This is a genomic window from Mumia flava (assembly GCF_002797495.1).
Classification (GTDB): Bacteria; Actinomycetota; Actinomycetes; order Propionibacteriales; family Nocardioidaceae; genus Mumia; species Mumia flava.
Genome location: NZ_PGEZ01000002.1, coordinates 109,755 through 222,652 on the forward strand (window position 1 = coordinate 109,755; position 112,898 = coordinate 222,652).

The window sequence follows — 112,898 nt, forward strand, 5'->3', positions numbered from 1 at the left end:
GGAGCCTGCCGGCGGAGGGGTGTCCGCACGCGGCCCAGCCTCCGACCGTCGCGGCGGCGACGGCGACGTCGAGCGGGACCCGACGGCCCTGTGCTGCCCCCGTCGCCGCCGCCAGAGCGCCCCACGGGTCGGGCCTGGTGACCGGGGCGTCGGAGCCGAACGCCATCCGCACCCCGATCGTGGCCATCGTCGCGAACGGGTTCGTGGCCCGGGCCCGCGGCCGGCCGAGCCGCTCGGCGTACATCCCGTCGTCGCCGCCCCAGGTCGCCTCGAACACCGGCTGCACGCTCGCGGTGACGCCGAGCTGCGCCAGCAGCTCGAGATCGGCCGGCGCCGGCATCTCGAGGTGCTCCAGCCGGTGCCGTGCCGCGCGCACGCGGCTCGTCCCGAGCTCGTCGCGAGCGCGCCGCAGACCCTCGACCGCGACCGACGCGGCCCGGTCGCCGATCACGTGGAAACCGGCCTGCACGCCGGCGCGCGTACAGCCGATCACGTGCTCGGCGACGGCCCCGGCGTCGAGGTACAGGTGCCCGCACGTGCCGGGCGCGTCGTCGTACGGCTCGTGCAGGGCCGCGGTCCGCGACCCGAGCGAGCCGTCGACGTTCAGGTCGCCCGCGAGCCCGTCCAGCCCCAGCTCCTGGGCGAGCTCGTAGGCCCCGGGCTCGCCCCAGTACGTCGCCACGTGCGGACGCGGCGACTCGGCTCGGACCTCGCGGATCAGCGAGAAGTCGTCGAGCGGCGACAGCGACGGCGCGCCCATCTCGTGGACGCTGACGACACCCTGCGCGGCGAAGGCGTCGAGGGCGGTCCGGATCGCCTCCGTGCGCTGCGCCGGCGAACGGTGCTGGTGGAGCAGGTCCCGAACCCGGTGGTGGGCCGCCCGCTCGACCCGGCCGTCGGCCGACCAGCCGTCGCACCGCTCGATCCGGTCGATCCGGTCGGCCAGCGCCGACGAGACCACGGCCGAGTGCGCGTCGACCCGCGCCAGGTACACCGCGCGCGACCCGGCGACGCGGTCCAGCGCCGTGCGGGTCGGCGGGCCGTCGGGCCACGCGGTGTCGTCCCAGCCGTAGCCGTGCACGACGTCGTCGTCGCTGGACGCGAGGTGGGCCCGCAGCCGCTCCAGCGCCTCGGCCAGGCTGGCCGCGCCGGTCAGGTCGAGCGTGCGCAGCGCCTGGCCCGTCATCGCCAGATGGACGTGCGCGTCGACGAAGCCCGGGGTCAGCAGCGCACCCCGGGCGTGCACCGTCTCGTCGGCGTCGTCCAGCCACGACGGGGCGTCGTGCTGGGCGCCGATCCACCCGAGGGTCTCGCCGTTCGTCGCGACGACCGCCGGGGTGTCGCTGCCGAGCAGCCGGACGTCGCGGTAGACGGTGCGGGTGGTCCGGGCGATCAACGGACCTCGGAGGCCCCCGGCCCCGTCGGGGTGTCGCCGTGCAGCGTCAGGTCGTGCTCGTCGGGACGCAGGTCGAGCCAGAAGTACACGTTGTCCCAGCGCTGGTCGCCGATCGCGACGAAGTCGGGGATGCGGCCGTACTCGCGGAACCCGAGGCGCTCGTACAGCGCCATCGCGGCGTGGTTGTTGCCCCGCACGTCGAGCGTGAGGTACTCGATCCCGGCCTTGCGGGCGTACGAGGTCAGCTCGTTGACCAGCCGCTTGCCGAGCCCGCCGCCGCGAGACCAGGAGGCCACGGCCACCCGGGGGACGTCGGCGTGCGGCTGCTCGGTCTCGCCCTCGCGGCGGACCCAGTACGCGAAGCCGGCGATCTCACCGGCAGCGTTCTGCGCGATCGCGAGGCAGGCATCGTCCAGGTCGCTCTCCTGGACCAGGTCCCCGAGCAGGTCGCCGACCTCCGAGCGACTCGGTGGGTCGACCCAGCCGAGGGCCGCGCCCTCCTTGACGAGCACGGTGATCAGGTGGTGGAGAGAGTCCAGGAGCTCCGGCTCCGGCTCGGTGACACGGCGTACGGTGTAGTCGGCCTGCTCGGCCATGAAGGGTCAGCCTCCGATCGGGCGGTTCTCGTAAGGGGTGGAGAGCACGATGGTCGTGCGGGTCGAGACGTTGGCGGCCGCCCGGATCTCCGCGAGCAGCGTCTCGAGCGATTGAGGGTCCTTCACCCGGACCTGGAGCAGGTAGCTCTCCTCGCCGGCGACCGAGTAGCAGGACTCGATCGCGCTGAGGTGCCTGAGCCGTTCCGGCGAGTCGTCGGGCTGGCTCGGGTCGATGGCCCGGATGGCGATGAACGCGGTCAGCGGGAGGCCGACCTCCTCGTGGTCGACCAACGCTTGGTACCGCCGGATCACGCCCCGTGTCTCCAGCCGCTTCACGCGCTGGTGCACCGCACTGGTGGACAGTCCGGTGGCGCGCCCCAGCTCGGTGAAGGACATCCGGCCGTCTCCTGAGAGCAGCCGGATGATCTGCGCGTCGGTGTCTTCCACGGGAGCCAGAATATCGGCACCCGCCCCGCCGCCGGGAAGGTGTCCGGCGAGGAAGACGACGCGCGTCGACCGGTGGAGGCCGTTCAGCCCAGGACGACCAGACCGCGGTCGGTGCGGTTCAGGCGTTCCAGACCGTCCTCGGTCGTCACCACGATGTCCTCGATGCGCGCGCCGTGACGACCCTCCAGATAGATCCCGGGCTCGATCGAGAACGCCATGCCCGGCTCGAGCACGAGGTCGTTGCCGGCCACGATGTACGGAGCCTCGTGGGTCTCCAGGCCGATCCCGTGCCCCGTGCGGTGGAGGAACGCCTCGCCGTACCCGGCGTCCGCGATCACCTGCCGGCCGACGGCGTCCACGGACTCCGCGGTGACTCCGGGGCGCGCATGGGCGCACTGGGCCTGCTGAGCAGCCAGGAGGACCTCGTAGTACGCCGCGAAGTCCGCCGGCGCCTCTCCCCCGGCGACGTACGTCCGGGTCGAGTCCGAGCAGTAGCCCGACGGCATCGTGCCGCCGATGTCGACCACGACCGGCTCACCTGCCTCGATCCGCCGGTCGCTGACCTCGGCGTGCGGCGAGGCGCCGTTCGGACCCGAACCGACGATCACGAAGTCGACCGTCGCGTGGCCCTCCGCGAGGATCGCCTCGGCGACGTCGCGCGCCACCTCCCGCTCCGTACGGCCCGGGCGCAGCCACTCCCCCATCCGGGCGTGCACGCGGTCGATCGTCGCGCCCGCCTCCCGCAGGGACGCGACCTCCTGCGGGGTCTTGCGCATCCGCAGCCCACGCAGGATCGGGCCCGCCAGCACCTGCTCGGCGCCGGAGAAGGCCTCCGCGAAGGCGAACACGCGCTCGGCCCACATCTGGTCGTCCACCGCGACGCGCCGTGCGCTTCGGTGGCCGTCGACGGCCACCGCGTACGGGTCGTCGGTCTCGTCCCAGGCACGGATCACGATGCCGTGGTTCGGGACGCCCGCCTCCAGGGCCATCGCGAGCTCCATCCGCGGGACCACCAGCACGGGGTCACCGTCGACGGGGAGCACGAGGCACGTCAGTCGCTCCAGGGGCATCGCGGCGAAGCCGGTGAGGTAGCGCAGGTCGGCGCCGGGGGTGACGAGGAGGGCGTCCACGCCGGCATCGGCGGCGGCGGCACGGGCCCTCGTCAGGCGGTCGGGGACGTCGGTCGGGACGGAGGTGCTGTGATCGCTCATCGTCGCCCAGACTACGCCGCAGAGGCCCTCGGGCCGTCGCTGCGGTCAGGACGTCGCAGCCGCGAGGGCGGACACCGCCCGCTCGACCGAGCTGCCGAGGCCCCAGCGGCTCCCCAGCTCGGCCAGGGTGCGGACCTGCTCCTCCGACAACGGTCGCAGGAGGGGGTCGTGCTCGGGCAGGGCGAGGTCCCGCACGACCTCGACGACGCGCGGAGCGACGTCCAGGTACGCGGCGCACTCCAGCAGGCTGCCCCGCGCGCGGGGCGCCATCCCGACCGTACGGTCCGCTGCGGCCGCACGGATCCCGGCGAGGTCACCGTGGCTGCGCAGCAGCGACGCGGCGGTCTTCTCGCCGATCCCGGGGACCCCGGGGAGCCCGTCCGACGGGTCGCCCCGCAGCGCGGCGAAGTCGGCGTACTGGCGCGGCTCGATCGCGTACTTCGCGTGCACCCACGCACCGTCCACGGACTCCAGCCGGCTCATCCCGCGGGCCGGGTAGAGCACACGGACCCCACGGTCGTCGTCGACGAGCTGGAACAGGTCACGGTCCCCTGTCACCACGTCGACCGGTCCGTCGGCCCAGCGGGTCGCGAGCGTGCCGATCACGTCGTCCGCCTCGTACCCCGCCTTGCCCACGACCGGGATGCCCAGCGCCGTCAGGCACTCCGCGATGACGGGGACCTGCGGGTCCAGCAGGTCCGGCGTCTCCTCGACGTCGGAGCCGTCGGGGACCGTCTGCTCGACGCGGTGGGCCTTGTACGACGGGATCAGGTCGACGCGCCACTGCGGGCGCCAGTCGAAGTCCCACGCGGCGACGACCGCGTCCGGCTCGTGGTCGGAGACGAGCCGCGCGACGAAGTCGAGCATCCCGCGGACGGCGTTGACGACGGTGCCGTCGGGTGCCTTGAGCGAGTCCGGCATCCCGTAGAACGCCCGGAAGTAGAGCGAGGCCGAGTCCAGCAGCATGAGGCGCGCCATGCCCGCACCCTATCCACCGCGAGTCATGTGTGGCGGGCTCGCGAGTCGCGTGTGGCGTGCTCGCGAGTCGCGTGTGGCGGGGTCGCGAGTCGCGTGTGGCGGGGTCGCGAGTCGCGTGTGGCGGGCTCGCGAGTCAGTCCCGGTCGAGGAGCTCGTCGATCCGCTGCACCTTGCCGTGCAGCATGCCGGTGTGGCCGTACCGGATGTCGGCCTTGAGCACCAACGAGACCCGGGGGGACACCGCCGCGACGGCTTCGACCGCTTCGCGGATCACGGTCATCACCTCGTCCCACTCCCCCTCGATGTTCGTGAACATCGCGTTGGTCTCGTACGGCAGCCCGCTCGCGCGTACGACGCTGACCGCGCGAGCGACCGCCTCGGCGACGCCGCCGTCCGCGCCGGCCGTGGCGGGGCTGATGCTGAACGCTGCGAGCATGCCGCCAGCCTACGCCGTACGCACGGGACGACTCGCGGCCCCGCCACGCGCGACTCGCGAGGCTATTCGGTGAGGGAGGAGTAGTCGACGACGCCGCGGCGCAGGAGGTCGGCGGCCTGGCGGGCCTTCCTGCGGAGCTCGGGCTGCGTCGCGGCGACGGCGACCTGCTCGATCAGGTCGAGCAGCTGCTTGACCGTCCGGACGAAGTCGCCGGCGGCGAGGCCGTTCGTCTCGAGCACGACATCGAGGTCCATCCCGGAGGCCCACTGCCAGGTGGGCCAGGCGAACCCGAAGTCCGGTCGGCGCAGGAACGACAGCCGGTGCGCGCGCTCGACCGACTCCAGCTCGGCCCAGATCCGGCTCATCTCCTCGGCGGTCTGCGCCGAGCGCCCGCGGGGGAACCGCGGCGGTCCGGCCTCCTCCGGGTTGCGCGACTCGTACGTCAGGCCGCTGAGGACGCACGCCAGGTCCACGGGGTCGAGATCGTCCCAGGTGTCGCGCCGCAGGCACTCTCCGGCCAGCAGGTCCAGCTCGGAGTACAGCCGCTGCAGCCGGCGCCCGTCGACCGTCACGTCGTCGCCGTCGAGGTAGCCCAGCTCGTCGAGCACCTCGCAGACCCGGTCGAACTGCCGCGCGACCGTGTTGGTGCGCTGCTCGATCCTGCGGCGCTGGTTGCCGGTGTCCCGATCGAGTCGGAGGTAGCGCTCGGCCCAACGGGCGTGCTCCTCGCGGTCCGGGCACGCGTGGCAGGGATGCTCCTGCAGCGCGTTCCGCAGGCGGTCGATCTCGGGATCGTGGACGACCCCGCCGCGCTGGCGCCGTGCCGACGGGAGATCGAGGTGCTGGGTCTTGGTCCGCACGGCCGACGCCAGGTCGCGGCGTGCCTGGGCGTTGCGGGAGTGGAAGCCCTTCGGGATCCGCAGCCGCCCGACCGGCTCGACGATCCCCGGGAAGTCGACCAGCCCCAGCCGACGCGCGTGCCGGTCCTCGGTGACCACGAGCGGCCGGGGCGCGCCGCGGTCGGGCTGCGCGCCCGGGTCGATCACCACGGCCCAGCCCGCCCACCGGCCCGCCGGGACGGCGATCAGGTCACCCGGACGCAGCTTCGCCAGCGACGCGGCCACGTCGTCGGCGTGCGCGGAACGGCGCTTCTTGGACGCGGACTTCTCCCGGTCCTTGATCTCGCGTCGCAGCGCGGCGTACTCCAGGAAGTCGCCACGGTCGCAGGTCGCCGCCTCGGCGTAGCCCGCGAGGGCCTCCTCCGCCTTGTGCACCTGCCGGGCGAGCCCGACCACCTGACGGTCGGCCTGGAACTGCGCGAACGACTGCTCGAGCATCTCGCGTGCCGTCGCGCGCCCCACCTGGTCGACCAGATTGACGGCCATGTTGTACGAGGGGTGGAACGACGAGCGCAGAGGGTAGGTCCGGGTGGAGGCCAGGCCCGCGACGTGCTTCGGGTCGAGCCCAGGCTGCCACAGCACCACCCCGTGGCCCTCGACGTCGATCCCGCGACGTCCGGCGCGGCCCGTGAGCTGGGTGTACTCGCCCGGCGTGATCTCGGCGTGCGTCTCGCCGTTCCACTTCGTCAGCCGCTCGATGACCACCGACCGGGCCGGCATGTTGATCCCCAGGGCCAGCGTCTCGGTCGCGAACACCGCCTTCACCAGACCCTCGCTGAACAAGTGCTCCACGACCTCCTTGAAGGTCGGCAGCATGCCCGCGTGGTGCGCGGCGACGCCCCGGGCCAGGCCGTCGGCGAAGTCGCGGTAGCCCAGTGCCTCCAGGTCGGCGTCCGGCAGCGCCCGCGTCGCGTCCTCGACGTACGCGCGGATCTCGCGGGCCTCCTCCGGCGTGGTGAGCCGGAGGTTGGACGCGAGGCACTGCTCGACCGCGGCCGTGCAGCCGGCGCGGCTGAAGATGAAGGTGATCGCCGGGAGGAGGCCCGCGGCATCCAGCCGGTCGAGGACCTCGACGCGGTTCGGGGTGAAGAACCGCGAGCGGTGGCGGTGCGCGCCGTAGGACTGGCCGCGCTTGTTGCGCCGCCCGGGGCCGCCGCCCGCCCGACCGACCTGACGCATCCGCCACTCGTCGCGCGCGATCCGCTCCAGCTCGGCGTTGACCCGGCCCTCACCACGGGAGTCGAACAGGTCGTACATGCGGCGGCCGGCCAGCACGTGCTGGTAGAGCGGGACGGGGCGGCGCTCGGAGACCACGGTCACCACCTCGCCGCGGACCTCGCTCAACCAGTCCCCGAACTCCTCGGCGTTCGAGACCGTCGCCGACAGCGCCACCACCTGCACCGACTCCGGGAGGTGGATGATCACCTCTTCCCAGACCGCACCGCGGAACCGGTCGGCGAGGTAGTGCACCTCGTCCATCACGACGTAGCCGAGACCGGTCAGCGTCCGCGACCCGGCGTACAGCATGTTGCGGAGCACCTCGGTCGTCATCACGATGATCGGGGCCTCGCCGTTGACGGAGTTGTCGCCGGTCAGCAGGCCGACGCGCTCCGCGCCGTAGCGCTCGACGAGGTCGTGGAACTTCTGGTTGCTCAGCGCCTTGATCGGTGTGGTGTAGAAGCACTTGCGGCCCTCGGCGAGCGCGAGGTGCACCGCGAACTCGCCGACCAAGGTCTTGCCGGACCCCGTCGGGGCGGCGACGAGCACGCCCTGGCCGGCCTCGAGAGCGCGACACGCGTCGACCTGGAAGTCGTCCGGCTCGAAGGCGTAGAGACTGGTGAACTCGGTCAGAGCAGGGCTCGCCTGGCCCGCCCGGAACTGGGCGTAGCGCTGCGCCGGGGAGGTCATGCCTCCAGCGTACGGGCAGAGGCCGACGCGTGGCCCGCGGTGACGCGGGCCACGCGTCCGCCCGTCCGGGCGCCCGGGGCTGCGGGTCAGTCGTCGTCGAGCCGGCTCGGCCGCTCGTCCTCCGGGTCGCGCTCGATCGTGATCTCGGACATCTCGTCGTCGTCGTACCGGCCGAACTCGCTCGCCGCCCGGTCCCGGGCGCGTCGTCGGTCGACGAGCCAGGCGATTCCTTCGGCGATCCCGAACAGCACCGTCATCGGCACCGCGAGGAACAGCATCGTGATCGGGTCGGTCGACGGGGTGGCCATCGCGGCGAAGATGAACGTCGCGATGACGATCCAGGCCCGCGCACCCGCGAGCTGCTTGGCGGAGACCGCACCCATCGCGTTGAGGAGGATCACGAACAGCGGGATCTCGAACGCGACGCCGAACACCAGCAGGATCCGCAGGACGAAGCTGAGGTAGTCCGGGAGCGTGTTGAAGTTCGAGACGCCGTCGGGGGTGAAGGAGATCAGGATCTCGATCGCCTTCGGCAGCACGTAGTAGCCGGTGACGAAGCCGATGATGAACAGCGGGCCCGCGATCGCGCTGAACAGCAGGGTCCACTTGCGCTCGTTGCGGTGCAGCGCCGGCACCACGAACGACCAGATCTGGTACAGCCAGATCGGGCTGGAGGCCACGATCCCTGCCACCAGCGAGATCTTGATCGCGAACGTGAACGGGTCGGCGATGCCGGAGAAGGTCAGCTTGGCGTCGACCTCGTGCCCAGCCGCCTGCAGCCGCTCGACGGCGTCGAGGTACGGGCCGGTGAGCAGGTCGAGGAGCTGGTCGTAGAAGAACGCGGCGACGATGGTCGCCAGAACGATCGCGAGGACGGCTCGCAGCAGCCGGTCCCGCAGCTCACGAAGGTGCTCTGCGAGCGGCATCGAGCCGTCCGGGGAGACGGCCGGACGGGGCCGTTTTCCCCGGAACAGGAGCGCCACCTGCCCGTCAGGAGGGCTCGGAGCGGTACTCGTCCTTGCGCTGCGACTGCACGGCGTCGGACGACGGCAGCACCGTCGCCTCGCCCTGCGTCACCTGGCGCGGGCGGGATGCCTCGGACTTGTCGTCGTCCTCGTCCTTGTCCTCGTCCATCAGACCTTTGGTCTCGGACTTGAAGATCCGCAGCGCACGGCCGCTGCCCCGGGCCAGGTCGGGCAGCTTCTTGGCACCGAACAGCAGCACCAGCACAGCCAGGATGAGGATGATCTCCATCGGGCCGATCTGTCGGAACATAGGGTGACCTCACGATCTCGAAGGGGCGGCCGCCTCTTGGTCATCATCGTACGCTGCCAACGCGTCCCGGGTCTTGCGGGCCACGCGCTCGGCCAGCCAGCCGGGCTCCACGACCCGCACGACACCGTCCGCTCGGAGGACGAACCGGGTCAGCCAGTCCGCGTCGCCGGCCTGCACCCGCAGCAGGGCCCAGCCGCGCTCGTCGGCGCCGATCTCCTCGTGCTGGAGGTACTCGCGCACCCACGACGCGCGCGGGTCCAGCGCCACGACCGCCGACTGCGCGTCGTCGCCCGGGTGGAAGATCCGCGGCCCGTACTCGCGCCGCTCCACCCCCGGGTGCGGCTCCGCGGGCTCGTCGAGGACCCGCACGTGCTCGATCCGGTCCAGACGGAACAGCCGCAGCCCCTCGGCCGCGAGGCACCAGCCCTCGAGGTACAGGCGCCCCTCGGCGGTGATCAGGCGCAGCGGGTCGACGTCGCGCTCGGTGCGCTCGTCGCGCGAGGGCACGACGTACGAGAGGTGCAGGCGTCGTCCGTCGCGCAGCGCGCGGGCGATCTGCTCACGGACCGGGGTCTCGTCGTCCTCGACCATGACCTCGACGACGTTGGCGACCGAGGCGTCTGCTCCGAGCGCCGCGGTCAGCTTCGCCGTCGCCGACTCCAGCGCCCGGCGGTCCTCCTCCGCGACCGACTCGCGCAGCGTCCGCAGGGCGGTCACCAGCGACGCAGCCTCGTACGCGTTGAAGCGCAGAGGGCGCGGGAGGAAGTCGGCGTTGTCGATGAAGACGACGCCCTCGGACTCGAGCGCATCCATGTCGATGTCGATCATCTCGCCCGTGACGGCCTCGGGGAGCCCGCAGAACCACAGGACGTTCAGGTCACCGACGATCTTCGCGGGCGAGACGCCGAACAGGCGCGCCACCTGCTCGACCGGGATGCCCTCGTTCGACTGGAGGTACGGGACGAGCGCCAGCATCCGCTCGATCTGCTCCCCCGAGGTGCTCATCGGGTGCTCACCTCCAGCACGGCGCGCAGCCGCTCCCTCACGGTCGCCCGCAGGTCGTCGGGCGAGACGGCCACGGCGTCGGGGCCGTACGACGCGATCTCCGCGGCGAGCTCGTTCAGGGAGGCGTACGGCAGCGTCAGCTCGTCCCACCCCTGCCCCAGCGGCTGCTCCTCGCTGGCGCGCCGCCGCAGGCCGAGGCCGCGGCCCGCACGCACCCGGACCCGGGCCTGGGCGCTCGGAGGTGCGGGGAACAGCGCAGCAGCCAGCTCGCGCACGTCGGCCTCGTCGGGCACGTCGGCCTCCCCCGGCGCGCCGGCGTCCTCGACCTCGCCGATCACTCGGCTCAGCCGGAACAGCCGCGGCGCCTCCCGGTCACGGTCCAGCCCCACGAGATACCAGCGGCCGTGCCACGACAGCAGCCGCCAGGGCTCGACGTGGCGCTGGGACTGGGCGCCGTCCGCGCGCCGGTAGTCGAAGCGGACGGGCGTGCGGGTGAGCGCGGCCTCCCAGAACCGGTCGAACGACGGCTCCGTCACCGCGACCCTCGGCTCGATCCCGGACAGCGACTCGGGGTCGATGGGGATCCCGACGGCGGTGAGCTTGCGCAGCGCGTGGGCGGTGTCGGCGGCCAGCCGGGCGTCCTGCCAGACCCGCGCGGCCACGCCGATGACGGCGGCCTCGTCGGCCTCGAAGGTGATCGGCGGCAGCTCGAAGTCGTCACGTCGGATCCGGTAGCCGGTCTCGGGTCCCCCGAACGTGTTGGTACTGCCGACCTCGATCCGTACGCCGATCTGCCGCAACTCGTCCTTGTCGCGCTCGAACATGCGCTCGAAGGCGGCGTCGCTCTGCTCGCGATAGGGCTCGATGACCTCGCGGATCCGTGACTTGGTGAGGTACGTCGGTGTCACCAGCAGGGCGATGAGCAGATTCATCAGCCGCTCGGTCTTGCGAGGTGCCACCTCGTGATCTCCTCAGGCGTTCGGCGCGTGCAGGGCTAACCTACACGCGCCGAACGACCTGCGGGCGTACGTCAGCCGTTGCCCTTGGCCGGCTTCACCAGGTCCACGACGAACACCAGGCTGTCGCCGGCCTGGATGCCGGCCCCGGCGCTGCCGCCGGTCCCGTAGCCGTCGGTGTAGGGCATCGAGATCAGGACGCGGCTGCCGATGGTCTGGCCGACCAGGCCCTCGACGAAGCCCGGGATCATCTGTCCCGAGGTGATCGGGAAGTCGGTGGTGTCGCCGTCCTCGCCGCCCCACGAGGTGTCGAACTCCTTGCCGTCGCGGCCGTTGACGCCGAGATAGCGCACCGTCACGGTGTCGCCGTCCTTGACCTTCGCGCCCTTGCCCTTGACGAGGACCTTCGACTGGGTGTCCTTGACGACCAGCGGCTTCTCGGACAGCGTGATCGTCGGCTTCTTCTTCAGCGGACCGTCGGAGACCTTCACGTCGGCGATCGTGCCGGTGACCTTCGGCGGCTCCCAGGCGGAGACGAGGTCGGCGACGACGAGCAGGGTGTCGTCGGCTGCCTCGCCGGCCTCCTGGCCCGCGATGTCCGACGTACGCAGGCCGATGAGGACGCGGGTGCCGATCTTCTGACCGACGAGGTTCGCGGCCAGGACGGGGTCGGTCTCGGAGTCGAGCGTGGTGGTCGTCCCGCTCTCCTGGCCGAAGGTGCTGCCCATCTCGGTGTCGTCCTTCGCCTGGATCAGGACGTAGCGGATGTCGACGGTGTCGCCGTCGGCGACCTCCTCGCCGTCGCCCTCGACCAGGACCTTCGTGGTGATCTCGTCGACGGTGACGCCCTCGGCGCCCTCGATGGTGGGCTTCTTCCCGACGTCACCGGACACCGTGACGTCGTCGAACGAACCGCCCGAGGCGGAGTCGTCGTTCGAGTCCTCGCCGCCGCAGGCAGCGAGGAAGAGCAGCGGGACGAGCAGGAGCGCGAGCAGACGGCGCACGGCGGGAGCCACCAATCGGATCGAGGATCGGACCAACGTCGGACACCGTAGCCGAGGAACCGTAGAAAACCCTGAGGGCCCCTGCGGCGGCGACGGTCACATCCCGTCGATGAGCTTCTGCACCCGCTCGTCGTGGGAGCGGAACGGGTCCTTGCAGAGCACGGTCCGCTGCGCCTGGTCGTTGAGCTTCAGGTGGACCCAGTCCACCGTGAAGTCGCGACGTCGTTCCTGGGCCTTCTTGATGAACTCGCCACGGAGCCGCGCGCGAGTCGTCTGGGGCGGCGTCGCCTTGGCCTCGAAGATGCTCGGGTCGTCGGTCACCCGCGCCACCGCGCCCTGCCGCTCCAGCAGGTAGTACAGGCCTCGCTCCCGGTGGATGTCGTGGTACGCGAGGTCCATCTGCGCGATCCGGGGGTGGCTCCAGGTGAGGTTGTGCTTGGCGCGGTAGCGCTCGAGCAGGGTGTACTTGATCACCCAGTCGATCTCGCGCTCGACCAGCGAGAGGTCCTCGGACTCGACTGCCTTGAGCGTGCGCTCCCACAGCTCGAGCGCGCGCTGGCTGGTGGGGTCGTCGGGTGCGTGGCGGTCCACGAAGCCGCGGGCCTTGGTGAGGTACTCGGACTGGATCTCGAGCGCGGACAGCTCGCGGCCGTTCGCGAGTGCGACCTTGCGCCGGCCCGTCATGTCGTGCGAGATCTCCCGGATCGCCCGGATCGGGTTGTCGAGGGTCATGTCGCGCATGGCCACGCCGGTCTCGATCATCTGGAGGACGAGGTGGGTGCTCGCCACCTTGAGCAGGGCCGTGGTCTCGCTCATGTTCGAGTCGCCGACGATCACGTGGAGGCGGCGGTAGCGCTCCGCGTCGGCGTGCGGCTCGTCGCGGGTGTTGATGATCGGCCGCGAGCGGGTCGTGGCGCTGGACACGCCCTCCCAGATGTGCTCGGCACGCTGGCTGACCGAGAACATCGCGCCGCGCGGGGTGTGCTGGACCTTGCCGGCACCGCAGATGATCTGCCGCGAGACCAGGAACGGGATGAGGACGTCGGCGATCCGGTTGAACTCGCCGTCGCGGCTGACCAGGTAGTTCTCGTGGCACCCGTAGGAGTTGCCGGCCGAGTCGGTGTTGTTCTTGAAGAGGTAGATGTCGCCGAGGATCCCGTCCTCGCGCAGCCGCTGCTGGGCATCGACCAGCAGGCCCTCGAGGACCCGCTCCCCCGCCTTGTCGTGCGTGACGAGCTCCACGACGTCGTCGCACTCCGGGGTGGCGTACTCGGGGTGGCTGCCCACGTCGAGGTACAACCGTGCGCCGTTGCGCAGGAAGACGTTGCTGCTGCGCCCCCACGACACGACCCGCCGGAACAGGTAGCGCGCGACCTCGTCCGGGGACAGGCGCCGCTGCCCACGGAACGTGCACGTGACGCCGTACTCGTTCTCGATGCCGAAGATCCGTCGCTCCACGTCCCCACCCTATGCCGGAAGTGGGGCCGTCACCCGCTCTCCGAACGCCACCGATGAGTATTTCGCTCGAATCCTGTCACCCCTGCGTGACACGATCCAGAAGAAGAGTCCGAGACGGTGTGCGAGAGCCTGGGGAGGCACCATGCTGACGAGCGCGGGTCCCGCGATCGAGACCGAGGGTCTGGTGAAGACCTTCGGCGACAAACGTGCGGTCGACGGGATCGACCTGGTGGTGCCGCAGGGCGGTGTGTACGGGTTCCTGGGCCCCAACGGCGCCGGGAAGACGACCACGATCCAGATGCTGGCCACGCTCCTGCGGCCCGACGGCGGCAGCGCCCGCGTCCTCGGCCACGACGTGGAGAGCGATCCCGACGGCGTCCGCAGCGTCGTCAGCCTGACGGGACAGTACTCCTCGGTCGACGAGGACCTGACGGGCCGCGAGAACCTCCTGCTCCTCGGGCGTGTCCTCGGGTTCTCCCGGGCACAGGCGCGGCAGCGGTGCGACGACCTGCTGGAGGCGTTCGACCTGACCGACGCCGCCAACAAGCAGGTGAAGCGCTACTCGGGCGGGATGCGCAGACGGCTCGACATCGCCGCGAGCATCGTCGTCACGCCCCAGCTGCTCTTCCTCGACGAGCCCACGACCGGCCTCGATCCTCGCAGCCGCAACCAGGTCTGGGAGATCGTCCGTGCGCTGACCGCGCGCGGGACGACCGTGCTGCTGACGACGCAGTACCTCGACGAGGCCGACCAGCTGGCGGAGCGGATCGCGGTGATCGACTCGGGGCGGGTGATCGCCGAGGGCACGAGCAGCCAGCTCAAGGCCTCCGTGGGGTCCGGGTCGTTGCACGTCCATCTGCACGACCCCGGCGACCAGGCCCGTGCGATCGACGTTCTGACCCGCGCGTTCGGCGAGGAGGTCTTCGCCGGGTCCGACCCGGCCGACGTGGTCGCCCGGGTGGACGACCGGACGAAGGTTCCACCGGCGCTCGCGACGCTGTCGGCCGACGGCGTCGAGCTGGCCGGCTTCAGCTACGGACAGCCCACCCTCGACGAGGTGTTCCTCTCCCTGACCGGACGGTCGGCCGAGGACGCCGCCGAGGAGCCGGAAGCGGAGCACGAAGGAGTGCGAGCATGACCACCACAGCGACACCGCAGACGACGGCGGACAAGCTCGACTCGGTCCTCGCGGCCGGTCCGCGACCCAGCAGGCCCGGCGGCGTCACCACCTCGCTCGCGTTCGGGTGGCGGGCGATCCTGCGGATCAAGCACGTGCCGGAGCAGCTGTTCGACGTCACGCTGTTCCCGGTGATGTCCGTCCTGCTGTTCACCTACCTGTTCGGCGGCGCGATCGCCGGCTCCACCGACGCGTACCTCCAGTACGTGCTGCCCGGGATCCTCGTGCAGACGATCGTGATGATCACGATGTACACCGGCGTCGCCTTGAACACCGACATCGAGAAGGGCGTGTACGACCGCATCCGGACGCTGCCGGTGTGGCGTCCGTCGGCGCTGGTCGGTGCGCTGCTCGGAGACGCGGTTCGCTACACGCTGGCGTCGGTCTTCGTGGTCGTGCTCGGTCTCGTGCTCGGCTACCGACCGGACGGTGGCCTGCCGGGCGTCGTGGCCGGCGTCGCGCTGCTCATGGTGTTCTGCTTCGGGTTCTCGTGGATCTGGACGTTCCTCGGTCTGCTCGCCCGCAGTCCGCAGTCCGTGATGGGGATCAGCATGATGATCCTCTTCCCGGCGGCCTTCCTCAGCCCGGTCTTCGTGGACCCCGAGACGATGCCGGGGTGGCTGCAGGTGTTCGTCGAGATCAACCCGATCTCCCACGTCGTCTATGCCGTGCGCGGTCTGATGGCCGGCGACGCGGTCGGCGACGAGGTGATGTGGACGCTGGTCGCCGCCGCCGTGATCACAGCGATCTTCGCGCCGCTGACCATGAGCCGGTTCGGCAAGCGTCGCTGAGGCCGGACGTACGGGCGAGGCCGACCTCAGGCTGCGAGCGCGTCGCGCACGCGGCCTGAGGTCAGGCGCTTGAACTTGCGCGGCAGCGCGCGCGTCCGGTCGAGGACCGCCACCTCGAGCGCGTCCGCATCGATCGTCCGCGGGGTGGTCTCGTCGTGGCCGAGGGCCTTCGCCGCCAGGGCGATCGCCGCGTCCAGGCCGAGACCGGTTTCGAAGTGCTCCGAGAGGTAGGCCTCCGTCGCCTCCGCCTGGCCACCCATCACCGCGTGACCCTGGATGTCGGCGACCGAGCCGTCGTAGGTCAATCGATAGATCTGGTCCGCGTCTGCGGTCGCGCCGACCTCGGCGACGAAGATCTCGACCTCGTACGGCTTCTCCGCGCCCGACGAGAAGATCGTCCCGAGCGTCTGGGCGTACGCGTTGGCGAGGCCGCGGCCGGTGACGTCGCTGCGGTCGTAGGAGTAGCCACGCAGGTCCGCGAGCCGCACACCGGCGATCCGCAGGTTCTCGAACTCGTTGTACCGGCCGACGGCGGCGAAGGCGATCCGGTCGTAGATCTCGCTGATCTTGTGCAGTGCCTGCGACTGGTTCTCGGCGACGAACAGGATCCCGTCGGCGTACTGGACGACCACGACGCTGCGGCCGCGGGCGATCCCCTTCCGCGCGAAGTCCGCGCGGTCCTTCATCAGCTGCTCGGGCGAGACGTAGAACCCTGCGCTCAACGTCGATCCTCTCCTCGGCGGAACTGGTCGGGGTGCTGCACGTGCCGGGCTACTCGACCGGCGCGGACGGCCCGTCGGGTCGGGTCATCCGGCCACCGATGACCCGGTCGGCGATCGCCGCAGTGGCGTCGTCGGAGTAGGCACGGTAGCCGTCGCCGGTGATCACGGCGACCATCGGGAAGATCCGGCGCGTCAGGTCCGGGCCGCCCGTGGCCGAGTCGTCGTCCGCCGCGTCGTAGAGGGCCTGGATGCAGGCGGTGACCGTGTCGTCCTCGGAGAGGTCGTCGCGGTAGAGCTTCTTCAGCGAGCCGCGCGCGAACGTCGAGCCCGATCCGACCGAGTGGAACGACCGCTCCTCGTTGCGGTTGCCGGTCACGTCGAAGACGAAGATCCGGCCCGCGCCGGCCTCGGTGTCGTACGCCGCGAACAGCGGGACGACCGCCAGTCCCTGCATCGCCATCGCGAGGTTGCCGCGGATCAGGGTCGCCAGGCGGTTGGCCTTGCCGTCGGTCGAGAGCGGGGTGCCCTCGATCTTCTCGTAGTGCTCCAGCTCGAGCTGGAACAACCGCGTCAGCTCGACTGCGATCCCGGCGGTGCCGGCGATGCCGACGGCCGAGAACTCGTCGGCGGGGAACACCTTCTGGATGTCGCGCTGGGCGATCACGTTGCCCATTGTCGCCCGGCGGTCACCGGCCATGACGACGCCGCCGGGAAACGTGGCCGCGACGATCGTCGTCGCATGCGCGACGTGGTCCGACAGCACGCCGTCGGCGAGCCGCGAGGACGGGAGCAGCTCCGGCTGGTGCCGGGCGAGGAACTCGGTGAACGAGGACGATCCTGCCGTCAGGAAGGCCTCTGGGAGCATCACTGCCCGCCCTTCTGCACGAAGCTGCGCACGAACTCCTCGGCGTTCTCCTCGAGGACGTCGTCGATCTCGTCGAGGATCGAGTCGATGTCGTCGTCGAGCTTCTCCTTGCGCTCGGCGACCGATTCGTCGGGCTCGACCGCCGTCTCGTCGTCGGTCTCGCTGCTCTTGCGGGTGGTCTTGTGCTGCTGTCCGCCGTCGCGTGCCATCACAACCTCCTCGGTCGGACCCCCGGTGCTCCCGAGCGGGCGGGGGCCGTGGACCCGACCCTATACCGACGAGCCCGTCCGGCCACGCACGATGACGCGCCGTCACGAGTCGTTACGGCGCCGTAACCCGGGCGGCGCCCATCGGCCTCGTGCTGGTGCGGTCGGGGCTGATCCGGCCGGTAGAGCCCGCTCGGCGGCGTCCAAGGCCATCGACGCCGAGGCGGAGCGCTGCTCGAGCCCCAGCTCGTCGACGTCGCACGCCACCGCCCTCGCGTCCAGGAGGTGGAACGGGACCTCGCACGCCGTCAACGACCGGTCAGCGCGTCGAACAGACTCTGCGCGGAGTCGTGCTGGTCGAACAGCGACCCGACGTGCTCGCGCGTCCCGCGCAGCGGCTCCATCGTCGGGATCCGCTGGAGCGACTCGCGGCCCGGCAGGTCGAAGATCACGGAGTCCCAGGAGGCCGCGGCGACGGAGTCCGGGAAGTGCGCCAGGCACTGGCCGCGGAAGTACGCGCGCGTGTCCTCGGGCGGCTGCGTGACGGCCCGCTCGATCTCGGTGTCGCTCAGCAGCCGCTTCATCCGACCCGAGCGGACGAGCCGGTGGTAGAGCCCTCGCTCCGGGCGCAGGTCCGCGTACTGGAGGTCGACCAGATGCAGCTTGGCGTCGTCCCAGTCGAGGCCGTCGCGCTGGCGGTACGACTCCAGCAGCGACAGCTTCGCCACCCAGTCCAGCTCGTCGCGCAGGCTCATCGGGTCGTCGCCGAGCCTGGTGAGCACCGACTCCCAGCGGTCGAGCACGTCCTTGGTCTGCCCTGCGGTGAGGTCCTCACCGTCGTGCCCCGCCTCGATGAACGCCTGCGCGCGCTCGAGGTACGCCCACTGCAGGTCCAGACCGCTGAACCGCCGCCCGTCGGCCAGCTCCACCAGCGTGGCCAACGACGGGTCGTGCGAGATCGCGTGCAGCGCGCGGACCGGCTGCGCGAGCTCGAGGCCGGACTCCAGGAACCCGGCCTCGATCATCGCGAGCACGAGCGAGGTCGTCCCGAGCTTGAGGTACGCAGCGATCTCCGACATCGACGCGTCGCCGATGATCACGTGCAGACGGCGGTACTTCGACGGGTCGGCGTGCGGCTCGTCGCGGGTGTTGATGATCGGCCGCTTGAGCGTCGTCTCCAGCCCGACGCCGACCTCGAAGTAGTCGGCGCGCTGGCTGATCTGGAAGCCGTGCTCCGACCCGTCCTGCTGGCGACCGACCCGGCCGGCGCCGCACACGACTTGCCGGGAGACGAAGAAGGGCGTGAGGTGCTCGACGATCGCACCGAACGGCACGTCGCGTCGCATCAGGTAGTTCTCGTGGGCGCCGTACGACGCGCCCTTGTTGTCGACGTTGTTCTTGTAGAGCAGCAGGCCCGGAGCCCCCGGGATCTGGCTCGCGAGGTCGGCGCCGCGCTGCATCACGAGCTCGCCCGCCTTCTCCCACAGCACGACGTCGCGCGGGTTCGTGCACTCCGGCGTCGAGAACTCCGGGTGGGCGTGGTCGACGTAGAGCCGGGCGCCGTTCGTCAGGATGACGTTCGCGAGACCGAGGTCCTCGTCGGTCAGCTGCGTGGGATCGGCCCGGTCGCGGCTCAGGTCGAACCCGCGCGCGTCGCGCAGAGGGTTCTCCTCCTCGAAGTCCCAGCGGGCTCGGCGGGTCAGGCCGTTCGCGCTCGCGTACGCGTTGACGACCTGCGTGGACGCGACCATCTGGTTGGCCGTCGGCTGTCCCTTGACGGAGATGCCGTACTCGACCTCGGACCCCATCACCCGTCGTACCGTCATGGGTTCACCCTAGCCAGTGCGCCCGACGCTCCCCTGGCACGATGATCGGCGTGGACGAGATCGTGGCGCTGTACGGGCCGGACGGCCGCCCTGCCGGGGAGGCTCCGCGCTCGCGGGTGCGGGCCGAGAACCTGCACCACGGCGCGACCGCGATCGTCGTGACGGACCCGGCCGGACGGGTCTACGTCCACCGCCGGTCGGACACGAAGGACGTCTTCCCCGGGATGTACGACGTCTGCGCCGGCGGCGTCCTGCTCGCGGGCGAGGACCCAGGCGACGGCGCCGCGCGCGAGGTGGCCGAGGAGCTCGGCGTGATCGGCGCGGAGCTCGTGCCGGTCTTCACCAGCCGCTACACCGACGCCCACACGTCGTACGAGGCGTTCGGGTATCTCGTCGAGGGGTGGGACGGGCCGATCCGCTGGCAGCCGGAGGAGGTCGCGTGGGGCGACTGGATGCCGCTCGAGCGGGTCGTCGCGCTGCTCGACGACCCGCAGTGGCCGTGCGTGCCAGACTCCCGCGCGATCGCCGGCCCCTGGCTGCGGGAGCGCCTCGTCGGTCGCTGAGTTCAGCGCAGGCGCCTGCCGGGGAAGACGGGGGCGGGTGAGTCGGCGTAGTAGCTGAACGAGCGAGCTGGGAACGGCGGGTCGCGCATACCGCAACCACGGCTCGCCGTGATCCCGGGTGCTACCCACCGATCGATATCGCCGACTTGCCAGGTGCCCACGCAGTCGCTAATTTCTGTGACGCGCACCACATCTGGCGATTGGCCAGACTGTGGGCGGCCACCGACTTGCTTCGTTCGGATCGAGCGGATTCGGCAGGCGGGCACTCCGTCGAGAGGATGGAATAGCCGTCCTCTCTTGGAGATGAGGATCGAAGGAGTCAGATGGTGGAAGGTCGACGGATCGTCCTTGCAAGCAGTCTGTTGCGTCGCGCTGGTTGGTACCACTGCGGTGTCCCCAGCGTTGGCTGATTCGGGTTCCACACCCGGCTTCCCGAACGGGCATACCGACAAGGAATGGGCAGAACCGGCCACACTGCACGTCGAGTCGAGTGCGCCGACCGAGTCGGACACCATCTCGAGTGACGAGCCGGCGTACGACCCAGCGGAGGACGTCGTGCTGCCGGGCAGTTTCCAGAGGCCTGGTCTGCGTTCGTATGTCGAGAGCGGCGGCACCCCTGTGTACTTCGAGGCTCCGATCACCTACAGCCCACGGTCGAACGGCGGCGGCACGATGACCACAGCTGCCGCATCGGGCACGTGGTGGGACGGCGTCTGCACAAGTGGAGAGAGCCGCTACAGCGTGGTCAAGGACTATCCGCGAGCAAAGGCACACTCTCGTATGGAGCGCACCTACGCCCGCATGTACTGCGGCAAGAAGGATCGCGAGAGCATGAACCCCGTGTCGGAAGCCGCCTTCGGCATCCGGCATATCCGTGCGTACCACAAGTCCCAGTTCGCGAAGCTGGCGTCGTGGCAAGGATCGACGTGGGGTCATTGGATGCACTGGGCCATTCGGTGGGTGATGTCCGAACCCGGGAAGCGAACGGTGCAGAATGCCAATAGGTTCTGCTATCAGAAGCAGTTCACGTTCGTTGACCTGTCGGGGAACACCGTCAAGCGGCGCGTGATCGTCATCCTCGGAAAGACGGGCGTCCGGATTATGACGTCGTTCCCCCGGAAGAGCGCCTACTGCTCGGGCGACGCGTTTTGAGCGACTCGGGATCTGAGGGCGAACTGGCTGACCCGGATCGGTCGGTCGCACCAGCTGACGTGTTGTGGCAGGAGTTGCTGGCCGAGGTGCGTCGCTACGGCGTTGTGGACGCGATCGACGCCAACGGGTTCGATTTTCGCCAACCCGCGGAGAGCACCGGACGACGATTCCAGATGTCTCCCGAACTCTTGCGGGATGGCTTCGTGAACGACATCGTGCGGACAGGCTCTGGAGCTGAGGTGCCTCACCTGCCGCAGTGGTTTCTCGACGAGGTCGTCGAATTCATCGGGTCAAACGAGGAACCGTACGACCATCGCTACGTGGTCCTGGCTGGAACCCGGCTCGTCCCCTCGCAGGATGGCCAGCACCCAGACTTCGGTTCGAGCGCGGCGCCGCCGTCGCGCTAGCCGCGACGGCGGCGTCTACTTGTTGCGAGCCACCCTCGGGAGTACTGGGCGTAGCTAGAGGTACTGACCCGTGTTGGCGACCGTGTCGATCGACCGACCGGGCTCCGAGCCCTGCTTGCCGGAGACGAGCGTGCGGATGAACACGATCCGCTCGCCCTTCTTGCCGGAGATCCGGGCCCAGTCGTCCGGGTTCGTGGTGTTCGGGAGGTCCTCGTTCTCCTTGAACTCGTCCAGGCACGCCTGGAGCAGGTGCTGCACCCGCAGGCCGCGCTGCTGGGCGTCGAGGAAGTCCTTGATCGCCATCTTCTTCGCCCGGTCGACGATGTTCTGGATCATGGCGCCGGAGTTGAAGTCCTTGAAGTACAGGACCTCCTTGTCGCCGTTGGCGTACGTGACCTCGAGGAAGCGGTTGTCCTCGGACTCGGCGTACATCCGCTCGACGGTCCGCTGGATCATCGCCGCCACGCAGGCGTCCTTGTCGCCGTTGAACTCCGACAGGTCGTCGGCGTGCAGCGGCAGGTTGGCCGTCAGGTACTTGCTGAAGATGTCCCGGGCGCCCTCGGCGTCGGGCCGCTCGATCTTGATCTTCACGTCCAGGCGGCCCGGGCGCAGGATCGCCGGGTCGATCATGTCCTCGCGGTTGGAGGCGCCGATCACCAGGACGTTCTCCAGGCCCTCCACGCCGTCGATCTCGCTCAGCAGCTGCGGGACGATGGTGTTCTCGACGTCGGACGACACGCCGGAGCCGCGGGTGCGGAACAGCGAGTCCATCTCGTCGAAGAACACGATCACCGGCGTGCCCTCGCTGGCCTTCTCCCGCGCCCGCTGGAACACCAGGCGGATGTGCCGCTCGGTCTCGCCGACGTACTTGTTCAGGAGCTCGGGGCCCTTGATGTTGAGGAAGTACGAGCGGCCCTCCTCCCCCGTCTTGTCCGAGACCTTCTTCGCCAGCGAGCTCGCGACGGCCTTCGCGATCAGGGTCTTGCCGCAGCCCGGCGGGCCGTACAGGAGGACGCCCTTCGGGGGCTTGAGCTCGTGCTCGATGAAGATCTCCGGGTAGAGGTACGGGAGCTCGACCGCGTCGCGGATCGACTCGATCTGGCCCTGGAGACCACCGATGCTCAGGTAGTCGATGTCCGGGACCTCTTCGAGGATCAGCTCCTCGACCTCGCTCTTGGGCACCCGCTCGTACACGTAGCCGGCACGGGAGTCGAGCAGCAGCGAGTCGCCGGCCCGGATCTTCGTGTCGCGCAGCGAGTCGGCGATCCGGGCGATCCGCTCCTCGTCGGCGTTGCCGATCACGAGCACGCGGTCGCCGTCGGCCAGCACCTCCTTGAGCATCACGACCTCGCCGACCTGCTCGTACTCCAGGGCGGCGACGACGTTGAGGGCCTCGTTGAGGATCACCTCCTGGCCGCGCTGGAGATCCTCGACCTCGACCGTCGGGCTGACGTTGACCCGCAGCTTGCGGCCGCCGGTGAAGATGTCGACCGTGTCGTCGTCGTTGTGCTGGATGAAGGTGCCGAATCCCGTCGGCGGCTGCGCCAGCCGGTCGACCTCTTCCTTGAGGGAGACGATCTGGTCACGGGCCTCGCGGAGGGTGTCACCGAGCCGGGCGTTCTGGGCGCTGACGGCGGCGAGCCGCGACTCGGTCTCGGCGAGCCGGCGGTCGACCTCGGAGTCGGCGCCGGCGCCGGCCGTGCGACGGCGGAGGTGCTCGACCTCCGCGCGCAGGTAGTCGATCTCGGCCTGCTGCTGAAGGACGGTCTGCTCGGTCTCAGGCGGACGCCGGTCGGTCTGGTCGAAGTCGCTCATGTCGCACCTCCCGCGAAGGCCACCACACCCCTCGCCCGGTTGCCGACCGGTCTCGTGGTGCGGCGGCGTGTTGGCTCCTCATCAGTGACCCTACCCGGACGGGGCGTCAGGTTGCCGGTGTCGCGGCGGGGTTATCGGAATGAGACCAGATCCACGGCTCCGCCGCCGTGATCGCGCTCACTCCGTGAGATCGGCGGGGCGCGGTCCGGCGTAGTCCGGGCCGTACGCGCCGGGTGCCGGGCGACGCTTCTTGGCCAACGCGCGCTGGCCCGGCGCCATCCTGCGGGCGGTCACGAGGAAGGCCGTGTGGGCGTTCATCGAGTGCTCCGGACGGACTGCCAGACCCTCGAGGTGCCAGCCGCGCTGCATGGTCTCCCACGCCGCCGGCTCGGCGAACTCGCCGTGCGCCCGCAGCGTCTCGACCACGCGCGACATCTGCGTCGTGGTCGCCACGTAGACGCACAGGATGCCGCCGGGGGCGAGCAGGCGCCCGGCCAGGTCGACGTGGACCCACGGGTCGACCATGTCGAGGACCATCCGGTCGACCTCCTCGTCCACGACCGCCTCGCCGAGCTCGCCGACGGTGAGCCGCCACGCCGGGTGCGGGCCGGAGAAGAACTGGTGCACGTTGCGCTCGGCGATCGCCGCGAAGTCCTCGCGCTGCTCGTAGGACGAGACGAGACCGCTCTCGCCGACCGCGCGCAGGAGGTACGTGGTGAGCGCACCCGACCCGGCACCGGCCTCCAGCACCCGCGCGCCCGGGAAGATGTCCGCGAAGGTCAGGATCTGAGCGGCGTCCTTGGGATAGATCACCGCGGCGCCGCGCGGCATCGACGAGGTGTACTCGAACATGAGCGGGCGGAACACCTGGTACTGCCCGCCGAGCGAGGACTCCACCACGATGCCCTCGGGGCTCCCGATCAGCTCGTCGTGGGCGATCTCCCCGAGCTTGGTGAAGAACTTCTTGCCCGGCTCCAGGCAGATGTTGTGCCGCCGGCCCTTGGCATCGGTCAGCCGGACCCAGTCGCCGGCCGCCATCGGCCCGCGGCGCACGCCGGACAGCCGCTCGTCCATCTCTTGCCCTTCAGCTCGGTTCGGTACGGGTGCTCGTGCCGCAGGCGCCTCGTGTCGTACCCGGTCTCGTTCAACGTGTGGCCGCGAAGGCACGGTCGACGTCAGCGGTGACCAGCACGCCGTACGTGCGGTCGCCGTCGACGACGAGGTACTGCGGTGCCGGCGCGGCCTGCAGCGCCCGGATCAGGGCTTCCCCGCTGAGGTCGACCGGCAGCACCATCTGCGGTGTCAGGCTACGGGCCAGGCTGCCGATCGGCACCCACGGGCGTCGTTCCTCCGGCGTGGCGAGGACGGCACGCTCGTCGACCAGGCCGTCGACGCCGGTGCGGCCGATCACCGCGATGGCGCCGGCGCCGGCGAGCCGGGCCTCGTCGACCGCCCGCGCGACCGGTGTGTCGCGGGCCACCTCGACGACCCGGCGGGCCAGCCCGCGGGCGGTGAGCGCGGGCAGCCGGCGCCGGATCCGCGCCGCCATGATCGACTGCGACGCCCCGGTCCACAGGAACATCGCGACCACGAACGCGATCAGGTAGTCGAGGATGCTGATCTGCCAGCCGAGGAGCTCGCGGGCGATGAACGGGAACGCGAGGGCGAGCAGCGCGATCACCCGGCCGCCGAGCCCGGCGGCGAGGCTCCCCGTGTGCTCGTTGCCGGTGATCTTCCAGACGATCGCGCGGAAGACACGACCGCCGTCGAGCGGAAGGCCCGGGAGGAGGTTGAGGACGCCCACCACGCCGTTCGCGACGGCGAGCGCGACGAACGCGAAGAGCAGCAGCCCGTCGGGCATCACGAGCGAGGCCAGCCAGGCGGCCCCGCCGACGGCGAGCGAGGTGAGCGGCCCGACGATCGCGATCCAGAACTCCCGGCCGGGCGTGTCGGGCTCGCCGGCGATCTCGGTGACGCCGCCCAGGAAGTTCAGGGTGACCGAGCGCACGTCGTACCCGAACCGCTTCGCGGCGAGCGCGTGGGAGATCTCGTGCAGCAGCACCGAGAGGTAGAGGAGGATCGCGAAGGCGAGCCCGGCGACGTACGTGAGGATGCCCAGGCCGGGGGCGATCGTCTCGATCGTCGGGCCGAGCACGAAGGCGATCAGCACCGCCACGAGCAGCCACGACGACCGCACGAGGACGTCGACGCCCCCGACCTCGCCGATCCGGAAGGTGCCGGGCGGGCGGGAGGGACGCGGCGGGGGCTCGGAGGCGCTCACGACGTCCACGCTATCGGGTCGCGTGCAACGGAATCGTCGGTGTCGGCCCCTAGGGTGGTGTGCCATGAGGACGGAGCAGATCGAGCGGACCGAGGTCGACGGCGTCGACGTGGTGGGTGCGCTGTCGCCGAGCAGGGCCGGCGACTTCATGACCTGCCCGCTGCTCTACCGCTTCCGCGTGATCGACCGGATCCCGGAGGAGCCGAGTCCCGCCGCGGTCCGAGGCACCCTGGTGCACGCCGTCCTCGAGGACCTGTACGACGTCCCGGCGGCGGAGCGGACGGTGGAGCGCGCCCGGGCGATGCTCGGCCCCGCGTGGGAGGACCTGCTCGTGTCCGAGCCGGAGCTGGCGGCGCTCTTCACCGGTGACGAGGCGCTGGCGGAGTGGTTGAGCAGCGCCGAGGGCCTCCTGGCGTCGTACTTCGCGCTCGAGGATCCGCGCCGGCTCGAGCCGGCCGAGCGCGAGCTGTACGTCGAGACCGTGCTGGACGGCGGTCTCCTGCTGCGCGGCTTCGTGGACCGGGTCGACGTGGCTCCGGACGGTCGTGTCCGGGTCGTGGACTACAAGACCGGTCGTGCGCCGCGGGAGGTGTTCGAGGCCAAGGCGCTCTTCCAGATGAAGTTCTACGCGCTCGTGCTCTGGCGCACCCGCGGGGTGCTCCCGTCCCTCCTCCAGCTGATGTATCTCGGCAACGAGGAGATCCTCCGCTACGAGCCGGACGAAGCCGATCTGCGGGCGACGGAGCGCAAGCTGCGTGCCTTGTGGGATGCGATCGCTCGTGCGGCCGAGACGGGCACGTGGCGGGCCTCGAAGGGGCCGCTCTGCGGTTGGTGCGACCATCAGGCGCGGTGTCCCGAGTGGGGCGGGACTCCCCCGCCGCTGCCCGAGGGCGCGGTCGGGCTGCCGATCGCGCCGGCGCCGGCGTCACCGGCGGAGAGCACGACCGACGTCGACTGACCCTCGGCGTGAAGTCTTTGCAAAGGTTTCTTTGCAAAGGTTTCTTTGCAAAGAAGCCTTTGCAGTCGTACGGTGGCGGCATGAGCATGACGCCGATCGTTCTCGACGCCCGCACTCTCAAGGCCCTCGCGCACCCCCTGCGCGTCCAGGTCGTCGGCACGCTGCGACGGTTCGGGCCCTCGACCGCGACCCAGCTCGCCGAGCGCCTGGGCGTCAGCTCCGCCGCCGTCAGCTACCACGTCCGCCAGCTGGCCGCCGCCGGCCTCGTCGTGGACGTACCCGAGCGGGGCAACGCCCGTGAACGCTGGTGGAAGGCCGCGCACGACGTCACCGTCGCCGACACCCGCACCTTGGACGAGGACGACCCCGACGCGCTCGACGCGTACCTCCGGTCGATCGCCACCGCCATCACGCTGCGGATCCAGCAGGTCCTCGGCGCCCGCTCGGCGATGCCGCCCGAGTGGCGCAGCGTGACCGACCTCAGCGACTTCCGCGCCCGCCTGACGCCGGCGCAGACCGAGGAGCTCACCGAGCGGCTGCACGCCGTCGCCGAGGAGTACGTGCGCCAGCACCCCGAGTCCGAGGCCGGACCGGACGCCGAGATGGTCTCGTTCGACCTCCAGGTCCTCCCCGACCTCGACGTGGGTGATCGGTCGTGAGCGAGCGGGTCGCTGCGCGGGCCGGCGCACCCCCGGGCCAGCACCGGCTGCCGATGGTCGGGCTGCTGGTCGCGATGGCGGTCGCCCACACCGGCACGCGTGTGTCGGCGGTCGCACTCCCCTGGTTCGTCCTCAGCACGACGGGCAGCCCGACGAAGACCGGGCTGGTCGCGCTGTTCGAGCTGACGCCGTACGTCCTGGTCAAGGCGCTCGGCGGTCCCGTGATCGACCGGATCGGTGGTCGCCGGGTGTCCTGGACCACCGACCTCGTCAGCGCGCTCGCGGCGGCGGCGATCCCCGTGCTGCACGTCGCCGGCGGGCTGTCGTTCGGGCTGTTCCTGGGTCTCGTCGCCGTGGTCGGTGCCGCTCGGGGACCGGGCGACCTCGCCAAGGAGGTGATGGTCCCGGAGTCGGCCGACCGGGCCCACGTCCCGTTGGAGCGGGCGACCGGTCTGTCGGGCACGGTGGAGCGGCTCGCGAGCACTGTCGGTCCCGCGGTCGGCGGCGCCTTCATCGGCCTGTTCGGGCCGCTGGCCGGCCTGGGCGTCACCGCAGGCATGTTCGTGCTCGGCTCCGCGGTCGTCGCGCTCGCGCTCCCGAAGGGCATGGGCGGCCCGCAGCGGGGCGACGCCGAGGCCGCGGACCTCGCTCGTGCCGAGGCGGGATACCTGCGCCAGCTCGCCGAAGGCTTCGCCTTCCTGCGCAGCGACCGGCTCATCCTGGTGGTCGCCGCGCTCATCACGGTCACGAACCTCCTGGACGTCGGGTGGACCTCGGTGATCCTCCCCGTCTGGGCGTCCGACACGGGCGGCGGCGCGGCCGCCGTCGGTGCCGCGCTCACGACCATGGGCGCCGCTGCGGTCGTCGGCAGCATCCTGGCGGCGACGTTCGCCCATCGGATGCCGCGGCGCGAGGTGTTCCTGGTCGGGTTCCTGGTCGCCGGAGCGCCGCGGATCGTCGTCCTGGCGTTCGACGTGCCGTTCGGCGTCGTGCTGGCGGTGATGGCGCTCGCCGGGTTCGGCGCCGGGTTCGTGAACCCGATCCTCTCGGCCGTGCTGTTCGAGCGCGTCCCCCGCCGGCTGTACGGCCGGGTCGGTGCGCTCGTGGACGCCTTGGCCTGGGCGGGCATGCCGGTCGGCGGCCTGGCAGCCGGGCTGGCGATCAGCGGCGTCGGGTTCGTCCCGACGGTGCTCGTGGCCGGCGGGGTGTACGCCGTGGCCACCCTGCTCGCCGGACTGAGGCCCGAGTGGCGGGAGATGGATCGCGCCCGTGCGAAGGCGCGGGCGAACGGGCCGACCTCCAGCGCCCGGGCCTAGCCGGAATCAGTCCAGCGGGGGCGCGTCGGTCAGCCGGAGCAGGTCGTCGGGCGCGAGCCCGGCGAGCGTGTCGGTGAACGAGATCCGATCTCCCGGGGCGATCTCGACGTGGTTCGGCACGGCGAGCACCGCGCACCCCGCCGCAGCGGCGGAGCGCGTGCCGGTCGTGGAGTCCTCGATCGCCACGCAGGCCGTCGGGTCCACCCCGAGGGCACGCGCGGCGGCGAGGTACGGCTCCGGGTGCGGCTTGCCGTGGCTGACCTCGTCGCCGGTGATGACGGCGTCGAACGTGCCCGCGGGGAGCCGGTCGACGAGCCCGTCGGCGATCGAGCGGTACGACATCGTGACGAGGCACTGCGGGACGCCGGCCTCGTGCAGTGCGGCGAGCAGCTCCGGTGCGCCCGGCCGCCAGGTGAGGCTTCCGCTGCGCATGTGCTCGGCGAGCTCCGCGACCAGCAGCACGACGATCTCCTCGGGCGACAGCTCCAGGCCCATCACCTGCTTGATCGCGCGCCCGGACTCGAGCAGGTCGTTGCCGACCAGGGCGTACCCGTCCTCGTCCGTCCAGGTCGCGCCGTACCGGGCGGCCAGGGCGTGCTCGCTGGCCAGCCACACCGGCTCGGTGTCCACGATCGTCCCGTCGAGGTCCCACAGGACGGCCGCAGGCAGCCCACCCGCGACGGACGATGCATCCGGACCCGGTGCGGGTCGAGAGGCATCATCGTGCGTCGTAGGGGTGGGCGTGGAGGTGCAGGTCACGTCGTCCTCGCTCACGTCGCGTTGAAGTAGAAGGCCTCGGGGTGGTGCAGGATGATCGCGTCGGTCGACTGCTCCGGGTGGAGCTGGAGCTCCTCCGACAGCGACACGCCGATCCGCTCCGGTCGCAGGAGCCTCACCAGCGTCGCGCGGTCCTCGAGGTTCGGGCAGGCCGGGTAGCCGAAGGAGTACCGCTCGCCGTGGTACTTCTGCTTGAGGATCCCCGACAGCTCCGGGGCGTCGTCCCCGTCGATGCGGAGCTCACGGCGGACCCGGTGGTGCCAGTACTCGGCCAGCGCCTCGGTCAGCTGGACCGACAGCCCGTGCAGCTCGAGGTAGTCGCGGTAGGCGTTCTTCTCGAACAGCTCCCCGGTGACCTCGGAGACGTGCGCGCCCATCGTGACCAGGTGGAACCCGACCACGTCGAGCTGCCCGGAGTCCTTCGGCCGGAAGAAGTCCGACAGGCACAGGAACCGGTCGCGCCGCTGTCGCGGGAAGCTGAAGCGCGCCACCTCGCCGGACTGCGTCTCGGGATCCAGCACGACCAGGTCGTCGCCCTCGGAGTACGCCGGCCAGTAGCCGTAGACCACCGCGGGCTCCATGATCTGCTCCGTCTGGATCCGGTCGAGCCACATCCGTAGCCGCGGTCGGCCCTCGGTCTCCACCAGCTCCTCGTACGACGCGCCGCCCTCGCCGCGGCTCGCCTTGAGACCCCACTGGCCCATGAACGTCGCGCGCTCGTCGAGCCAGGCGGAGAAGTCGGCGAGCTGGATCCCCTTCACGATGCGGTCGCCCCAGAAGGGCGGCGTCGGGACCGGCACGTCGGTCGCCACGTCGGAGCGCTCGGGCAGGTCCTCCGGGGCCACCAGCGTCGGCCGGGCCGTGCTCGTCACGCGCCGCTTGCGCAGCTCGGGAAGCGTCGCCCCCGGCACGCCGCGCTTGACCGCCATCACGGCGTCCATCAGCCGCAGGCCCTCGAACGCGTCGCGGGCGTAGCGCACCTCGCCGGCGTAGATCTCGGCGAGGTCCTCCTCGACGTACGCGCGGGTGAGCGCGGCGCCGCCGAGCAGCACGGGCCACTGCGCGGCCACGCCGCGGTCGTTGAGCTCGGTCAGGTTGTCCTTCATCACGACCGTGCTCTTGACGAGCAGGCCCGACATGCCGATCACGTCGGCGCGGTGCTCGCTCGCCGCTTCGACGATCGCGGAGATCGGCTGCTTGATGCCGATGTTGACCACGTCGTAGCCGTTGTTGCTGAGGATGATGTCGACGAGGTTCTTGCCGATGTCGTGGACGTCGCCCTTGACGGTGGCGAGCACGATCGTGCCCTTGCCGTCCTCGTCGGTCTTCTCGATGTACGGCTCGAGGTAGGCCACCGCGGCCTTCATCACCTCCGCCGACTGCAGCACGAACGGCAGCTGCATCTGGCCCGAGCCGAACAGCTCGCCGACGACCTTCATCCCCTCGAGCAGGTCCTCGTTGATCACCGCCAGGGCGGTCCGACCCTCGTCGAGCGCCTCCTGCAGGTCGGCGTCGAGGCCGTTGCGCTCGCCGTCGATGATGCGCGCGCGCAGCCGGTCCGACAGCGGCATCGCGGCGAGCTCGGCGGCCCGGTCGGCCCTCGCGTCGGCGGCCTTGACGTCGGCGAACATGTCCAGCATCGCCGCCAGCGGGTCGTAGTCGTCGCGTCGGCGGTCGTAGATCAGGTCGAGCGCGACCTGGACCTGCTCGTCGGGGATCCGGGCGAGCGGCAGGATCTTCGCGGCGTGCACGATCGCCGAGTCGAGCCCCGCCTCCACGCACTCGTGCAGGAACACGGAGTTCAGGACGATCCGGGCAGCCGGGTTGAGGCCGAAGGAGATGTTCGACAGCCCGAGGGTGGTCTGCACCTCGGGGTAGCGCTGCTTGATCTGGCGGATCGCCTCGATCGTCTCCAGCCCGTCGCGCCGGGTCTCCTCCTGGCCGGTGCCGACCGGGAAGGTGAGCGTGTCGATCAGGATGTCGCCGAGCTGCATGCCCCAGTTCTGGGTCAGGTCCTCGATCAGGCGGGTCGCGACCCGGACCTTCCACTCGGCCGTGCGAGCCTGGCCCTCCTCGTCGATCGTCAGCGCGACGACCGCGGAGCCGTGCTCGGCGACGAGCTGCATGATCCGGGTGAACCGCGAGTCCGGCCCGTCGCCGTCCTCGTAGTTGACCGAGTTGATCACCGAGCGGCCTGCCAGACGCTCCAGCCCGGCCTGCAGCACGGCGGGCTCCGTGGAGTCCAGCACGATCGGCAGCGTCGCCGCGGTGGCGAGCCGGAAGGCGATCTCGCTCATGTCCTGAGCGCCGTCGCGCCCGACGTAGTCCACGCAGAGGTCGAGGACGTGCGCCCCGTCGCGGATCTGCGCACGGGCGATCTCCACGCAGTCGTCCAGGTTGCCCGCGAGCATCGCCTCGCGGAACGCCTTCGAGCCGTTCGCGTTGGTGCGCTCGCCGATCGAGAGGTAGGAGGTGTCCTGCCGCAGCGGGACAGCCTGGTAGAGCGACGCCACGCTCGACTCCGGCTGGGGGGCGCGCTCGGCTGCCTCGCGCCCGCGTACCCGCTCGACGACCTGGCGCAGGTGCTCCGGGGTGGTGCCGCAGCACCCGCCGACGAGCGTGAGCCCGAACTCGGCGGTGAACGTGTCGTGCGCGTCGGCGAGCTCGGCCGGCGTGAGCGGGTAGTGGGCGCCGTCGGCGGTCAGCACCGGCAGGCCGGCGTTGGGCATGCAGCCGATCGCGACCCGCGAGGTCTGCGCCAGCGTCCGCAGGTGCTCGCTCATCTCGGCCGGTCCGGTCGCGCAGTTCAGGCCGATCACGTCGATCCCGAGCGGCTCGAGCGCGGTGAGCGCCGCTCCGATCTCCGACCCGAGCAGCATCGTCCCGGTGGTCTCGACGGTGACGTTGACGATCAGCGGCAGGGCGCTGCCACGCTCCGCCTGGGCGCGCTTGGTCCCGAGGACGGCGGCCTTCGCCTGGAGCAGGTCCTGCGCGGTCTCGACGAGCAGAGCGTCGGCGCCGCCGTCGATCAGCCCGAGGGCCTCCTGCTGGTACGCGTCGCGCAGCGCCGCGTACGTCGTGTGACCGAGCGTCGGCAGCTTGGTCCCCGGGCCGATCGACCCGAGGACCCAGCGCGGCCGCTCCGGCGTGGCATACCCGTCGGCCGCCTCGCGCGCGACGGCGGCGCCGGCCCGGGCGAGCTCGTAGATCCGGTCGGCGATGTCGTACTCGGCGAGGTTCGCGAGGTTGGCGCCGAACGTGTTCGTCCCGACGCAGTCCACGCCCACCTCGAGGTAGGCCTCGTGGATCGCCTTGACGACGTCCGGGCGGGTGACGTTGAGGATCTCGTTGCAGCCCTCGTGGCCCTCGAAGTCGTCGAGCCCCAGGTCGTAGGCCTGGAGCATCGTCCCCATCGCCCCGTCCGCGACGACGACGCGTTCGGACAGCGCGGTGCGCAGGGACTGGACTCGGTCGGACATGAGGCTCCTGGACGCCAGAGAAGGCGGGGACGACGGCGGTCTGCGGGACGCGACGAGTCTACGCGAGCGGACCCCCGGGACGCTCACGTCGTGAGACGACCAACCGCATCGTGAGACATGGCGCACACGCGTCCGCGAGCAGGGCGGGGCGTCACGCGTCGTTGTCGCGCGAGCGCCGCTTCAGGTAGCGCTCGAACTCCCGCGCGATCGCGTCGCCGGACGCCTCCGGGAGCTCGGTGGTGTCACGCGCCTGCTCCAGCGACTCGACGTACGCCGCGATGTCGGCGTCGGACCCGGCCAGCTCCTCGACCCCGCGCTCCCAGGCCTGAGCGAGCTCCTGCAGGTCCCCCATCGGCAGGCTGGACTCGAGGACGTCCTCGAGGTAGCCGAGCAGTGCGAGCGTGGCCTTCGGGTTCGGCGGCTGCGCGACGTAGTGCGGCACCGCGGCCCACAGCGAGACGGTCGGGATGTCGGCGTGCCGGCAGACCTGCGCGAACACGCCGTTGATGCCGGTCGGCCCCTCGTACTGCGACTCCTCGAGATCGAGCCGCGTCTGGATCGTCGGGTCGTTGGTGGTCCCGGTGACCGGCACCGGCCGCGTGTGGGGCGTGTCGGCGAGCAGCGCGCCGAGCGTGACCACGACCTGGACGTCGAACGACTCCGTGATCGCCAGCAGCTCGGCACAGAACCGCTTCCACTGCATGTTGGGCTCGAGACCCTGCACGATCACGACGTCGCGGTCCGAGCCGACGGGTCGCGCGACCCACACGCGGGTGGTCGGCCACGTGATGCTCCGCTCGCCGGAGTCCTCGAGCGCGATGATCGGACGGTTCACCTGGAAGTCGTAGTAGTCGTCGGGGTCGAGCTCGACGACCAGCTCCGCGTCCCACCACTCGATCAGGTGGTCCACGACGTCCGAGGCGGCCTCGGCAGCGTCGTTCCAGCCCTCGAAGGCGACGATCATCCAGGGGTCGACCAGCTGCGGCATGTCGAAGTCGGCGCTCACGCCTCTCACTCTAGGCGCCGCCGAAGCCCGGGTCAGCCAGGTGGGGGCCGTGGTCTCAGACGATGCCGAGCAGCGCGTCGACCGCCGTCGCCGCCTGCGCTCCCCCGTCGGGGTCGCCGGGTCCGCCCAGTGCCCGCTCGGACCAGGCGTCCACCGCGGCGAGGGCGCGCGGGGTGTCGAGGTCGTCGGTGAGGGACGTCCGCACCTCGTCGACGAGCGGACGTGCGGGAGCTCCGTGGGCGAACGCGTCCCGCCACCGGCCGAGCCGCTCGGTCGCGTCCTTGATGTCGCCGGCCTGCCACTCCCAGCCCACGTCGTAGCGGTGGTCGAGCACGGCGAGCCGGATCGCCATCGGGTCGTGGCCGTCGGCGCGGAGCTTCGAGACCAACACCAGGTTGCCGAGCGACTTCGACATCTTCTCGCCCTCGTAGGCCACCATCGCCTGGTGGACGTACGCCCGGGCGAACGGCTCCTCGGTCGCCACCTGCGCCTGGGACGCGGACATCTCGTGGTGCGGGAAGACCAGGTCGGTCCCCCCTCCCTGGACGTCGAAGTCGTGCCCGAGGGTCTCGAGCGCGATCGACGAGCACTCCACGTGCCAGCCCGGACGACCCCGGCCGTACGGGCTCTCCCACGACGGCTCGCCGTCACGCTCCGCGCGCCACAGCAGCGCGTCCAGCGGGTGCCGCTTGCCGGCGCGCTCCGGGTCGCCGCCGCGCTCGGCGAACAGCGGCCTCATCTCGTCGGTGCTGAGCCGGGAGACGTCACCGAAGGCGCGATCGCAGGTCACGTCGAAGTACAGGTCGTCGTCGACGCGGTAGACCGCGCCCGCCGCGTCGAGCCGCCCGATCAGAGCCGTCGCCAGATCGACCGACTCGACCGCACCGACGTAGTCGGTGGGCGCCAGCACCCGCAGCGCCGCCATGTCCTCCCGGAACAGCTCGATCTCACGCTCGGCCAGGTCCGTCCACTCAACCCCCGTCTCCGCCGCGCGCTCGAGCAGCGGGTCGTCGACGTCGGTGATGTTCTGGGTGTAGCGCACCTCCAGCCCGCGGTCGCGCCAGACGCGGTTGAGGACGTCGAAGGTGAGGTACGTCGCCGCGTGCCCCAGGTGCGTCGCGTCGTACGGCGTGATCCCGCAGACGTACATCCGCGCGCGACCGTCAGGGTCGACGACCTGCAGGCGACCGGTGCGGGTGTCGCGGACCTGGACCGGCGACCCGGTTCCGAGGCCGAGTCCGGCGAGGTCGGGGACGTCGGGTGAGGGCCAGGCGCGCATGCGTCGAGTCTAGGCGGGCCCTCTCACAGGGGTGGCCAGGGGATGGCGGGGCGCATCGGGTCCGGCAGCGGCATCGAGCCCGTCGTGAGGAGGCGGTCGAGGCGCCTGCGCAGCGCCGTGAGCTCGTCGGGCGCCAGCAGGGGGTCGAGCTCCGCGCGGAGGGTGCCGTCGAGCGCGGCGTGCAGCCGTTGCAGGCGATCGAGGTCGTCCGTGCCGAGCGGCTCACCCGCCCAGCCCCACAGGACGGTCCGCAGCTTGGGCTCGGTGTGGAAGGTCAGGCCGTGGTCGCACCCGAGCACGGCGTACGGGTGGTCGCCGACCGGGAGGAGGTGAGCGCCCTTGCGGTCCGCGTTGTTCACCACCACGTCGAACACCGCGACGGACCGCAGGGCCGCGCTGTCGCGGTGGGCGAGCACGACCGGGTTGTCCTCGGCGTCCAGGGCGTCCAGCACGGGCATCCATCCCGGCACCTCGGTGTCGGCCGGGAGGACCGCGACCGGCGCCGCGGGCTCGGTCACCTCGACCCAGGCCTGGAGCATCCCCGCGCCGAGCGGGCCGTCTCCGAGCGTCGTCGGGGGCACCACGTGCCAGCCGCCCGCCTCGGAGACGAGGTACGAGGCGACCTCCCGGGCAGCCAGGGTGCCGTCCGGGAAGTCCCACAAGGGCCGCTCTCCCCGGACCGGCTTGTAGACGCAGGTCAGAGGAGCGGCGTCCCCGGCGCCCGGGATCTGCGCGACGAACGACGCGTTCGAGGCGTCCAGCAGGCGACCCGTCACCTCGAGGGTGCCGGAGCCCAGCCGGGCGAGGACGACCGACGGGTCGAGGGGCCGCGATCCCTCGGCGGCGGCGCCCGCCGGGTCGTCGGCGACCGGCTCAGTCACGGGCGACCCGACGGAAGCCGTTCGCGCGGGGGCACAGGTGCCCGTCCGGCTCGACGACGCCGCCGCAGAACGGGCAGGACGGGCGGCCGGCCGCCACCACGCTGCGGGCACGCTCGGTGAACTCGTGAGCGATCTCGGGGGGCAGCGTGACCACGAGGACGTCGCTGGCCTCGGTGTCCTCGTCGTCGGTCGCCGCGAACGCCTCCACGACCACCTCGCCGCGGTCCGGCTCCCAGGCCAGCGTCATCGCGCCGACGCGGAACTCCTCCTCGATCGGCTGCTCCAGCGGCTCGAGGTCCACCGACCGCTCGACGGGCGCCCCGAGACCCGGACCCCCCTGGACCTCGACGAGCAGCGCTTCGAGCCGGTCCGCGAGGACGGCGACCTGCTCCTTCTCCAGCGCGACCGAGGTGACCCGCGAGCCGTCGGCGGCCTGCAGGAAGAAAGTCCGGTCCCCCGGCTCGCCGACCGTGCCGGCGACGAACCGGCGTGGCCGCTCGTAGCGATGGATGAGCATGGCTCGAGCCTAGACAGCCCGGCGGCGCCGGGCGACCCCACCACCGGCCGCGGCCGTCACGCCCCGCCGCCGACCGGTGCGTCGCCGCTGCGCGGACCGTCGGTCCCGCTCGCGTCGGCGCGGCGACCGAACGGCGCCAGGTCCGAGCCGGAGTCGTTCATCAGCAGCACGGTCGGACGTCGCAGGCCGTAGGCGACCACCGACACCGACCCCGGTGCGACGGCGATCCGCTGGAACGCGTCCAGGTGCATCCCCAGCGCGTCGGCGAGCACGGCCTTGATGACGTCGCCGTGGCTGACCGCGGCCCACAGGGCGTCGTCGCCGTGCCGCCGGGTCAGGGCGCGATCGGTGCGGCGTACGGTCTCGACCGCCCGGGCGGCCATCGCCGGCATCGACTCGCCGCCGGGGAAGGTCACCGCGCTCGGCTGCTCCTGGACCTGGCTCCACAGCGGCTCCTTCGCCAGGTCGGTCAGCTTGCGACCGGTCCAGCGGCCGTAGCCGCACTCCACGAGGCCCGGCTCCCGGCGCAGCGTGGGATCGCCCTTCTGCGCCGCCACGACCGCGCGGGCCGTCTGCATGGTGCGCTGCAGCGGGCTCGCGGCGACCAGCGCGAGGTCGACCGCGGCGAGGCGGGTGGCGGCCTGCTGCGCCTGGCGCTCACCGGTCGGGTCGAGCCCGACGCCGCGGCTGCGGCCCGCGAGCACGCCCGCCGTGTTCGCCGCGGTCCGGCCGTGTCGGACGAGGAACAAGGTCGGCACGCACTCGAGGGTAGTCGGACGATCCCGTTCGCGCGGGCCACAATGGGGTGCGTGATCGTCGAGAGCGCCGCGTACGTCGAGGGTTCGGCCGTGGCGACCACCCGCGAGGTGGCCGAGGTCCCCGCGCTGCTGGAGCATCTGCGGCACCGCGGCGACTTCGTCTGGGTCGGGCTCCAGGACCCGACGTTCGAGGAGTTCCAGGTCCTCCAGGATGCGTTCGGCCTGCACCCGCTCGCGGTCGAGGACGCGGTCGTCGCCCATCAGCGACCGAAGGTCGACCGCTACGGCGACGCGGCCTTCCTCGTTCTCAAGGCTCTGCGGTACGACGACCCGACCAGCCAGGTCGAGACCAGCGAGGTCTCCGCCTTCGTCGGACCGCGCTACCTCATCACCGTGCGCCACGGCACGTGGCCGTCGCTCACGGGCGTCCGCGACCGCGCGCACGAGACGCCCGAGATGCTGCGGCACGGCCCGCTCGGCGCCGTCTACCACCTGGTCGACGCCGTGGTCGACCAGTACCAGTCCATCGCCGACGAGCTCGTGATCGACGTCGACCAGGTGGAGGCGTCGGTGTTCTCCGAGGAGCGCACCTCCGACTCGGGCCCGATCTACTTCCTCAAGCGTGAGCTCCAGGAGATGCGACGGGCGGTGGTCCCGATCCAGAACCCGATCTCCGACGTCATGCACGGCAGCCGCGGCTACCGCCTCCCGGAGGAGCTGCGCCCGTACTACCGCGACGTCGCCGACCATCTCGTCCACGTCGCCGGCATCGTCGGAGACCTGGACCACCTGCTCGACAACGTGCTCCAGGCCCACGCCACCCAGATCTCGATGCAGCAGAACGACGACATGCGCAAGCTCGCGGCGTACGCGGCGATGTTCGCCGGACCGACCCTGATCGCCGGCATCTACGGGATGAACTTCCGCGACATGCCCGAGCTGCACTGGGCGCTGGGCTACCCGCTCGCCCTGCTCGTGATGGCAGGCGTCGTGCTCGTGCTGTGGCGCGCGTTCAAGCGCTCCGGCTGGCTCTGACGGGGTTCGTGGGCGCGAGGGACCATCCCCGCTGGTCGAGGCGCGAGCGGAGCCCTTCCCCGCTGGTCGAGGCGCGAGCGGAGCGAGCGATCGAGACCCCGACCCCGCGGCAGCCCTCACCGCGGAACAACACGGCGGTAGGCGCCTGCACACGGACCACGTCCGGTCACGTGCCTGCGGTCTGACTCGGGGGTGGTGCGGAACGCAGGCACATGCGTGTGCGCGAGGGACCTCGGGACCGAAATGCCTGCGGTACGACCGCGAGGTGGTACGGAGCGCAGGCACGTCGGTGGTGTCGCGGGCGCGGTGGCGGGTCTCGATCACTCGCTCCGCTCGCGCCTCGACCAGCGGCAGGTCGGTCGGCGGGTCTCGATCACTCGCTCCGCTCGCGCCTCGACCAGCGGCAGGTCGGTCGGCGGGTCTCGATCACTCGCTCCGCTCGCGCCTCGACCAGCGGTGCGCTGCTACGCCGCGATGACGCCGGTGGCGAGCAGCGCCAGCGTGAGACCGCCGAGCGCGATCCGGTAGATCACGAACGGCGCGAACGAGTGCTTCGAGACGTAGCCGAGCAGCCAGTGGATCACGGCGATCCCCACGACGAAGCTGACGACGGTCGCGAGGATCGTCGGACCCACGCCATACGGGTTGTCGCCGCCCGGGATCTCCTTCAGCTCGTACAGCCCCGCGCCCACGACGGCCGGGATCGCCAGCAGGAAGGCGTACCGGGTGGCCGCCGCCCGCTCGTAGCCGAGGAGCCGCCCCATGCTGATCGTGGCGCCCGAACGCGACACACCGGGGATCAGCGCCGCGGCCTGCGCCAGGCCGTAGAGCACGGCATGGGTCCAGGTGAGGTTCTCGATCGTGCGCTCCTGGCGACCGATCCGATCGGCGACACCGAGGACCACACCGACCACCACGAGCATGGTCGCGATCACCCACAGGTTGCGGAAGTCGTTCTCGATCACCTCCTTCAGGGAGATGCCGAGGATCACGATCGGCAGCGACCCGATGATGATGAACCAGCCCATCCGCCACTCGTGCTCCTCGCGGGCCTCCGCGGAGAACAACCCGCGGACCCAGCCCGAGCCGATCGTCCAGATGTCGCGCCAGAAGTAGAGCACCACCGCGAGCTCGGTGCCGATCTGGATCACCGCGGTGAACGCGGCGCCGGGATCCTCCCAGCCGAAGAACGCCGGGTAGATCGCCAGGTGACCCGACGACGAGATCGGGAGGAACTCCGTCAGGCCCTGGATCAGCCCGAGGACGATCGCATGGAAGGTGTCCTGCATCAGTCACCGAGCCCGGACGCGTCCAGGGCGTCGGCCACGGTGCTGAGGACGTCGGCGCGCTCGGCGTGGGTGGTCCCGAACGTCGACACGGCGAGCGTCGTCACGCCGGCGTCGGCGTAGGCGTGCAGGCGCTCGGCGATCCGCTCCTTCGGGCCGATCAGCGCGGTCTGGTCGACCAGCTCGAACGGCACCGCCGCGGCCGCCTCGGCCTGCTTCTTGTCCAGGTACAGGTCCTGGATCTCCTTCGCGGCGTCCTCGAACCCCATCCGGACGGCGAGGTTGTTGTAGAAGTTCTGCTTGCGGCTGCCCATGCCCCCGACGTACAGCGCCGTGTAGGCGCGGACCATGTTCGCGCACTGCTCGAGGTCGTCACCGACCACCACGGGCACCGTGGGGACCACGTCGAAACCGTCCATGCTCTTGCCGGCCTTCTCCCGCCCCGCCCGGATCGGGTCGGTCGAGACCGCTGCCTGCTCGGGGTTGAAGAAGATCGCGAGCCAGCCGTCGGCGACCTCGCCGGCGAGCTCGAGGTTCTTCGGGCCCACAGCCGCGAGGTAGATCGGGATGTCGGGACGGTACGGGTGCAGCATGATCTTCAGGGGCTTGCCCGGTCCGTCGGGCAGCGGAAGGGTGAAGTGGTCGCCGGAGAAGTTCAGCGGCTCCTCGCGGGCCAGGATCGTGCGGACGATCTCGACGTACTCACGGGTGCGCGCCAGCGGCTTGTCGAACTTCACGCCGTGCCAGCCCTCGGACACCTGCGGCCCCGACACGCCCAGCCCGAGGCGGACCCGGCCCTCGGACAGCCGGTCCAGCGTCGCGGCCGTCATCGCCGTCATCGCGGGCGTGCGGCCCGGGATCTGCAGGATCGCGGTGCCCAGGTCCAGCTTCGTCGTCCGGGCACCGATCCACGACAGCAGCGTCGGCACGTCCGATCCGTACGCCTCCGCCGCCCACGCCGAGGAGAACCCGATCGACTCCGCGTACACCGCGGTCTCGACCCGCTCCGCGACGTCCGGTCCCGCGACGTACCCGACATTGACTCCCAGCCGCATGGCTCGCTCCTCGTCCGATCGGTCGGCGTGCTCGCCGCGCTCGTGCGCAGGCGTGCGGGTGAGCCTAGCGCCCCTCGGTGGCGCGACTCGACTAGCCTTCTGGATCAACGACGCGGCACGAGGAGCAGGATGCGAGAACGGTTCGTGGGGCGCAGCGGGCTGGCGGTCTCCGCCCTGGGCCTCGGCACGGCCTCGTGGGGCCGGGACGTCGACGAGCACGAGGCCCGCGACCTGCTCACGACCTTCCTCGACGCCGGGGGGACCCTGCTCGACACCGGCGCGTCGTACGGAGCCGGGACGGCGGAGTCCGTTCTCGGTGCCGTCCTCGCTGATATCCCCCGCGATGACGTGATCCTGGTCACGAAGGCCGGCGCGCCGACCCGCACGGGGCGGCCCGGGACCTCGCGCGGGGCCCTGCTCGGCACGCTGGACGCGTCGCTCGGGCGCCTCGGGGTCGACACCGTCGACCTGTGGCTCGTGCAGCGCTGGGACCCGCAGGTCCCGTCCGAGGAGACGCTCGCGGCGATGGAGCACGCCGTCACGACCGGTCGGACCCGCTACGTCGGTGTCGCGAACCACAACGGCTGGCAGACCGCCTACGTCCACACCCGGCAGGCGATGCGGGAGACCGGGGCGCCGATCGTGGCCGACCAGGTCGAGTACTCGCTGGTCAACCGCACCGCCGAGGCCGAGGTCCTTCCAGCGGCCGATGCGCTCGGGTTCGGGGTGATCGCCTGGTCGGCGCTCGGCCGCGGCGTGCTCACCGGCAAGTACCGCCACGGCGTCGTGCCGTCCGACTCCCGCGCCGCCTCCGACCACCTGGCCGGTTTCGTCGAGCCGTACCTCCAAGGGTCGGCACCGTCGGTCGTCGAAGGGGTGTGCCGGGCCGCCGACGGGCTCGGGCTCAGCCCCGCGGAGGTCGCTCTGGCCTGGATCCGCGACCGGCCGGCCGTCGCGAGCGCCCTCGTCGGCCCCCGGACCGCTGCCCAGCTCAAGGGCCTGCTGACGGTCGAGGACGTGGTGCTGCCGGACGAGATCGTCTCGGCACTCGACGACGTGTCGGCGGAGGCGGGGTGAGCACGACGAGCGCAGAGTACGAGTTCCAGAGGTTCTGGCTTCCACGCACGGAGTCGCGCCAGTCCGTACGACGGCTGCTGACCGACGCCGCGGAGTACGAGGGCTGGGAGCTGGCGCGGCTGCGGTTGTTCCCCGACGGCAGGCGCCGGATCACCCTGCGCCGCCGGATCATCCGGGTCCGCCGCACGCTGTAGCGGTGCTCGCCGGGAGGGTCTCCCCAGCCGGCTGGGGAAACCTCCACCCGGCGACGACGGTTTCCGCAGCCAGGTGGTGCTCTGCGTTGCCAGGTGGACGGCCGAGGGCGGCGGACAGGCGTGACCGGAGACGGACGGGCTCGACCGGCGGCGCTCAGGCCAGGTCGAGGAAGCGGTGCAGCACCCGCGCGCCGAACTCCAGCGCGTCGGTCGGGACCCGCTCGTCGATCCCGTGGAACAGCGCGGTGAAGTCCAGGTCCGACGGGAGCCGCAGCGGCGCGAAGCCGTACGACCGGATCCCGAGCCGGTCCCACGCCTTGGCGTCCGTGCCGCCCGACATGAGGTACGGCGCGACGGCCGCCTCGGGGTCCTCGGTGTGCAGCGACACGGTCATCGCGTCGACGAGGTCGCCCGCGAACGGGTACTCCAGGGCCGGCTGGACCGTGATCGGCTCGACCGTCACCCGCTCGCCGACGATCCGCTGCACCTCGGCGACGAAGGTCTCCTGCTGTCCCGGCAGGTACCGACCGTCGACGGCGGCGCTCGCCTCCCCTGGCACGACGTTCACCTTGTAGCCCGCGTCGAGCATCGTCGGGTTGGTGATGTTGCGCAGACCCGCGCCGATCATCCGCGCCGCCGGGCCGATGTGTGCGAGCGTCGCGTCGTCGTCCGCGCCCGTATCCCCGGACAGCTCGCGGATCGTGTCGAGCAGCGTCCGCATCGACGGACCCGGGTCGGTCGGCCAGTCGTACGCCCCGATGGCCCGGACGGCCTCGGCGATCGCGGTGACCGGGTTGTCGGGCTGGATCATCGACCCGTGCCCGGCGGTGCCGACCGCGTGCAGCCGCATCCACGCGAGGCCCTTCTCCCCGGACTCGATCAGGTAGAGCCGACGGTCCCCCACGTACGTCGAGAACCCGCCGACCTCGCCCACCGCCTCCGTGACGCCCTCGAGCAGGTCGGGCCGCTCGGAGACGATCTGGTGCGCGCCGTGCAGGCTGCCGGCCTCCTCGTCGGCGGTGAACGCCAGCACGACCGTGCGCCGCGGGCGCATCCCGGCCCGCTGACGTGCCCGGACGACCGACAGCATCATCGCGTCGAAGTCCTTCATGTCGACCGCGCCGCGGCCGTGCAGGTAGCCGCCGTCGATCTCGCCGGAGAACGGGTCGTACCGCCAGTCCGACGCCTGCGCCGGCACCACGTCGAGGTGACCGTGCAGGAGCAGCGGCGGCAGCGACGGATCGGTGCCCTCCCACCGCGCCACCAGGTTCGTACGGCCCGGCGTGATCTCGACGATCTCGGTCGCGATCCCGACCTCCTCGAGCAGCTCCGCGACGTACTCCGCCGCCTTGCGCTCCCCCGGGCCGGTGTCGTCGCCGACGTTCGTGGTGTCGATCCGGATGAGGTTCCGGCAGATCTCGACGACCTCGGCCGCGACGTCGACCGGCTCCCCTCGGACGGAGGGGTTTCCGGTGGGCTCGTCGGCTGCGGTGTCACGGCTCATGTCCCCCATCCTGCCTGCCGCGCGACCGAAGGTCACCCGCTCCGCGTCGTGCGGGGTCGGCGTGGAGGCGCTCACCGGGGGTTTGCTAGAGTTCTTCTGCACGGTGAACGTGCCGCGAGGCACGCCATCGAGACCCTGTCCGGGTGGCGGAATAGGTAGACGCGCTAGCTTGAGGTGCTAGTGCCCGTATTAGGGCATGGGGGTTCAAGTCCCCCCTCGGACACGCACAGAACCCCAGGGCGACCTGGGGTTTCTTGTTTCCTGCGGCACTCGGGATGCATGTGCGCGTCGGCTCCGCCAGCATGAGGCGAGGACACCGCCTCTCGGGGCAGGAGCTGCCATGAGCACGGAGACGGACCCGGCGCCGCGCACGGTCGCGAGGATGTCGCTCCCGACGCTGACCGCGATGGTCGTCGGCGGGATGGTGGGCGCGGGCGTGTTCTCGCTGCCCGCGCGCTTCGGTGTGGCGACGGGCATCCTCGGCTCCCTGATCGCCTGGGCGATCGCCGGCACCGGCATGCTGATGCTCGCGTTCGTCTTCCAGAACCTCGCGATCCGCAAGCCGGACCTCGACTCCGGGGTCTACATCTACGCGAAGGCCGGATTCGGGGACTACGCCGGCTTCAACTCGGCGATCGGCTTCTGGGCGAGCTCGATCGCCGGCAACACGTTCTACTGGGTCTTCATCACCGCGACGCTGGGCACGTTCTTCGACGGGTTCGGTGACGGCGACACGGTGCTCGCGGTGGCGCTGTCGACGGCGGGGGTCTGGGCCTTCCACACGATGATCGCCCGCGGCATCCGCGACGCCGCGATCATCAACCGGATCGTGACGGTCTTCAAGATCATCCCCATCCTCGTGTTCATCGTCGTGCTGTTCGTGAACTTCGACGCGGAGGTGTTCGCCGACAACTGGACGGCCTACGACTACGGGGACCTGGGAGGTCTGAACGAGCAGGTCCGCAACACGATGCTGATCACGACGTTCGTGTTCATCGGGATCGAGGGCGCGAGCGTCTACTCCCGCTACGCGAAGCGGCGCAAGGACGTCGGTCGCGCGACGGTCCTGGGCTTCCTGAGCGTGCTGTCGATCTTCGCCCTGGTGACCCTGTCGAGCTACTCGGTGGTCCCCCAGCCGGAGCTGGCGGACACGCGGCAGCCCTCGATGATCGGGGTCTTCGAGTCGGTGGTCGGAGAGTGGGGCGAGGTCTTCATCAGCGTCGCGGTGATCGTCTCGGTCCTGGGCGCGTACCTCGCGTGGACGCTGATGGCCGCCGAGGTGATGTACGTCCCGGCGCGCAGCGACGACTTCCCGGCGTTCCTGGGCCGCGAGAACGCCCACGGCACGCCGATCACCGCACTCGTCGTCACGTCGCTGGCCGTCCAGGGGCTGCTCGCAGCCACGCTGCTGCTGACCGATGCGTTGAACTTCATGCTCGACCTGAGCACGAGCCTGGCCCTCCTCCCGTACTTCCTGGCCGCTGCGTACGCGCTCAAGCTCGGGCTGACCGGGGAGGCGTACGACGGCGTCCCCGCCGCGGTGCGTCGCCGCGAGACGATCGTCGGCGGTGCCGCCACCGCCTACACGCTGTTCTTGTTCGACGCGGCCGGCCTGAAGTTCGTCCTGCTGATGACCGTGATCCTGGCGCCCGCGACGCTGCTCTACGTGAAGGCCCGCAGCGAGCGCGGGCAGCGGCTCTTCACCCCGACCGAGGTCGCCGTGTGCGCCGTGGTGGTGCTCGGCGGGCTGATCGGGGCGATCGGCCTGTGGACGGGCCGCATCACGATCTGACCGCCGTGACCGCTCCCCCGTGCTCCGCAGAAGGAAGGATGACCCCATGACCGTCTCTTCGACGTACGGCGTGCACTCCGAGGTGGGCCGGCTGCGCAAGGTCCTGGTCTGCCGTCCCGGTCTCGCGCACCGGCGGCTGACCCCCACGAACGCCGACGACCTCTTGTTCGACGACGTGATGTGGGTCGAGAACGCCCAGCGCGACCACGCCGACTTCGTGAACAAGCTGACGTCGCGGGGCGTCGAGGTGGTCGAGCTCCACGACCTGCTGGCCCGCACGGTGGCGGACCCGGCGGCGCGCGACTGGCTGCTCGACCGCAAGATCGTCGCCAACGAGGTCGGGTGGGGGCTGATGGACGGCACCCGGGCGTACCTCGAGTCGCTGGAGCCGACCCAGCTCGCGGATCTGCTGATCGGCGGGATGGCGACGACCGACCTCCCAGAGGACTTCCGCACCGACTTCCTGAGCATGGCCCGGGACTCGCCGGGCGTGCGCGAGTACCTGATGCCGCCGTTGCCGAACACGCTGTACACCCGCGACACGACCTGCTGGCTGTACGGCGGGCTGACGATGAATCCGCTGTTCTGGCCGGCGCGGCACGACGAGACGCTGCTGATGAAGGCGATCTACACGTTCCACCCCGACTTCACGGGTTCGACGATCTGGTGGGGCGACCCGGAGCAGGAGTGGGGGCAGGCGACGTTCGAGGGCGGCGACATCATGCCGGTCGGCAACGGCGTGGTGCTGATGGGGATGAGCGAGCGGACGTCGCGGCAGGCGATCACGCAGGTCGCGAAGGCGCTGTTCGACCAGGGCGCCGCCGAGCAGGTGATCGTCGCCGGCATGCCGAAGCTGCGCGCCGCCATGCATCTCGACACCGTGTTCACCTTCGCCGACCGCGACGTCGTCACGCTCTACCCGCGGATCATGGACGCCGTCCGCACGTTCACCCTGCGACCCTCGGACACCGATCCCGGGATCGCCGTGACCGACGAGGAGGGCGAGCCCTTCACCGACGTGGTCGCCCGAGGACTGGGACTGGACAGCCTCCGGGTGATCGAGACCGGCGGTGACGTGTACGCGTCGGAACGCCAGCAGTGGGACTCCGGCAACAACGCCGTCGCGCTCGAGCCCGGGGTCGTGTTCACCTACGACCGCAACACGACGACCAACACCCTGCTGCGCAAGGCCGGCATCGAGGTCATCACGATCGTCGGGGCCGAGCTCGGTCGCGGCCGTGGCGGCGGTCACTGCATGACGTGCCCGATCGTGCGGGAGCCGGTCGCGTTCTGACGGCGCCGCTAGGGTCGCCGGATGAGCACGACCGAGGCCCCGAACGGCGCTCGACGGCCGCTGCGGGCCCTGGAGCGGTTCTGGGGGATGCATCCACGCCTGTCGATGGCGATCAAGGGGGCCGTGGCTGCCGCGCTGGCCTGGTTCGTCGCGCACCTCCTCCCCGCACCGCTGTCCGACTACGCCTACTACGCACCGCTCGGCGCGGTGGTCGCGACGGCCTACACCGTCGTCGCGTCCGTCCGGGACTCGGTGCGCACCGTCGCCGCGATCGCCGTCGGAGCCGCGATCGCGCAGCTCGTCGAGGTCGCCGGTCTGCCGAGCGTGGTCGGCGTCGCCGTCGTGGTCGTCCTCGCGATCCTGGCCGCGGGGTGGCCGTGGTTCGCCGACGCGCGCGCCTGGGTGGTGACGTCCGCGCTGTTCGTCCTGATCCTGGGCCGCGCCGACGCCATCGGGTACGCGGGCTCGTACACCGCGCTCGTCGCTCTCGGAGCCGCGATCGGGACCGCGGTGAACGCGGTGCTGCCGCCGCTCATGCTGCTCCCGACCAGCGCCGAGCTCGACCGGCTCCGGGACACCCTCGTCGACCAGCTCGACGACCTGAGGGACGGCCTCAGCGCCGACGAGGCACCGTCCCCGGACGAGTGGCGCGCACGCGAGCGCGAGATCCGTCCGGTCGCCGCGCGGGCCCGCCAGGCCGTCGACTGGAGCCGCGACGCCGCCCGGGCGAACCCGCGGGCGCGACGCAACGCCCGCTGGGTCTCCTCGGTGACCGGTCGCGCCGACGCGCTGGAGACGTCGGCCGAGGTCGTGGACGACCTGACCCGCATGGTGGTCCGCTGGGAGAGCCGGGACCGGCACGACCTGGCGTTCGGGCAGGCGCTGCGCCCGCTGGTCGCGGACGCCTTGGACGCCTACGCGTCGGCCCTGCGCACGACCGACGACGCTACGGCGGACCCAGGCGCGCTCGACCGGCTGCAGGAGGCGACCGACGCCCTGCACCGCGCCGTGCGGGCCCGCCGCTCCGAGGTCGGTGCGGACACCTTCGTCGCCGGGACGGTCGTCCTCGCCCTCGGGCGCGCCGGGGCCGCCCTCGGGCGGCACGAACCCGCCCCGTGACGCCGCGGGCTACTCCCCCGGCCCGCGCGGGGTGGGCACCGGTCGTACGGGCTGGCGCAGGATCGTGCGTCGCTTCTCGACGGAGACCCTGCGGAAGTCGCTGAGGTAGATCTCGTGGTGCTTGCCGGTCATCGCGAGACCCTCACCGGGGATGAACTCGTCGTGCATCCGGGCGAGCACGGCGCCCTCGTCGTCGAACGCCCCGACGTGCAGGGTCTGCACGCAGGTCCCCTCGTCCAGCGATTCCAGACGGACGTCGTCCAGCCGCGCCGCCGGACCCTTCGTCCGGGCGCGCTCCACCGCACCGGCGACCATGGCCGGACCGAGCCAGCCGGGAACCATGATCATCAGCGTCCAGTCCCAGCGGGACTTGTCCCGCGCCGTGGTGAAGGCAGCGGGGTCGTCGGCCCTCCACAGGCCCTCCAGCGGAGGGACGACATAGTCGCGTCCGAGGTCGTCCTTGCTCGCGAACTTCAGGGCGTACGCCACCGGGTAGAGCGCCTCGACCGCCGCGACGAACGCCGGAGTGTTCGGGTCTCCGTGGCCGTCGATCGCGAGGTACGTCTGAGGAGGGACGTCGAGGACCACGAACCGTCCGCGGGGGGCCCGACAGGAGTCGAGAGATCGCTTGAAGTCGACCTTGTCCGCCATCGGGCCCCTCGCTGGACGTCGCTCTACCTGCGCTTCACCGCCATCGTGAACCGGTCCATCTTGAACGTCCGGGTCACGCCGCCGGTGGACACGATCTCGAAACCGTACCCGACCTGGCCGACGGTGACGCGCGGCGACAGCAGTCCCCGCCGCTTGGCGTCGCGGATCGTCGCGAGGACCTTCGTGGTGCCCTTCCTGTAGTTGCGCTTCGGCACGTACGCGATGTAGCTCGAGTCTCGCCGGCTGGTCGCCCAGACCGTCCAGGACCGTCCACCGATCTTCACGTTGCGCGCGCGGACCGAGCCCGCGGGACGCTGCCGACGGTTGTGGGTCCAGATCATCAGCTCGTGCTCGCCCGGGACGCCGTTGAGCCAGACGTCGTACGCGGCGTTGTAGATGCCGGCCTTCGGGGCACGGTGCTGGTGACGCGCCCGGATCCTGGTGAACGTCTTGAGCCGGGGCTCGCGGCCGGTCGACCAGTTGTGCCAGTCGCGGTGCACGTTCGGGTACGTCTTGACGGCGCCGTCACCGCGCCGGTTGTCCATCCGCGCGCGGACCTTCCAGTTGCCCTTGCTGCAGACGAAGATCTTCTGACGGACGTTGTAGCCGCCGGCGTTCCAGCCGTTGTTGGCCACGACGTACTTCCCGCGGAACCACATCGCGCTGAGATCGGTGGTGGTCCACTTCGCGTTCGCGCCGCAGGTGCTCGCGGCCGCGGACGACGTCGTCGCTGCGACCAGTAGGGGGGCTGCCAGCGTGACGGCTGCCAGCCAGGCCAGGACTCGCTTCATGTGAAAGATCAACTACCTTCCCGGTGTCGTGAGGGACGACGGTCACCCGGGGGGTTGTGACACGACGATCGACTCCGGCGAGAGTACGTCGAAGATGCCGCTGTGGCGAGCCCCTCGGACCTGCAGCCCACGGGCGCCTGCCGAGGCCCGGCACGCGCACTACAGTCGCAACCGTGAAGGCATGGCGTCGGTTCACCGTCCGTCCGCAGTTGCCCGAAGCACTCGGGGCGCTCGCGGAGCTGTCCACCAATCTGCGCTGGTCCTGGGACGCCCGCACCCAGGCCCTGTTCGCGCGGATCGACCCCGAGGCGTGGGAGCGCACGGGGCACGACCCGGTCGGTCTGCTCGGCGAGGTCGGGGCAGATCGGCTGGCCGAGCTCGAGCACGACGGCGACTTCCGTGCCGAGCTGGACGCGACGGCCGACGACCTCCGCAACTACCTCGCCAAGCCCCGGTGGTTCCAGCACCAGGAGGACGCCGGCGCTGCGCTGCCCGATCTGGTCGCCTACTTCTCGATGGAGTTCGGCGTCACCGAGGTCCTCCCGATCTACTCGGGCGGCCTCGGGATCCTCGCCGGCGACCACCTCAAGGCCGCCTCGGACCTCGGCGTCCCCCTGATCGGCGTGGGCCTGCTGTACCGCTCGGGCTACTTCCGCCAGTCCCTGGACCGCTCGGGCTGGCAGGTCGAGCGCTACCCGGCCCTCGACCCCCAGGGTCTCCCCCTGCGGCTGCTCGCCGACGACGACGGGCCGGTCCACGTCGACGTCGCGATGCCGGGTGACCGCACCCTCACGGCCCGGGTCTGGGTCGCGCAGGTCGGCCGCGTCCCGTTGCTGCTGCTCGACTCGGACATGCCGCAGAACGACGCCGAGCTGCGCGCGGTCACCGACCGGTTGTACGGAGGGGGCCAGGACCAGCGGATCCGGCAGGAGATCCTCGCGGGGATCGGCGGTGTCCGAGCCGTCCGCGCCTACACCCGCATCCTCGGGACCGGCGATCCGACCGTGTTCCACATGAACGAGGGACACGCCGGCTTCCTCGGTCTCGAGCGGGTCCGCGAGCTGCTGTCCGACCCGGCGGTCGACGTCGACCTCGACACCGCCCTGGCCGCGGTCCGCGCCAGCACGGTGTTCACGACCCACACGCCGGTCGACGCCGGCATCGACCGGTTCCCGGTCGACCTGGTCCGGCACTACTTCGGCGGCCCGGAGGGCGCCTCGACGCTGCTCGGGGGGATCCCGCTCGAGCGGATCCTGGCGCTCGGCGCGGAGGACGACCCCGGCGTGTTCAACATGGCGCACATGGGCCTGCGCCTGGGCGAGCGCTCCAACGGTGTCTCCCGGCTGCACGGCCACGTCAGCCGGGCGATGTTCAACGGGCTGTGGCCCGGCTTCGACGCCGAGGAGGTGCCGATCGGCTCGATCACGAACGGCGTGCACGCGCCGACGTGGGCGGCCCGACCGTGGTTCGAGCTCGCCGAGCGGATCGTGGAGCCTGAGCAGCTCGAGGAGGCTCGCGGCTGGGAGCGGATCCAGGACGTCGACGTCGCCGAGCTGTGGCAGATCCGCAACGACCTGCGCGCCACGCTCGTCGAGGACGTCCGCGCCCGCGTCCGCCGGTCGTGGCTCGAGCGCGGGTCCAGCGAGGCCGAGCTGACGTGGGTCGAGGACGCGTTCGACCCCGGTGCTCTCACGATCGGCTTCGCGCGGCGCGTCCCGACGTACAAGCGACTGACGCTGATGCTGCGCGATCCCGAGCGTCTGCGCGCGATCCTGCTCGACGAGCAGCGACCGGTCCAGCTGATCGTCGCGGGCAAGGCGCACCCGAACGACCAGGGGGGCAAGGAGCTGATCCAGCAGATGGTGCACTTCGCCGACGAGGCCGACGTCCGGCACCGGATCGTGTTCCTGCCGGACTACGACATGTCGATGGCGCGCGAGCTCTACGCCGGCTGCGACGTCTGGCTGAACAACCCGCAGCGCCCCCTGGAGGCCTGCGGCACGTCCGGAATGAAGTCGGCCCTGAACGGCGGGCTCAACCTGTCGATCATGGACGGCTGGTGGGACGAGTGGTACGACGGCGTGAACGGCTGGGCGATCCCCACGGCCGACGGCGTCGCCGACGACGACCGGCGTGACGATCTCGAGGCGTCCGCGCTGTACGACATCCTCGAGCGCGACGTCGTCCCGACGTTCTACGACCGCGACGCCGCCGGTGTCCCCCAGGCCTGGATGGCGCGGGTGCGGCACACCCTCGAGACCCTCGGTCCGAAGGTGCTGGCCTCGCGGATGGTGCACGACTACGTCACGACGCTCTACGCTCCCGCCGCGGCGGCCGGAGCGACGGTGCGGGCGGACGACTTCGCCGGCGCTCGCGCCCTGGCGGACCACCGTACGAAGGTGCGCGACGCGTGGCCGTCGGTGCGGGTCCTGAACGTCGATGCGTCCGGGCTGCCGGACACGCCCGTGCTCGGTGCGCAGGTGACGGTGTCCGCCCAGGTGGATCTCGACGGGCTCGACCCGGCCGAGGTCGTCGTCCAGTGCGTCGTGGGGCGGGCCGACTCCGACGACGTGCTGCACGACCCGGCGGCCGTGTCGATGGATCGCACCGGCTCCGACGGCGCGCGCCACACCTACACCGTCGACGTGGAGCTCCCGATGGCCGGATCGATCGGCTACACCGTGCGGGTCCTCCCCCACCATGCGCTCCTCGCCACCGACGCCGACGAGGGCCTGGTCAGCTACCCCGCGCGGTGACGCCGGGCTCTCCGAACACCCGCGGCAGGTAGCGCAGGACGAGCACCGACCACGCCAGGTGCGTGAGCGCGGGGGCTTGGATGCCGCCCGTGGCGCGCCGCTGGAGCGCGAACAGCGTGCCCATCGCGGCTCCCGCCAGCGTCAGGGCCGGATTGCGGGTCGACGCGGTCGCCGCGGTGTAGGCGACGGTCGACCACAGCACCGGGCGGTTCTGCGCGACCGCCTCGTACAGCGCCCCGCGGAAGAACACCTCCTCGGCGACCCCGTTCGCCAGGGTCGTCAGCGTGACCAGTCCCGCATCGCCCTCGTCGGCGAACCGCAGGACCCTCCGCACGGCGGCGTCGAGCACCGGGATCCGGCGGGCGACCACGGCGGCGCCCATCAGACCACCGAACGCCGCGGCGCCGGTGAGCACCGGGACGACGACGGGCCGCCGGCGGTGCCCGGCGAGGGACTCGATCCACCCCTGGTGCAGAGGCCCCGACAGCAGGGCGCCGACCGTCCACACCCCCGCCGTGGTCAGGGTGAGCGTGTAGAACTGCGGGGATCCGGGACGGGTGGACAACGACGTCCCGAGCGTGGCGGCGCCCACCACCCCGACCAGGGTCACCCGGCGGCGGCGGCGTCGGATCACGTCGTCGGACTCGGGCACGCGGCCCGGCACCTCGTACGCGAGGCTGCGCGGGAGCCAGCCCTTCAGGCGCGATCCCAGGGTCATCGCGGCGGCCCGCCGTCGACGTCGGCGGGACGGCCCCGGTCGGCGTCGCGCTCGGCCAGCGCCCGGCGGACCGCGTCGTCGTAGCCCATCGGCTCGAACGGGATCACCGTCCGCACCGTGTCGTCGCGCACGACCACCTCGTTGACCATCGAGTCGACCAGGGACCGTCCGGTCGCGGTGTCCACGTCGGTGACCAGGGCGAGCCAGCGCGAGGACAGGCCCGGGCTCAGCAGCGGCACCGGAACGATCGGGAGCGGCCGGCCCTCGATCCTGGCGACCCGGCGCATCATGTCGGCGTACGCGAGGACGTCCGGGCCGCCGATCTCGTACGCACGGTCCGATCCTTCCGGGAGCGTGAGAGCGGCGACGAGGTAGCGGATCACGTCCTGGACCGCGATCGGCTGGGTCCGCGTCATCACCCAGCGCGGGGTCACCATCGCCGGCAGGTGCTCGACCAGCTGGCGGGTGATCTCCCAGGAGATCCCGCCGTGCCCGATCACGATTCCCGCGCGCAGCGTCGTGACGGGCACCCCGCCCGAGCCCAGAAGACCCTCGACCTGCCGGCGGCTGCGCAGGTGGTCGGACAGGTCGTCGTCGTCGTTCCCGAGACCGCCGAGGTAGACGATCCGCCGCAGACTGTGGGCGCCCGCTGCGACCCCGAACTCGGTCGCCGCCTCCGCGTCCCGGCGCACGAAGTCGTCCGAGCCCAGAGAGTGGACGAGGTAGTAGGCGGCCTCGACACCCTGGAGCGCACCGGCGAGCGACGCGGGGTCGGCGACGTCGCCGTGGACGGGCTCACCGGCTCCGGCGTAGGTCTCCGGGTGCCGGGTCATCGCGACGACCTCGTGTCCCTGCTCGACCAGAGCCGGGGCGAGCCGACGGCCGATGAAACCGGTCGCGCCGGTGACGAGCACACGCATCGGGCCTCCTCCTTCGTCCTGATCACGATGATCCGGGTCCGCGTGCGATCGCGCAGGCCGCCGCGGCGGGTCGGTGTGAGAGGTTGGACGCATGCGGTCCGCCCTCCTCGCCACACTCGCCGCGTCGGCGCTCGTCCTGACCGCCTGCGGGTCCGAGGGTGGCGACACGGCGGACCCGTCGACCTCGCCGCCGCGGTCGGCCGCCACGTCCGCGTCGGACACGGCCGAGCCCGAGACGGCGACCGAGCCCTCGTCCTCGCCGGACCTGCCGGACTCCCCCGCCACCGCTCGTCCCCCGGACTCCGACCCCGGGACGGTGATCACCACCGGCGGCAGCGAGTTCGGGCCGATGCTGTTCGACGAGAACGACCAGGCGATCTACATGTGGGAGCGCGAGCCGACCTCGAAGCCGACCTGCTACGGCGACTGCGCGGACGCGTGGCCGCCCGTCCTCACCGATGGCGAGCCGGTCGCAGCCGGCAAGGTGAAGCCTCGGCTGCTCGGCACCACGAAGCGACGCGGCGGCCAGATCCAGGTCACCTACGGCGGCCACCCGCTGTACTACTACGTCGATGAGGGGCCCGGCGAGGTCCTGTGCCACAACGTCGCGACGCACGGCGGCCTGTGGTGGGTGGTGCAGCCGGACGGCGATCCGGCCCCCTGACCCCGAGACGCCCGCCCGACGGGCCGAGTCAGCGCGAGCGGGTCGCCACCAGCACCCCGATCTTGTCGATCCGGTGCTCAGGGTTGCCGAACCGGTCCGACCACAGGTTGCCCGCCGCTCGGTCCTCCGGGGTCGCGCAGGTCGACAGCGTGATGAAAGCGCGCCGCGGCTCGGCGCCGGGCCTGCCGGGCACGGCTGCACGCTGCGCGGCCAGGGACGCCGGTGAACGGAACGACGTCGACCGCGTCCGCACGATCTCGTACGTCCACCGGGTGCCGCCGGCGCGGACGTGCACGCGGTCCCCCCGCCGGAGCTCGGGAAGATCGAGGAACGCCTGGCTGGACGACAGGCGGTGGGCGGTCACCTGGTAGTTCCCCAGGCCACCGGGCCCGGCTCCGCCGCGCGGACCGTGCGGGCTCGCGGCGTCGCCGCCGTCCTGGATCCGCGTCCCGGCGGCGTCGTCGGTCCGACCGCGGTAGGCGATCACCGCCAGCCCGCTGACGCCGATGGCAGGGATCGAGACGCGCGCGTCGCGCGGCGGTCGCCGCACCGCCACCGGCTCGGTCGCCACCGGCTCGGTCGCGGCCCCCTCCTCGGGCTCCTCGCTGGGCTGCGGGGTGGAACCCACGGCCGGCGGAGCGCCGGTGGCCGGCGTCCTCCGAGGAGCCGGCGGCTCGGAGCCGGCGTGCGGCGAGCCGGTCCCGGCCTCGCGGGGAGCAACCGACTCGGTCTCGGCGCGCGTCAGACCGGCGCAGCCGGAGAGTGCGAGCACCAGCGCGGCTGCTGCGACGGCGCCTCTGCCGACCTTCAGCATGCTCCGACTGTAGGTCGGACGAGCGGAGCAGCCCAGCAGCCGCGTCAGCACAGCGTCAGCGCCGGGCCGGCACAGCGTCAGCGCCGGGCCGGCACCGCGTCAGCGCCGGGCCGGCACCGCGTCAGCGCGGGCCGAGCACCTCGTCCATCACGCGCAGGACGTTGCCTCCCATCACCGCGGCGATCTCGGCCTCCGTGTAGCCGCGGTCGGCGAGCTCCTGGGTGACGACCGCGATCTGCGACGCGTCCCAGCGCGTGGTCACCGAACCGTCGAAGTCGCTCCCGAGCCCGACGTGCTCGATCCCCACGAGGTCGCGGACGTGCGTGATCGCGTCGACGACGGCCTCGGCGCTCGTGTCGCAGATCGCGCCGTCCCAGTAGCCGATCCCGACCACGCCGCCGGTCGCGGCGATCCCGCGGATCTCGGCGTCACCGAGGTTGCGGTTCACGTCGCAGGTGGCCTGGACCCCGCCGTGGCTCGAGACCACCGGCGCCGTCGCCGACGCGAGGATCTCGGCGACCGCCGTGTGGCTGGAGTGGGCGACGTCGACGATCATCCCGAGCCGCTCCATCTCCGCGAGCACGTCGCGGCCGAGGTCGGTCAGGCCGCCCTTGTCCTCGCCGTGCATGGACCCGCCGACCTCGTTGTCGAAGAAGTGCGTGAAGCCGGCCATCCGGTATCCCGCCTCGTACAGCGTCTCCAGGTTGCCGAGGTCGCCCTCGAGCGGCTGGAGGCCCTCGAGCGCCAGCATCCCGCCCGTGACGTCGTCCCCGGAGGCGCGGGCGTCCAGCAGCTCGGTCAGGTCCGTGGCCGAGCGGACCACGCGCAGCCGCCCCTCCGACCGCTCGGCCGCGTCGTCGAGCTTGTCGGCGTGGTACAGGGCACGCTCCAGCAGCGACGTCCACGTCCGCGGCGGCTGCAGCTGGACGACCGTGAGAAGGGTGATGTTGTCGGTGTCGGCGCTGTTGGAGTCGTAGTTCTGGTCCTTCGGGGACTTCGTCACCGACGAGAACACCTGGAGGGCGACGTTGCCGTCGTTGAGCCGGGGAAGGTCGACGTGCCCACGGTCGGAGCGGTCGAGCAGGTCGCGGTCCCACAGCAGCGTGTCGGAGTGCATGTCCACGACCGACAGCGAGTCGTGCAGCGCCTGCGTCTCGTCGCTCACCTCGGGGACAGGCCCCGGGGTGACCTCGTTCATGCTGCGCTCCACGATGCCGGGGGCGAGCGCGAAGAACGCGATGGTCGCGACGACGAGAAGCCCGAGGATCACGAGGGCGGCGCGCCTCAGGATGCGACGCGAGCGGCGCGAGCGGGGCGGGGCGGGCGTGGACGACAACGAACTACCTCCTGGTCGACCGCCCAACAGTAGCCTGCGTCAATCTGAGGAAGGCGCCCAGATCGAGCATCGCCTCCGGGGAGGCCGGGAGGTAGGCCGTGAGGTTCGGCGACCGGACGACGACGGCACGCCACTGCGCACGGGAGATTGCGACGTTGATCCGGTGGCGGTCCATCAGGAACGCCGCTCCCCGCGGGACGTCGCCTGCGGTGGACGCCGTCATCGACACGATCACCACGGCTGCCTCCAGGCCCTGGAACCGGTCGACCGTGCCGACGCGCACCGACCCCAGCCCTGCGGCGGCCAACGTCCTGCGGAGGAGGTTGACCTGGGCGTTGTACGGGGCGACCACGAGCACGTCGCCCGTGTCCAGCGGACGGGGATCGTCCTCAGGTCCCGCGACCCACTCCCGGCCGAGCAGGCGCTCGACCTGAGCGACGATCGCCGCCGCCTCCTCCAGCGACGCGACCCGGTTGCCGGAGTGGGGAACCTGCACCGTGACGATGCCGGGCTCGACGCCGTCGAGCCGCCGGGCAAGGGTCTGCTCGGCGGCGTGGAGGCGGCCGGCGTACGCGAGCTCCGAGATGCCGTCGCAGACCCGCGGATGCAGGCGGTAGGACGTGGACAGCAGATAGCCGAGGTGCTCCGGCAGCGTGGCGGCACCGTCCATCACCCAGGACAACGCCGAGGAGTCCACCGGCTCGGCGTGGGTCCCCTGGCTGACCTGTGGGAGCTGGCGTGGGTCCCCGATCAGGAGCAGGCGGGTCGTGGCGACCGCGACGCCGATCGTCGGGGCGAGAGCGAACTGGCCGGCCTCCTCCACGACGACGAGATCGAGGCACGCGCGCGCGACACGGGTCTCGTTCGTCAAGGTCCAGGCGGTCGCGCCGAGGACCGCGCCGTCGTGCTCGGCGAGGAAGTCGGCCACCGCGCCGCCCGTGGTGGGAAGGGTGCGCCACGGCCGCTCCTCGGGCCCGGGGCGATCGGGCCCGGGGCGATCGGGCCCGGGGCGCTGCTCGGCCTTGCCGATCAGCTGCGGATCGAGCCCGGCCGAGCAGAGCGCGGCCAGGACGTTGTCGATCGCGGCGTGGGACTGGGCCACCACGCCCACCTGCCACCCGTCCTCCTCGACCAGGCGCTTGATCACGCGCGCGGCGGTATAGGTCTTGCCCGTCCCGGGCGGGCCCTGGACCGGGAGGTAGGAGTGGTCGAGCCTGCGCAGCGCGGACACGAGGTCGGCGACCGTGTCACCGGTGGCGGGCAACGCGCCGGACCCGCTGAGCCGCGGAGGCCGCCGTGAGAGCAGGTCGAGCGCCGGACCGGCACCGATGGCGCCGGCCTCCACCGCCGCCGACGCACTCGCGCGGATGGCACGGTCGATGCTCTCGGCTCGGGGCGGCGGGGCAGGCGTGAGCGCTGCCGGCAGCACGTCCGCGGGCGCCGCGGCCGACGCCGCACGCTCGACCACCCGGACCGTGTCCGGCGGCGTCGCACCGCCCTGCTGCGCGAGGGCGGGATCCTGCTCCGCACCGACCGTGAGGCGGTCGAGGCCGCTGCTCCAGGCACGGATCCCGTCGGTCGAACGGTGCGTGCCCTCCGGCGCCGGCTCGTCGTACAGCAGGTAGGCCTCCGACGTGTCGGCGACGGTGCTGCCGGGACCCCACGCGCCGCGGAGCCGGACGGTCCGCCTCGGCGTCCGCTGCCGGCCGACCGTGGCCCACGGCTCCTCGACGACGCCGTCGTCGACCACGAAGACGTCGCGGGTCCCGGCCCACTCGTCCAGCGGCGCGCGCAGCCGGTCGAAGTGCGACCACCAGAACGGAAGCGCCTCACGGCGGTAGTAGCCCACCGCTGCTGCGAGCATCGCCCACGTCTGCTCGTCCGCCGTGCGCCTGGTCCGGTCGGGCGGGCCCGAGCGCGCCGCCAGGGCCTCCAGGAGCGGCTGGTCCGGGTCCGCGTCCGCGTCGTGCTCGGGCGACTCGCTCCCGACGACGCCGTCGGTCCCCGCGGCTCCCCTCGCTCCGGTGCTGCCCACGACGACCCCCGCCTCCGCGGCACGCCCGAGCAGCCAGTCGCGCAGCCGCAGCGTCGACAGACAGTCGTACCGGTTGTAGTCGGCGAGCTCGCGCAGCGCGCGATCGGCCTCCGCGTGCCGTCCGGCGTCGCGGAGCGCCCGGAACCGGTGGTACTCGACGATCGACTGGTCTCCGGCCGTCACGTCGCTCTCACGGAGCTCGTCGGCGTGCATGTACAAGGGCTCGAGCTTCTTGATCGAGTAGGACGGCTGGGACACCCGCACCGACCCCCGCACCACCTGGTAGAGGTCGACGAAGACGCCGTCGCGCAGCAGGGAGTCGAGCTCGGCCTCGCGGCTCCCGAAACGGGCCGCCATGCGCTTCAGAGCCGCCGTCTCGTACGGCGCGTAGTGGTAGACGTGCAGACCCGGGTGCGCACGCCGCCGCTGCACGAGGTCGTCCACGAACTGCTCGAACGCCTGCCGCTCCTCGGCGCGGGAGTGCGCCCACGTCGGGGTGAAACGACCGTGCCGAGCCCCCGGCGCAGGCGCCTCCATCGAACCCCAGAGGTACTCGAGACCCCACTCCGTGAGATCCGACTCGACGTAGAGGGGGTCGCCCTCGAAGTCGAAGAACAGGTCGCCCGGCGACGGCGACGGCAGGGTCACGAGGTGGTCCGTGCCGACCAGCTCGTAGCGGACCTGGGGACGACCGTCGGGTCCGGGGCCGGCGTCGGCCTGGGCCGCCTGGAGCCGAGCCTGCGCCCGCAGCGACTCGAAGGTCCGTGCGGGCATGCCGGCCGGCGCCGAGGAGGCCCCCGCGAGGTCGGCGATCGTCAGGATGTCGGCATCACGCAGCCGCCGCCGCTGGTCGACCCGCAGCCCGGCGACGCCGAGCAGGTCGTCGCGCGCGGACAGGGCCGCAGCGCACGCGTCACAGCGGCCGCAGGCGACGAACCGCGGGTCGTCGACGTCGACGACGCCCCCCTCCGCGTCGTGGCGGCTCAGGATCGTCCGGAGCCGGTCGCGCCGCTCGACGAAGACCGGCATCAGCTCGGCGGCGGCGAACGACTCGCGACGGCCGTCGCCCAGGAGCAGCGTCGCCTCCGGTGCGACCTTCAGTCCGGCCTGCGCCAGCTGGTCGGCGTACGCAGCGAGCTGGAGCAGCGCCTTCGTCCGCACCTGCCGGGCCAGCTTGGCGTCGCAGACCGCCCAGCCCTGGTCGGTCCGCTCGAGGAAGTCGGCGTAGCCGTGGAACTCGCCGTCGAAGAACCCGGCCTGGCAGATCACGTCCGCGTCCGACGCGAGCACCTCGAGGGTGTGTTCGTGCAAGGCTCGCAGCGCGTCCGGGTCACCGGTGCCGACCCGCTCGACGCGCCGCAGCCGATCGCCGTGCAGCACGCTCAGGCGCTCCAGCTCTCGGCGCTCGTGCTCGTCGCCCAGCCACGCGACGTGCGTGAGCATCGGGTCGTCGGGCACGTCCAACCGCTCGGATCGTCCGCGGAGCACGTCGAGGCGCCGGAGCACGGCGTACTCGCACTCGGCCGCCGCGGTCAGGTCCGAGGCGCTCCAGCAGACACGACCCTCGAGCACGAACACGACCCGCTCCTCCCGCCGACGACCGGCACGCCGACGACGTTAGGGCATGCCACCGACACTAGCCCGGTGGCGGCCCCGCGGCGGCCGACGCGGCCAGGGCCGACACCTCGCGCTCCAGCACCAGCGCCTGGTGATGGCCGCCGAGCGCCCCCAGTGCTGCGGCGAGCGGTCCGTCCTGGGTGTACGTGGCCGTGAGCACCGAGCCGCTCCCGTCGGCCGCCACGACGTACTCGACGACCGTCCGCGCACCGAGGACGCGGGCCTCCCACCTGAGCAGCCGACCTGGGTCGAGCGCGGTGACGGTCCAGGTCATCGCGCGGGTGCTCGGTCGGCGCAGGCGGTAGCGAGCACCGACCGTCGGCCTGTCCTCGTCGCGCGCGACGAGCACGTCGACCGTGTCGGTGCGCTCCGGCCACGTCGTCGGCGCCGCGACGACCGCCCAGACCGCCTCCGCGGCGGCCGGCGTCTCGGCCCGTGCCTGCGCGTGCACCGTGCTCCTCACACCGGCAGGAGCCGGCCCACGAGCCCCGACAGCTGCTCGATCGTCCGGCACTCGTGCATCTCGACCACGCGGGCGTACTCCGGTGCCGCCGAGTCGCCGAGCCCCCACCGGCTCGCGTGCTCCGGGTTCAGCCAGAACGACCGCCGCGCGCGGGCGGCGATCGTCCCCAGCGCCGGCAGGCCGGGATCGCCGTAGTTGTTCCGGGCGTCCCCGAGCACGATCACGCTCGTCCGGGGGCCGATCACCGACGCGTACGACGACACGAAGGACGCGAACGCACGCCCGTAGTCCGACGACGGGTGCCACGGCGCGACGTTCGCGTGGGCCAGGATCCGCGCGGCGAGGGCGGCCGGATCCGTCCCCCCGGCGGTGATCAGCTCGGTCACCTCGTCGGTGTGGTTCACGAACGCGAAGACCCGGACCTTGCTGAACTGGTCGCGCAGCGCCTGGACCAGCAGCATCGTGAAGCCGGCGAATCCGGCCACCGATCCCGACACGTCGCAGAGCAGGACCAGCTCCGGCCGCGCCTTGTGCCGGTGCTCGAAGGCGGGGCGCAGCGGAACTCCCCCGGTCGTCAGCGAGCGCCTCAAGGTGCGACGGACGTCGATCTGGCCGCGGTTCGCGTGGCGGCGTCGGGCGGAGAGACGGGTCGCGAGCCGGCGCGCGAGCGGCTGCACCCGCCTGCGCATCTCCAGCAGCTGCGCGCGGTCAGCCGAGAGGAACTCGACCGCCTCCGCGTCCGGCCGCACCGCGTAGCGTGCGACGCGCTCGCGGCCACGGCCCTCGGCCGTGCGGCGGTTCGCCTCGGTCTGGACCAGCGCACGGAACGCCTCCACGTCGCGCCGGACCTCCTCGCGGTCGAGCCGGGCGAGGAAGCCCGGGCTGCTCGCCCGCGCGGCCTGCGCGGCCGCGATCGTGGTCTGCGGTCGGAGCATCTCCAGGGTCTGGCGAGCGGAGTAGCCGGGAGCGGTGCCGCCCGGGCCGCTGCCGGGCACGGCCCCCAGGCCGTCCACGGCTGCCGCCGCGACCGCGTCCATCGCGCCGCGGCTCCCGCTCGCGAGCGCCTCGACCAACGCCTCACGGAGCCGACGCACGACGTCCTGCGGTGAGTCTCCGTCACCGGACGGTCTCCGGTCCCCGTCGTCCGCTCGACGGTCGCCGGAGCGGCCGACGTCGGAGGAGGTACGGACGGCCTCGCGCGCCCCGACTCCGAGCGGGAAGTACACGTCGAAGACGGAGTCGAAGACCCGACGCTGGCCGGACCGTCGCAGCAGGGCGGCCGCGAGCCCCTCGCGGAGCAGAGCGCGGTCCGCGAGCCCGAGCACCTCACCGGCCCGTGCCGCGTCGACGGTCTCGCTCGTGCCGACGACGAGCCCGTGCCCGCGCAGCGCCTCGACCATCGCGACGACCCGGGCGGTGGGCGTCGCCACCGTCGGCGCGACCGCGTCCTCGGCCGGCTCGCGCGGGCTCACGACCGCTCGGCCCCGCTCAGCTCGAGGTGGGTGCGTGCCCGCGCGACGTCGTCGGTGTGCTTGAGGAGCACCCCGAGGGTCTCCTCGACCACGTGCTCGTCCAGCGTGTCCGCACCGAGGGCGAGGAGCGTACGGGCCCAGTCGATGGACTCCGAGACCGCCGGGGCCTTGCGCAGGTCGATGCGGCGCAGCGCGTTCACCACCCGGACGAGGGACCGTGCGGCCTCCTCGTCGAGCCCCGGGACGCGGGTCCGGACGATCCGCTCCTCGAGGTCGGGCTCGGGGAAGTCGATGTGCAGGAACAGGCACCGCCGCCGCAGCGCCTCGCTGAGCTCGCGCGTGGCGTTCGAGGTGAGCACGGTGAAGGGCGGGTGGTGCGCCTCCAGCGTGCCCAGCTCGGGGACCGTGATCGCGTAGTCGCTGAGCACCTCCAGCAGCAGCCCCTCGATCTCCTGGTCGGCCTTGTCGACCTCGTCGATCAGCAGCGTCGTCGGCGCGTCCGAGCGGATCGCGCGCAGCAGGGGCCGGGCCAGCAGGAACTCGTCGGTGAAGATGTCGTCGCGGGTCTCGTCCCAGGTCTCGCCGCGGCCCGCCGTGATCCGCAGCAGCTGCTTCGCGTGGTTCCACTCGTACAGCGCACGCGCCTCGTCCACGCCTTCGTAGCACTGGAGCCGGACGAGCTCGGTGCGCGTGACCGCGGCGACGGCGCGTGCGAGCTCGGTCTTGCCCACGCCGGCGGGGCCCTCGACGAGCAGCGGCTTGTCCAGCCGGTCGGCGAGGTAGACGGTGGTGGCGACCGACGGCGACGCGAGATACCCGACCTCCGAGAGGCGGGCGGTGACGTCGTCGACCGAACTGAAGCGCTCGCTCATCGCCCCAGTATGGCCGACGGCATTCCGCCGACTGCCGCGATCCCCAGCACCGACCGAGGCTCGTAGCCGACCCGCCACAGTCCGCCGTGCGCGGCGGTGTCGCTGAACAGCTCCTCGGGGTGCGCGCGGGTGACCGCGTCCCGGTGCAGGTCGTGGACGAGCAGGGCGGCCATGAGCGTCCGGGAGGTGTCCGGTGCGAAGATCTCCACCCCGAAGCGCGGCGCCCCGGCGTACGCGGCCGCGAGGAGGCGGTTCTTCGTGACCGAGCGGGTCAGCGTCGCGGGCGCGACGTTGAACGAGACCCGCCGTCCCTGAGCCTCCGACGCGACACCACGCCAGCGCTGGAGCCGCTTGGCCATCGCGTAGCTCGGACCCTGCTGCGGGACGAGCACGTCCGCGACCGCGTCGGCGTCCTCGGGATAGTGCGGAGCGAACAGCGCGCCCCGGCTCGCCGCGCGCAACGGCGCCTGCAGGTGACGGACGAGGCCGCGCGACGCCCACGCGCGGCGGCTGTGGGCCACCACGTCCGTTCCGACGAGGAATGCGTCGGTCGGTGTCGCGAGGTAGGCCAGCGCGGTGGCGGGGTCGTCGTCGAGCAGCGCGGTGGCGATCAGGTCGAAGGCCGCAGTGACCTGGACGTGGGCACCTCCGTCCGCGTAGGCGTACATCCCCAGGACCGTCGGCAGACCCTCGGACGAGCGCCGCAGCCACTCCAGCAGTGCGGCGGTATGGCGGACCAGGTCGGCGCCGGCCACACCGTTCGGTGCGAGCGGGTAGCGGGTGGTGCCGGCACCCTCCCGGGCCAGCCGGTGCAACCGCTCGGAGACCGCCGGCACGGGGACGTCGACCGCCAGCACGTCGGCACCCCACGCGGTCAGCGGGCCGAGGGGACTCATCTCTGCGCCGGCGCCGAGCAGAGCCAGGCGTCGGCCCGGCACCGCCAGCCACTCCGGGTGCTCGACCACGGCTTCGATGGCGTCACGGAACCCGGGCTCCGCCAGGCCGCTGTCGACCCACCGGTCGACCTGCACGAGCAGCGTGTCGCCGGCCAGCTCGCGGCCGCGGTAGGGGACGCGCAGCTCGGGCACCGCGCGGGCGGCGCCGTCGACGGTCTCGGTGTGCAGGACCGGAGGGGATCCCAGCCCGGCGTCGGCGATCGGGACGTCGCCCTGCGGCCCGGCCAGCACCATCTGCGAACGCATCGACTCCAGGCCGGCGCGCGCGATCGCGACCGCGTGGCCGGCCGGCCCGGCGGAGGCCGCCGTCGCCCGGTGCACGAGGTCCACGTAGTCCTTGCGCCACGACGAGCAGCGCGTGATCTCGGCGGCCAGCGCCGGATCGACGACCGCGACGGCGTCGGCCAGCACCGAGCGCGTCACCGGAGTCGAGCCGCGTCGGCCGTCGACCTCGGGGAACGTCACCTCGGTCTCGGTCGTCGCGGAGGCGTTCATCGGGTCCTCGGGCTGGGCGTCGGGGGCGTCCACGCGGCCCAGGATGCCAAACGAGGTGTGCTCGCGGACCACCCGTAGGACCAAACGCGAGGGTCACCTCACGTGACTCTGCCAGTGACGCACCGATCGCGGGTCGGGACTCGACGGGTCGTCAGAGCAGCGAGGAGAACGCGTGGATCGTGACGCCGGCGAGCGCCCCGACGACGGTGCCGTTGATCCGGATGAACTGGAGGTCGCGCCCGACGTGCAGCTCGATCCGCCGCGACGCCTCCCGGCCGTCCCAGCGGTTGACGGTCTCGGAGATCACCGTCGCGATCTCCGAGCCGTAGTTGCTCACCACGAAGGCGGCGGTGTCGCCGAGCAGACCGTCCAGACGCCGTTGAGCCGCAGGCTCGTCGGCGATCCGCCGCGCGGAGTCCTGCACGATCTCGATCACCCGGGTCCGCAGCATCCCCTCCGCGTCCTCGAGCGACTCCAGCAGCGCCAGCCGCAGACCGCTCCACAGAGCGACCGCGACGTCGACCACCCGCGGCTGGTCCAGGACACGCGTCTTCAGCGCCTCGGCGCGCGCACGGGTGGCCGGGTCGTGCTGGAGGTCCTCCGCCAGCGCCGCCAGGAACTCGTCGAGCGACGCGCGGACGCGGTGCTCGGGGTCCGAGCGCACGTCGGCCACCCAGTCCAGCGCCTCCTTGTAGAGGCGACCGGAGATCTTGTCGTCGACCCACTGCGGCGTCCACCACGGAGCACGGTCCACGACGATCTGCTCGACCGTGCCCTGGTTCTCCAGCAGCCAGCGGTGCAGCTCGTCCAGCCCGATGTCGACCAGGCCGTGGTGCGCGCCGTCGGCGACCACCTGCGCCAGCGCCTGGCCGGCCGCCGGGCTGAGCTCCTCGGCCTGCAGCCGCGGGACGATCACCTCGCGCACGACGGCAGCCACGTCGTCGTCGCCGATCCGCGCGAGACCGTCGCGTGCGACCCGGGAGCCGATCTCCACGACCCGCTCGGCGTGCGCGGGCTCGGACAGCCACCGCGAGACCCGCAGGCTCACGCGGGCCGCGTCGACGCGTTCGCGCACGACGTCCTCGCGCAGGAAGTTCTCCGCGACGAACTCCTCGAGGGAGGCGCCGAGCGACTCCTTGCGCTTCGGGATCAGCGCGGTGTGCGGGATCGGCAGACCCAGCGGGTGCTTGAACAGCGCCGTCACCGCGAACCAGTCGGCCAGAGCCCCGATCATCGCCGCCTCCGCGCCGGCGTTGACGTAGCCGAGGAACCCCTCGTCGCCGTGGGTCAGGCCGTAGGTCACCGCCGCGAGGACCAGCAGGGAGGTCGCGACCGTCCGCATCCGCCGCAGGCCGCGCCGCCGCTCGGCGTCGGACCCCCCGAAGGATTCCGGGACGGTGAATCCGAGGGTCGCCGGCACATCGCTCACCCGGTGAACTGTAGCCGCGTCGGGCCCGTTCACGCGGTGACCGCCGCCACCCTGCGGCCGGGTGGTCCCCCGGGTCCTCCGACGCGGACCCACCCCGGCGCGTACCGCGTCAGCAGCGGCCCGGCGATCGCGAGGATCAGGACGTACGCCGCGACGAACGCGCCCAGCCGACCGTCGGACAACCCGACAAGGCCGACGATCACCAGCGAGAACTCCCCGTGCGCCACCAGAGCCGTCCCGGCCCTGACCCGACCGCGCCGTGCCGCGCCCTCGCGCCCGGCGGCGTACCACCCGCTCGCCACCTTCGTCACCACCGAGACGGCCGCGAGGGCGAGCGCGGGCCCGAGCAGCGGCACGAGGGACTCGGGCTCGACGAAGAACCCGACCGCGATGAAGAAGATCGCCGCGAACAGGTCCCGCAGCGGCGACAGGACCTCACGCGCTCGCTGCGCAGCCTCCCCGCTCAGCGCAAGGCCGACGAGGAAGGCACCGACGGCCGCGGACACGTGCACCGCCTCCGCGAGCGCGGCCACGACGAGCGTCACGCCGAGCACCCGCAGCAGCAGCGGCTCGTCGTCGGGGTGCGTGAGGACGCGGCCCAGCTGGTGGCCCCACCGGTTGGACAGCACCAGCGCCAGCACGACGGCGCCGACCGCCAGCACCACCCCGAGCACCGCCTGCGCCCAGTCGCCGCCGGCCGCGACGACTGCCAGCAATGGCAGGAATCCTGCCATCGCGAAGTCCTCCAGGACGAGCACCGACAGCACGGCGGGCGTCTCGCGGTTGCCCAGCCTGCGCAGGTCCGTCAGCAGCCTCGCGACGATCCCGGACGAGGAGATGTAGGTGACGCCGGCGAGCGCCAGCACGCCGGACGCGTCCAGCCCCAGCATCCAGCCGGCGAGCGCCCCGGGAGCGGCGTTCAGCACCAGGTCCACCCACGCGGACGGCAGGTGCCGCCGCAGGCTCGCGGAGAACTCCGAGATCGTGAACTCCAGGCCGAGCACGAGCAGCAGGAGCACCATCCCGATCGTCGCCCCGGTCTCGACGAACTCGGCAGCCTCCGGCAGCTCGGCCACCCCGCCCTCCCCCACGGCGAGGCCCGCGAGCAGGTAGAGCGGGACCGGCGAGAGGGCGAACCGGCGGGCGAGAGCGCCGAGGACGCTCAGCACGACCAGGACGACGCCCAGCTCGAGCAGGAACCCGACGGAGACGTGCACGCCGCTCAGCCCGCCACGAGACGCTCGACCGCCGCGATCCCGTCCGCCGTCCCGATCACCACGAGCACGTCGCCGGCGGCCAGGACGGTCTCCGGGCCGGGTGACGGGATCACCTCCTCGCCACGCACGATCGCCACGATCGAAGCACCCGTGAGCGTCCGGGCCCGGGTCTGGCCGAGCGGGCGGCCCCCGTACGGGCCCTCGGGGACCTCGACCTGCCCGGCCTGCAGACCCGGGACCTCGCGGGTCAGGTCCGCGAAGCGCTCGGCGATCCGCGGCGCACCGAGGATGCCGGCCAGCGCATCGGCCTCGTCCCGGCGCAGACGCAGCAGCGGACGTGGCTCGTCGGGGTCGTCGTCGGCCAGCATCAGCTCGAACTCGCCGTCACGCCGCGCCACCACACCGAGCAGTCCACCGTCCGCGACCGGGATCTCGTAGCGGAGCCCGACACCGGGGAGCAGCACCTCGTTCACGTCCATGCGTCCCATCATGGCGCCTAGACTCGCCCGCATGACGTCCCGCGCCGCCGTGCCGCCTCCGGACGCGCGGGAGCGGCGCCTGCTCGGCGTCGAGATCTGGATCGTCCTGCTGCTCTCCCTGCTCCAGTCCGGCGCGTACGCGCTGGTCTCCCTCGTCGCGAAGCTCACCCGCGGCCCGCTGGCGGACCAGACCGCGACCCTCAACGCCTCCCGCAGCGACCGCGCGTGGCTCGACCTCACGTACCAGCTGCTCGGGATCGGCTTCGCCCTCGTCCCCGTCCTCCTCGTCCTCTACCTGCTGGTGCGCTCGGGCGACTCCCCACGTGGGGTGCTCGGCCTCGGCCGTGGGAGCCGCTGGGGCGACGCGGGGTGGGGCATCGGCCTGGCCGCGCTGATCGGGCTCCCGGGTCTCGCGTTCTACTTCGCAGGTCGCGCGGTGGGGATCACCGCCACCATCGTCCCCAGCGCACTGGACGAGCACTGGTGGACGGTCCCGGTCCTGGTGCTGTCGGCCGTGGAGAACGCGGTGCTCGAGGAGGTGGTCGTGGTCGGCTACCTGATGTATCGGCTCACGCGCCTCGGCTGGGGTCCGTGGACCGTGCTCGCGACCAGCGCAGCGGTCCGCGCCTCGTACCACCTCTACCAGGGGATCGGGCCCGCGATCGGCAACGCGGTCATGGGTATCGTGTTCGGGTACTTCTACCAGCGGACCGGGCGCGTGGTCCCGCTGATCGTCGCGCACACGATCCTCGACGTCGTGGCGTTCGTCGGCTACGCGCTGCTCAAGGACCCGCTCGGCCTCCCGTGAGCCCGACCCGACCCGTACCGCAGCGAGACCAGACCGTGAGGGACCCTGCATGACCGTCGCCGACCTGAGGGCCCGGCTGCGCGACGTGACCCTGCGCGACGAGCGGAGGCTGCGGCGCCGCCTCGACCGGGCCGCCTCCCAGCGCGACCGCGGCCGCCGGGAGCGCGACCTCGCCGACGTCGAGCGCCAGATCGGCTCGGCCGAGCAACGACTGTCACGGCGCGCCGCATCCGTCCCCACCCTCGAGTACCCGGCCGAGCTGCCGGTCACGGACCGTCGCGAGGACATCGCCACGGCGGTCGCCGACCACCAGGTCGTCGTGGTCGCGGGCGAGACCGGCTCGGGCAAGACGACCCAGATCCCGAAGATCCTGCTGGGACTCGGCTACGGCGTGCGCGGCACGATCGGGCACACCCAGCCGCGCCGGATCGCCGCCCGCAGCGTCGCTGCCCGGATCGCGGAGGAGACGAAGGCGACGCTCGGCGCCGCGGTCGGGTACGCGGTCCGCTTCGACGAGGTCGCGAGCGCCGACACGCTGGTCCGCGTGATGACCGACGGGATCCTGCTCGCCGAGATCCACGACGACCCACTGCTGCTGCGCTACGACGCGATCGTGATCGACGAGGCGCACGAGCGGTCCCTGACGATCGACTTCCTGCTGGGCTACCTGCGCCGGCTGCTGCCGCGGCGTCCGGACCTGAAGGTCGTGATCACCTCGGCGACGATCGATCCGGAGCGCTTCGCCGAGCACTTCGCGGGACCCGACGGCACCCCGGCGCCGATCGTCGAGGTGAGCGGACGCACGTACCCGGTCGAGGTCCGCTACCGGCCGGTCGCCGAGCGTGACGACGGTGACGTGCTGGCGGCGATCTCCGACGCGGTCGACGAGCTCGCCCGCGAGCCCGAGGGCGACGTCCTGGTGTTCCTGTCCGGCGAGCGCGAGATCCGCGACGCCGCCGACCTGCTGCGCGAGCGCACGCTGCGCCGCACCGAGATCCTCCCGCTGTACGGCCGGCTGTCCGCCGCCGAGCAGCACAAGGTCTTCGAGCCGCACACCGGCCGGCGGATCGTGCTCGCGACCAACGTCGCCGAGACCTCGCTGACCGTGCCCGGCATCCGCTACGTGATCGACCCCGGCACGGCCCGGATCTCGCGCTACAGCCAGCGGCTCAAGGTCCAGCGGCTGCCGATCGAGCCGGTCTCCCAGGCCAGCGCGCAGCAGCGCGCGGGACGCTGCGGCCGGGTCGCGGACGGGATCTGCATCCGGCTGTATGCCGAGGAGGACTTCGAGGGCAGGCCCGCGTTCACCGACCCCGAGATCCTGCGGACCAACCTCGCCTCGGTGCTGCTGCAGATGGCCTCGCTCGACCTCGGCCCGGTCACCGAGTTCCCGTTCCTGGACGCGCCCGACACCCGGGCCGTACGCGACGGTGTCGCGCTCCTCACCGAGCTCGGCGCGCTCACCGATGATGCTTCGGGCCGGCGCAGCTCGCTGACCCAGGTCGGGCGCCGGATCTCGTCCCTGCCGCTCGACCCGCGGCTCGCGCGCATGCTGCTCGCGGCCTCGGACTACGGGTGCCTGCGCGAGATGCTCATCATCGTGTCCGGGCTGTCGATCCAGGACCCGCGCGAGCGTCCGCTCGAGCACCAGCAGGCCGCCGACGCCAAGCACGCGCGCTTCGCCGACCCCACGTCGGACTTCCTCGCCTACCTCAACCTCTGGAACCACCTGCGGGAGCGTCGCCGGGAGCTGTCCGGCAACGCGTACCGCCGCGAGGTCCGCGAGGACTTCCTGCACTTCCTGCGGATCCGCGAGTGGCAGGACGTGCACGCGCTGCTGCGCACCCAGGCCAAGGAGCTCGGGCTCGACCTCAACGACTCCCCCGGCGACGCCGACCGGATCCACCAGGCCGTGCTCGCCGGGATGCTGTCGCACGTCGGCCTGCGCGACGGCGAGACCCGCGAGTTCCTCGGCGCCCGCAACGCCCGGTTCATGGTCTTCCCCGGGTCGGCGCTCGCGAAGAAGCCGCCGCGCTGGCTGGTCGCGTCCGAGCTGGTGGAGACGTCACGCCTGTGGGCGCGCACCGTCGCCCGGGTGGAGCCGGAGTGGATCGAGCGTGAGGGCGCGCACCTCCTCAAGCGCACGTACTCCGAGCCGCACTGGTCGCGGCGCCGTGGCGCGCCGATGGCCCACGAGCGGGTCACCCTGTACGGCATCCCGGTGGTCGCGGACCGGCTCGTGCCGTACGGCCGGGTCGACGCCGAGGTGTCGCGCGAGCTGTTCATCCGGCACGCGCTCGTGCAGGGCGAGTGGAGCACGCACCACGCGTTCGCCCGCCACAACGCCGAGGTGCTCGCGGAGGTGGAGGGTCTCGAGGACAGGGCGCGCCGCCGTGACATCCGGGTCGACGACGAGACGCTCTTCGCGTTCTACGACGCACGCGTCGGCTCGGGCGTCGTCTCGGTCCGGCACTTCGACTCGTGGTGGAAGAAGACCCGGCGCAAGCAGCCCGACCTGCTCGACCTCACCCCGGACGACCTGGTTCGTGACGACGCGTCGGACGTGAGCGAGCACGCGTACCCGACCACCTGGCAGTCCGAGGGGTACGACCTGCCGCTGTCGTACACGTTCGAGCCGACCAGCGAGATCGACGGCGTCACCGTGGACGTCCCGGTCGAGCGCCTCGGCGACCTCGACGCGACGTCGTTCATGTGGAGCGTGCCCGGCTACCGCGCCGAGCTCGTCACCGCGCTGATCCGCGCCCTGCCCAAGCAGCAGCGACGTCTCTTCGTCCCTGCACCCGACGTGGCACGACGGCTGCTCGAGGCGGGTCTGGACACCTCGGCGCCCGTCGGCGAGGCGATGGCGGACGGTCTGCGCCGGCTGACCGGCGAGCACGTCCGACCGGAGGCGTTCGACCCCGCCGCGGTGCCCGCCCACCTGCGCGCGACGTTCCGGGTGCTCGACGGTGAGACCGTGCTCGAGCAGGGCAAGGACCTGGACGACCTGCGTGAGCGTCTGCGCCCGCGGCTGCGCAGCACGCTCGCCCGCGCCTCGAGCGAGATCGAGCGCGACGGGATCACCAGCTGGGACTTCGGGACGCTGCCGCAGCAGGTCACCGCGAGCAGCCGAGGCCACGACGTGACGGCGTTCCCGGCCCTGATCGACCGGGCCGACACCGTCGACATCCGGGTGCTGACCACACGGGCCGAGCAGCAGGCGGCGATGCGCACCGGAATCCGACGCCTCCTCGCACTCGCCATCAGCTCCCCGGCCGCCCAGGTCGCACGCGACCTGTCGACGCGCAGCAAGCTGACGCTCGCCGGAGCCCCGTACCCGTCGACGTCCGCGCTGATCGCCGACTGCGTGCTGGCGGGCATCGACGCAGCGAGCGGGCGCGCGGTCGTCTACGACGCCGACGCGTTCGCCCTGCTGCGCGAGCAGGTCCGGTCCGAGCTGTACGAGCAGACCCGCGCCGCTGCCGCCGAGACCGAGCGGGTCGTGTCCGAGGTGGCGACGCTGCGCACCACGCTCGATCGCGTGCGGACGGCCAAGCCCGAGATCGTCCGCGACGTGGAGGTCCAGCTCTCGTGGCTGGTCTACGACGGGTTCGTCGCGGAGACGGGGCTGGACCAGCTCCGGCACGTTCCCCGATACGTACGGGCGGCCGTCCACCGGCTCGAGCACGCCGACGAGGGCGCCGAGACCGACAAGCGGCTGACGGTGCAGGACCTCGAGGCGCGCTTCTACGAGATCGTCGAGCGGTCCGACGGGGCCACCCGTGCGTCCGACGCCGTACGGGAGGCCCGGTGGGCGCTCGAGGAGCTGCGGGTCAGCCTCTTCGCCCAGCGGCTGCGCACGGCCACGACGGTGTCGGCGAAGCGGGTCGGCAAGCTTCTCGACGCGATCTGACCGGCCGCGCGGTCCAGCCGCTCACTCGCCGATCGGCAGCGACGCCTCCGAGAGCTCCGACACGACCGGCTGGAGCGAGCCGAGCGCCCCGTCGAGCGGCACGACCGTGGTCGCGTCGACCGCCGGCTCCGCGTCGCACCCGGCCGCTGCGCCCACGACCAGCGTGACCTGCGCCTCCGAGGACGTCCGGGTGACCGCGTAGCCGGCGAGACCCGAGCATGCCGGGTCGCCGCCGTCGTAGGTCACGTCGAGCGTCCTGCGGCCCGGCCCGCCGTCGACGCCCGTGACCACGGCCGTGCGGTAGGTCTCCCACTCCGTGTCGATCATCGTCAGGTCCGGCACCTCGCCGAGGCTGCCGAGCGTGACCTCGTCAGACACGGGGTCCGGCGCGGGCTGCTCCGTGCAGCCGGCGAGCGCGAACGGCACCGCGGCGGCCGCCAGCGCAGCGCATCCGCGGCGACGGCCCGAGCCTCGTCGCATGCTCACACCGCCGACGGTACCGGCGCACCCCGACGTTCCCCAGCGGGTCCCGTGCGTCGGACGCCGGACCTCAGCCGACGGCGAGCAGATCGATGACGAAGATCAGCGGCTCGCCGGACAGCGGGTGGCCGCCGCCGGCCGGGCCGTACGCCTTCGCCGGGGGGATCGTCAGCTGGCGCCGGCCGCCGACCTTCATGCCCGGAATGCCTTCCTGCCAGCCCTGGATCAGGCCGCGCAGCGGGAAGCGGATCGACTCTCCGCGGTTCCACGACGCGTCGAACTCGGCTCCGTCCCGGAACTTCACGCCCACGTAGTGAACGGTCACGTAGTCGCCGGGCTTCGCCTCGTCGCCCGTGCCGGCAACGATGTCCAGGATGTCGAGGTCGTCGGGCTCGGGGCCCTCGGGGAACTCGACGACAGGCTTCTCGAGGTTGCTCATGGCTCCACCCTCCCACGGCTCACGCCGAGCCGTGCGCCCAGGCACGACGCCCCGGTGACCCGCCGGTCGGCCCCTGGGTCGACTCAGGCGGTGGGTGCGACCTCCTCCAGCGCGTCGTTCAGCCGGTCGAGCAGCCGCGCGAGCGCGTCGAGGTCCTCCTCGTCCCAGTCCGCGATCGCCTCGGCGAGGCGCGCGCGCCGGGCCGCCCGCACCGACGCCAGCCGGCTCGCAGCGGTCTCGGTCACCCGCACCAGGCGGGCGCGTCCGTCGCTGGGGTCGATCTCCCGCTCGACCAGTCCCAGGCGGTGCAGCTGCGACAGACCGCGACTGACCGTGGACTTGTGCACCCCGACCGCGTCGGCCAGCTCGGTCCCCCGAACACCGTCGCGCCCCTCGTTCGCGTCGTTGACCGCGAGCAGCAGCAGGTAGGCCGCGAAGTCGAGCTCCGGGTGGACCTGGCCGATGCTCTCCATGCCCCGCATCCGCGAGCGTCGCAGCAGGCGGGCGATCTGGTACTCGACGTCGTGGTCGACGCCGGTGGTCGAGGTCATAGCGAGAACTCCGGTCTGGTGCGAGAGTCGGGCCAGGTCCGCTGCGCGCGCGGCGATCGCGGTCAGGATCAGACTATCGGCGATGCAGACCACGCGGACCGCAATGTCGTTCGCGCGTTCCGCGGCGCGACGGTGACGCAGCACCGGCGCCGCTCGTCCGCACGTACCGCGGCCCGCGTCACCGGGGGTGGATGACGCGGGCCGCGGCCCGGTGGGGGCGAACCGGTCTCAGCGCAGCTCCGCCGACGTCAGCCCGAGCACGCGCCGGGCGACGATGAGCTGCTGGATCTGCTGGGTCCCCTCGAAGATGTCGAGGATCTTCGAGTCGCGGGCCCACTTCTCGAGGAGCTCGTCCTCGCCGTACCCGAGCGTGCCGGCGAGCTCCACGCAGCGCAGCGTGACGTCGTTGCAGGTCCGACCCGCCTTCGCCTTGGCCATCGACGCCTCGAGCGAGTTCGGCTGCCGGTTGTCCGCCATCCACGCCGCGCTGAGCGTGAGCAGCCGGGCCGCCTCCCAGTCGGACTCCAGCTGGAGGTACGTCGCGGCAGCCGCCGACTGCGCGAGCGCGGGACGGTCGTAGTCGATCTCGACCCCGGCGCTCTCGAGGATCTCGCGGGTGCGCTCGAGCGCGGCGCGCGCGCAGCCGATCGCCATCGCGGCCACCAGCGGACGGGTGTTGTCGAACGTCTGCATGACGCCGGCGAAGCCCTTGTCGACGTTCACCTCGGGGTCACCGAGCAGGTTCTCGGCCGGCACCCGGCAGTCGTCCAGCACGATCGTGGCGGTGTCGGACGCCTTGATCCCGAGCTTGTGCTCGAGCCGCTCGACCCGGATGCCGGGCAGGGACTTCGGGACCACGAACGACTTGATCGCCGCCCGGCCGAGGTTCTTGTCCAGCGTCGCCCACACGACGACCGCGTCGGATCGCTCGCCGGAGGTGACGAAGATCTTCTCGCCGTTGAGGACGTACTCGTCGCCGTCCTTCACCGCCGTCGTCGTGATCGCGGCCGAGTCCGAGCCGCAGTCCGGCTCGGTGATCGCCATCGACGCCCACATGCCGTCGAAGCGGGCGAGCTGCTCGTCGGTGGCGACCGAGGCGATCGCGGAGTTGCCGAGCCCCTGGCGAGGCATCGACAACGTGAGGCCGACGTCCCCCCAGCAGGTCTCGGCGACCGACAGGACCGAGGCCATGTTGGAGCCGTTGCGGACGCCGCCGTCGCCGTCGTCGCTGCGCCGCACGCCGGTCGCGCCGGCGCCCTGCCCCTCTCCCGAGTCGGCGAGGCCGTCGATCAGCGAGGCGAGGAGGTCCAGCTCCTTGGGGTAGGCGTGCTCGGCGAGGTCGTACTTGCGGGAGTTCGCACGGAGGAACTCGGTGGCCACGCGGTTCGCCTGCTCGACGAAGGCGCGGAACTTCTTGGGTGTCTCGAGGTTGATCATCGTCTGCTTCCTTCCGGGCCCCTCAGACGAGGAGGCCACCCTCCATCACGCCGACCGACCGCAGGTCGCGGTACCACCGCTCCACCGGGTGCTCCTTGGTGAACCCGTGGCCGCCGAGCAGCTGGACCCCGTCGGTCCCGGCCTTCATGCCGTACCGAGCGACGAGCTGGCGAGCGATCGCGGCCTCGCGCGCGAAGTCCTTGCCGAGATCGGCGCGCGAGGCCGCACGCAGGGTCGCGAGCCGCGCGCCCTCGAGCTCGATCGCGATGTCGGCCACCATGAACGCGACGGACTGCCGGTGCGCCACCGGCTCGCCGAACGCCTTGCGGTCCTTCACGTACGGCGTGACGTAGTCCAGCACGGCCTGCTGGGCGCCGAGGGCCAGGGCGCTCCAGCCCAGGCGCGAGAACCGCACCGCGTCCGCGTAGCCCTCGATGCTGTCGGCCAGCATCGCGGTGTCGGGCAGCATGACGTCCTCGAGCACCAGGCGCGAGAGCCCGGCGGCGCGCAGACCCATCGACGGGTCGGTCTCGATCGCGATCCGCGGCGTGCTGGACTCGATCACGAACAGCGCGGGCCGGCCGCTCTCCAGTGCGGCCGCGACCACGAACAGCTCCGCCGACGCGCCGCGGATCACGCCCGACTTCACGCCGTTGAGGACGTACCCGCCAGGCGTACGGCGCGCGGTGGTCTTGAGGCGGAACGGGTCGAACAGCGCACGCGGCTCGGCGATCGCCAGAGCGGCGGCGGGCACGTCGGACCCGGTGAACGCCGGGAGGTACGTCGCCTGCTGGTCGGCGCTCCCCCACAGCCCGATCGCGGTGGCCACCGCGCCCGGTGCGAGGAGCGCGGCCCCGATCCCCATGTCGCCGCGGCCGAGCGCCTCGGCGACCAGGACGCCCGTGGTCGCCGACCGCTCGGCGTTCAGGCCGCCGAGGTCCTCGGGCAGGCCCATCAGAGCCAGTCCGAGCTCGCTCGCCGCCGCCATGATGTCCGTCGGCGTGTCGAGCGACTCCTCGGCCTTCTCGACCGCCGGCCGGACGACCTCGGCGGCGAACTCGCCGACCAGGTCGACCATCATCCGCTGGTCCTCGGTCGGGGTCAGGTCGAAGACCCCGGCCGACGAGACCGCCGCCGGACGCGTCGGCGCGCCCCGCCCCTGCGCCTTCGTGAACGTCCGGCTGACCGCGGCCGCGGTCCGGAACCCCGTACGGGTGCCGTGGTAGACGATGCGCTCCGAGGGGCCGCGGAGGTTGAACCGGTCGAGGACCGGCAGCCCGGCGATCCGGTTGAGGACGGCGAGACCCCGGCTCATCGGGTCGCGGCGTGAGTGCGCTGCCACAGCGCCTCCTGATCATGGGTACAGCACGGATGGGACACCCGTACTGTAACTGAGAGTTTCACGCGGATGCACCCACCTCGGATGATTTCTTCGTGAAATCGCCTCCGTTCCATCGTCGCTCGCGACCCGCTCGGACGCACGACGATCGACCGGCCCCGCGCGATGCGGCCCGGCGCACCCGGTCGGATACGCTGGAGGCGCTGGGATCCGAGGCCCTCTGGGCCGCGCCGAAGGAGAACCGTTGACCGTCTCGCTGCCCACCGGAGGCACCGTCCGTCCGATCACCCGGTGGGGTGAGCCGGTCATGCACCGCAGGCTCACGCCCGTGACCGACTACGACGCGGACCTCGAGCAGCTGGTCGCCGACATGTTCGCCACCATGTACGCCGCCGACGGGGCGGGCCTGGCCGCGAACCAGATCGGCGTCGACCTCCAGGTGTTCGTGTTCGACTGCACCGACGGTGACCACCGACGGCAGGCCGGTGTCGTGTGCAACCCGGTGCTCACCCTGCCGGAGGGCGCAGACCGGAACCTCGACGACAGCGAGGAGGGCTGCCTGTCCCTCCCCGGCGCTTACACGTACTGCGCACGACCGGACTGGTCCCGCGTGGAAGGGACCGACCACACCGGGGCGCCCGTCACCTACGTCGGCGAGGGCGGGACCCTGGCGCGCTGCCTCCAGCACGAGACCGACCACCTGATGGGCACCGTCTTCGGCGACCGGGTCCCGGCCCGCGCCCGCAAGAAGCTCTACAAGCAGGCCGAGTCGATCGCCGACGACTACCCGAAGGACTGGCCGGCCGCGCCGCGGACGAGCAGCGCACACGATCTCTGAGTCCGACTCCCTGCCCGGCCCGGTCGATCAGGCCCCGCCGAGCGCCCAGCAGGCAACCGCCGTCGCCGACGCGACATTCAGCGAGTCGATCGACGCCGCCAACGGGATCGTGACCCGGAGGTCCGCGGCCTTGGTCCACCGCGCCGAGAGCCCGTGGCCCTCGCCACCCACCATGAGCGCGAGACGGGAGTCCGTCCCACGATGCTGCGCCGCAACCTCACGGAGGTCGACCGCGTCCGGCGCGAGCGTCATCGCGAGGCTGGTGAACCCGTGCTCGCGCAGCAGGTCGGGGAACGCGTACCAGTCGGCCACCCGGGCGTACGGGAGCCAGAACACCGACCCCATCGAGACCTTGATCGCCCGTCGGTAGAGCGGGTCCGCGCACCGTGGCGACAGCACGACCGCGTCGAACCCCAGCGCCGCGGCCGCGCGGAACACGCTCCCGATGTTGGCGTGGTCCATCAGGTCCTCGGCGACCACGACCCGCCGCGCGCCGGCGAGCACCTCCGCGACGTCGGGCAACGGCGCCCGCTCGAGACTGGCGAGGGCGCCGCGGTGCACGTGGAACCCGGTCAGCCGCTCGACGGCGTCGTCCGCCATCACGTAGACCGGCGCGTCCGTGGTGTCGAGCAGGTCCGCGAGCGGGTCGAGCCAGCGCGGCGACATCAGGAACGACCGTGCGCGGTGCCCGGACTCCAGCGCCCGTCGAACCACCTTCTCCCCCTCGGCGATGAAGAGACCGCGCTCGGTCTCCAGCAGCTTGCGGAGCTGGACGTCGCGGAGGTCGACGTAGTCGCGCAGGCGCACGTCCGCGGGGTCACCGACCTCGATCAGCTCAGCCATCGGACGGCTCAGCCCTCGTCCGGTCGGTGCTCCGGCTCCAGCTGGGACATCGCCCCCATCAGACGGTCCCGGGTCAGGGCCGAGTGCCGGGGATCGCGGTTGGACAGCACCGCGACGGTGGTCTCGCCCCAGCGCCCGGTCGCCGGGGTCCACGCGGTGCCGAGCGGGGCGTCGTCCGCGCGGACGCAGAAGATCTGCCGGAGGGACGCCTCCTCGGCGATCGCCGCATTCACCGCCGGACGGTCCGTCGCGGCCATCGCGTACCACGCCCCTGCGAGGTCTCCCGACTCGTAGCCGCGCTCGAGCCACGCCACCTCACCGGCGGCGACCCGCTCGGCGATCCGGGCGTCGAGGGCGGGCGCCACGACCGTGACCGCGGCCCCGGCGTCCAGCAGCGTCGGGAGACGCCGTGCGGTGACCCGCCCGCCGCCCACGACGACGACGCGCCGCCCGGCCAGGATCAGACCGGCGACGTAGGGCGGATGGGACAGACCGGGACCGTGCTCGCTCACACCCCGATGCTAGCGAGGCACGCGCGCGGTAGCGTCCGGGTCACCGACCCCGAACGAGCGGAGGAGAACCGATGACCCTCGACCGTCCCGTCGCCCCCGACCCGTACGACCTGCTGCCCGACGTCGGCACGTTCGACGTCACCAGCACCGACCTCACCGACGGCGACGCGTGCCCGGCGCTGCTGCTGCACGCCGGGGACAACACCTCGCCCCAGCTGTCCTGGTCGGGCTTCCCCGCCGAGACCAAGAGCTTCGTCGTCACGTGCTTCGACCCGGACGCGCCCACGCCGTCCGGGTTCTGGCACTGGGTGCTCGTCGACGTCCCGGCCGACGTGACCGCCCTGCCGACCGGTGCGGGTGCCGGCGACGCCGACCTGCCCGGCGGAGCCTTCCACGTCCGCAACGACATGGGCCATGCGCAGTACGACGGCTGCGCGCCGCCTCCCGGCGACATGCCGCACCGCTACTACTTCGTGGTGCACGCCGTGACCGAGGACAGCCTCGGCGTGGACGCCGACGCCACGCCGGCCGTGGTCTCGTTCAACCTCGCGTTCAAGACGTCGGCACGCGCGACGCTGGTCGGGACGTACCAGCACTGATCAGGCGCTCGCAGTCGTCGATGGCGTCGTTCAGCATGCCGCGGAGCACCCGGTCGGAGTCCGTGGAGACCGACCGTACGACGCCGTCGACGCTGTTGAGCACGATCCGCGGCGCCGCGCGGCGCGCGAAGTGCTTCGGGTGCGTGGTCAACCCTCGCCGGAACCCGCGCGCCCACTGCTCGGCGCTCGGCGCCTGCGCGAACGCGTTGCCGATCAGGTCCTCCATCCCGGGCGGGACGTCCGTGCCCGTGTCGTCGAACCAGCGCTCGCAGGCGAGCAGGCCGACGGCCAGCGCCCGCTGGTGCGCTCGCGGCGACAGCGGCAGCGCGGTGGTCGCCGTCCGGATGCAGACCGCCGGGTAGATCCTCGGGTCCGGGTCGTTCAGGCCGACGACGCGCGGCACCATCTCGACCATCGTGGAGCGCGTGTCGTCGCCGACGTTGTCGTTGACCAGCCGAGCGAGCCCGGCGAGGAGCGGATGGGTGCAGCGGGGCTGATCGCTCCACTTCTCGCCCGCGAGGTACGAGGCGAACTCCATGAAGCACGCGCCCTTGCGCGCGTTGCGGTGCTTGCCCGGCGAGAGGACGGGGATCAGGTCGGGGACGGTGCTCTGCCGCATGGCGTACCTCCTGAGGAGGGCTGGACGTGTCAGACCTTGATCTCAGTGTGCTCCCGATGCGCCCGTCCCGCTACCCGTGTGGTCCGCCGGGTGCGCGATCCGCCTCAGACCGGCGGTGCGGGCGGGCGTCCCTGGTCGTCCTCGCCCGGCTGGGCGGGCAGGTCGTCTGCGGTGTCCTCGAGGTCCGAGCGGTCCACGGGGGTCTCTGCGGCCGCGGTGTCCGCGCCGGTCGCGTCCTCGCCCAGCACCCGCGCCAGGCCACCCCCGGCGCCGCTGGACTGCGCGGACGCCTCCCGCGCCGCCGCGAGCGCCTCGCTGACCGCGTCGTGCGCGGCCGACAGGTCGGCCTGCGTCTCGCGCAGCTCCTCGGAGTCGTCGCCGTAGGACACCCGCGTGCGCGGCCCGTCGACCTCGGTCGGGATCTGGCCCTGGAACTGACCGACGGCGGCACCGAGACCCTTCATCGCCTCGCCGATCTCGCTCGGCACGATCCAGAGCTTGTTCGCGGAGCCCTCGGCGATCTTCGGGAGCATCTGGAGGTACTGGTAGGACAGCAGCGACTGGTCCGGACGGCCGTCGTGGATCGACTGGAAGACGGTCTGGATGGCCTGCGCCTCCCCCTGCGCCTTGAGGATGGAGGCCTCCCGGTCGGCCTGCGCCCGCAGGATCTGCGCCTCGCGCTGACCCTCGGCCGACAGGATCGCGGACTGCTTCTCGCCCTCGGCGGTCAGGATGGCGGACTGCCGGCTGCCCTCCGCCTGGAGGATCGCCGCGCGCTTGTCACGGTCGGCGCGCATCTGCTTCTCCATCGAGTCCTTGATCGAGGGGGGCGGGTCGATGCCCTTGAGCTCGACCCGGTTGACCCGGATCCCCCACTTGCCGGTCGCCTCGTCGAGCACGCCACGCAGCGCCGTGTTGATCCGCTCGCGGCTCGTCAGCGCCTCCTCGAGCGTCATCCCGCCGATGATGTTGCGCAGCGTGGTCATCGTCAGCTGCTCGAGCGCCTGGATGTAGTTCGAGATGCCGTACGACGCGGCGACCGGGTTGGTGACCTGGAAGTAGATCACCGTGTCGATCGAGACCACCAGGTTGTCCTCGGTGATCACCGGCTGCGGCGGGAACGACACGACCTGCTCGCGCAGGTCGATCTTGTAGCTGACCTTGTCGATGAACGGCGTGATGACGTTCAGTCCGGCGTTCAGGGTGGCGCGGTACTTCCCGAACCGCTCCACGATCCCGGCTCGCGCCTGCGGCACGATCTGGATGGACTTCGCGAGCGCCACCACGGCGAAGACCGCGACGAGCGCCAGGATGATCAGCAGGGGGGCCATCAGCAGGGGTCCTCGTTCCTCAGGAGTGTCGACGTGGCCGAGAGCCTAGCGTGTGCCCGGGGCCGGTCGTCCGGTCGTCGGGCAGTCAGTCCTCCGAGACGATCAGTCCTCGGGGAACACGACCGCGGTGGCTCCGTCGATCTCCAGGACCGACACACGTGCGCCGGAGGCGATCGGCCGGTGCGGATCGAAGGAGCGTGCGCTCCAGATCTCGCCGTCGAGCTTCACCTGCCCGTGGTCGCGGTCGATCGCCTCGACCACCACGGCGCTCTGCCCGACCAGCGCGGCGACCCCGGAGCGCAGGTCGGGGCCCGAGTGCAGCCGCCGGAGCATCGACGGGCGGGCCAGCCACAGCATCCCGAACGCGACCACCACGGCGACCAGCACGCTGAGCACCAGGCCGCCCCCGACGGCCGAGGTGACGCCGCCGGCGAACGCGCCGAACGCCAGCATCAGGAAGACCAGGTCGAGGCTGAGCATCTCGACGACCAGGAGGAAGAGGCCGAGCGCCGTCCACGCCGCCCAGGCGTTCTCGGCGAACCAATCCCAGATCCCGCTCATGCCTCGATCCTAGGTGATCGAGGGGGCCGCGGTCCGGCGATCAGGTGGTCGAGCGCCGGGCGGCGTACCGGCCGTCGCGCTTCTCCAGGATGAGCGGCATCTGGAAGGTGATCGCGAGGTTCTGGGCCGTCAGCGTGGACTCGATCGGCCCCTGCGCGGTCACGGTGCCGCCGCGGAGCATGAGCACGTGGGTGAAGCCCGGAGGGATCTCCTCGACGTGGTGCGAGACCAGCACGAGCACCGGCGCGTCGGGGTCGCGGGCGAGCTTGCCGAGGTTGCCGACGAGATCCTCGCGTCCCCCCAGGTCGAGACCGGCCGCCGGCTCGTCCAGCAGCAGCAGCTCGGGGTCGGTCATCAGCGCACGCGCGATCAGCACCCGCTTGCGCTCGCCCTCGCTCAACGTCCCGAAGGTGCGATCGCGCAGACCGTCCGCGCCCATCAGCTGCAGCAGGAGGTCGGCGCGCGACTCGTCGAACTCCTCGTACTCCTCGCGCCAGCGCCCCACCACGCCGTAGGAAGCGGTGAGCACGACGTCGAGGACACGCTCGCCCCGGGGGACCCGGTCGGCCACGGCGGCGCTGGTGTAGCCGATCCGGTGCCGCAGCTCGAACACGTCGACCGCGCCGAGCACCTCCTCGAGCACGGTGGCCGTGCCGGAGGTGGGGTGCATCTGGGTCGCGGCGATCTGGAGCATCGTCGTCTTGCCGGCTCCGTTCGGTCCGAGGACGACCCAGCGCTGGCCTTCCTCGACCGTCCAGCCGACCTCGTCGAGCAGCACGTTGGTGCCACGCCGGACGGTGACGTCGGCGAGCTCGAGCACGGGCGCCATGCACTTCTCCTGCGGCATCGGTTCGGGGCGCCCCTAAACCTACGACACCCGCGGCACGGGTGCCCGCTCCGGTCCCCCGCTGACGGCAGCCGCCCGCGGGCACGCGACTAGGCTGCTCCCGTGCAGTCACTCGACCGGTCGGCGCGCCACGCGTGCTGGTTCAACGCCTGGATGGCCGGCGCCGCGCCCCTGGAGACCGCGATCGACGCGGTGGTCGGCTCCGACGCGGCCCACCACGTCGTCACCGACGGCGCGGCCTCACGGCTGGGGCTCGGGAACGACGGCTCCGTGACGCTGCTTCTCGCCTGGGGTGCGCTGCGTCGTGCCGGCGCGACCGGCGCGACCCCGGCGCTGCCCACACCCGGCGACCCGTACGGCCTCGCGGGACCACCGGAGTTCACGGCCGCCGCGACCGACGCCGGCGAAGCCGTGGTGCTGCACGGCTGCGGGCTCGGCCTCGTGCCCGAGGAGGTCGGGGGCGGCGTGTTCTGGCGGGCCTACGACGCGCACGAGCCGCACCTGACGGAGTCCGTCGGCGACGCCAGCCGGGCGTTGCGCACGGCCCTGGCCGAGACCACGCGCGCCCTGCTCGACCTCGATCTCGCGCGCTGGCAGCCGGAGGTCCGAGCCGTGCTGTCCGAGGTGCGCGACGCGCACGACCCGCTGCTCGCACCCGGCTACGCCCCCCGGGCCGAGCAGCTCGCGGCGACCGCCTCGCGGTGTCTCGCGATCACCCGGCTCGCGGCCACCACCGACTCCGCTGCCGTCAGCGCGTGGGAGGTCGACACACGGTCCGGCCACCTGCACGGCCTCGCCCGGGCGGCGCGCCACGGACTGGTCGCCGCCTGCGACGACGGGCGCCCCCGATAGCCTCGGGTTCGATGAACGCGCCCGTCCCCACCCCGTCCGCACCGCTCGACGCCCCGACCGTGTCGGTGAGCCTGATCGGTCGCGACCACGCCGGCGTCACCAGCCGCCTGTTCGAGGTCGTCGCACCGTTCGAGGTCGAGGTGATCGACGTCGAGCAGCTCGTCGTGCGCGGCCGCCTCGTGCTCGCGGTGCTGCTCACGGCACCGGCGGAGCGTGCAGACTTCGAACGCACGATCGCCGAGGTCGCGCGCGACCTCGGGATGGACCACGACGTCACCTACGGCACCGGCGACAACCGTCCGCGGCGTCGTGGCCGCAGCCACGTCACCGTCCTGGGGTCACCGCTCGGCCCCGCCGCGTTCGCTGCGGTGACCGCGCGGATCGCCGAGGCCGGCGGCAACATCGACCGGATCGTCCGGATGGCGCGCTACCCCGTCACGGCGATCGACCTCGACGTCTCGGGAGCCGACCCGGAGCCGCTGCGCCGGGAGCTGTCGTTGGAGGCCGCACGCCAGGGCATCGACGTCGCGGTCCAGCCGCTCGGCATCCACCAGCACGCCCAGCGGCTCGTCGTGATGGACGTGGACTCGACCCTGATCCAGGGCGAGGTGATCGAGATGATCGCCGCCCACGCCGGGTGCGAGGCCGAGGTCGCCGAGGTCACCGCGGCGGCGATGCGCGGGGAGCTCGACTTCACCGAGTCGCTGGTCGAGCGCGTCGCGCTGCTGCGCGGTGTGCCTGCGAGCGCGCTGGACGCCGTCTACGACAGCGTCGTCCTCGCGCCCGGTGCGCGGACGATGATCCGGACCCTCAAACGGCTGGGATACCGCTTCGCGCTGGTCAGCGGCGGTTTCACCCAGATCATCGACCGCCTCGCCGCCAGTCTCGGGATCGACTACGCCGACGCCAACACGCTGGAGGTCGTCGACGGTCAGCTGACCGGACGGATCACCGGCCCGGTCGTCGACCGTGCGGGCAAGGCATCGGCGCTGCGCCGGTTCGCGGCGCAGGCCGGGATCTCCGAGGCCAACACCGTGGCGATCGGTGACGGCGCGAACGATCTCGACATGCTGGAGGCCGCCGGTCTGGGGATCGCCTTCAACGCCAAGCCGGCCGTACGTGACGCGGCCGACACGTCGCTGTCGGTCCCCTACCTGGACGCGATCGTCTTCCTGCTCGGCATCACCCGCGAGGAGATCGAGGCCGCGGACGAGGCCGAGCGAGCTCAGTGACGCGGCGGAGGAGCCAGGAAGTCCTCCAGCCGCATGGTGCGCGGGTCGACGTCGAACCAGTCCCCGTCATAGGTCAGCACCGCTGCCGCCGAGGTCGGGAAGCCACGGTCGCCGTACGCCGTCCACGCCGCGTTGTGGGTGCCGTCGTGCAGCATCCACACGAGGTCGGCCATCGACGGGTTGTGGCCCACGACGATCACGGTGGCGGGGTCCGTCTCGACGGTGCGGATCTCGTGCAGCACCCGCTGGGCGGAGGCCAGGTAGAGCGAGTCGAGGACCTCGACGTGGGCGTCGTCGAGCCCCAGCGCCTCGTTCAGGTCCGCGAACGTCTCCTGGGTGCGGGCAGCAGCCGAGACCAGGGCGTACGCCTCACCCGTCACGAAGTCGCTCAGCTCGTGACCGCGTCGCCGCGCGTCGACGTGACCGCGCTCCGCGAGCCGGCGACCGCGATCATCGACCCGGTGCGGCTCGGCCTTCGCGTGCCGCACGACCACGAGCTGCTTCACGTCGGCTCCTACTCGTCGTCCTCGAGGCGGAAGCCGATCTTCATCGTCACCTGGTAGTGCGAGATGCCCTCGCTCCCGACGTGGCCGCGGATCCCCTCGACCTCGAACCAGTCCAGGTGGCGCAGGGTCTTCGAGGCCCGCTCGACGCCGTTGGTGATGGCCTCCGACACGCTCTCGGTCGAGGTCCCGACGATCTCGGTGATGCTGTACGTACGGTTCGTCATGCGCCCATCATGCCCGCCCGCGGGCGCGGGGTACCGTGGAGGGATGGACGATCGAGCAGCGGCGCCGGTGCGGATCACCAGCGTGGCGGAGGGACGCAGCGAGGAGCTGCGACGCCGACGGCAGCGCTACCTGGTCTCGATGCTGATCCGGACCGTGTGCTTCGTGCTCGCGGTCGTCACGACGGGGCCGGCCCGGTGGCTGTTCATCCTCGGCGCGCTGGTGCTCCCGTACGTCGCGGTCGTGTTCGCCAACACCGCCCGTCGCAAGCCGGAGAACGACTCCGACGTCCTGCACCCGGAGCCGATCGGCGCCCTCCCCCCGCCTCCGCCCGGTGAGTCGTCGCCGCCCTCGGCGCGCGACGATGATTGAAGGGTGGACAACCTTGCAGGGGCGTGGAAACATTGCGAGCGACGTCCCGTGACCCCCGTGGGGACGTCCGACGATGCCGAGCAGCGTACCCCCGTGGCTGCTCGGCATCGCTCGTTCCCGGGCCGGCGAGAACCCGTTCGACCTGACCGATCCGTACGACCCTGACCGATCCGTACGACCAGGAGCACGATGGAGACCTTGATCTGCTCGTCCAAGGGCTGCGACGCGCCCGCGGAGTTCCAGGTGCGGTGGAACAACCCGAAGATCCACACCCCCGAGCGACGGAAGGTCTGGCTGGCGTGCTCCGAGCACGAGCCGACGCTGAGGAGCTTCCTCGACGCGCGCGGGTTCTACCGTGACACCACGGGGCTGGACGACGACGCAGCGGACGGGACCGCCGAGGCCTGAGCCTCAGCCGCCGATCGCGGACATCGGACGGACCGGCTGGAGGAAGCCGGCGTCGTCGATGCCGTGGCCCGGCAGCTTCGTGATCATCGCAGCCTGCCACCGCTCGGCGATCTCGGCGTCGTCGGCGCCGGCGCGCATCGCGGTCCGCAGATCGGACTCCTCGCGGGCGAACAGACAGTTGCGCACCTGACCGTCGGCCGTGAGCCGGACGCGGTCGCAGTCACCGCAGAACGGACGCGTGACCGACGCGATGATCCCGACGGTCTGCGGCCCGCCGTCGACCAGGAACTCCTCCGCCGGTGCGGAGCCCCGCGAGCGGTCGGCGGGAGCCAGGTCGTAGGCCGGCGCGAGCCGCTCGAAGATCTCGTCGGCGGTGATCATCGCCTCGCGGTCCCACCCGTGCTGGGCGTCGAGCGGCATCTGCTCGATGAACCGGAGCTGGTAGCCGCGCTCCAGGCACCAGCCGAGCAGCTCCGGCGCCTCGTCGTCGTTGATCCCGCGCATCAGCACGGCGTTGACCTTCACCGGGGCCAGCCCGGCCGCCTGCGCGGCGGCGAGCCCGTCGATCACGTCGTGCAGGCGGTCACGGCGTGTGATCTCGCGGAACGACTCCGGCCGGACGGTGTCGAGGCTGATGTTGACCCGGTCGAGCCCGGCCTCGGCCAGCGCGCCCGCGGTCCGCTTCAGACCCATGCCGTTGGAGGTCAGCGACACCGTCGGCGACCCGGAGAGTGCCTTCGTCGCCGCGACGATGCCCGGCAGGCCACGGCGCAGCAGGGGCTCTCCCCCGGTGAACCGAACGTCGGTGACCCCCAGGCGCTCGACCGCGATCGAGACCAGGCGGACGACCTCGTCGTCGGTCAGGGTCTGCTCGGTCGGCATCCAGTCCAGGCCCTCCGCGGGCATGCAGTACTGGCAGCGCAGGTTGCACCGGTCGGTCAGCGAGACCCGCAGGTCGGTGGCGACGCGGCCGTGGGTGTCCGCGAGGGCGCCTGCCACGGGCGTCGGGAGCGTCTCGGCGGTGTCGAGGGACATGTCGACCAGTCTAGGTGCGAGGGACGACGTCTTTCACGCGTCCGGCACCCGAGGCCCCGTACGCGGCCGGGCGCCAGCCCTGCGCGGCCGCGTGCGTGGACCGGTTGGATACCGTCGTGGCGTGTACCGGTTCCTGCTGACGCGCCGTTGGCTCGCGTTCGCACTCTTCGTGGTGGCGCTGGCCGCGGTGTGCCTGCGGCTCGGCGCCTGGCAGTTCGACCGGCTCGACGAGCGGCAGGCTCGCAACGAGGTGACGCGCCACAACCTGTCGGCCGATCCCGTCGACCTCACCGACGTCGCCGCGGCTCCGGGCAGCACCGCCACGTCCGACCCCGACGACGAGTGGCGCCAGGTGGAGGTGCGCGGGACCTACGACCCGGACCACCAGATCGTGGTGAAGTACCAGACCCGCGAGAACCACGGGCCGGGCGTGGAGATCGTGACCCCGCTCGTGACCGCTGACGGCACGGCGGTGCTGGTCGACCGCGGCTGGGTCGCCTCGGCCAACACCGCGGCCAGCCCGGACGACGTCCCGGAGCCCGTCGGCGGCGAGGTCGAGGTGGTCGGCTGGTGGCGGGCGGACTCGACGGCGGAGACCAGCGCCGTGGTGCCCGACGACGGGCAGGTCCGAGCGATCTCGAGCGCCGGGATCGCCGAGAGCCTCCCGTACGCCGTGTACGCAGGCGGATACCTGGCGCTGGAGTCCCAGCGACCCGGCGACGACGCGCTGCTGACGCCGACCGTCCCGGACCTCGGCCAGGGACCGCACTTCTTCTACGGCTTGCAGTGGTGGTTCTTCGCGCTGCTCGCCCTGGTGGGCTTCGTCTGGTTCGCCTGGTCCGAGGCACACCCCCGACCCGGCCGTACGACCGCCCGTGGTCCGCGCCCGAGCGCAGGCCCGCCGGCGACGTCAGAGCGCGCGGGTGGCTCCCCCGTCGACCGGGAGCATCACGCCGGTGAGGTACGAAGCGGCGGGTGACAGCAGGAACGCCGCTGCCTGTCCGAACTCCTCGGGACGGCCGTATCGACCCATCGGGATCTTGGCCTCGGCCGCGGCACGCGCCTCGTCCGGCTGCCCGCCGAGTGCATCGAGGTGGCGGACCCGTTCGGTGTCGATGCGCGCCGGCAGGAGGGCGTTGACCCGCACCCCACGCGGACCGAGCTCGTCGGCGAGGTCCTTGGCGACCATCGCGAGGCCCGGTCGCAACCCGTTGCTGACGCCGAGGCCGGCGATCGGCGCACGGACCGAGTTCGACAGCACCAGAGCGATCGAGCCGCCGTCACCGAGCTCCGCCGCCACTTCGCGGGTGATCCGGACGGCCCCGAGGAAGACGCTCTCGAACGACTCCCGCCAGGCCTCGTCGGCGATCTCGGTGATCCGGCCGGCCGCCGGCCCTCCCACGCTGACCAGCAGCCCGTCGACCCGGCCGAACCGCTCGCGAGCGGCCGCGATCAGCACGTGGGGCGTCCGCGGGTCGGCGTTGTCGGCGACGACGCCCTCGGCCTGCTCCGCGCCGAGCGCCGAGACGGCGTCCGCGACCCGTTCGGCGTCCCGTCCGCTGATCACCACCCGGGCACCGTGCGCGACCAGCACCTCGGCGGTCGCGAACCCGAGCCCACCGGTGGCGCCGGTGAGCAGGTACACGCGTTCGTCGTGTCCGTTCGTCATGGCCCTACCCTCTCATCGAGGCGAGGCGGGTGCGTCAGGCGAGGCTGACGAGCTCGGAGTAGTCCGCCGACCAGAGGTCCTCGTCGCCGTCGGGCAGCAGCAGGACCCGGTCGGGCTGGAGCGCCTCGACCGCGCCCTCGTCGTGCGTGACGAGGACGATCGCGCCCTGGTAGGACCGGATCGCTGCCAGGACCTCCTCGCGTGAGGCGGGGTCCAGGTTGTTCGTCGGCTCGTCGAGCAGCAGCACGTTCGCGGCCGAGACGATCAGCGTCGCCAGCGCCAGCCGGGTCTTCTCCCCGCCCGACAGCACCGCAGTCGGCTTGTGCGCGTCGTCGCCGCTGAACAGGAAGGCACCGAGCACGCTGCGGGCCTGGGTGTCGGTCAGCGACGGCGCCGACGCCTGCATGTTCTCCAGCACCGTGCGCCCGAGATCCAGCGTCTCGTGCTCCTGGGCGTAGTAGCCGACCTTGAGACCGTGCCCCGGGACGACCGCACCGGTGTCGGGCTGGTCGATCCCGCCGAGGATCCGCAGCAGGGTGGTCTTGCCCGCGCCGTTGAGCCCGAGCACCACGACCCGGCTCCCGCGGTCGATCGCCAGGTCGACGTCGGTGAAGATCTCCAGCGAGCCGTAGGACTTGGACAGCCCTTCTGCCATCAGCGGGGTCTTGCCGGCTGCGGCCGGGGTGGGGAAGTCGATCCGGGCGACCTTGTCGACGCTGCGCTCCCCCTCGACGCCGGCGAGCATCCGCTCCGCACGTCGCGCCATGTTCTGGGCCGCGACGGCCTTGGTCGCCTTCGCCCGCATCTTGTCCGCCTGGGCGAGCAGGGCCGACGCCTTGCGCTCGGCGTTCTGCCGCTCGCGCCGGCGCCGCCGCTCGTCGGTCTCGCGCTGCTGGAGGTAGCGGTTCCAGCCCATGTTGTAGACGTCGACCTCGGCGCGGTTCGCGTCCAGGTGCAGCACCTTGGTCACGACGTCCTCGAGCAGCAGCACGTCGTGGCTGATGATGACGACTCCGCCCTTGTACGACTGGAGGAACGAGCGCAGCCACACGATCGAGTCCGCGTCCAGGTGGTTGGTGGGCTCGTCGAGCAGCAGCGTGTCGGCACCGAGGAACAGGATCCGGGCCAGCTCGATCCGCCGGCGCTGACCGCCCGAGAGCGTCCCGAGCTCCTGGTCGAGCACCCGGTCGGGCAGGCCGAGGCTCGCGGCGATCGTCGCCGCCTCGGACGCGGCCGCGTAACCGCCCCCGGCGTGCAGCTCGGCGTCGGCGCGGGCGTACCGCTTCATCGCGCGGTCGCGGACCGTGTCGTCGTCCGATCCCATCTCGATCTCGGCGGTCCGCAGCGTCGCGTACACCCGGTCGAGCTCGCGCGCCGACAGGATGCGGTCGCGCGCCGCCATCGCGGGATCGCCGCTGCGCGGGTCCTGCGGGAGGTAGCCGACGGTGCCGCGGCGCTGGATCGTGCCGGCGGTCGGGTCACCGCCCTCGCCGGCCAGCAGCTTGGTGAGGGTGGTCTTGCCCGCGCCGTTGCGCCCGACGAGACCGACCTTGTCGCCGTCAGCGACCTGGAAGGACGCCCCGGACATCAGGACGCGGGCACCGACGCGGAGCTCGAGGTCGGAGACGGTGATCATACGAGGACCCAGTGTACGGGCGGGTCAGCCGCCGACCTCCACGGACTCGATCACGACCGGCTCGGCCGGCCGGTCCCCCTCGCCGGTCGGAGCCTCGGCGATCGCGTCGACGACCGCCTGGCCCTCCGGGTCGGTGACCTCGCCGAAGATCGTGTAGCCGCCGTCGAGGTGCGGCGTCTCGGCGACCGTGATGAAGAACTGCGAGCCCCCGGTGTCCGGTCCGGCGTTCGCCATCGCCAGGACGTACGGGTGGTCGAAGGTCAGGTCCGGGTCGATCTCGTCGTCGATGGCGTAGCCCGGGCCGCCGGTGCCGTCCCCGAGCGGGTCGCCGCCCTGGATCATGAACCCGGCGATCACCCGGTGGAACGTCGTGCCGTCGTAGAACGGCTCGTCGGTCATCGTGTCGCCGGTCTCGGGGTCGGTCCACTCCTTCTCCCCCGTCGCCAGCCCGACGAAGTTCGCGACCGTCTCCGGCGCCGCAGCGGCATCCAGCTCGAGCGGGATGTCACCGGCGCTCGTGTGCAGCACCGCGGTCTCGGCGCTGGTCCCACCACCGCCGTCGTCCCCGCCGTCGTCGCCGCATGCCGCGAGCACCATCAGGGCCGGCACGAGCAGCAGCCCGGCGATCCGCCGCCTCATCACGTTCGTCTCCTTCGTCGTCCGCACACACGTCAGCGGGCTCTCCTCGATGTCGGGAGAGCCCGCTGGGTGAAGGCTGTGATCAGCCCTTGAGCGCGCTGGCCAGCTGCTCGTCGGTGTCCGACAGAGCCTGGGCGGCCTTCGTGAGGTAGTCGCTCATCCCGGTCAGACCCTCCACGGTCTTCTTCACGCCGGTGTTGAACTCCTCGTACGACTCGTTGAACGCCTTCGAGGACTTGTCAGTGACGTAGCCGTTCGAGACGAGCTGGTCGATCAGGGACTTGAGCTTCTCGAGCGTCGACTCGATCTCTCCCTGGCCGGACTTCAGCTGCGACGCCGCGCCGCGCATCTCCTCGTACGTGACGTTCATGTTCGCCATGGTGCGTCCCTTTCGGTTGACGGCTCCGGAGGTCTCAGGCGAGCCCGGAGGACTCGGTGGTCGGACCCACGCTAACGGATCCGGGCTGGAAAGGCGTGCTGCCCGCATGCTAGTGAGCGGTGTCTGGCCTTACGGGCGGGATACAGCTGAAAGGTCGCAAGACAAGTCCTCGTGCCATCTTCAGCGGGGGCGGGCATTCTCGTCGGCCGCCTATGCAGGGGCGCATCCCAACGATGAGCCTTCCACTACGCTCGCGGATACAGCAGTGCCCTGCTCAAGGCCCCAAGCCGTACGATCCGAGGCACCCGACTTCGACGCCGTCACACCTACGGCCTTGCCAACAATATCGTCGGCGCGCATCGGAACTGCGATCACACCTGCAGCATTCCAAAGCGCACCCACAAGCTCCCGAGCCACTCCACAGTTCGTAAACACATACCGCAAAGTGCCATCAATTCTTGCGGGCAATGTTCCTGTTTGCTCGACGTCCTCGACTTCACCATTGCTTCCGAGGGTGTACATCATGACATTCCCATTGCCGTCGATGTCGCCGTCGAAGGTGGGAAGGCTTGAGGGCGGCATGCGTGTGACTGGCACGTAACTCATACCACCACCCCCGACATCCTCCGAGGCCGGATCAAATCTCACAGCGATTCCCTTACAGTTCGCTGGGAACTGTACCGTATCGTTCACGGCGAGAGTCGGCGGAGTGACGCCTACGATGTAGGCACTTGGACTTAGTGGCACCGTCCGGGTCACATTCGAAGTCAGGTCAACCGAAAAGGGCCCCGGCCCGCTGCATAGCGTCGCAGCCCAGCGATAGACGACATCCACATCTCCACTAATCGGATACCCATCCAGTCCAAAAACCGGACGGTTCACGAAGAACGCAGTCGAGTCGATGCTCGTCCGCCCTTCGGGGACATATAGCACTTTCGGACGATTTCCCGGAACTAGATCGCTATAGCTTACGCCTCCGTATAAGCCACCGAATAGGAACCCGCTGGAATAGATGGCCGGGTTCGACTCGGCGGCCGTTGCACTCGACGTGCCACCTGTCGTTGAACTGACTCCGATGATCGCAAGTGTTGCAAGCAGAACAATCCGACGCAGCAATGAGGTCACGGCCACGTACTCCCTCCAGGCTAGACGAGAATCCAATCGAGGCTAATCCCGTGATTAGTGTTGCGATCAGCCCTTGAGCGCGCTGGCCAGCTGCTCGTCGGTGTCCGACAGAGCCTGGGCGGCCTTCGTGAGGTAGTCGCTCATCCCGGTCAGACCCTCCACGGTCTTCTTCACGCCGGTGTTGAACTCCTCGTACGACTCGTTGAACGCCTTCGAGGACTTGTCGGTGACGTAGCCGTTCGAGACGAGCTGGTCGATCAGGGACTTGAGCTTCTCGAGCGTCGACTCGATCTCTCCCTGGCCGGACTTCAGCTGCGACGCCGCGCCGCGCATCTCCTCGTACGTGACGTTCATGTTCGCCATGGTGCGTCCCTTTCGGTTGACGGCTCCGGAGGTCTCAGGCGAGCCCGGAGGACTCGGTGGTCGGACCCACGCTAACGGACGGCGGGTTCAGATGGGAGTCCCGGCGGTGAACATCGCGCCACCGGGGACGGACCACCGTCGGCGTGAGCGTCCGTCGCGCCTATCCTGTCGACCATGCGTGTCGAGGTGACCCTGGCCCACCCCCGGACCGGTGCGTGGCGGGACGTCGTGGTCGACGCCGACGACCACGCCTCGACGAGGGAGGTGGTCGCCACCCTGCTCGAGCGGTCCTCGGGCGTCGCGGCGCACTCCGGCCTCGACCAGCCCGGTGTGATCTCCCTCGACGCGCACCGGGACCACCGCGCACGCGCCGCCGCCGGTCCCGCGCTCCCGGCGGTCTACCTGAACGGCACACCGCTGGACCTCGACGCAGCCTTCGCGGACTCCGGGGTCAAGCACGGAGCGCTGCTCACGGTCGACGACCCCACCGCATCCATCCTCGACGAACCGCACGGGCTCGTCGAGGTCAGGGTCGTCACCGGCGCTGCTGCCGGATCGGTGCACCGGCTCGGCATCGGTGCGGCCTCGATCGGCTCCGACGCGGGGTGCACGATCCGCGTCGACGACGCACGGGTGCCGCCGCTCGCCGCCACCGTGGACGTCTCGGTCGCCGGCGTCGTCACGGTCCGTCCCGCCGACGGCGCCGCGGAGGTCCTCGCCGAGACCGCCCCGCGCGCCGAGCACCCGATCGCACTCGACCGGCAGCCGGTCGACGGCGAGGCCGACTGGCCGATCGGCGCCCAGCTGGCGCTCGGGGAGCTCCTGCTGGAGCTCGAGAGCGTGACGACACCGGACGCCGCGGTCGAGGACAGCCCGGAGGCCGGCTGGCTGGACTACAACCGCCCCCCGCGCCTGCTCCCGCCGGAGCGCCCGACGAAGTTCCGGCTGCCCTCACCCCCGTCGGACGAGAACCGCCAGGGACTCCCGTGGCTCGTGATGCTGACGCCGGTCGTGCTCGCCGTCGGGCTCGCGGTCGCGATGCAGCGCTGGTACCTGCTCACGATGGCGGTGTTCTCGCCGATGATGATGCTGGCGTCGTACATGCAGAGCCGCAAGCAGGGCAAGCAGACCTACCGCCAGCGGCTCGCCGACTACCGCGAGCGCAAGGCGGCCACCGAGGACGACGTCGAGCAGGCGGTGGTCGACGAGAGGCTCGCCCGGCGCGCGGCGGCACCGGACCCGGCTCTGGCCCTCCTGATCGCCTCGGGGCCGCGCTCACGCCTGTGGGAGCGACGTCGGACCGACCCGGACTACCTGTCGATCAGGCTGGGGATCGGCGACCTCGAGTCGGAGGTCACCGTCGAGGATCCCGAGCAGCTCGAGCACCGCCGTACGACCGTCCGCACCGCCTACGACGTGCCCGTCACCGTGTCGCTCGCCGAGCGGGGAGTGATCGGCGTCGCCGGCTCCACCGAGGTGACGCGACGACTCGCGTGCTGGGCCATCACTCAGCTGGCGGTGCTGCAGAGCCCGCGCGACACCCAGGTGTACGTCCTCACCGACGGCGACGGTGCGGCCGACTGGGACTGGCTGCGCTGGCTCCCGCACGCGCGCCCGCAGCTCGGCCAGGACGCCACCACCACGATCGGGATCGACGCCGAGACCTGCGCACGGCGGGTCGCCGAGCTCTCGGGGCTCCTGGCGGCACGGCAGTCCGCAGCCGCCAAGCGCGACGGTCGACACGGTGACCACCCGGACGTCGTGCTCGTGCTCGACGGCGCTCGACGGCTGCGGAGCCTGCCCGGCGTCGTCGCCCTCCTCAAGCAGGGTCCCGCCCACGGGATCCGCGCGATCTGCCTCGACACCGACGAACGGCTGCTCCCCGAGGAGGCCGCGGCCGTCGTCCTCGAGACCGCGACCGGCGACGTGACCCTGCGTCAGCAACGGGTCACCGTCGTCGACGCCATCACCCCGGACCTCGTCTCCGACGCCTGGCTGTCGCGGACGGCCCGAGCGCTGGCCCCGATCCGCGACATCTCGGGCGGCGACGACGACTCGGTCCTCCCGGCGGCCTGCCGCCTCACCGAGGTGATGGGGATCGAGCCGCCCACCCCGGAGGTCATCCGGGGCCGGTGGGCGGTCAGCCCACGCTCGACCGAGGCCGTCGTCGGGATCTCGTTGGACGGGCCGTTCGCGATCGACATGCGCCGCGACGGCCCGCACGGTCTGATCGCGGGCACCACCGGCGCCGGCAAGTCGGAGCTCCTCCAGTCCGTCGTCGCCTCCCTCGCGGTCGCGAACCGCCCGGACGGGATGACCTTCGTCCTCGTCGACTACAAGGGCGGTGCGGCGTTCAAGGACTGCGTCGACCTCCCCCACACCGTGGGCATGGTCACCGATCTCGACACGCACCTGGTCGAACGGGCGCTGGTCTCGCTGGGCGCCGAGCTCACCCGCCGCGAGCACATCCTCGCCGAGGCCGGCGCGAAGGACATCGAGGACTACACCGACCTGCAGGCCAAACGCCCCGAGCTGGCCGCGATGCCGCGCCTGCTGATCGTGATCGACGAGTTCGCGTCGATGGCGCGCGAGCTGCCCGACTTCGTGACGGGCCTCGTGAACATCGCCCAGCGCGGCCGGTCGCTGGGCATCCACCTGATCCTCGCGACCCAGCGCCCCTCCGGCGTCGTCTCGCCGGAGATCCGCGCCAACACGAACCTCCGGATCGCGCTCCGTGTCACCGACGGCTCCGAGAGCACCGACGTGATCGACGCACCGGACGCCGGGCAGATCTCCAAGTCGACGCCCGGCCGGGCGTACGTCCGGCTCGGCGCCAGCTCGCTCGTGCCGTTCCAGTCCGGGCGCGTGGGTGGTCGCCGCCCCGGCGTGGTCTCGACCACGAGCGAACCGTGGGTTACCGGGATCGACACCCGCCGGCTGCCGCAGCCCGTCCCCCTCCGCCCGAAGGTCGACGCGGTCGACGACGCCGAGGTGACCGACCTGACCGTCCTCGTCGAGGCGATCCGCGGCGCCAACGAAGCCCTGGGCCTCCCGCCCCAGCACAGTCCGTGGCTGCCTGCCCTGCCGGACGCCGTGCTGCTCGACGCGCTGCTGGCCGACGCCCCAGCCTCCCGCGGCGGTCACCTCCTGGCTCCCGTGCCGTACGCGGTCGAGGACCTGCCCGCACAGCAGGCCCGACGGCACGCCGTGGTCGACTTCGCCACCTTCTCGCACCTCGCCGTCGCCGGTGGTCCCCGCAGCGGGCGGTCCCAGCTGCTGAGGACGTTCGCGGGCTCCGCCGCCCAGCTGGTCTCGGCCGCCGACCTCCACCTCTACGGCCTGGACTGCGGCAACGGTGCGCTCCTGCCGATCGCCGACCTGCCTCACTGCGGCGCGATCGTCCAGCGCACCCAGACCGACCGTGCGACCCGCCTGCTCAGCCGGCTGACGGCCGAGATGGCGCGGCGGCAGGAGCTGATGGGCGCTGGTGGGTACGCCGACCTGGGCGAGTTCCGCGCGGCTGTCGCACCCGACGAACGACTCCCCCACATCGTGCTGATGATCGACCGGTGGGAGGGGTTCCTCGGCGGCCTCGCCGAGACCGACAGCGGCACGCCGATGGAGCAGGTTCAGGCGATGCTGCGCGAGGGCGCCTCCGTCGGCCTCCACCTGATCATCACGGGCGACCGCCAGGTCGTGAACGCCCGGATGTCCACCCTGATCGAGGACAAGATCGGCCTGCGGCTCCCGGACCGCGGCGACTTCAGCCTGCTCGGCCTGCAGCCTCGCTCGATGCCCGAGGAGATCGCCGAGGGCCGCGGGTTCCGTTCGGAGTCCGGCATCGAGCTCCAGATCGCGCTGCTCGCCGAGGACCGTAGCGGCCAGGCCCAGGCGGCAGCCCTGCGAGCGGTCGCCGAGGCCGCCCGGGAGCGCGCGTCCGACCTCCCCCGCGCGCGTCGCCCGTTCCGGGTCGACGTGCTCCCGGGTCGGATCGGCTTCGACGAGGCCTGGGCGATGCGCCCGCCCGAGCTGCCCGCCGCGTGGGGTCTGGTCGGTGTGGGCGGCGACGACCTGACCGCCCTCGGGCTCGATCTCGTCCGGACCCCGGTGGCGCTCGTCGGCGGCCCGCCGCGCTCCGGACGGTCGACCGTGCTCCTCGCGATGGCGGAGTCGCTCCTGCAGCGCGGGGCCGAGCTCGTGCTCGCAGCTCCCAGGCCGTCTCCCCTGCGCGACCTCGCGGGCCGCGACGGCGTACGTGCGGTGCTCACCGGCACCGATCTGGCGGAGGACGAGCTGGCCGCGCTGGTCGACGCAGGCGAGGGTCCGGTCGTGCTGATCGTCGACGACGGCGAGCTGCTCAAGGACGTCGACGCCAAGGGCTACCTGAAGGACCTGCAGCGCACCGGTGCTGACCGGGGCCGGGCGGTGGTCGTCGGAGGCGACGTCGACGGGATCGGGAGCGGGTTCAGCGGCTGGCAGGTCGACATGAAGGGCCGCCAGGGTGTCCTGCTCTCCCCTCAGAGCACGACGGACGGTGAGCTGATCGGCGTCCGGATCCCGCGCAGCGCCCTCGGGAACGCCCCGGCCGGACGCGCGCTGGCGAACGTCGGCGACGGCACGCTCCGTACGATCCAGGTCCCCACCCCCTGACCGGCGAGTCGTCCGTGGCGGGGTCCCGAGTCATCCATGGCGGGGTCCCGAGAACGCGTCCGGCCTGAGGCGCCCGCCGTGACTCGCGAGCACGCCACGTGCGACTCGCGAGCCCGCCGTGCGTGACTCGCGAGCCGACGGGGCGGCGACGCCGCGGTTCAGCCGCCCGCGGCGATCGGGCCCGTGGGCATCAGCTCGTCGAGCAGCGCCTCGGTCTCCGCCTCCAGGGTGGCACCGTCGAGCGCGTCACCCATCGACTCCAGCGATCCCTGGACGCCGGCGATGCCGTCGGTCGCGTAGGCGGCCCGGATCACGGCGCGCCACAGGTGCTGGTCTGCCGGTCGCGCCCGCAGACCGGCCTCGGCTGCCGCACGCGCTCCGTCGGGATCGCCGGTCGCCATCAGCTCGGCGAGGCGCCGGGCTCCGTCCACGACGACCTCCGTCATCTCCCGGGGAAGCGCGTCGCGTGCCACCCAACCGAACCGCCCCTGCGGGACGTCGGCGAACGGCTCGGCACGGACGAGCTGGAGGCCCCGGCGGAGCAGCTCGGCCTCCTCTCCCGGGGCAGCGGCCGAGCGCGCCCGCAGGAACAGCGTCCGCAGTGCGTCCCAGTCGCAGACGACCGAGTCGGACAGGCTCAGCCGGCCCGACTGGTCCTCGCGCAGGACGTGGCTCCCGTCCGCGTCCGACCCGAGCCACTCGCGTACCCGCTCGACGGTCGCGTCCCGGACGTCGACGGTGACTCCCCGCGGCCAGATCGCCCCGCCCAGCACGGTCGGGTGGACGCCGTCGGGGTGGAGCGCGAGGTAGGCGACCATCTCGGTCGCGGCGTCGGAACGCTCGGGCGCGATGTCGCCGGCGCCCTGCACGGCCACCCGACCGAGCACCCCCACCCGGCGCGGTGCTGTCGTCCACGCTGCGTCGTCGTGCGGGACCGCCGGTTCGGAGATCGCGACGCGGTCCGCGGCCTGGTCGGTCTCGGCGCGGCCGGCCTGGAACAGCTCGGCGACGGCAGCGACCTCGCGCGCCGTCACACGGTTCGCGGACAGGGTGAGCCCGAGCTGGGGCGCACTCATCGTGCCGTGCTCGTCGACCTGGAGGCGCCACCGGGCATCACGATGCTCGCCGGCGACCAGGACCGAGAACGCGCGCCGCCGACCCCCGGCCACCAGCGCACCCAGACGTTCGGCGAGCATCTCGTCCGGTGCGTGCCCGCAGACGATCAGGTGGGAGAGGAGCCCGCGGCGCGACATCCGACCGCTGAGCACGTCGTCGTCGAGGTCGCCGAAGACCGCCTCGATCCGGTCGATCTCGGTGCCGAGGTCGGCGACCCGGAGCCGGTGGTCGACGATGCCCGCGACGTCGCCGGGGAGATCGGTCGTCGTGACACGCACCGCGTCCGACCAGGGCGCGGTCGCGGCGCCCACCGCGATCGCCGCTGCGACCTGGGCTCCGACCGTCGCGTCACCGGCCAGGCTCACGACCCCGCCCGCGACCTCCATGTCGATCAGGACGTCGCGCCCGTCCTCGTCGGTGCCGAGCCCGACGAGGGCCGGGTACGGGGCGGACTCCCCCGTGACGGGCGACGGGGTCGCCGTCGTCCGCCAGCGGGCGCCGTCCTCGAGCGCTTCCCACCCGGCGACGGCGTCCGGAGCCGGCGGCGCCAGGAGCAGCTCGACCGCGTCGTCGTCGACCAGAGCCGCGTACGCCGAGGGCGGGGTCGTCCCGGCCTCGCGACAGCGCGCCGTCAGGTCCCGCAAGGTCACGTCCAGCCGGTGCACCCGATCACCCGTCGCTGCGACCCGGAGCTCGGCCTCGACCTCGCGTGCGGACGCGTCGGGCGCACGCCCGGGGCCGCCTCGCCGCAGGCGCGCCAGCGCGCCCAGCACCGACGCGGCGAGCATCCCGGCGCCGATCCACCAGGCATCGCTGCTCTGGGCCTGGCCCGCCTCCTCCAGCCGGTCGACGTCACCGGTCGCCGCGGCGGCAGCACCGTCGGTCTGGGCGCTCCCCGCGCTCGACGACCCGCTCGGCGCAGGTGTCGCGGGCGCCTTCGGCTCGGGCGCGCGGACCCGGTCGACGTTCACCGCGTCCTCGGGCATCACGAGCTGCCAGCCCGGCTGGATCAGCCGGGCGAGCTCGAGCCGGCCTCCGTCGGACTGCACACGGTCGTGGTTGAGGTGGTAGATCTCGTGGTAGCGACGGCCGTCGCCGAGGTGCTTCTCGGCGATGTCCCAGAGGTTGTCGTGGTAGCCGTGCTTCGGCGCCGCGACCACGTAGACCTTCTTGCCGACGAGTCCGTCACGGTGGTCGGCCTGGTCGTCTCTGGCCTGCCGGTCGCCGGCGTCGAGTGAGGCCGCCTCGGCGGAGTCGGCCACGAAGGAGGCCTGGGGCGCCTCGACCACCCGTGTCACCGAGTCGGAGTGCGACGGCGCGGGGGCGGTCACGGCCTGCGCCGGCCCGGCGACGACGCCGGTCAGAACGACGAGGCCGACGAGGACACGGGCGAGGTTCTGGAGCGGCCCGGCCAGGGGGATGCGGCCCGCGAGTCCGCCCCGCCGCGCGGCCACGACCTCCACGACGACACAGACCACGAACCACAGCCACACCAGCCAGACCACGCCCACCAGCACCGTGAGCAGATCCTCGATGCTGAGCTGGTCGGCCAGTCCGTCCAACGAGCCGAAGCTCGTCGGGATCGGCGGCGGTCCGGCGAGCAGCACGAGCGCGACCGGGAGGCCGACGAGCAACAACCCGAGTGCGAGCACGCCGCCGACCACCTCCGCGGGGCTGCGGCGTACGGGCTGGCGTGCCGGGGCACGGTCGGCGAAGCGCTGCGGTCCGTGCGCGTCCGGCGGACGCTGCGTCGTCCGGGTCATCTCGTTCCCCCTGCTGGGCTGGGTCGTTGGTCGGGGTTCGCTCCCACTCTTCTACGGGTGGGTGGGCGGGCGGTCAAGGGTCGCGGCGTCAGTCGGGACCCGTGGCGGGCTCCGCGGACGCGGCGGCCCGCACGTCGAACGTGTCGATGTTCACCAGTCCGAGCAGCGCGGTGTCGGTCGTGTCCTCCACGCTGACCTCGACCTCCGCGCCGGCCGGCGCGACGGAGACCGCGTACTGGCCGGGTGCGTACCCGCGCTGGGTGAGGTACGAGGCAGCGCGCTGCCTCGCGAGGCCGACGTCGATCACGATCGTGCCGTCCGCGCGCAGCCGGTCGATGTCGAGCGAGTCCGCACCGACCCGCGCCGCCTGCTCGGCGTCGTCGGCGACTCGCATCCGAGCGTTCAGGGCCAGTCCTCCGTCGATCGCGAGCCCGGCCGCGACGAGGAGGACGATGGACATCCCGACCACGAAGACCGCCGCCGACCCGCGCTCGGACTCCCCGCGCGCGGCGAGGCGTACGCGCAGGGCGCTCGGGCTCGCGCGCAGGCTCCTGCCGAGAGGCACGATCATCCGAACCTCCGGTAGGTGTCGATCGGGGCGCTCCCGGTCGCGGTCAGGGTCTGGGTGCCCGACAGCCCGATCAGCCCGAGGCCGTCGTTCGGGACCGCGCACCGCAGGGTGACGTCGACGACGCCGCCCTCGGTGAAGGATCCGGAGATCTGGTCGACGTCGCACGACGCGAACCCGTCGAGCGCCTGGGTCGCGACCGTGCTCGCCCGGGCCCGTGCGCTCGGCACGTCCCGCGCGAACGACGCCGCCCGGGCCGCGTCGCGGGCTGCGGCCTCCATGTCGCCCTTGACGGACACGTAGCGACCGCCCGCGACGACGAGGAGCGTGAACATGAAGAGCACCGGGATGAAGATCACCACCTCGACGGCCATCGAGCCCCGCTCGCGGCCCGCGGCACGGTCGCGCCACCACCGGGTCACGGCGCGTCCTCCTGGAACTGCTCGATCGGGCCCTGGACCTCTTCGCTCAGGTCGGTGACGCCGAGGAACGGCAGCAGGCGTACGGCGTGGGCCGTCACGGTCGCACGCATCTCGTCGTCGCCGACCTGGACGACCTGGACGTCGATGTCGTCGATCAGACCGCCACCGACCGTGCTGGCGTACGACGCGCCGCGGGCCTCGGCCGCGACCGTGTCGCCGGTCACCCGGGCCGTACGGCCCGCTTCACGAGCCGCGGCCGAGACGGCCTGGTTGCCGAGGTAGACGAGGGCGAACTGGACGGTCAGCAGGATCGCGATCATGAGCAGCGGCATGTAGAGCACCAGCTCGATGGCGCTGGTGCCCCGTTCGTCGCGTCGCCGCTGCTGTGTCACGGAGGTGCGCTACTGGCTCTCGATCTTGTTGCCGATCTCCTTGGCCTCACCCTCGAGCGCGTCGCGCAGGAAGCCGGCGACGAGGATGCAGATGCCGACGACGATAGCCGCGATGACGACCCACTCGACGGCCGAGGCGCCCTCCTCCGACCGGGTGCGCCGGATGCGCACGTCGAGCATGGTGAGCAGATAGCCCAGCGGGCTCAGCGGGTTGAACATGATGTCTCCGTTTCGGGTGGCTCGGTGCTAGGGATTCGGTGCGGTCAGAGGCCGACGACCTCGGCGACGGCCGGATAGATGAGGAACAGCAGGAAACCGACGCACAGCAGGAGCTGGGCGACGAGCATCGACTGCGAACGCTCTGCGGCCCGTCCCTCGATGTCGGACAGTTCGCGCTGGCGCATGGAGGCGGCGCGGGCGGCCAGCGACTGGCGCACCTGCGCGCCGTCCTCGGCGACGAGCGCGAGCGCTGCTGCGAGATCGCGGAGCTCCTCGACCGCCATCTCCTCGCCGAGATCCCCGAGCGCGGCCCACGGGGTCACGCCCTGGAGCCGGGCGGACTCGATCGTGTCGCGGATCCGCACCATCGCCCAGCCGTCGCTCAGGGCGGCCGCGGCCGACAGCGACTCGGGCACACCGCGCCCACCCGCGAGGTTCATCGAGACCAGGTCGAGGAAGGCGCTGACCACGTGCTTGAAGTCGCGGCGTCGATCGGCCGCCTCGCTCGCGAGCTGGAGCGTGACGAGCGCGGCACCGACCAGGGCGCCGAGCCCGGCGAGCCAGATCGGCAGGTTGAAGCCCACACCGAAGAAGAGCACGGCCGGGATGAGCGCGATGCCCGGGGCGAACAGCCCGGCCAGGGCCCCCATCACGGTCATGCCGAGGTGCGCCTCGACCGAGCGCCCCATCACCGCCAGGTCGGCCCGGACACCGGCCGGCAGGCGCCAGCCCCGCAACTCGAGGAGGGTCGCGATCCGCGACCCGAGGCGGCGGACCCGGAGCGACTCGTCCTGGTGGCGACGGTCGGCGGTCAGGCTGAGGTGGGTCGACGAGCGGCGACGGGCCGCGTCGAGCCGGGCCAGCTCCGAGGCTGCGGTGCCGGTGCCGTGGTCGAACTGAAGCACGAGCGTGAGCACCCCGAGCCCGCACAGCGCCCCGGCCAGCATGACGAGCATCATCGGCGGCCTCCGTCGGCCGTCGTGAAGAGGAAGCGCTGCGGCAGCTCGAAGACCGCGAGCCGACGCATCCACAGGAAGCCCAGCGCGAACAGCCCGAGGATGAGCAGCAGCACGAGCTGGCCGGCCGGTGTGGAGTACGGGGCGAGGTAGTCGCGGTTGAACACGATCAGACCGCCGACGAACACGACCGTGATGCCGACGACGATCTGCACGCTCCGGCGGGTGCTCGCGCGTCCGGCGTTGACACGACGCCGCATCTCGAGCTCCTCGCGGGCCGAGTCCGCCAGCGAGGACAGCACGTCACGCAGGCCGGGTCCCCGCAGGCGGGCGTTGAGCATCAGGGTCGCGATCACGAGGTCGGCGCTGGGGTCGTCGAGATCGTCGGCGAACTGCTGCAGCGCCGTCGGGAGGGGCGTACGCATCCGAAGCCGGTCCGACAGCGCGATCAGCTGCGGCTGGATCGCGGGCGAGGCGGCGTACGCGGTCGCGGGGATCGCCTGCTCCAGCCCGACCGCACCGGCGATCGTGTCGCGCAGCGACTCGGTCCACGCGGCCAGGCCCTCGAGGCGTGCCATGGCCTGCTTCTCGTGGGCCGCGCCTCCCATCAGCATCGGCGCGAAGAAGACGAGAGCGCCGAGCGCGATCGCGAGCACCGGCCACCGGGTGAAGAGCAGCACCGCGAGGCCCACGCCGACAGCGATCGGCAGGCGCGTCCCCAGGGTCCGCATCCCGTCGACCAGGCCGCTGCTCGCGGCGACCTCGCGGTCCGGCTCCCGCGCGGTCATCGCCCAGATCAGCATCAGCACGCCACCGCCGATCAGGGCGCCGGTGAGGGCGAGCAGCAGGATCTGGGCGGACATCAGTGCACGCCCTGGTGGAACGACGCCGGCTGGTAGCCGACCCGCACGAGCTCGTCGAGGCAGCTGATCGCCGCGGCCGGGACGGCACCGTCGTGGCCCTCGGCGAACACCTCGCTGGACAGCACGCGCCCGTCCACGCCGTTGACCTCGCGCACGGAGGTCACCATCCGGCGCAGGGTCCCGCCGTCGGCGTAGTCGTTGCGGCGCTGGACGAAGACGACGAAGTCGATCGCACCGGCGATCAGCATCATCGTCGCGTCGGCCGGCAGCCGCTCCGCCGACTGGATCGCGTACGTGCAGATGCGGTTGAAGACCTCGAGCGAGGAGTTCGCGTGGATCGTCGACAGCGACCCGTCGTTGCCCTGGCTCATGGCGTTGAGCATCGTGACGATCTCGTCGCCGAGCACCTCGCCCACGATGACCCGGCTCGGGTTCATGCGCAGCGACCGGCGGACCAGGTCGGCCATCCCGATGTAGCCGCGACCCTCGGAGTTCGGGAGGCGCTCCTCGAACGCGACGACGTTCGGGTGGAGGTCCGCGAACTCGCCGAGCCCGAGCTCGAGCGCCCGCTCGACGGTGATGAGGCGCTCGTGCGGCTCGATCTCGTTCGCGAGCGCCCGCAGGAGCGTCGTCTTCCCGGCGTTGGTGGCGCCGGCGATCATGATGTTCTTGCGGGCGCGCACGGCCGCGGACAGGAACGCTGCCAGGTCCGGCGACAGCGTGCCGTTGTCGACCAGCAGGTCGAGACTGACCCGCGACAACCGGGCCCGCCGGATCGAGAGCGACGGCCGCTGGGTCACCCCCATCACGGCCGACAGCCGGCTCCCGTCGGGCAGCCGCAGGTCGAGCTGAGGGTTCGCGGTGTCGAACGGCCGGCTGGTCAGGCCGGAGTGCGCGGCCAGCACCTGCACGAGCTCGATCAGCTCGTCGTCGCTGTCCGCGATCGGCGGCAGCTTGCGCTCCTCACCGTCGGCGTACCCCACGAAGACGTCGTCGCAGCCGTTGATGTCGATGTTCTCGACCTCGGGGTCGTCCAGCAGCGGCTGGAGGCGGCCCACGCCGTACAGGGCGGCGTGGATGCCGTCGGCGAGCTCGGACTCCTCGAGGGTGTCCGGCGGCGTGCGCCCCGCCGAGATCTCCGCCCGGGCGTGAGCCTCGATCACGCGGGCGATGACGGCGCGGGCGTACTGACGCTCGTCCTCGCTCGACATCGGCGGCAGACCCGAGTCCGCGTCCTCGCGGCGCTGACGCGAGACCGCGTCCGCGACCTCGCTGCGCAGCCGGCGCAGCAGCATCTGATCCATCAGACGACCTGCCTCTCGTCGTAGCCACCGGCACGCGCGCCCGCCAGCTCGCGGATCCGGGAGGTGACGTCGACCAGGGACCGGAACAGCAGGGATCGCCGCTGCGCCCGCGGCGAGGCGGTACGCAGAGCCCGCACCGCCTTCGGGTCGTACGCGACGGTGCCGAACACAGGCACCGGGACGCCGGCCGAGGCCAGGAGCCGCTCGAGGTCCTCGCGGCTGCGCCGGTCGCCCGGATCACCCACCAGGACGACGCCGACACCTACGGAGCCGATCGAGGAGATCCGCAGCGGCTCCCGCAGTCCGAGGAGTCGCTCGCGCAGGTGCGCCAGCGACTCGACCTCCGAGCGCGCGACGAGCACGAGCGCGTCGGCCGCCTCGATCACCGGTCCGACCGGTGTGCCCGGCACGATCCGGCCGCAGTCGGCGAGCACGTCGCGCGGATCGGCGGCCAGGCCGCGGGCGACGCTCGGCCAGGCCATGCCGAGCCCCTGCACCTGCGCCGGGCTGCGGACGCCGGCGAGCACCGGGGTCCCGTCGTCGAGGAGCTGGAGGTGGTCGTCGAGCGCCGCGTCGCGCCCGCCCCGCAGCGCCACCGCGTACGACAGCAGTCCGCGCTCGGTCTCGAGGGGCGTCCCGTCAGGGGCCGTCGACCGCAGCGCGACGTCGCCGCCGACCGGGTCGAGATCGGCGACCACCGGATCGGTCGGCCAGGACGCGGCCAGGGCCGTCACGGTCTGCGTGACGCCGGGCGATCCCTTAGCCGAGGCGAAGGCGATCAGGCTCATCAGCCGTCCCCGAGGGCGCGCAGGTCGGCGTCGTCGATCGCCACGCCGCGGCGGACCAGCGCGATGCCGAGGAGGTTGCTCCCCGCGGCGTCCACGACGGCGTCCGCGGAGTCGGCGTCGACCAGCACGGTCGCCGATCCGTCGCCGCCCTCGCCGCCGGTCAGGCCGCCGCCTTCCTCGGCCGACGTGCTGAGGACCAGTCCGATGGCGAGCGGCGTCACCTGGTCGCCGGCCGACGTGCCGGTCCGGACCAGCCTGACCTCGTCGCCGGAGCGCAGGCCCGGCGGTACGAGACCCGCCGTCATCGGGACGCCGACCTGGGCGCGGCCCTCCCCCATCGGCTCGGCGGTGGTCAGCATCGTGACGTCGAGCAGCTGTCCCTGGCTCACCGGCACCCGTGTGTAGGTCCCGAGCACCTCGGCGGCCTGGTCCTCGGGCACGAGCTGGAGTCCTTCGCTGGCGACCGGGGTCGTCCGCAGCAGGTCGGTGGTGATCTCGGTGCCGGCCGGCACGTCCTGCGCCAGCACGAGCACCGGCTCGCGCGAGTCGAGGTTGAGCGCCAGGAGGCCCGCGATCGCGGCCCCACCGATGATCAGGAGGATGCTGAGGGCAACCATCGCGGGGCGGCGTCGGCGCGGCGGCGACGGTCGGTCGTTGCGGAGGGCGGCCATCGCATCGCGCGTCCGGACGCCCCGCTCGGCACGGTCGCGCTGCCGGTCGTGGACCGACGTACCCGACGCGCGCGTGGACTCGGTGGACATGAGGGGGATCCTTCGGGGGTCGTACGCGGTCACGGACACGCCCCGGTGCGCGAGAACGACGGTGGTCCCGAGACCGATGACGCGGACGTCCGCAGTCTAAGGTATGGAGGCGTCAGCACCGAATCTCCTCGGGTGAGCCGCAGGGCTGCTAACGTCCTGCGCGTGTCCGACCTCTCCATCGACGGCGCCATGCTGGTCCGCGTCCGCTCCACGATGAAGCAGATCGAGGACCTCCTCTCGGCGCCCGCCAAGCGGATGAAGGACGTCGACGCCGCCGACCTGGGCCCGTCGGAGCTCGTCGAGCGGGTCAACGCCTTCGGCGACGAGTGGTCGTACGGGATCGAGCAGCTCGGCGAGTTCTCCGGCTCGATGGTCGAGGCCCTGGACGCGATCCAGGAGGCGTTCGACGCGGCCGACACCGATCTCGCGAACGCGCTCAACGACGCGGAGAAGGAGTAGCGCCCGGTGGCCCCCACGAGCGCAGCGGACTATCCGACCCTGGGATTCGACCCGGCACCCGGCGACGTCGTCGCCGTCGACGGTCTCGTCCTCACCCTGAAGAACGTCTCCGGGGCCCTGGACGAGGTCGCGAACGTGCTCCACGGGTCGGCCGACGGCCGGTGGCGCGGGAAGGCCGCCGAAGCCTTCCGCGACCTGCTCGACGACGAGCTCCGACCGAAGGTCGACGACGCCCACCAGGCGTTCGGCGACGCGCACCGCCACCTCGGCTCCTGGGCCACGAGCCTCGAGAGCTACCAGAGGCGTGCGGAGCGGCTGGAGAGCGACGCGGCCGCCGCACAGCAGCGTGCCGACGCGGCGCAGGCGACCCTCGACGGGCTCCCGGCGGCCCCCACGCCCGGCGCTGCGCCTCCCGACGACCCCGAGGAGGCCCGCCGGCAGCGCGAGCAGCAGACCCGGAGGACCGGAGCCCGGACCGACCTCGGCAACGCCGACGCCGACGTCGCGAGCGCCCGCGAACGCGCCCGGACGCTGCACGGGGAGTACGAGCAGCGCGGTCGCGACCTCGCCCGCCTCCTCGAGGGTGCGGTCGACATCGCTCCGTCCGAGCCCGGCTGGCTGGACAGGATCGGTGACGCGATCGGCGACTTCTTCGAGGCGATCGACGACTTCCTCGCCGACATCGGCGACGCGCTGATCGAGCTGCTCGCGGAGTTCGCCCCGCTGCTCGCCCTGATCGGCGACATCGCCGGGCTGCTGAGCACCGTGCTGGGCCTCCTGGCCCTCATCCCCGGTCTCCAGTTCCTCGCCGTGCCCGCACTGATCCTCGGCGGCGTGGCCCTGCTGAGCCACTACCTCGCGGCGGTCGGCGAGACCGGCAGCTTCCTGGAGGCGCTCAAGGACCCGGCCGTGATCATGGACGCGGTCGCCCTCGCGCTCGGGGGTGGCGCCTTCGCCCTCGGCGCGAAGCTCACCGGCGTCGCCCGGGCGTCGGGCAACACCCGGATGGTGCCGCAGCTGATCGGCGGCGCACGCGAGGTCCCGTACGGCTTCTTCAACATCGCCCGCGGCACCGTCACCTCGATGGAGATGCCCGAGCTCGTCGTCCGCACGATCAACCTGCACGTCAGCTGGGGCTCGTTCGGCGCCGTCGGCGCGGGCGCCCAGGGCAACGCGAACCTCCTGGGACGGCTGTTCAGCGGTGACGTCGGACCGATGCGCGACACCTCCCCGGTGGCGTCGTGACGGCACTGCGCGGCACCCTCGACCTGAGCGTCCCCGAGGACCTCTTCGACGTGATGGTCCCGGAGGATCCCGAGGAGGCCCGGGCCGTGTTCCGCGACCTGTTCTCGCGGATGTTCCCGCGCGCCGGTGCCCACGATCTCGGCGTGCTGACCGACGGGCTGCTCGCGTGGCGCCGGCGTCTGCGCGACTCTGGCGTCGTCCTGCACGGGATCGTGGCGCTGCCGGCGAGCGAGACCGGTGCGACCCCGGCCCACTGGCACTTCTTCGCCGGGGTGGTCGACGTGCCCGAGGCCGGGGAGCTCGACGCCGGGGTGGTGGCGGCGCGCTACCTCGGGGACCAGCTCGAGCCCGACCGTGCCTACACGGAGGCCTACGAGACCGACATGGGCTGGGGTGTCGGTGTGATCACCGAGGTGCCGCTCCAGCCCGGGGACCTCCCGCCCGACCTGCGTGCGGCCGCCGGCGCCGGCGAGCCGACCGCGTTGCCACCGGTCCTCGGTCTCGCTGCGGCGATCGCGGCGGCTCCCGACAGTCGGCACGGCCTCCTGGTCGTCGGGCTCTGCCTCGACGTCGAGCGCACGCTCGAGATGGCCGCCGTCGTCGCGAGCGTCGCCGGGACGTCTGTGGTCCACGTCGAGGAGTCGGGCGCGGTCGACGGGACGCCATGAGCGGCCCGATCACGCTTCCGGACGGACAGCCCCTTCCTTCCACGCGCGCCGAGCTGCTCGAGGCCCGGCACGCCGCCCTCGCGGGACTGAGCCCGCGGGTCGCGTCGGTCCGTGCCGGGCTCGCCCAGCTCGGGTGGTCCCTGCTCGGCGCCGCGGCCGCCGGCCTACTCGCTGCGGGTCTCGGGGACGGCGCCAGCGCCTGGGTACGGATCCTGCTGGTCGGTGCGGCGGTCGCCCTCGGTGCGATCGCGTCCGGCGGCCTCGTCACCGTCCTGCGCGGTCGGGCGCAGGACCGTCGGGCGGCCCGCGCCTGGAGCGTGGCCGACCGCACCGAGCCCGCTCGTGCCCTCGCACCCGGCCCGATCGACACCGAGCTGAGGACGCCGTACGACGCTCGCGACGACCCCGACCTCGACCGCGTCGCGTCCGGCGCCGCGACGGCGGCCCACGCCGGCCTGTACCGCTTCTCGGTCCTCGAGCTCACCCTGCTCGTCCCCGCCGGTCTGGTGCTGGGCCTCGTGGCAGCCCTCGCAGCGCTGTCCGGGGTGGACTCCCCCGCCACGAGCGCGGCGGCTGCGGCGGCTGCCGCGTTCCTGCTCGTGCCGGCGGCCGTCACCGGTGTGCTCCTCACCCGTGAGGCCGGCATGCGTCAGCGCCTCGCGACCCTCGTCTCCCTGGAGAACCAGGTGCTGCGAGCGCGTCGCGCCGTGATCACCGCTGCGGAGCCCCCGTCACCGGTGCGTCCCGTTCTGCCCGGGGCGTTCGTGGTGGTCGTGGTCGTCCTGGGACTCGCCGTGCTCGCGATCCGCATCGCGAGCTCGAGCCCTCCGGCACTCGTCGTCACGCTGGCGGTCCTCGCCGCGCTGGGGCTGCTGGCCGCCGTGCGGCTCGTGCGTGCGCGCCGGTTGCACCTCGTCCCGCTGCTCAGCGGCGACGGGCGCACGATTCCGCCGGCCCGAGGCCCGGCCGTGTCGGTCGCGCAGGACGGCGGCCCCGTGATCGTGCGCACGCGCGACGGACGCGTGCTCCTGGAGCTCCCCCCTGGTGCGGCCACCGACGCGGTCGTCCTCGGCCGCACCCGCGGACCGTTCGTGGGCGTCGTGGCGCTCGGCACCGTGGACGAGCCGGTGGTGCTCGCCGGCTCCGGTGTGGAGCGCCACCCCGTCCTCAGCGCGCTCGTGCAGCCTCGTTGAGGACGACCGCGTACGAGCGCACGTCGCGCACCGCACGCTCGAGACTCGCGAGCCGCGGCTCCTTCACCTCCAGCCACCGAAGTCCGGGATCGAGCGTGCGGTCCGCCGCCGTGAGCACCTGAGCCACCAGGGCACGGTCTCCCCCGCCGGCGATGCGCAGATCACCCGGCACCAGCCGTACGACGTGGTCCGCGGCCGACCCGGCCAGCGCGTCCGCCTGGTTCGCTCGGCGCCGGGCGTAGCGCTGCTGGCTCCACCCGCCGGCCTTCGTCCGGCCCTGCACGTAGCGCGTCCCGGTCTTGTGGGCGACGAGCCGCCCGTCCTCGACCCGACCGACCGCGTACCCGCCGCGGCGGACCAGGACGATCCCGAAGTCCTCGAGGGGCGGCTCGTCCTCGTACGTCGCGATCGCGCCGTCCGGGGACGTCCACGTCACCCGTGTCCCCGACCGCGTCACGATCGCCTGTCCGTGACGCGCCGAAAAGCGCTCGGTCCACCCGTGCAGCCGGTCGTACGGGACGAGGACGGCGGTCTCGACAGGCTCGCCCGGCGATACGGGCGAGTCGACCGACGGGTCTCGATCGCTCGCTCCGCTCGCGCCTCGACCACCGGTGGCGCCGCCTCGACCGCCGGTGGCTGCGCCTCGACCTCCGGCGGAAGCAGCAGGAGGCTCCGCGACCATCGGGATGGGATCAGACGTTGAAGCCGAGGGCGCGCAGCATCTCGCGGCCGTCCTCGGTGATCTTGTCCGGGCCCCACGGCGGCATCCAGACCCAGTTGATCCGGAACTCGTTCACGATGCCCTCGAGGGCGCTGCGGGTCTGGTCCTCGATCACGTCGGTCAGCGGGCACGCCGCCGACGTCAGGGTCATGTCGATGGTGGCGTTGTTCGAGCCCTCCATCTCGACGCCGTAGACGAGGCCGAGGTCGACGACGTTGATCCCCAGCTCGGGGTCGACGACGTCCTTCATCGCCTCGGTGACGTCCTCGGCGGTCGTGGTGCTTGTCCCGGCCGGTGACAGGTCGACCTCCGGGAGGTCGCTCGCAGCCTCGGTCGCCGGCGACTGGTCGGTGTGGGTCTCGCTCATCGTTCCTCCTCGCTCGTCGACCCGGCCGCCTGCGCGGTCGCGTCCTTGAATGCCATCCACCCCAGCAGCGCGCACTTCACGCGCGCGGGGAACTGTGCGACGCCGGCGAACGCGATGCCGTCCTCGAGCGTCTCCTCGTCGGGCTCGACCTTGCCACGACCCTGCATCAGGGTCTGGAACTCCTCGAGCAGCACCATCGCCTCGGTGACCGGCTTGCCGGACACGAGGTCGTACATCACCGAGGTCGCCGCCTGGCTGATCGAGCAGCCCTCGGCGTCGTACGAGACGTCGGCGACCCTGCCGCCCTCGAGGTGCACCCGCAGGGTCACCTCGTCGCCGCAGGTCGGGTTCACGTGGTGGACCTCGGCCTCGTACGGCTCGCGCAGGCCGGCGCCGTGCGGCTTCTTGTAGTGGTCGAGGATGATCTCCTGGTACAGCGTGTCCACGTCCATCGTCACATCACCTTGAAGTACTTCTGCGTGTGGACGATTCCCTCGGCGAGCGCGTCGATCTCCTCCAGCGTCGTGTAGAGGTAGAACGACGCCCGCGTGGTGGACTGCACGCCGAAGCGCCGGTGGGCGGGCTTCGCGCAGTGGTGCCCCGCGCGGATCGCGATCCCCTGGGAGTCCAGGATCTGCGCCACGTCGTGCGGGTGGACCCCGTCCAGGGTGAAGCTGATCGCTCCCCCGCGCTCGACGGGCTCGCTCGGACCGACGATCGTCACGCCGTCGATCGACTGCAGCCGCTTCAGGGCGTACGCGGTGATCTCCCGCTCGTGCGCGGCGATGGCGTCCATCCCGATCGCGGACAGGTAGTCGACCGCCGCGCCCAGACCCACGGCCTGCGCGATCGGCGGTGTCCCGGCCTCGAACTTCGCCGGTGGCGGGGCGTACGTCGAGCGCTCCATCGTGACGGTCTCGATCATCTCGCCGCCGCCGAGGAACGGCGGCAGGGCCTCGAGGACCGTACGGCGGCCCCAGAGCACGCCGATGCCCGTCGGGCCGACCATCTTGTGGCCGGTGAAGGCCACGAGGTCCGCTCCGAGGGCGGTGAGGTCCACCGGCAGCTGCGGGACGGCCTGCGACGCGTCGACCATCACCAGCGCACCGACCGCGTGGGCCCGCGCGATGATCGTCTCCAGCGGCGTCACCGTGCCGAGCATGTTCGAGACCCAGGCGACGGAGACGATCTTCGTCCGCTCGTTGACCAGCGTGTCGAGGTCGTCCAGGTCGAGCCGGCCCTCGTCGGTCAGCCGGAACCACCGCAGCGTCGCGCCGGTGCGCTCGCAGAGGAGCTGCCACGGGACGATGTTCGAGTGGTGCTCCAGCTCGGAGATCACGATCTCGTCGCCGGGCCCGACCGCGAGGTCGCCGGTGGCGTTGCGCAGGGCGTTCGCGACCAGGTTGAGCGCCTCGGAGGCGTTGCGGGTGAACACGATCTCGTCGCGCGAGGGCGCGTTCACGAACGCCGCGACCTTGTCCCGCGCCCCCTCGAACGCCTCCGTCGCCTCGGCGCCCAGCTGGTGCATCGCGCGGGCGACGTTCGCGTTGTGCTGCAGGTAGTGCTCGGCCATCGCGTCGACCACCTGCTGCGGCTTCTGCGAGGTGTTCGCCGAGTCGAGATACACCAGCGGGCGGTCACCGGCCAGGCGACGGCGCAGGATCGGGAAGTCCTCCCGAACCCGCGCGACGTCGTAGAAGCCGGTGCCCGTCATCAGACCGCTGCCTTGGTGTACTTGTCGTAGCCGTTCGCCTCGAGCTCCTCGGCCAGGTCCGCGCCGCCCGACTCGGCGACCTTGCCGTTGACGAAGACGTGCACGAAGTCCGGCTTGATGTAGCGCAGG

Annotated in this window: 108 protein-coding genes and 1 tRNA gene (2 of these 109 cut by a window edge); 31 read left to right on the plus strand and 78 right to left on the minus strand. The window is 72.0% G+C overall.

All coding sequences use genetic code 11. The annotated features are described in order from the left end of the window. The 13 genes from CLV56_RS14715 to pafA form a co-directional block, all read right to left on the minus strand. A protein-coding gene (locus CLV56_RS14715) for an amidohydrolase (protein ID WP_157805181.1) crosses the window boundary here: on the minus strand, positions 1 to 1,396 show its 5' portion. 143 nt of this gene lie to the left of the window's left edge; only the first 1,396 of its 1,539 coding nucleotides appear in the window; it begins with the start codon at positions 1,394 to 1,396; the stop codon falls past the left edge of the window. Then, positions 1,393 to 1,992, minus strand: coding sequence for a GNAT family N-acetyltransferase (locus CLV56_RS14720; protein WP_100415204.1), 600 nt, complete (start codon positions 1,990 to 1,992; stop codon positions 1,393 to 1,395). Before CLV56_RS14720 ends, CLV56_RS14715 begins: the two co-directional genes overlap by 4 nt. Positions 1,993 to 1,998: 6 nt before the next feature. Next, a complete protein-coding gene (locus CLV56_RS14725; protein ID WP_039361955.1) occupies positions 1,999 to 2,439 on the minus strand; it encodes an Lrp/AsnC family transcriptional regulator in 441 nt (146 codons plus the stop codon). Positions 2,440 to 2,522: 83 nt separating this feature from the next. After that, a complete protein-coding gene (locus CLV56_RS14730; RefSeq protein ID WP_039361959.1) occupies positions 2,523 to 3,650 on the minus strand; it encodes a M24 family metallopeptidase in 1,128 nt (375 codons plus the stop codon). A 45-nt stretch (positions 3,651 to 3,695) separates the two neighbouring features. After that, positions 3,696 to 4,628 (minus strand): 5'-3' exonuclease, encoded by a 933-nt coding sequence (locus tag CLV56_RS14735; protein WP_245857952.1) that lies wholly within the window; start codon positions 4,626 to 4,628, stop codon positions 3,696 to 3,698. Between the two features lie 133 nt (positions 4,629 to 4,761). Beyond that, the gene (locus tag CLV56_RS14740) at positions 4,762 to 5,064 is read right to left on the minus strand and encodes a thiamine-binding protein (RefSeq protein ID WP_039361961.1); all 303 of its coding nucleotides are present in this window, start codon (positions 5,062 to 5,064) and stop codon (positions 4,762 to 4,764) included. A 62-nt stretch (positions 5,065 to 5,126) separates the two neighbouring features. Beyond that, on the minus strand, positions 5,127 to 7,871 hold the full coding sequence (locus CLV56_RS14745; protein ID WP_039361964.1) for a DEAD/DEAH box helicase: 2,745 nt from the start codon (positions 7,869 to 7,871) through the stop codon (positions 5,127 to 5,129). 86 nt (positions 7,872 to 7,957) lie between these two features. Next, positions 7,958 to 8,797: a twin-arginine translocase subunit TatC gene (gene tatC, locus CLV56_RS14750; RefSeq protein ID WP_100415205.1), complete on the minus strand. Its 840-nt coding sequence runs from the start codon at positions 8,795 to 8,797 to the stop codon at positions 7,958 to 7,960. 64 nt (positions 8,798 to 8,861) lie between these two features. After that, positions 8,862 to 9,146 (minus strand): Sec-independent protein translocase subunit TatA, encoded by a 285-nt coding sequence (tatA, locus tag CLV56_RS14755; protein WP_039361967.1) that lies wholly within the window; start codon positions 9,144 to 9,146, stop codon positions 8,862 to 8,864. A 9-nt stretch (positions 9,147 to 9,155) separates the two neighbouring features. Further along, positions 9,156 to 10,151, minus strand: coding sequence for a helix-turn-helix transcriptional regulator (locus tag CLV56_RS14760; RefSeq protein ID WP_039361970.1), 996 nt, complete (start codon positions 10,149 to 10,151; stop codon positions 9,156 to 9,158). Beyond that, on the minus strand, positions 10,148 to 11,110 hold the full coding sequence (locus CLV56_RS14765) for a helix-turn-helix transcriptional regulator (protein ID WP_039361971.1): 963 nt from the start codon (positions 11,108 to 11,110) through the stop codon (positions 10,148 to 10,150). The genes CLV56_RS14760 and CLV56_RS14765 overlap by 4 nt, the downstream gene beginning before the upstream one ends. A gap of 71 nt (positions 11,111 to 11,181) precedes the next feature. Then, on the minus strand, positions 11,182 to 12,123 hold the full coding sequence (locus tag CLV56_RS14770) for an FKBP-type peptidyl-prolyl cis-trans isomerase (RefSeq protein WP_039361974.1): 942 nt from the start codon (positions 12,121 to 12,123) through the stop codon (positions 11,182 to 11,184). A gap of 84 nt (positions 12,124 to 12,207) precedes the next feature. Beyond that, positions 12,208 to 13,569 (minus strand): Pup--protein ligase, encoded by a 1,362-nt coding sequence (gene pafA, locus CLV56_RS14775; protein WP_039361976.1) that lies wholly within the window; start codon positions 13,567 to 13,569, stop codon positions 12,208 to 12,210. 142 nt (positions 13,570 to 13,711) lie between these two features. Here pafA and CLV56_RS14780 point away from each other — a divergent pair, with 142 nt between their 5' ends. Both CLV56_RS14780 and CLV56_RS14785 read left to right on the plus strand, forming a co-directional pair. Further along, a complete protein-coding gene (locus tag CLV56_RS14780; RefSeq protein WP_039361978.1) occupies positions 13,712 to 14,707 on the plus strand; it encodes a daunorubicin resistance protein DrrA family ABC transporter ATP-binding protein in 996 nt (331 codons plus the stop codon). Beyond that, positions 14,704 to 15,537 carry an ABC transporter permease gene (locus CLV56_RS14785; RefSeq protein ID WP_039361981.1) on the plus strand — a complete coding sequence of 278 codons (834 nt, stop codon included), beginning with the start codon at positions 14,704 to 14,706 and terminating at the stop codon, positions 15,535 to 15,537. Before CLV56_RS14780 ends, CLV56_RS14785 begins: the two co-directional genes overlap by 4 nt. A 26-nt stretch (positions 15,538 to 15,563) precedes the next feature. On the opposite strand, the gene prcA is transcribed toward CLV56_RS14785, so the two are convergent. From prcA to dop, 4 genes are all read right to left on the minus strand, one after another. Continuing rightward, entirely contained in the window at positions 15,564 to 16,259 is a 696-nt protein-coding gene (prcA, locus tag CLV56_RS14790; protein WP_039361983.1) for a proteasome subunit alpha, read from the minus strand. A gap of 49 nt (positions 16,260 to 16,308) precedes the next feature. Then, the gene (gene prcB / locus CLV56_RS14795; RefSeq protein ID WP_100415484.1) at positions 16,309 to 17,124 is read right to left on the minus strand and encodes a proteasome subunit beta; all 816 of its coding nucleotides are present in this window, start codon (positions 17,122 to 17,124) and stop codon (positions 16,309 to 16,311) included. Then, on the minus strand, positions 17,124 to 17,333 hold the full coding sequence (locus CLV56_RS14800; protein ID WP_039361988.1) for a ubiquitin-like protein Pup: 210 nt from the start codon (positions 17,331 to 17,333) through the stop codon (positions 17,124 to 17,126). The genes prcB and CLV56_RS14800 overlap by 1 nt, the downstream gene beginning before the upstream one ends. A 305-nt stretch (positions 17,334 to 17,638) precedes the next feature. Beyond that, the gene (dop, locus tag CLV56_RS14805) at positions 17,639 to 19,156 is read right to left on the minus strand and encodes a depupylase/deamidase Dop (protein WP_100415207.1); all 1,518 of its coding nucleotides are present in this window, start codon (positions 19,154 to 19,156) and stop codon (positions 17,639 to 17,641) included. 50 nt (positions 19,157 to 19,206) lie between these two features. Between dop and CLV56_RS14810 the strand changes: the two genes are divergently transcribed. The 3 genes from CLV56_RS14810 (at position 19,207) to CLV56_RS14820 (ending at position 21,278) form a co-directional block, all read left to right on the plus strand. Beyond that, a complete protein-coding gene (locus CLV56_RS14810) occupies positions 19,207 to 19,719 on the plus strand; it encodes an NUDIX domain-containing protein (protein WP_211288157.1) in 513 nt (170 codons plus the stop codon). A 303-nt stretch (positions 19,720 to 20,022) separates the two neighbouring features. Next, on the plus strand, positions 20,023 to 20,871 hold the full coding sequence (locus CLV56_RS20655; protein ID WP_039361995.1) for a hypothetical protein: 849 nt from the start codon (positions 20,023 to 20,025) through the stop codon (positions 20,869 to 20,871). Between the two features lie 59 nt (positions 20,872 to 20,930). After that, entirely contained in the window at positions 20,931 to 21,278 is a 348-nt protein-coding gene (locus CLV56_RS14820) for a hypothetical protein (protein WP_039361997.1), read from the plus strand. A gap of 54 nt (positions 21,279 to 21,332) precedes the next feature. Here the strand turns inward: CLV56_RS14820 and arc are convergent, their stop codons facing one another. From arc to CLV56_RS14835, 3 genes are all read right to left on the minus strand, one after another. Then, a complete protein-coding gene (arc, locus tag CLV56_RS14825; RefSeq protein WP_100415209.1) occupies positions 21,333 to 23,093 on the minus strand; it encodes a proteasome ATPase in 1,761 nt (586 codons plus the stop codon). A gap of 177 nt (positions 23,094 to 23,270) precedes the next feature. Further along, positions 23,271 to 24,167, minus strand: coding sequence for a tRNA (adenine-N1)-methyltransferase (locus tag CLV56_RS14830; RefSeq protein WP_039362000.1), 897 nt, complete (start codon positions 24,165 to 24,167; stop codon positions 23,271 to 23,273). Between the two features lie 70 nt (positions 24,168 to 24,237). Further along, positions 24,238 to 25,374, minus strand: coding sequence for a site-2 protease family protein (locus CLV56_RS14835; protein WP_245857954.1), 1,137 nt, complete (start codon positions 25,372 to 25,374; stop codon positions 24,238 to 24,240). 64 nt (positions 25,375 to 25,438) lie between these two features. On the opposite strand from CLV56_RS14835, the gene CLV56_RS14840 reads away from it, so the two are divergent. The 3 genes from CLV56_RS14840 to CLV56_RS14850 all read left to right on the plus strand — a co-directional run bounded on the left by CLV56_RS14840 (position 25,439) and on the right by CLV56_RS14850 (position 28,307). Next, positions 25,439 to 26,332 carry a RecB family exonuclease gene (locus CLV56_RS14840; protein ID WP_039362006.1) on the plus strand — a complete coding sequence of 298 codons (894 nt, stop codon included), beginning with the start codon at positions 25,439 to 25,441 and terminating at the stop codon, positions 26,330 to 26,332. A gap of 80 nt (positions 26,333 to 26,412) precedes the next feature. Further along, positions 26,413 to 26,991 (plus strand): ArsR/SmtB family transcription factor, encoded by a 579-nt coding sequence (locus CLV56_RS14845; protein WP_039362009.1) that lies wholly within the window; start codon positions 26,413 to 26,415, stop codon positions 26,989 to 26,991. Beyond that, the gene (locus CLV56_RS14850) at positions 26,988 to 28,307 is read left to right on the plus strand and encodes an MFS transporter (protein ID WP_211288158.1); all 1,320 of its coding nucleotides are present in this window, start codon (positions 26,988 to 26,990) and stop codon (positions 28,305 to 28,307) included. The genes CLV56_RS14845 and CLV56_RS14850 overlap by 4 nt, the downstream gene beginning before the upstream one ends. A 6-nt stretch (positions 28,308 to 28,313) precedes the next feature. On the opposite strand, the gene CLV56_RS14855 is transcribed toward CLV56_RS14850, so the two are convergent. From CLV56_RS14855 to CLV56_RS14885, 7 genes are all read right to left on the minus strand, one after another. After that, positions 28,314 to 28,976 carry an HAD family hydrolase gene (locus CLV56_RS14855; RefSeq protein ID WP_039362237.1) on the minus strand — a complete coding sequence of 221 codons (663 nt, stop codon included), beginning with the start codon at positions 28,974 to 28,976 and terminating at the stop codon, positions 28,314 to 28,316. A gap of 101 nt (positions 28,977 to 29,077) precedes the next feature. Further along, on the minus strand, positions 29,078 to 32,563 hold the full coding sequence (gene metH / locus CLV56_RS14860) for a methionine synthase (protein ID WP_039362011.1): 3,486 nt from the start codon (positions 32,561 to 32,563) through the stop codon (positions 29,078 to 29,080). Positions 32,564 to 32,714: 151 nt separating this feature from the next. Beyond that, positions 32,715 to 33,569, minus strand: a complete 855-nt coding sequence (locus CLV56_RS14865; RefSeq protein ID WP_281254249.1) for a PAC2 family protein — start codon at positions 33,567 to 33,569, stop codon at positions 32,715 to 32,717. A 55-nt stretch (positions 33,570 to 33,624) separates the two neighbouring features. Further along, complete coding sequence (gene mshC / locus CLV56_RS14870; protein WP_039362013.1) at positions 33,625 to 34,848, minus strand: cysteine--1-D-myo-inosityl 2-amino-2-deoxy-alpha-D-glucopyranoside ligase; 1,224 nt, start codon at positions 34,846 to 34,848, stop codon at positions 33,625 to 33,627. A gap of 23 nt (positions 34,849 to 34,871) precedes the next feature. After that, positions 34,872 to 35,729, minus strand: coding sequence for an SCO1664 family protein (locus CLV56_RS14875; RefSeq protein WP_245857956.1), 858 nt, complete (start codon positions 35,727 to 35,729; stop codon positions 34,872 to 34,874). Continuing rightward, positions 35,722 to 36,246, minus strand: a complete 525-nt coding sequence (locus CLV56_RS14880; protein ID WP_039362015.1) for a DUF3090 family protein — start codon at positions 36,244 to 36,246, stop codon at positions 35,722 to 35,724. Before CLV56_RS14880 ends, CLV56_RS14875 begins: the two co-directional genes overlap by 8 nt. A gap of 56 nt (positions 36,247 to 36,302) precedes the next feature. Then, on the minus strand, positions 36,303 to 37,004 hold the full coding sequence (locus CLV56_RS14885; protein ID WP_039362018.1) for an MSMEG_4193 family putative phosphomutase: 702 nt from the start codon (positions 37,002 to 37,004) through the stop codon (positions 36,303 to 36,305). A 42-nt stretch (positions 37,005 to 37,046) separates the two neighbouring features. On the opposite strand from CLV56_RS14885, the gene corA reads away from it, so the two are divergent. After that, positions 37,047 to 38,039, plus strand: coding sequence for a magnesium/cobalt transporter CorA (gene corA / locus CLV56_RS14890; protein WP_100415211.1), 993 nt, complete (start codon positions 37,047 to 37,049; stop codon positions 38,037 to 38,039). 464 nt (positions 38,040 to 38,503) lie between these two features. On the opposite strand, the gene CLV56_RS14895 is transcribed toward corA, so the two are convergent. Together CLV56_RS14895 and CLV56_RS14900 are read right to left on the minus strand one after the other, a co-directional pair. Continuing rightward, the gene (locus CLV56_RS14895; RefSeq protein WP_039362021.1) at positions 38,504 to 39,328 is read right to left on the minus strand and encodes an undecaprenyl-diphosphate phosphatase; all 825 of its coding nucleotides are present in this window, start codon (positions 39,326 to 39,328) and stop codon (positions 38,504 to 38,506) included. Continuing rightward, positions 39,328 to 40,380, minus strand: coding sequence for an LLM class F420-dependent oxidoreductase (locus CLV56_RS14900; RefSeq protein ID WP_039362024.1), 1,053 nt, complete (start codon positions 40,378 to 40,380; stop codon positions 39,328 to 39,330). Before CLV56_RS14900 ends, CLV56_RS14895 begins: the two co-directional genes overlap by 1 nt. Before the next feature lie 129 nt (positions 40,381 to 40,509). Between CLV56_RS14900 and CLV56_RS14905 the strand changes: the two genes are divergently transcribed. Next, positions 40,510 to 41,457, plus strand: a complete 948-nt coding sequence (locus CLV56_RS14905; protein WP_039362027.1) for an aldo/keto reductase — start codon at positions 40,510 to 40,512, stop codon at positions 41,455 to 41,457. Further along, entirely contained in the window at positions 41,454 to 41,651 is a 198-nt protein-coding gene (locus CLV56_RS14910) for a DUF5703 family protein (protein WP_039362029.1), read from the plus strand. The genes CLV56_RS14905 and CLV56_RS14910 overlap by 4 nt, the downstream gene beginning before the upstream one ends. Positions 41,652 to 41,805: 154 nt before the next feature. Here CLV56_RS14910 and CLV56_RS14915 read toward each other — a convergent pair whose 3' ends face one another. Beyond that, on the minus strand, positions 41,806 to 43,155 hold the full coding sequence (locus CLV56_RS14915) for a M20/M25/M40 family metallo-hydrolase (protein ID WP_100415486.1): 1,350 nt from the start codon (positions 43,153 to 43,155) through the stop codon (positions 41,806 to 41,808). A 137-nt stretch (positions 43,156 to 43,292) separates the two neighbouring features. On the opposite strand from CLV56_RS14915, the gene CLV56_RS14920 reads away from it, so the two are divergent. The 4 genes from CLV56_RS14920 to CLV56_RS14935 all read left to right on the plus strand — a co-directional run bounded on the left by CLV56_RS14920 (position 43,293) and on the right by CLV56_RS14935 (position 47,360). After that, positions 43,293 to 43,378 (plus strand) — tRNA-Leu (locus CLV56_RS14920). Positions 43,379 to 43,495: 117 nt separating this feature from the next. Continuing rightward, complete coding sequence (locus CLV56_RS14925; RefSeq protein ID WP_039362032.1) at positions 43,496 to 44,947, plus strand: basic amino acid/polyamine antiporter; 1,452 nt, start codon at positions 43,496 to 43,498, stop codon at positions 44,945 to 44,947. Positions 44,948 to 44,993: 46 nt separating this feature from the next. Then, positions 44,994 to 46,241: an arginine deiminase gene (arcA, locus tag CLV56_RS14930; RefSeq protein ID WP_039362035.1), complete on the plus strand. Its 1,248-nt coding sequence runs from the start codon at positions 44,994 to 44,996 to the stop codon at positions 46,239 to 46,241. A gap of 21 nt (positions 46,242 to 46,262) precedes the next feature. Beyond that, the gene (locus tag CLV56_RS14935) at positions 46,263 to 47,360 is read left to right on the plus strand and encodes an aromatic acid exporter family protein (protein WP_100415212.1); all 1,098 of its coding nucleotides are present in this window, start codon (positions 46,263 to 46,265) and stop codon (positions 47,358 to 47,360) included. Between the two features lie 9 nt (positions 47,361 to 47,369). On the opposite strand, the gene CLV56_RS14940 is transcribed toward CLV56_RS14935, so the two are convergent. Both CLV56_RS14940 and CLV56_RS14945 read right to left on the minus strand, forming a co-directional pair. Then, a complete protein-coding gene (locus CLV56_RS14940; protein WP_039362041.1) occupies positions 47,370 to 48,011 on the minus strand; it encodes a GyrI-like domain-containing protein in 642 nt (213 codons plus the stop codon). Between the two features lie 23 nt (positions 48,012 to 48,034). Continuing rightward, a complete protein-coding gene (locus CLV56_RS14945; RefSeq protein ID WP_039362043.1) occupies positions 48,035 to 48,802 on the minus strand; it encodes a GH12 family glycosyl hydrolase domain-containing protein in 768 nt (255 codons plus the stop codon). Positions 48,803 to 48,975: 173 nt separating this feature from the next. Between CLV56_RS14945 and glgP the strand changes: the two genes are divergently transcribed. After that, positions 48,976 to 51,558, plus strand: coding sequence for an alpha-glucan family phosphorylase (gene glgP, locus CLV56_RS14950; protein ID WP_039362046.1), 2,583 nt, complete (start codon positions 48,976 to 48,978; stop codon positions 51,556 to 51,558). On the opposite strand, the gene CLV56_RS14955 is transcribed toward glgP, so the two are convergent. Then, a complete protein-coding gene (locus tag CLV56_RS14955; protein ID WP_039362049.1) occupies positions 51,539 to 52,276 on the minus strand; it encodes a CPBP family intramembrane glutamic endopeptidase in 738 nt (245 codons plus the stop codon). The genes glgP and CLV56_RS14955 overlap by 20 nt on opposite strands. Then, the gene (locus CLV56_RS14960; protein ID WP_039362051.1) at positions 52,273 to 53,196 is read right to left on the minus strand and encodes an NAD(P)H-binding protein; all 924 of its coding nucleotides are present in this window, start codon (positions 53,194 to 53,196) and stop codon (positions 52,273 to 52,275) included. The genes CLV56_RS14955 and CLV56_RS14960 overlap by 4 nt, the downstream gene beginning before the upstream one ends. A gap of 91 nt (positions 53,197 to 53,287) precedes the next feature. Between CLV56_RS14960 and CLV56_RS14965 the strand changes: the two genes are divergently transcribed. Next, positions 53,288 to 53,860 carry a COG4315 family predicted lipoprotein gene (locus tag CLV56_RS14965; protein WP_039362054.1) on the plus strand — a complete coding sequence of 191 codons (573 nt, stop codon included), beginning with the start codon at positions 53,288 to 53,290 and terminating at the stop codon, positions 53,858 to 53,860. A 28-nt stretch (positions 53,861 to 53,888) separates the two neighbouring features. On the opposite strand, the gene CLV56_RS14970 is transcribed toward CLV56_RS14965, so the two are convergent. From CLV56_RS14970 to CLV56_RS15015, 10 genes are all read right to left on the minus strand, one after another. Further along, positions 53,889 to 54,674 (minus strand): sortase domain-containing protein, encoded by a 786-nt coding sequence (locus tag CLV56_RS14970; protein WP_100415213.1) that lies wholly within the window; start codon positions 54,672 to 54,674, stop codon positions 53,889 to 53,891. A 121-nt stretch (positions 54,675 to 54,795) separates the two neighbouring features. Beyond that, positions 54,796 to 56,010 carry a dipeptidase gene (locus CLV56_RS14975; RefSeq protein WP_245857957.1) on the minus strand — a complete coding sequence of 405 codons (1,215 nt, stop codon included), beginning with the start codon at positions 56,008 to 56,010 and terminating at the stop codon, positions 54,796 to 54,798. Positions 56,011 to 56,014: 4 nt separating this feature from the next. Next, positions 56,015 to 59,623, minus strand: a complete 3,609-nt coding sequence (locus CLV56_RS14980) for a TM0106 family RecB-like putative nuclease (protein WP_039362057.1) — start codon at positions 59,621 to 59,623, stop codon at positions 56,015 to 56,017. Between the two features lie 58 nt (positions 59,624 to 59,681). Further along, positions 59,682 to 60,113 carry an SRPBCC family protein gene (locus CLV56_RS14985; RefSeq protein WP_157805182.1) on the minus strand — a complete coding sequence of 144 codons (432 nt, stop codon included), beginning with the start codon at positions 60,111 to 60,113 and terminating at the stop codon, positions 59,682 to 59,684. Between the two features lie 8 nt (positions 60,114 to 60,121). Continuing rightward, positions 60,122 to 61,597, minus strand: a complete 1,476-nt coding sequence (locus tag CLV56_RS14990) for a vWA domain-containing protein (protein ID WP_245857958.1) — start codon at positions 61,595 to 61,597, stop codon at positions 60,122 to 60,124. Next, positions 61,594 to 62,469: an AAA family ATPase gene (locus tag CLV56_RS14995; protein WP_039362061.1), complete on the minus strand. Its 876-nt coding sequence runs from the start codon at positions 62,467 to 62,469 to the stop codon at positions 61,594 to 61,596. Before CLV56_RS14995 ends, CLV56_RS14990 begins: the two co-directional genes overlap by 4 nt. Beyond that, a complete protein-coding gene (locus tag CLV56_RS15000) occupies positions 62,466 to 63,953 on the minus strand; it encodes a hypothetical protein (RefSeq protein WP_211288159.1) in 1,488 nt (495 codons plus the stop codon). Before CLV56_RS15000 ends, CLV56_RS14995 begins: the two co-directional genes overlap by 4 nt. Before the next feature lie 118 nt (positions 63,954 to 64,071). Then, a complete protein-coding gene (locus CLV56_RS15005; protein WP_039362064.1) occupies positions 64,072 to 65,349 on the minus strand; it encodes a DUF445 domain-containing protein in 1,278 nt (425 codons plus the stop codon). 29 nt (positions 65,350 to 65,378) lie between these two features. Beyond that, positions 65,379 to 66,566, minus strand: a complete 1,188-nt coding sequence (locus CLV56_RS15010; RefSeq protein ID WP_100415215.1) for a cation:proton antiporter — start codon at positions 66,564 to 66,566, stop codon at positions 65,379 to 65,381. Between the two features lie 5 nt (positions 66,567 to 66,571). Further along, positions 66,572 to 67,045 carry a cation:proton antiporter regulatory subunit gene (locus tag CLV56_RS15015; RefSeq protein WP_039362067.1) on the minus strand — a complete coding sequence of 158 codons (474 nt, stop codon included), beginning with the start codon at positions 67,043 to 67,045 and terminating at the stop codon, positions 66,572 to 66,574. A 31-nt stretch (positions 67,046 to 67,076) separates the two neighbouring features. On the opposite strand from CLV56_RS15015, the gene CLV56_RS15020 reads away from it, so the two are divergent. Together CLV56_RS15020 and hrpA are read left to right on the plus strand one after the other, a co-directional pair. Next, positions 67,077 to 67,853, plus strand: coding sequence for a CPBP family intramembrane glutamic endopeptidase (locus CLV56_RS15020; RefSeq protein ID WP_100415216.1), 777 nt, complete (start codon positions 67,077 to 67,079; stop codon positions 67,851 to 67,853). A 49-nt stretch (positions 67,854 to 67,902) separates the two neighbouring features. After that, positions 67,903 to 71,766, plus strand: coding sequence for an ATP-dependent RNA helicase HrpA (gene hrpA, locus CLV56_RS15025; RefSeq protein WP_039362070.1), 3,864 nt, complete (start codon positions 67,903 to 67,905; stop codon positions 71,764 to 71,766). Positions 71,767 to 71,787: 21 nt separating this feature from the next. On the opposite strand, the gene CLV56_RS15030 is transcribed toward hrpA, so the two are convergent. The 5 genes from CLV56_RS15030 to CLV56_RS15050 all read right to left on the minus strand — a co-directional run bounded on the left by CLV56_RS15030 (position 71,788) and on the right by CLV56_RS15050 (position 76,015). Beyond that, positions 71,788 to 72,252 carry a hypothetical protein gene (locus CLV56_RS15030; RefSeq protein ID WP_157805183.1) on the minus strand — a complete coding sequence of 155 codons (465 nt, stop codon included), beginning with the start codon at positions 72,250 to 72,252 and terminating at the stop codon, positions 71,788 to 71,790. Positions 72,253 to 72,316: 64 nt separating this feature from the next. Continuing rightward, a complete protein-coding gene (locus tag CLV56_RS15035; protein ID WP_039362074.1) occupies positions 72,317 to 72,685 on the minus strand; it encodes an FKBP-type peptidyl-prolyl cis-trans isomerase in 369 nt (122 codons plus the stop codon). Between the two features lie 83 nt (positions 72,686 to 72,768). Beyond that, positions 72,769 to 73,236 (minus strand): MarR family winged helix-turn-helix transcriptional regulator, encoded by a 468-nt coding sequence (locus CLV56_RS15040; protein ID WP_039362266.1) that lies wholly within the window; start codon positions 73,234 to 73,236, stop codon positions 72,769 to 72,771. Between the two features lie 228 nt (positions 73,237 to 73,464). Next, entirely contained in the window at positions 73,465 to 74,673 is a 1,209-nt protein-coding gene (locus CLV56_RS15045) for an acyl-CoA dehydrogenase family protein (protein WP_039362076.1), read from the minus strand. 22 nt (positions 74,674 to 74,695) lie between these two features. After that, the gene (locus tag CLV56_RS15050) at positions 74,696 to 76,015 is read right to left on the minus strand and encodes an acyl-CoA dehydrogenase family protein (RefSeq protein ID WP_245857959.1); all 1,320 of its coding nucleotides are present in this window, start codon (positions 76,013 to 76,015) and stop codon (positions 74,696 to 74,698) included. A gap of 241 nt (positions 76,016 to 76,256) precedes the next feature. On the opposite strand from CLV56_RS15050, the gene def reads away from it, so the two are divergent. After that, positions 76,257 to 76,850 carry a peptide deformylase gene (def, locus tag CLV56_RS15055; RefSeq protein ID WP_039362080.1) on the plus strand — a complete coding sequence of 198 codons (594 nt, stop codon included), beginning with the start codon at positions 76,257 to 76,259 and terminating at the stop codon, positions 76,848 to 76,850. A gap of 27 nt (positions 76,851 to 76,877) precedes the next feature. Here def and CLV56_RS15060 read toward each other — a convergent pair whose 3' ends face one another. Continuing rightward, the gene (locus tag CLV56_RS15060) at positions 76,878 to 77,693 is read right to left on the minus strand and encodes a TrmH family RNA methyltransferase (protein ID WP_039362084.1); all 816 of its coding nucleotides are present in this window, start codon (positions 77,691 to 77,693) and stop codon (positions 76,878 to 76,880) included. An 8-nt stretch (positions 77,694 to 77,701) separates the two neighbouring features. Next, positions 77,702 to 78,205 carry a precorrin-2 dehydrogenase/sirohydrochlorin ferrochelatase family protein gene (locus CLV56_RS15065; protein ID WP_211288160.1) on the minus strand — a complete coding sequence of 168 codons (504 nt, stop codon included), beginning with the start codon at positions 78,203 to 78,205 and terminating at the stop codon, positions 77,702 to 77,704. Between the two features lie 71 nt (positions 78,206 to 78,276). Between CLV56_RS15065 and CLV56_RS15070 the strand changes: the two genes are divergently transcribed. Further along, positions 78,277 to 78,804: a YbhB/YbcL family Raf kinase inhibitor-like protein gene (locus tag CLV56_RS15070; RefSeq protein ID WP_039362086.1), complete on the plus strand. Its 528-nt coding sequence runs from the start codon at positions 78,277 to 78,279 to the stop codon at positions 78,802 to 78,804. Here the strand turns inward: CLV56_RS15070 and CLV56_RS15075 are convergent. The 4 genes from CLV56_RS15075 to CLV56_RS15090 all read right to left on the minus strand — a co-directional run bounded on the left by CLV56_RS15075 (position 78,758) and on the right by CLV56_RS15090 (position 82,144). Continuing rightward, positions 78,758 to 79,423, minus strand: a complete 666-nt coding sequence (locus CLV56_RS15075) for a hypothetical protein (RefSeq protein WP_039362089.1) — start codon at positions 79,421 to 79,423, stop codon at positions 78,758 to 78,760. The two genes, CLV56_RS15070 and CLV56_RS15075, sit on opposite strands and share 47 nt — an antisense overlap. A 104-nt stretch (positions 79,424 to 79,527) precedes the next feature. Next, entirely contained in the window at positions 79,528 to 80,754 is a 1,227-nt protein-coding gene (locus CLV56_RS15080; protein ID WP_100415218.1) for an SPFH domain-containing protein, read from the minus strand. A 102-nt stretch (positions 80,755 to 80,856) separates the two neighbouring features. Further along, positions 80,857 to 81,315, minus strand: a complete 459-nt coding sequence (locus CLV56_RS15085; protein WP_039362091.1) for an NfeD family protein — start codon at positions 81,313 to 81,315, stop codon at positions 80,857 to 80,859. A 40-nt stretch (positions 81,316 to 81,355) separates the two neighbouring features. After that, positions 81,356 to 82,144, minus strand: coding sequence for an ABC transporter ATP-binding protein (locus tag CLV56_RS15090; protein ID WP_039362094.1), 789 nt, complete (start codon positions 82,142 to 82,144; stop codon positions 81,356 to 81,358). Positions 82,145 to 82,264: 120 nt separating this feature from the next. On the opposite strand from CLV56_RS15090, the gene CLV56_RS15095 reads away from it, so the two are divergent. Together CLV56_RS15095 and serB are read left to right on the plus strand one after the other, a co-directional pair. Then, positions 82,265 to 83,014, plus strand: coding sequence for a hypothetical protein (locus CLV56_RS15095; RefSeq protein WP_039362097.1), 750 nt, complete (start codon positions 82,265 to 82,267; stop codon positions 83,012 to 83,014). 11 nt (positions 83,015 to 83,025) lie between these two features. Next, on the plus strand, positions 83,026 to 84,246 hold the full coding sequence (serB, locus tag CLV56_RS15100) for a phosphoserine phosphatase SerB (protein WP_039362100.1): 1,221 nt from the start codon (positions 83,026 to 83,028) through the stop codon (positions 84,244 to 84,246). On the opposite strand, the gene CLV56_RS15105 is transcribed toward serB, so the two are convergent. Next, positions 84,240 to 84,752 carry a SixA phosphatase family protein gene (locus CLV56_RS15105; RefSeq protein WP_039362103.1) on the minus strand — a complete coding sequence of 171 codons (513 nt, stop codon included), beginning with the start codon at positions 84,750 to 84,752 and terminating at the stop codon, positions 84,240 to 84,242. The genes serB and CLV56_RS15105 overlap by 7 nt on opposite strands. Positions 84,753 to 84,760: 8 nt before the next feature. Further along, positions 84,761 to 84,976 (minus strand): dodecin, encoded by a 216-nt coding sequence (locus CLV56_RS15110; protein ID WP_039362105.1) that lies wholly within the window; start codon positions 84,974 to 84,976, stop codon positions 84,761 to 84,763. 43 nt (positions 84,977 to 85,019) lie between these two features. Here CLV56_RS15110 and CLV56_RS15115 point away from each other — a divergent pair, with 43 nt between their 5' ends. Beyond that, a complete protein-coding gene (locus CLV56_RS15115) occupies positions 85,020 to 85,346 on the plus strand; it encodes a DUF3099 domain-containing protein (RefSeq protein WP_039362107.1) in 327 nt (108 codons plus the stop codon). Between the two features lie 189 nt (positions 85,347 to 85,535). After that, positions 85,536 to 85,754, plus strand: a complete 219-nt coding sequence (locus CLV56_RS15120; protein ID WP_039362109.1) for a hypothetical protein — start codon at positions 85,536 to 85,538, stop codon at positions 85,752 to 85,754. Between the two features lie 3 nt (positions 85,755 to 85,757). Here CLV56_RS15120 and moaA read toward each other — a convergent pair whose 3' ends face one another. Then, the gene (gene moaA, locus CLV56_RS15125; RefSeq protein WP_100415219.1) at positions 85,758 to 86,789 is read right to left on the minus strand and encodes a GTP 3',8-cyclase MoaA; all 1,032 of its coding nucleotides are present in this window, start codon (positions 86,787 to 86,789) and stop codon (positions 85,758 to 85,760) included. A 121-nt stretch (positions 86,790 to 86,910) separates the two neighbouring features. Between moaA and CLV56_RS15130 the strand changes: the two genes are divergently transcribed. Then, a complete protein-coding gene (locus CLV56_RS15130) occupies positions 86,911 to 87,768 on the plus strand; it encodes an SURF1 family cytochrome oxidase biogenesis protein (protein ID WP_157805184.1) in 858 nt (285 codons plus the stop codon). On the opposite strand, the gene CLV56_RS15135 is transcribed toward CLV56_RS15130, so the two are convergent. From CLV56_RS15135 to CLV56_RS15155, 5 genes are all read right to left on the minus strand, one after another. Beyond that, positions 87,700 to 88,458, minus strand: coding sequence for an SDR family oxidoreductase (locus tag CLV56_RS15135; RefSeq protein WP_039362111.1), 759 nt, complete (start codon positions 88,456 to 88,458; stop codon positions 87,700 to 87,702). The genes CLV56_RS15130 and CLV56_RS15135 overlap by 69 nt on opposite strands. A 34-nt stretch (positions 88,459 to 88,492) precedes the next feature. Then, positions 88,493 to 90,094, minus strand: a complete 1,602-nt coding sequence (locus CLV56_RS15140) for an ABC-F family ATP-binding cassette domain-containing protein (protein ID WP_039362114.1) — start codon at positions 90,092 to 90,094, stop codon at positions 88,493 to 88,495. A 24-nt stretch (positions 90,095 to 90,118) separates the two neighbouring features. Beyond that, entirely contained in the window at positions 90,119 to 90,691 is a 573-nt protein-coding gene (locus CLV56_RS15145; RefSeq protein WP_100415491.1) for a peptidylprolyl isomerase, read from the minus strand. A 124-nt stretch (positions 90,692 to 90,815) separates the two neighbouring features. After that, positions 90,816 to 91,112, minus strand: a complete 297-nt coding sequence (locus CLV56_RS15150; protein WP_039342918.1) for a WXG100 family type VII secretion target — start codon at positions 91,110 to 91,112, stop codon at positions 90,816 to 90,818. Positions 91,113 to 92,303: 1,191 nt separating this feature from the next. Next, positions 92,304 to 92,600 (minus strand): WXG100 family type VII secretion target, encoded by a 297-nt coding sequence (locus CLV56_RS15155; RefSeq protein WP_039342918.1) that lies wholly within the window; start codon positions 92,598 to 92,600, stop codon positions 92,304 to 92,306. Between the two features lie 174 nt (positions 92,601 to 92,774). Here CLV56_RS15155 and CLV56_RS15160 point away from each other — a divergent pair, with 174 nt between their 5' ends. Beyond that, positions 92,775 to 97,250: an FtsK/SpoIIIE domain-containing protein gene (locus CLV56_RS15160; protein ID WP_100415221.1), complete on the plus strand. Its 4,476-nt coding sequence runs from the start codon at positions 92,775 to 92,777 to the stop codon at positions 97,248 to 97,250. A 158-nt stretch (positions 97,251 to 97,408) separates the two neighbouring features. Here the strand turns inward: CLV56_RS15160 and CLV56_RS15165 are convergent, their stop codons facing one another. From CLV56_RS15165 to CLV56_RS15210, 10 genes are all read right to left on the minus strand, one after another. Continuing rightward, entirely contained in the window at positions 97,409 to 100,129 is a 2,721-nt protein-coding gene (locus CLV56_RS15165; protein WP_100415222.1) for an AfsR/SARP family transcriptional regulator, read from the minus strand. Between the two features lie 88 nt (positions 100,130 to 100,217). Continuing rightward, positions 100,218 to 100,700 (minus strand): TadE/TadG family type IV pilus assembly protein, encoded by a 483-nt coding sequence (locus tag CLV56_RS15170; RefSeq protein WP_100415223.1) that lies wholly within the window; start codon positions 100,698 to 100,700, stop codon positions 100,218 to 100,220. Further along, positions 100,697 to 101,119: a TadE/TadG family type IV pilus assembly protein gene (locus CLV56_RS15175; RefSeq protein WP_039361607.1), complete on the minus strand. Its 423-nt coding sequence runs from the start codon at positions 101,117 to 101,119 to the stop codon at positions 100,697 to 100,699. The genes CLV56_RS15170 and CLV56_RS15175 overlap by 4 nt, the downstream gene beginning before the upstream one ends. Next, complete coding sequence (locus CLV56_RS15180) at positions 101,116 to 101,511, minus strand: TadE/TadG family type IV pilus assembly protein (protein WP_039361609.1); 396 nt, start codon at positions 101,509 to 101,511, stop codon at positions 101,116 to 101,118. Before CLV56_RS15180 ends, CLV56_RS15175 begins: the two co-directional genes overlap by 4 nt. Before the next feature lie 9 nt (positions 101,512 to 101,520). Further along, positions 101,521 to 101,730, minus strand: a complete 210-nt coding sequence (locus CLV56_RS15185) for a Flp family type IVb pilin (RefSeq protein WP_039361611.1) — start codon at positions 101,728 to 101,730, stop codon at positions 101,521 to 101,523. A 44-nt stretch (positions 101,731 to 101,774) separates the two neighbouring features. Continuing rightward, positions 101,775 to 102,689, minus strand: a complete 915-nt coding sequence (locus tag CLV56_RS15190; RefSeq protein ID WP_039361613.1) for a type II secretion system F family protein — start codon at positions 102,687 to 102,689, stop codon at positions 101,775 to 101,777. Further along, positions 102,686 to 103,549, minus strand: a complete 864-nt coding sequence (locus tag CLV56_RS15195) for a type II secretion system F family protein (protein WP_039361615.1) — start codon at positions 103,547 to 103,549, stop codon at positions 102,686 to 102,688. The genes CLV56_RS15190 and CLV56_RS15195 overlap by 4 nt, the downstream gene beginning before the upstream one ends. Further along, on the minus strand, positions 103,549 to 104,853 hold the full coding sequence (locus CLV56_RS15200) for a TadA family conjugal transfer-associated ATPase (protein ID WP_039361617.1): 1,305 nt from the start codon (positions 104,851 to 104,853) through the stop codon (positions 103,549 to 103,551). Before CLV56_RS15200 ends, CLV56_RS15195 begins: the two co-directional genes overlap by 1 nt. Continuing rightward, positions 104,853 to 105,641, minus strand: coding sequence for a hypothetical protein (locus CLV56_RS15205; protein ID WP_100415224.1), 789 nt, complete (start codon positions 105,639 to 105,641; stop codon positions 104,853 to 104,855). The genes CLV56_RS15200 and CLV56_RS15205 overlap by 1 nt, the downstream gene beginning before the upstream one ends. Further along, positions 105,641 to 106,402 (minus strand): SAF domain-containing protein, encoded by a 762-nt coding sequence (locus CLV56_RS15210; protein ID WP_100415225.1) that lies wholly within the window; start codon positions 106,400 to 106,402, stop codon positions 105,641 to 105,643. Before CLV56_RS15210 ends, CLV56_RS15205 begins: the two co-directional genes overlap by 1 nt. 162 nt (positions 106,403 to 106,564) lie before the next feature. Between CLV56_RS15210 and CLV56_RS15215 the strand changes: the two genes are divergently transcribed. From CLV56_RS15215 to CLV56_RS15230, 4 genes are read left to right on the plus strand one after another with little or no spacing between them, the layout of a single operon-like run. Further along, entirely contained in the window at positions 106,565 to 106,861 is a 297-nt protein-coding gene (locus tag CLV56_RS15215) for a hypothetical protein (RefSeq protein ID WP_039361619.1), read from the plus strand. Between the two features lie 6 nt (positions 106,862 to 106,867). Next, positions 106,868 to 108,106: a putative T7SS-secreted protein gene (locus CLV56_RS15220; protein ID WP_100415226.1), complete on the plus strand. Its 1,239-nt coding sequence runs from the start codon at positions 106,868 to 106,870 to the stop codon at positions 108,104 to 108,106. After that, positions 108,103 to 108,774, plus strand: a complete 672-nt coding sequence (locus CLV56_RS15225; protein WP_039361620.1) for a hypothetical protein — start codon at positions 108,103 to 108,105, stop codon at positions 108,772 to 108,774. The genes CLV56_RS15220 and CLV56_RS15225 overlap by 4 nt, the downstream gene beginning before the upstream one ends. Further along, entirely contained in the window at positions 108,771 to 109,967 is a 1,197-nt protein-coding gene (locus CLV56_RS15230; protein ID WP_039361623.1) for a hypothetical protein, read from the plus strand. The genes CLV56_RS15225 and CLV56_RS15230 overlap by 4 nt, the downstream gene beginning before the upstream one ends. Here CLV56_RS15230 and CLV56_RS15235 read toward each other — a convergent pair. From CLV56_RS15235 to sufC, 5 genes are all read right to left on the minus strand, one after another. Further along, complete coding sequence (locus CLV56_RS15235) at positions 109,942 to 110,403, minus strand: acVLRF1 family peptidyl-tRNA hydrolase (RefSeq protein ID WP_211288162.1); 462 nt, start codon at positions 110,401 to 110,403, stop codon at positions 109,942 to 109,944. The two genes, CLV56_RS15230 and CLV56_RS15235, sit on opposite strands and share 26 nt — an antisense overlap. A 256-nt stretch (positions 110,404 to 110,659) precedes the next feature. Next, the gene (locus CLV56_RS15240; protein WP_039361625.1) at positions 110,660 to 111,055 is read right to left on the minus strand and encodes a metal-sulfur cluster assembly factor; all 396 of its coding nucleotides are present in this window, start codon (positions 111,053 to 111,055) and stop codon (positions 110,660 to 110,662) included. Then, complete coding sequence (gene sufU / locus CLV56_RS15245) at positions 111,052 to 111,507, minus strand: Fe-S cluster assembly sulfur transfer protein SufU (protein WP_039361628.1); 456 nt, start codon at positions 111,505 to 111,507, stop codon at positions 111,052 to 111,054. The genes CLV56_RS15240 and sufU overlap by 4 nt, the downstream gene beginning before the upstream one ends. 2 nt (positions 111,508 to 111,509) lie before the next feature. Continuing rightward, positions 111,510 to 112,769, minus strand: a complete 1,260-nt coding sequence (locus tag CLV56_RS15250; RefSeq protein WP_039361629.1) for a cysteine desulfurase — start codon at positions 112,767 to 112,769, stop codon at positions 111,510 to 111,512. Continuing rightward, positions 112,769 to 112,898: the end of a Fe-S cluster assembly ATPase SufC gene (sufC, locus tag CLV56_RS15255; RefSeq protein ID WP_039361631.1), read on the minus strand. Its footprint extends 629 nt past the window's final position; the window shows 130 of its 759 coding nt (coding positions 630–759); the start codon falls outside the window, past its right edge; it ends in the stop codon at positions 112,769 to 112,771. The genes CLV56_RS15250 and sufC overlap by 1 nt, the downstream gene beginning before the upstream one ends.

Bases quoted from the DNA above. Each gene is read 5' to 3' on its own strand.
- CLV56_RS15205 (WP_100415224.1), bottom strand. From the start codon at position 105,641: ATGAGCCTGATCGCCTTCGCCTCGGCTAAGGGATCGCCCGGCGTCACG.
- CLV56_RS14970 (WP_100415213.1), bottom strand. From the start codon at position 54,674: ATGCTGAAGGTCGGCAGAGGCGCCGTCGCAGCAGCCGCGCTGGTGCTC.
- CLV56_RS15015 (WP_039362067.1), bottom strand. From the start codon at position 67,045: ATGGACGTGAACGAGGTGCTGCTCCCCGGTGTCGGGCTCCGCTACGAG.
- CLV56_RS15080 (WP_100415218.1), bottom strand. From the start codon at position 80,754: ATGGCCCCCCTGCTGATCATCCTGGCGCTCGTCGCGGTCTTCGCCGTG.
- CLV56_RS14940 (WP_039362041.1), bottom strand. From the start codon at position 48,011: ATGGCGGACAAGGTCGACTTCAAGCGATCTCTCGACTCCTGTCGGGCC.
- CLV56_RS20655 (WP_039361995.1), top strand. From the start codon at position 20,023: ATGAGGATCGAAGGAGTCAGATGGTGGAAGGTCGACGGATCGTCCTTG.
- hrpA (WP_039362070.1), top strand. From the start codon at position 67,903: ATGACCGTCGCCGACCTGAGGGCCCGGCTGCGCGACGTGACCCTGCGC.
- CLV56_RS15155 (WP_039342918.1), bottom strand. From the start codon at position 92,600: ATGGCGAACATGAACGTCACGTACGAGGAGATGCGCGGCGCGGCGTCG.
- CLV56_RS15210 (WP_100415225.1), bottom strand. From the start codon at position 106,402: ATGTCCACCGAGTCCACGCGCGCGTCGGGTACGTCGGTCCACGACCGG.
- CLV56_RS15060 (WP_039362084.1), bottom strand. From the start codon at position 77,693: ATGGCTGAGCTGATCGAGGTCGGTGACCCCGCGGACGTGCGCCTGCGC.
- CLV56_RS15165 (WP_100415222.1), bottom strand. From the start codon at position 100,129: ATGACCCGGACGACGCAGCGTCCGCCGGACGCGCACGGACCGCAGCGC.
- CLV56_RS15090 (WP_039362094.1), bottom strand. From the start codon at position 82,144: ATGGCGCCCGTGCTCGAGCTCGCCGACGTCACCGTCCGGCGTGGCACC.
- CLV56_RS15160 (WP_100415221.1), top strand. From the start codon at position 92,775: ATGCGTGTCGAGGTGACCCTGGCCCACCCCCGGACCGGTGCGTGGCGG.
- CLV56_RS14720 (WP_100415204.1), bottom strand. From the start codon at position 1,992: ATGGCCGAGCAGGCCGACTACACCGTACGCCGTGTCACCGAGCCGGAG.
- CLV56_RS14925 (WP_039362032.1), top strand. From the start codon at position 43,496: ATGAGCACGGAGACGGACCCGGCGCCGCGCACGGTCGCGAGGATGTCG.
- CLV56_RS15040 (WP_039362266.1), bottom strand. From the start codon at position 73,236: ATGACCTCGACCACCGGCGTCGACCACGACGTCGAGTACCAGATCGCC.
- CLV56_RS15045 (WP_039362076.1), bottom strand. From the start codon at position 74,673: ATGATCAACCTCGAGACACCCAAGAAGTTCCGCGCCTTCGTCGAGCAG.
- CLV56_RS14895 (WP_039362021.1), bottom strand. From the start codon at position 39,328: ATGCAGGACACCTTCCATGCGATCGTCCTCGGGCTGATCCAGGGCCTG.
- CLV56_RS15110 (WP_039362105.1), bottom strand. From the start codon at position 84,976: ATGACGAACCGTACGTACAGCATCACCGAGATCGTCGGGACCTCGACC.
- corA (WP_100415211.1), top strand. From the start codon at position 37,047: ATGGGGTGCGTGATCGTCGAGAGCGCCGCGTACGTCGAGGGTTCGGCC.
- arc (WP_100415209.1), bottom strand. From the start codon at position 23,093: ATGAGCGACTTCGACCAGACCGACCGGCGTCCGCCTGAGACCGAGCAG.
- CLV56_RS14960 (WP_039362051.1), bottom strand. From the start codon at position 53,196: ATGCGTGTGCTCGTCACCGGCGCGACCGGTTTCATCGGCCGTCGGCTC.
- CLV56_RS15170 (WP_100415223.1), bottom strand. From the start codon at position 100,700: ATGATCGTGCCTCTCGGCAGGAGCCTGCGCGCGAGCCCGAGCGCCCTG.
- CLV56_RS15230 (WP_039361623.1), top strand. From the start codon at position 108,771: ATGAGCGGCCCGATCACGCTTCCGGACGGACAGCCCCTTCCTTCCACG.
- CLV56_RS14740 (WP_039361961.1), bottom strand. From the start codon at position 5,064: ATGCTCGCAGCGTTCAGCATCAGCCCCGCCACGGCCGGCGCGGACGGC.
- prcB (WP_100415484.1), bottom strand. From the start codon at position 17,124: ATGCTCCCAGAGGCCTTCCTGACGGCAGGATCGTCCTCGTTCACCGAG.
- arcA (WP_039362035.1), top strand. From the start codon at position 44,994: ATGACCGTCTCTTCGACGTACGGCGTGCACTCCGAGGTGGGCCGGCTG.
- dop (WP_100415207.1), bottom strand. From the start codon at position 19,156: ATGACGGTACGACGGGTGATGGGGTCCGAGGTCGAGTACGGCATCTCC.
- CLV56_RS14730 (WP_039361959.1), bottom strand. From the start codon at position 3,650: ATGAGCGATCACAGCACCTCCGTCCCGACCGACGTCCCCGACCGCCTG.
- CLV56_RS14840 (WP_039362006.1), top strand. From the start codon at position 25,439: ATGAGGACGGAGCAGATCGAGCGGACCGAGGTCGACGGCGTCGACGTG.
- CLV56_RS15190 (WP_039361613.1), bottom strand. From the start codon at position 102,689: ATGATGCTCGTCATGCTGGCCGGGGCGCTGTGCGGGCTCGGGGTGCTC.
- CLV56_RS15075 (WP_039362089.1), bottom strand. From the start codon at position 79,423: ATGCGGCAGAGCACCGTCCCCGACCTGATCCCCGTCCTCTCGCCGGGC.
- CLV56_RS14800 (WP_039361988.1), bottom strand. From the start codon at position 17,333: ATGGCACGCGACGGCGGACAGCAGCACAAGACCACCCGCAAGAGCAGC.
- CLV56_RS15140 (WP_039362114.1), bottom strand. From the start codon at position 90,094: ATGATCACCGTCTCCGACCTCGAGCTCCGCGTCGGTGCCCGCGTCCTG.
- CLV56_RS14745 (WP_039361964.1), bottom strand. From the start codon at position 7,871: ATGACCTCCCCGGCGCAGCGCTACGCCCAGTTCCGGGCGGGCCAGGCG.
- CLV56_RS14935 (WP_100415212.1), top strand. From the start codon at position 46,263: ATGAGCACGACCGAGGCCCCGAACGGCGCTCGACGGCCGCTGCGGGCC.
- CLV56_RS14845 (WP_039362009.1), top strand. From the start codon at position 26,413: ATGAGCATGACGCCGATCGTTCTCGACGCCCGCACTCTCAAGGCCCTC.
- CLV56_RS15250 (WP_039361629.1), bottom strand. From the start codon at position 112,769: ATGACGGGCACCGGCTTCTACGACGTCGCGCGGGTTCGGGAGGACTTC.
- CLV56_RS15085 (WP_039362091.1), bottom strand. From the start codon at position 81,315: ATGAGCGGGATCTGGGATTGGTTCGCCGAGAACGCCTGGGCGGCGTGG.
- CLV56_RS14945 (WP_039362043.1), bottom strand. From the start codon at position 48,802: ATGAAGCGAGTCCTGGCCTGGCTGGCAGCCGTCACGCTGGCAGCCCCC.
- CLV56_RS14955 (WP_039362049.1), bottom strand. From the start codon at position 52,276: ATGACCCTGGGATCGCGCCTGAAGGGCTGGCTCCCGCGCAGCCTCGCG.
- CLV56_RS14735 (WP_245857952.1), bottom strand. From the start codon at position 4,628: ATGGCGCGCCTCATGCTGCTGGACTCGGCCTCGCTCTACTTCCGGGCG.
- CLV56_RS14785 (WP_039361981.1), top strand. From the start codon at position 14,704: ATGACCACCACAGCGACACCGCAGACGACGGCGGACAAGCTCGACTCG.
- CLV56_RS15035 (WP_039362074.1), bottom strand. From the start codon at position 72,685: ATGAGCAACCTCGAGAAGCCTGTCGTCGAGTTCCCCGAGGGCCCCGAG.
- CLV56_RS14830 (WP_039362000.1), bottom strand. From the start codon at position 24,167: ATGGACGAGCGGCTGTCCGGCGTGCGCCGCGGGCCGATGGCGGCCGGC.
- moaA (WP_100415219.1), bottom strand. From the start codon at position 86,789: ATGTCCCTCGACACCGCCGAGACGCTCCCGACGCCCGTGGCAGGCGCC.
- metH (WP_039362011.1), bottom strand. From the start codon at position 32,563: ATGTCCGACCGAGTCCAGTCCCTGCGCACCGCGCTGTCCGAACGCGTC.
- tatA (WP_039361967.1), bottom strand. From the start codon at position 9,146: ATGTTCCGACAGATCGGCCCGATGGAGATCATCCTCATCCTGGCTGTG.
- CLV56_RS14905 (WP_039362027.1), top strand. From the start codon at position 40,510: ATGCGAGAACGGTTCGTGGGGCGCAGCGGGCTGGCGGTCTCCGCCCTG.
- CLV56_RS14880 (WP_039362015.1), bottom strand. From the start codon at position 36,246: ATGCTCATCCATCGCTACGAGCGGCCACGCCGGTTCGTCGCCGGCACG.
- CLV56_RS14965 (WP_039362054.1), top strand. From the start codon at position 53,288: ATGCGGTCCGCCCTCCTCGCCACACTCGCCGCGTCGGCGCTCGTCCTG.
- tatC (WP_100415205.1), bottom strand. From the start codon at position 8,797: ATGCCGCTCGCAGAGCACCTTCGTGAGCTGCGGGACCGGCTGCTGCGA.
- CLV56_RS15135 (WP_039362111.1), bottom strand. From the start codon at position 88,458: ATGACGAACGGACACGACGAACGCGTGTACCTGCTCACCGGCGCCACC.
- CLV56_RS15195 (WP_039361615.1), bottom strand. From the start codon at position 103,549: ATGTCCGCCCAGATCCTGCTGCTCGCCCTCACCGGCGCCCTGATCGGC.
- CLV56_RS14760 (WP_039361970.1), bottom strand. From the start codon at position 10,151: ATGAGCACCTCGGGGGAGCAGATCGAGCGGATGCTGGCGCTCGTCCCG.
- CLV56_RS15070 (WP_039362086.1), top strand. From the start codon at position 78,277: ATGACCCTCGACCGTCCCGTCGCCCCCGACCCGTACGACCTGCTGCCC.
- CLV56_RS15120 (WP_039362109.1), top strand. From the start codon at position 85,536: ATGGAGACCTTGATCTGCTCGTCCAAGGGCTGCGACGCGCCCGCGGAG.
- CLV56_RS14915 (WP_100415486.1), bottom strand. From the start codon at position 43,155: ATGAGCCGTGACACCGCAGCCGACGAGCCCACCGGAAACCCCTCCGTC.
- CLV56_RS15240 (WP_039361625.1), bottom strand. From the start codon at position 111,055: ATGAGCGAGACCCACACCGACCAGTCGCCGGCGACCGAGGCTGCGAGC.
- CLV56_RS14995 (WP_039362061.1), bottom strand. From the start codon at position 62,469: ATGAGCGAGCGCTTCAGTTCGGTCGACGACGTCACCGCCCGCCTCTCG.
- CLV56_RS15020 (WP_100415216.1), top strand. From the start codon at position 67,077: ATGACGTCCCGCGCCGCCGTGCCGCCTCCGGACGCGCGGGAGCGGCGC.
- serB (WP_039362100.1), top strand. From the start codon at position 83,026: ATGAACGCGCCCGTCCCCACCCCGTCCGCACCGCTCGACGCCCCGACC.
- CLV56_RS15145 (WP_100415491.1), bottom strand. From the start codon at position 90,691: ATGGTGCTCGCGGCATGCGGCGACGACGGCGGGGACGACGGCGGTGGT.
- CLV56_RS15200 (WP_039361617.1), bottom strand. From the start codon at position 104,853: ATGGATCAGATGCTGCTGCGCCGGCTGCGCAGCGAGGTCGCGGACGCG.
- CLV56_RS14780 (WP_039361978.1), top strand. From the start codon at position 13,712: ATGCTGACGAGCGCGGGTCCCGCGATCGAGACCGAGGGTCTGGTGAAG.
- CLV56_RS15150 (WP_039342918.1), bottom strand. From the start codon at position 91,112: ATGGCGAACATGAACGTCACGTACGAGGAGATGCGCGGCGCGGCGTCG.
- CLV56_RS14900 (WP_039362024.1), bottom strand. From the start codon at position 40,380: ATGCGGCTGGGAGTCAATGTCGGGTACGTCGCGGGACCGGACGTCGCG.
- CLV56_RS15185 (WP_039361611.1), bottom strand. From the start codon at position 101,730: ATGTTCAACCCGCTGAGCCCGCTGGGCTATCTGCTCACCATGCTCGAC.
- sufU (WP_039361628.1), bottom strand. From the start codon at position 111,507: ATGGACGTGGACACGCTGTACCAGGAGATCATCCTCGACCACTACAAG.
- mshC (WP_039362013.1), bottom strand. From the start codon at position 34,848: ATGCGCGCCTGGCCCTCACCCGACGTCCCCGACCTCGCCGGACTCGGC.
- CLV56_RS15115 (WP_039362107.1), top strand. From the start codon at position 85,020: ATGGACGATCGAGCAGCGGCGCCGGTGCGGATCACCAGCGTGGCGGAG.